This is a genomic window from Flavobacterium glaciei (genome assembly GCF_003350545.1).
GTDB lineage: Bacteria > Bacteroidota > Bacteroidia > Flavobacteriales > Flavobacteriaceae > Flavobacterium > Flavobacterium glaciei.
On the sequence record NZ_QQBA01000007.1, the window covers coordinates 1 to 115343 of the forward strand.

At 33.7% G+C, this 115343-nt stretch carries 102 protein-coding genes and 5 tRNA genes (1 of these 107 running past the window's edge); 47 read left to right on the plus strand and 60 right to left on the minus strand.

Translation table 11 applies throughout. The features are described from left to right. Positions 1–213: 213 nt before the first annotated feature. The 6 genes from porN to topA all read right to left on the minus strand — a co-directional run bounded on the left by porN (position 214) and on the right by topA (position 8732). On the minus strand, positions 214–1104 hold the full coding sequence (gene porN / locus DFR66_RS07535) for a type IX secretion system ring subunit PorN/GldN (protein ID WP_114754233.1): 891 nt from the start codon (positions 1102–1104) through the stop codon (positions 214–216). A 52-nt stretch (positions 1105–1156) separates the two neighbouring features. Then, positions 1157–2698: a type IX secretion system motor protein PorM/GldM gene (gene porM, locus DFR66_RS07540; protein WP_114754234.1), complete on the minus strand. Its 1542-nt coding sequence runs from the start codon at positions 2696–2698 to the stop codon at positions 1157–1159. Positions 2699–2743: 45 nt separating this feature from the next. Next, entirely contained in the window at positions 2744–3391 is a 648-nt protein-coding gene (porL, locus tag DFR66_RS07545; protein ID WP_114754235.1) for a type IX secretion system motor protein PorL/GldL, read from the minus strand. A gap of 50 nt (positions 3392–3441) precedes the next feature. Beyond that, complete coding sequence (gene porK, locus DFR66_RS07550; protein ID WP_114754236.1) at positions 3442–4851, minus strand: T9SS ring complex lipoprotein PorK/GldK; 1410 nt, start codon at positions 4849–4851, stop codon at positions 3442–3444. Positions 4852–4978: 127 nt separating this feature from the next. Further along, positions 4979–6130 carry a formimidoylglutamase gene (locus DFR66_RS07555; RefSeq protein ID WP_114754237.1) on the minus strand — a complete coding sequence of 384 codons (1152 nt, stop codon included), beginning with the start codon at positions 6128–6130 and terminating at the stop codon, positions 4979–4981. Positions 6131–6200: 70 nt separating this feature from the next. Continuing rightward, the gene (topA, locus tag DFR66_RS07560; protein WP_114754238.1) at positions 6201–8732 is read right to left on the minus strand and encodes a type I DNA topoisomerase; all 2532 of its coding nucleotides are present in this window, start codon (positions 8730–8732) and stop codon (positions 6201–6203) included. Positions 8733–9125: 393 nt separating this feature from the next. Between topA and miaB the strand changes: the two genes are divergently transcribed. From miaB to groL, 8 genes are all read left to right on the plus strand, one after another. Beyond that, complete coding sequence (miaB, locus tag DFR66_RS07565; protein WP_114754239.1) at positions 9126–10571, plus strand: tRNA (N6-isopentenyl adenosine(37)-C2)-methylthiotransferase MiaB; 1446 nt, start codon at positions 9126–9128, stop codon at positions 10569–10571. A gap of 56 nt (positions 10572–10627) precedes the next feature. Next, complete coding sequence (locus DFR66_RS07570) at positions 10628–11017, plus strand: GxxExxY protein (RefSeq protein WP_114754240.1); 390 nt, start codon at positions 10628–10630, stop codon at positions 11015–11017. Positions 11018–11066: 49 nt separating this feature from the next. Then, positions 11067–12323, plus strand: coding sequence for a sigma-54 interaction domain-containing protein (locus tag DFR66_RS07575; RefSeq protein ID WP_114754241.1), 1257 nt, complete (start codon positions 11067–11069; stop codon positions 12321–12323). Between the two features lie 87 nt (positions 12324–12410). After that, positions 12411–12914, plus strand: a complete 504-nt coding sequence (locus tag DFR66_RS07580; RefSeq protein ID WP_114754242.1) for an LptE family protein — start codon at positions 12411–12413, stop codon at positions 12912–12914. 69 nt (positions 12915–12983) lie between these two features. Next, the gene (locus tag DFR66_RS07585; RefSeq protein WP_114754243.1) at positions 12984–13835 is read left to right on the plus strand and encodes a tetratricopeptide repeat protein; all 852 of its coding nucleotides are present in this window, start codon (positions 12984–12986) and stop codon (positions 13833–13835) included. Between the two features lie 3 nt (positions 13836–13838). Beyond that, positions 13839–14183, plus strand: coding sequence for a preprotein translocase subunit SecG (gene secG / locus DFR66_RS07590; RefSeq protein ID WP_114754244.1), 345 nt, complete (start codon positions 13839–13841; stop codon positions 14181–14183). 139 nt (positions 14184–14322) lie between these two features. Then, positions 14323–14598, plus strand: coding sequence for a co-chaperone GroES (locus DFR66_RS07595; RefSeq protein ID WP_007137725.1), 276 nt, complete (start codon positions 14323–14325; stop codon positions 14596–14598). A 110-nt stretch (positions 14599–14708) separates the two neighbouring features. Next, a complete protein-coding gene (gene groL / locus DFR66_RS07600; protein WP_114754245.1) occupies positions 14709–16337 on the plus strand; it encodes a chaperonin GroEL in 1629 nt (542 codons plus the stop codon). 71 nt (positions 16338–16408) lie between these two features. Here groL and DFR66_RS07605 read toward each other — a convergent pair whose 3' ends face one another. From DFR66_RS07605 to xrtF, 8 genes are all read right to left on the minus strand, one after another. Further along, a complete protein-coding gene (locus DFR66_RS07605; RefSeq protein WP_114754246.1) occupies positions 16409–17089 on the minus strand; it encodes a DedA family protein in 681 nt (226 codons plus the stop codon). Between the two features lie 262 nt (positions 17090–17351). Beyond that, positions 17352–17693, minus strand: a complete 342-nt coding sequence (locus DFR66_RS07610) for a heavy-metal-associated domain-containing protein (protein ID WP_114754363.1) — start codon at positions 17691–17693, stop codon at positions 17352–17354. An 18-nt stretch (positions 17694–17711) separates the two neighbouring features. Further along, positions 17712–19724 carry a TonB-dependent receptor plug domain-containing protein gene (locus DFR66_RS07615; RefSeq protein WP_114754247.1) on the minus strand — a complete coding sequence of 671 codons (2013 nt, stop codon included), beginning with the start codon at positions 19722–19724 and terminating at the stop codon, positions 17712–17714. A gap of 69 nt (positions 19725–19793) precedes the next feature. Continuing rightward, positions 19794–20195 carry an HYC_CC_PP family protein gene (locus DFR66_RS07620; RefSeq protein ID WP_114754248.1) on the minus strand — a complete coding sequence of 134 codons (402 nt, stop codon included), beginning with the start codon at positions 20193–20195 and terminating at the stop codon, positions 19794–19796. 53 nt (positions 20196–20248) lie between these two features. Beyond that, positions 20249–21604 (minus strand): MBL fold metallo-hydrolase, encoded by a 1356-nt coding sequence (locus DFR66_RS07625; RefSeq protein WP_114754249.1) that lies wholly within the window; start codon positions 21602–21604, stop codon positions 20249–20251. A 37-nt stretch (positions 21605–21641) separates the two neighbouring features. Further along, positions 21642–22472 carry an ATP cone domain-containing protein gene (locus DFR66_RS07630; RefSeq protein ID WP_114754250.1) on the minus strand — a complete coding sequence of 277 codons (831 nt, stop codon included), beginning with the start codon at positions 22470–22472 and terminating at the stop codon, positions 21642–21644. A gap of 58 nt (positions 22473–22530) precedes the next feature. Beyond that, the gene (locus DFR66_RS07635; protein ID WP_114754251.1) at positions 22531–22974 is read right to left on the minus strand and encodes an exosortase F system-associated membrane protein; all 444 of its coding nucleotides are present in this window, start codon (positions 22972–22974) and stop codon (positions 22531–22533) included. Next, entirely contained in the window at positions 22952–23500 is a 549-nt protein-coding gene (gene xrtF, locus DFR66_RS07640) for an exosortase family protein XrtF (RefSeq protein ID WP_114754252.1), read from the minus strand. The genes DFR66_RS07635 and xrtF overlap by 23 nt, the downstream gene beginning before the upstream one ends. A 75-nt stretch (positions 23501–23575) precedes the next feature. Between xrtF and DFR66_RS07645 the strand changes: the two genes are divergently transcribed. From DFR66_RS07645 to rpe, 5 genes are all read left to right on the plus strand, one after another. Beyond that, on the plus strand, positions 23576–24031 hold the full coding sequence (locus tag DFR66_RS07645; protein WP_114754253.1) for a GAF domain-containing protein: 456 nt from the start codon (positions 23576–23578) through the stop codon (positions 24029–24031). A 156-nt stretch (positions 24032–24187) separates the two neighbouring features. Beyond that, the gene (gene rpsO, locus DFR66_RS07650; protein ID WP_113634840.1) at positions 24188–24454 is read left to right on the plus strand and encodes a 30S ribosomal protein S15; all 267 of its coding nucleotides are present in this window, start codon (positions 24188–24190) and stop codon (positions 24452–24454) included. Positions 24455–24692: 238 nt separating this feature from the next. Then, positions 24693–26828: a polyribonucleotide nucleotidyltransferase gene (locus tag DFR66_RS07655; protein ID WP_114754254.1), complete on the plus strand. Its 2136-nt coding sequence runs from the start codon at positions 24693–24695 to the stop codon at positions 26826–26828. Between the two features lie 166 nt (positions 26829–26994). Then, positions 26995–27858, plus strand: coding sequence for a sigma-70 family RNA polymerase sigma factor (locus tag DFR66_RS07660; RefSeq protein ID WP_007137700.1), 864 nt, complete (start codon positions 26995–26997; stop codon positions 27856–27858). Between the two features lie 334 nt (positions 27859–28192). Next, the gene (gene rpe, locus DFR66_RS07665; RefSeq protein ID WP_114754364.1) at positions 28193–28855 is read left to right on the plus strand and encodes a ribulose-phosphate 3-epimerase; all 663 of its coding nucleotides are present in this window, start codon (positions 28193–28195) and stop codon (positions 28853–28855) included. Between the two features lie 27 nt (positions 28856–28882). On the opposite strand, the gene DFR66_RS07670 is transcribed toward rpe, so the two are convergent. The 16 genes from DFR66_RS07670 to mraZ all read right to left on the minus strand — a co-directional run bounded on the left by DFR66_RS07670 (position 28883) and on the right by mraZ (position 46405). Next, on the minus strand, positions 28883–29692 hold the full coding sequence (locus tag DFR66_RS07670) for a zinc-dependent peptidase (protein ID WP_114754255.1): 810 nt from the start codon (positions 29690–29692) through the stop codon (positions 28883–28885). A gap of 87 nt (positions 29693–29779) precedes the next feature. Then, a tRNA-Arg gene (locus DFR66_RS07675) sits at positions 29780–29853 on the minus strand. A gap of 57 nt (positions 29854–29910) precedes the next feature. Next, entirely contained in the window at positions 29911–30360 is a 450-nt protein-coding gene (locus tag DFR66_RS07680; protein ID WP_114754256.1) for a GatB/YqeY domain-containing protein, read from the minus strand. A 350-nt stretch (positions 30361–30710) separates the two neighbouring features. Further along, positions 30711–32642 (minus strand): cell division protein FtsZ, encoded by a 1932-nt coding sequence (ftsZ, locus tag DFR66_RS07685; RefSeq protein WP_114754257.1) that lies wholly within the window; start codon positions 32640–32642, stop codon positions 30711–30713. A gap of 54 nt (positions 32643–32696) precedes the next feature. Beyond that, positions 32697–34079 carry a cell division protein FtsA gene (gene ftsA, locus DFR66_RS07690; RefSeq protein WP_114754258.1) on the minus strand — a complete coding sequence of 461 codons (1383 nt, stop codon included), beginning with the start codon at positions 34077–34079 and terminating at the stop codon, positions 32697–32699. Between the two features lie 6 nt (positions 34080–34085). Further along, positions 34086–34808: a cell division protein FtsQ/DivIB gene (locus DFR66_RS07695; protein WP_114754259.1), complete on the minus strand. Its 723-nt coding sequence runs from the start codon at positions 34806–34808 to the stop codon at positions 34086–34088. Further along, a complete protein-coding gene (gene murC, locus DFR66_RS07700) occupies positions 34795–36144 on the minus strand; it encodes a UDP-N-acetylmuramate--L-alanine ligase (protein ID WP_114754260.1) in 1350 nt (449 codons plus the stop codon). The genes DFR66_RS07695 and murC overlap by 14 nt, the downstream gene beginning before the upstream one ends. Before the next feature lie 37 nt (positions 36145–36181). After that, positions 36182–37270 carry an undecaprenyldiphospho-muramoylpentapeptide beta-N-acetylglucosaminyltransferase gene (gene murG / locus DFR66_RS07705; protein ID WP_114754261.1) on the minus strand — a complete coding sequence of 363 codons (1089 nt, stop codon included), beginning with the start codon at positions 37268–37270 and terminating at the stop codon, positions 36182–36184. A gap of 30 nt (positions 37271–37300) precedes the next feature. Further along, complete coding sequence (locus tag DFR66_RS07710; RefSeq protein WP_114754262.1) at positions 37301–38587, minus strand: FtsW/RodA/SpoVE family cell cycle protein; 1287 nt, start codon at positions 38585–38587, stop codon at positions 37301–37303. A 75-nt stretch (positions 38588–38662) separates the two neighbouring features. Then, the gene (murD, locus tag DFR66_RS07715; protein ID WP_114754263.1) at positions 38663–39994 is read right to left on the minus strand and encodes a UDP-N-acetylmuramoyl-L-alanine--D-glutamate ligase; all 1332 of its coding nucleotides are present in this window, start codon (positions 39992–39994) and stop codon (positions 38663–38665) included. 1 nt (position 39995) lies between these two features. Continuing rightward, a complete protein-coding gene (gene mraY, locus DFR66_RS07720) occupies positions 39996–41225 on the minus strand; it encodes a phospho-N-acetylmuramoyl-pentapeptide-transferase (protein WP_114754264.1) in 1230 nt (409 codons plus the stop codon). 6 nt (positions 41226–41231) lie between these two features. Continuing rightward, complete coding sequence (locus DFR66_RS07725) at positions 41232–42695, minus strand: UDP-N-acetylmuramoyl-L-alanyl-D-glutamate--2,6-diaminopimelate ligase (protein WP_114754265.1); 1464 nt, start codon at positions 42693–42695, stop codon at positions 41232–41234. Further along, a complete protein-coding gene (locus DFR66_RS07730) occupies positions 42692–44698 on the minus strand; it encodes a penicillin-binding protein (RefSeq protein ID WP_114754266.1) in 2007 nt (668 codons plus the stop codon). The genes DFR66_RS07725 and DFR66_RS07730 overlap by 4 nt, the downstream gene beginning before the upstream one ends. Next, on the minus strand, positions 44689–45036 hold the full coding sequence (locus DFR66_RS07735; protein WP_114754267.1) for an FtsL-like putative cell division protein: 348 nt from the start codon (positions 45034–45036) through the stop codon (positions 44689–44691). Before DFR66_RS07735 ends, DFR66_RS07730 begins: the two co-directional genes overlap by 10 nt. Before the next feature lie 12 nt (positions 45037–45048). Further along, complete coding sequence (gene rsmH, locus DFR66_RS07740) at positions 45049–45957, minus strand: 16S rRNA (cytosine(1402)-N(4))-methyltransferase RsmH (protein ID WP_199755500.1); 909 nt, start codon at positions 45955–45957, stop codon at positions 45049–45051. Then, entirely contained in the window at positions 45932–46405 is a 474-nt protein-coding gene (mraZ, locus tag DFR66_RS07745; protein WP_114754268.1) for a division/cell wall cluster transcriptional repressor MraZ, read from the minus strand. The genes rsmH and mraZ overlap by 26 nt, the downstream gene beginning before the upstream one ends. A gap of 385 nt (positions 46406–46790) precedes the next feature. Between mraZ and DFR66_RS07750 the strand changes: the two genes are divergently transcribed. Continuing rightward, positions 46791–47564: an alpha/beta fold hydrolase gene (locus tag DFR66_RS07750; RefSeq protein ID WP_114754366.1), complete on the plus strand. Its 774-nt coding sequence runs from the start codon at positions 46791–46793 to the stop codon at positions 47562–47564. 30 nt (positions 47565–47594) lie between these two features. Further along, positions 47595–48215 (plus strand): ribosome biogenesis GTP-binding protein YihA/YsxC, encoded by a 621-nt coding sequence (yihA, locus tag DFR66_RS07755; protein ID WP_114754269.1) that lies wholly within the window; start codon positions 47595–47597, stop codon positions 48213–48215. 76 nt (positions 48216–48291) lie between these two features. Here yihA and gldC read toward each other — a convergent pair whose 3' ends face one another. After that, on the minus strand, positions 48292–48627 hold the full coding sequence (gene gldC, locus DFR66_RS07760) for a gliding motility protein GldC (protein ID WP_114754270.1): 336 nt from the start codon (positions 48625–48627) through the stop codon (positions 48292–48294). After that, a complete protein-coding gene (gene gldB / locus DFR66_RS07765) occupies positions 48627–49583 on the minus strand; it encodes a gliding motility lipoprotein GldB (RefSeq protein WP_114754271.1) in 957 nt (318 codons plus the stop codon). Before gldB ends, gldC begins: the two co-directional genes overlap by 1 nt. Positions 49584–49682: 99 nt before the next feature. On the opposite strand from gldB, the gene nadE reads away from it, so the two are divergent. Next, positions 49683–50480, plus strand: coding sequence for an NAD(+) synthase (nadE, locus tag DFR66_RS07770; RefSeq protein ID WP_114754272.1), 798 nt, complete (start codon positions 49683–49685; stop codon positions 50478–50480). Positions 50481–50577: 97 nt separating this feature from the next. Beyond that, a complete protein-coding gene (locus DFR66_RS07775) occupies positions 50578–51207 on the plus strand; it encodes a response regulator transcription factor (RefSeq protein WP_114754273.1) in 630 nt (209 codons plus the stop codon). Here DFR66_RS07775 and dnaG read toward each other — a convergent pair. The 6 genes from dnaG to rlmN form a co-directional block, all read right to left on the minus strand. Then, the gene (gene dnaG, locus DFR66_RS07780; RefSeq protein ID WP_114754274.1) at positions 51204–53180 is read right to left on the minus strand and encodes a DNA primase; all 1977 of its coding nucleotides are present in this window, start codon (positions 53178–53180) and stop codon (positions 51204–51206) included. The genes DFR66_RS07775 and dnaG overlap by 4 nt on opposite strands. Positions 53181–53310: 130 nt before the next feature. After that, positions 53311–54906, minus strand: coding sequence for a hypothetical protein (locus DFR66_RS07785; protein ID WP_114754275.1), 1596 nt, complete (start codon positions 54904–54906; stop codon positions 53311–53313). Between the two features lie 27 nt (positions 54907–54933). Continuing rightward, the gene (locus DFR66_RS07790) at positions 54934–55659 is read right to left on the minus strand and encodes a hypothetical protein (RefSeq protein ID WP_114754276.1); all 726 of its coding nucleotides are present in this window, start codon (positions 55657–55659) and stop codon (positions 54934–54936) included. Next, positions 55646–56206: an RNA polymerase sigma factor gene (locus DFR66_RS07795; RefSeq protein ID WP_114754277.1), complete on the minus strand. Its 561-nt coding sequence runs from the start codon at positions 56204–56206 to the stop codon at positions 55646–55648. The genes DFR66_RS07790 and DFR66_RS07795 overlap by 14 nt, the downstream gene beginning before the upstream one ends. 213 nt (positions 56207–56419) lie before the next feature. Then, the gene (locus tag DFR66_RS07800; protein ID WP_114754278.1) at positions 56420–57397 is read right to left on the minus strand and encodes a polyprenyl synthetase family protein; all 978 of its coding nucleotides are present in this window, start codon (positions 57395–57397) and stop codon (positions 56420–56422) included. 80 nt (positions 57398–57477) lie between these two features. Beyond that, entirely contained in the window at positions 57478–58521 is a 1044-nt protein-coding gene (gene rlmN, locus DFR66_RS07805) for a 23S rRNA (adenine(2503)-C(2))-methyltransferase RlmN (protein ID WP_114754279.1), read from the minus strand. Between the two features lie 81 nt (positions 58522–58602). Between rlmN and DFR66_RS07810 the strand changes: the two genes are divergently transcribed. Beyond that, positions 58603–59244 (plus strand): O-methyltransferase, encoded by a 642-nt coding sequence (locus DFR66_RS07810; protein WP_114754280.1) that lies wholly within the window; start codon positions 58603–58605, stop codon positions 59242–59244. A 129-nt stretch (positions 59245–59373) separates the two neighbouring features. On the opposite strand, the gene DFR66_RS07815 is transcribed toward DFR66_RS07810, so the two are convergent. The 8 genes from DFR66_RS07815 to DFR66_RS07850 all read right to left on the minus strand — a co-directional run bounded on the left by DFR66_RS07815 (position 59374) and on the right by DFR66_RS07850 (position 66326). Beyond that, a complete protein-coding gene (locus DFR66_RS07815; protein ID WP_114754281.1) occupies positions 59374–59949 on the minus strand; it encodes a phosphatase PAP2 family protein in 576 nt (191 codons plus the stop codon). Further along, positions 59949–60350 (minus strand): Sec-independent protein translocase subunit TatA/TatB, encoded by a 402-nt coding sequence (locus tag DFR66_RS07820; RefSeq protein WP_114754282.1) that lies wholly within the window; start codon positions 60348–60350, stop codon positions 59949–59951. The genes DFR66_RS07815 and DFR66_RS07820 overlap by 1 nt, the downstream gene beginning before the upstream one ends. Positions 60351–60461: 111 nt before the next feature. Further along, on the minus strand, positions 60462–62705 hold the full coding sequence (locus tag DFR66_RS07825; RefSeq protein ID WP_114754283.1) for a M1 family metallopeptidase: 2244 nt from the start codon (positions 62703–62705) through the stop codon (positions 60462–60464). Positions 62706–62765: 60 nt separating this feature from the next. Beyond that, the gene (locus tag DFR66_RS07830) at positions 62766–63272 is read right to left on the minus strand and encodes a DUF6702 family protein (protein ID WP_114754284.1); all 507 of its coding nucleotides are present in this window, start codon (positions 63270–63272) and stop codon (positions 62766–62768) included. 80 nt (positions 63273–63352) lie between these two features. Beyond that, the gene (locus DFR66_RS07835) at positions 63353–64030 is read right to left on the minus strand and encodes a hypothetical protein (protein ID WP_242008649.1); all 678 of its coding nucleotides are present in this window, start codon (positions 64028–64030) and stop codon (positions 63353–63355) included. A 119-nt stretch (positions 64031–64149) separates the two neighbouring features. Next, the gene (locus DFR66_RS07840) at positions 64150–64899 is read right to left on the minus strand and encodes a peptidase associated/transthyretin-like domain-containing protein (RefSeq protein ID WP_146841138.1); all 750 of its coding nucleotides are present in this window, start codon (positions 64897–64899) and stop codon (positions 64150–64152) included. Then, positions 64892–65620, minus strand: coding sequence for a hypothetical protein (locus tag DFR66_RS07845; RefSeq protein WP_242008648.1), 729 nt, complete (start codon positions 65618–65620; stop codon positions 64892–64894). The genes DFR66_RS07840 and DFR66_RS07845 overlap by 8 nt, the downstream gene beginning before the upstream one ends. Continuing rightward, positions 65610–66326: a hypothetical protein gene (locus DFR66_RS07850; RefSeq protein WP_114754286.1), complete on the minus strand. Its 717-nt coding sequence runs from the start codon at positions 66324–66326 to the stop codon at positions 65610–65612. Before DFR66_RS07850 ends, DFR66_RS07845 begins: the two co-directional genes overlap by 11 nt. Before the next feature lie 186 nt (positions 66327–66512). Here DFR66_RS07850 and pepE point away from each other — a divergent pair, with 186 nt between their 5' ends. Then, positions 66513–67220: a dipeptidase PepE gene (gene pepE / locus DFR66_RS07855; RefSeq protein ID WP_114754287.1), complete on the plus strand. Its 708-nt coding sequence runs from the start codon at positions 66513–66515 to the stop codon at positions 67218–67220. 48 nt (positions 67221–67268) lie between these two features. On the opposite strand, the gene DFR66_RS07860 is transcribed toward pepE, so the two are convergent. Continuing rightward, positions 67269–67344 (minus strand) — tRNA-Gly (locus DFR66_RS07860). A 46-nt stretch (positions 67345–67390) separates the two neighbouring features. After that, positions 67391–67463: transfer RNA gene (locus tag DFR66_RS07865), tRNA-Gly, on the minus strand. 430 nt (positions 67464–67893) lie between these two features. On the opposite strand from DFR66_RS07865, the gene DFR66_RS07870 reads away from it, so the two are divergent. Continuing rightward, a complete protein-coding gene (locus tag DFR66_RS07870; protein WP_114754288.1) occupies positions 67894–69480 on the plus strand; it encodes a L,D-transpeptidase family protein in 1587 nt (528 codons plus the stop codon). Here DFR66_RS07870 and DFR66_RS07875 read toward each other — a convergent pair. Next, on the minus strand, positions 69469–70191 hold the full coding sequence (locus DFR66_RS07875; protein WP_114754369.1) for a murein L,D-transpeptidase catalytic domain family protein: 723 nt from the start codon (positions 70189–70191) through the stop codon (positions 69469–69471). The two genes, DFR66_RS07870 and DFR66_RS07875, sit on opposite strands and share 12 nt — an antisense overlap. A 187-nt stretch (positions 70192–70378) precedes the next feature. On the opposite strand from DFR66_RS07875, the gene DFR66_RS07880 reads away from it, so the two are divergent. The 11 genes from DFR66_RS07880 to DFR66_RS07925 all read left to right on the plus strand — a co-directional run bounded on the left by DFR66_RS07880 (position 70379) and on the right by DFR66_RS07925 (position 84543). Then, positions 70379–72772, plus strand: coding sequence for a DUF5916 domain-containing protein (locus DFR66_RS07880; RefSeq protein ID WP_114754289.1), 2394 nt, complete (start codon positions 70379–70381; stop codon positions 72770–72772). A gap of 129 nt (positions 72773–72901) precedes the next feature. Next, positions 72902–75319 (plus strand): DUF5916 domain-containing protein, encoded by a 2418-nt coding sequence (locus DFR66_RS07885; protein WP_114754290.1) that lies wholly within the window; start codon positions 72902–72904, stop codon positions 75317–75319. A gap of 140 nt (positions 75320–75459) precedes the next feature. Further along, a complete protein-coding gene (gene gpmI / locus DFR66_RS07890; RefSeq protein WP_114754291.1) occupies positions 75460–76977 on the plus strand; it encodes a 2,3-bisphosphoglycerate-independent phosphoglycerate mutase in 1518 nt (505 codons plus the stop codon). 8 nt (positions 76978–76985) lie between these two features. Next, a complete protein-coding gene (locus DFR66_RS13890) occupies positions 76986–77138 on the plus strand; it encodes a hypothetical protein (RefSeq protein ID WP_158634643.1) in 153 nt (50 codons plus the stop codon). Between the two features lie 158 nt (positions 77139–77296). Further along, positions 77297–77968, plus strand: coding sequence for a TetR/AcrR family transcriptional regulator (locus DFR66_RS07895; protein ID WP_114754292.1), 672 nt, complete (start codon positions 77297–77299; stop codon positions 77966–77968). Positions 77969–77985: 17 nt separating this feature from the next. Next, on the plus strand, positions 77986–79644 hold the full coding sequence (locus DFR66_RS07900) for a peptidase domain-containing ABC transporter (protein ID WP_114754293.1): 1659 nt from the start codon (positions 77986–77988) through the stop codon (positions 79642–79644). A gap of 6 nt (positions 79645–79650) precedes the next feature. Then, positions 79651–80997, plus strand: coding sequence for an HlyD family secretion protein (locus tag DFR66_RS07905; RefSeq protein ID WP_114754294.1), 1347 nt, complete (start codon positions 79651–79653; stop codon positions 80995–80997). Then, positions 80997–82385 (plus strand): TolC family protein, encoded by a 1389-nt coding sequence (locus DFR66_RS07910; RefSeq protein ID WP_114754370.1) that lies wholly within the window; start codon positions 80997–80999, stop codon positions 82383–82385. Before DFR66_RS07905 ends, DFR66_RS07910 begins: the two co-directional genes overlap by 1 nt. A 43-nt stretch (positions 82386–82428) precedes the next feature. Then, positions 82429–83247, plus strand: a complete 819-nt coding sequence (gene map / locus DFR66_RS07915; RefSeq protein WP_114754295.1) for a type I methionyl aminopeptidase — start codon at positions 82429–82431, stop codon at positions 83245–83247. A gap of 68 nt (positions 83248–83315) precedes the next feature. Then, positions 83316–83729, plus strand: coding sequence for a GxxExxY protein (locus tag DFR66_RS07920; protein ID WP_114754296.1), 414 nt, complete (start codon positions 83316–83318; stop codon positions 83727–83729). A gap of 49 nt (positions 83730–83778) precedes the next feature. Continuing rightward, the gene (locus tag DFR66_RS07925) at positions 83779–84543 is read left to right on the plus strand and encodes a class I SAM-dependent methyltransferase (RefSeq protein WP_114754297.1); all 765 of its coding nucleotides are present in this window, start codon (positions 83779–83781) and stop codon (positions 84541–84543) included. Between the two features lie 65 nt (positions 84544–84608). On the opposite strand, the gene DFR66_RS07930 is transcribed toward DFR66_RS07925, so the two are convergent. Further along, positions 84609–87419 carry a M16 family metallopeptidase gene (locus tag DFR66_RS07930; protein WP_114754298.1) on the minus strand — a complete coding sequence of 937 codons (2811 nt, stop codon included), beginning with the start codon at positions 87417–87419 and terminating at the stop codon, positions 84609–84611. Positions 87420–87586: 167 nt separating this feature from the next. Between DFR66_RS07930 and DFR66_RS07935 the strand changes: the two genes are divergently transcribed. The 3 genes from DFR66_RS07935 to pruA all read left to right on the plus strand — a co-directional run bounded on the left by DFR66_RS07935 (position 87587) and on the right by pruA (position 91235). Then, positions 87587–88849 (plus strand): type IX secretion system plug protein, encoded by a 1263-nt coding sequence (locus DFR66_RS07935; protein ID WP_114754299.1) that lies wholly within the window; start codon positions 87587–87589, stop codon positions 88847–88849. Positions 88850–88929: 80 nt separating this feature from the next. Then, on the plus strand, positions 88930–89316 hold the full coding sequence (apaG, locus tag DFR66_RS07940) for a Co2+/Mg2+ efflux protein ApaG (RefSeq protein WP_114754300.1): 387 nt from the start codon (positions 88930–88932) through the stop codon (positions 89314–89316). A gap of 290 nt (positions 89317–89606) precedes the next feature. Next, positions 89607–91235, plus strand: coding sequence for an L-glutamate gamma-semialdehyde dehydrogenase (gene pruA / locus DFR66_RS07945; protein ID WP_114754301.1), 1629 nt, complete (start codon positions 89607–89609; stop codon positions 91233–91235). Between the two features lie 145 nt (positions 91236–91380). On the opposite strand, the gene rsmG is transcribed toward pruA, so the two are convergent. After that, on the minus strand, positions 91381–92010 hold the full coding sequence (gene rsmG / locus DFR66_RS07950; RefSeq protein ID WP_114754302.1) for a 16S rRNA (guanine(527)-N(7))-methyltransferase RsmG: 630 nt from the start codon (positions 92008–92010) through the stop codon (positions 91381–91383). Positions 92011–92117: 107 nt separating this feature from the next. On the opposite strand from rsmG, the gene DFR66_RS07955 reads away from it, so the two are divergent. From DFR66_RS07955 to purT, 6 genes are all read left to right on the plus strand, one after another. Beyond that, the gene (locus DFR66_RS07955; RefSeq protein WP_114754303.1) at positions 92118–93212 is read left to right on the plus strand and encodes a fatty acid desaturase family protein; all 1095 of its coding nucleotides are present in this window, start codon (positions 92118–92120) and stop codon (positions 93210–93212) included. A 70-nt stretch (positions 93213–93282) separates the two neighbouring features. Next, on the plus strand, positions 93283–94470 hold the full coding sequence (locus DFR66_RS07960; RefSeq protein ID WP_114754304.1) for a pyridoxal phosphate-dependent aminotransferase: 1188 nt from the start codon (positions 93283–93285) through the stop codon (positions 94468–94470). Between the two features lie 411 nt (positions 94471–94881). Then, positions 94882–96684, plus strand: a complete 1803-nt coding sequence (locus DFR66_RS07965) for an ATP-dependent nuclease (protein ID WP_114754305.1) — start codon at positions 94882–94884, stop codon at positions 96682–96684. 195 nt (positions 96685–96879) lie between these two features. Beyond that, positions 96880–97236: a bleomycin resistance protein gene (locus DFR66_RS07970; RefSeq protein ID WP_114754306.1), complete on the plus strand. Its 357-nt coding sequence runs from the start codon at positions 96880–96882 to the stop codon at positions 97234–97236. A 155-nt stretch (positions 97237–97391) separates the two neighbouring features. Then, positions 97392–99260 (plus strand): peptidase U32 family protein, encoded by a 1869-nt coding sequence (locus tag DFR66_RS07975; RefSeq protein WP_114754307.1) that lies wholly within the window; start codon positions 97392–97394, stop codon positions 99258–99260. A gap of 181 nt (positions 99261–99441) precedes the next feature. Beyond that, positions 99442–100602 carry a formate-dependent phosphoribosylglycinamide formyltransferase gene (purT, locus tag DFR66_RS07980; protein WP_114754308.1) on the plus strand — a complete coding sequence of 387 codons (1161 nt, stop codon included), beginning with the start codon at positions 99442–99444 and terminating at the stop codon, positions 100600–100602. 104 nt (positions 100603–100706) lie between these two features. Here purT and DFR66_RS07985 read toward each other — a convergent pair whose 3' ends face one another. After that, on the minus strand, positions 100707–101570 hold the full coding sequence (locus tag DFR66_RS07985) for a helix-turn-helix domain-containing protein (RefSeq protein ID WP_114754309.1): 864 nt from the start codon (positions 101568–101570) through the stop codon (positions 100707–100709). A gap of 92 nt (positions 101571–101662) precedes the next feature. On the opposite strand from DFR66_RS07985, the gene DFR66_RS07990 reads away from it, so the two are divergent. Further along, a complete protein-coding gene (locus DFR66_RS07990; protein WP_114754310.1) occupies positions 101663–102025 on the plus strand; it encodes a DUF983 domain-containing protein in 363 nt (120 codons plus the stop codon). Positions 102026–102065: 40 nt separating this feature from the next. Then, entirely contained in the window at positions 102066–102389 is a 324-nt protein-coding gene (locus tag DFR66_RS07995) for a DUF6370 family protein (protein WP_114754311.1), read from the plus strand. 38 nt (positions 102390–102427) lie between these two features. Here DFR66_RS07995 and DFR66_RS08000 read toward each other — a convergent pair whose 3' ends face one another. Next, positions 102428–104071 (minus strand): hypothetical protein, encoded by a 1644-nt coding sequence (locus DFR66_RS08000; protein WP_114754312.1) that lies wholly within the window; start codon positions 104069–104071, stop codon positions 102428–102430. A gap of 180 nt (positions 104072–104251) precedes the next feature. Between DFR66_RS08000 and fabD the strand changes: the two genes are divergently transcribed. Then, on the plus strand, positions 104252–105127 hold the full coding sequence (fabD, locus tag DFR66_RS08005; protein WP_114754313.1) for an ACP S-malonyltransferase: 876 nt from the start codon (positions 104252–104254) through the stop codon (positions 105125–105127). 691 nt (positions 105128–105818) lie between these two features. Here fabD and DFR66_RS08015 read toward each other — a convergent pair. From DFR66_RS08015 to DFR66_RS08025, 3 genes are all read right to left on the minus strand, one after another. Next, on the minus strand, positions 105819–106016 hold the full coding sequence (locus DFR66_RS08015) for a hypothetical protein (RefSeq protein ID WP_114754315.1): 198 nt from the start codon (positions 106014–106016) through the stop codon (positions 105819–105821). Between the two features lie 121 nt (positions 106017–106137). Beyond that, positions 106138–107151 carry a UDP-glucose 4-epimerase GalE gene (gene galE / locus DFR66_RS08020; RefSeq protein WP_114754316.1) on the minus strand — a complete coding sequence of 338 codons (1014 nt, stop codon included), beginning with the start codon at positions 107149–107151 and terminating at the stop codon, positions 106138–106140. An 80-nt stretch (positions 107152–107231) separates the two neighbouring features. Beyond that, positions 107232–108362, minus strand: a complete 1131-nt coding sequence (locus DFR66_RS08025) for a DegT/DnrJ/EryC1/StrS family aminotransferase (protein ID WP_114754317.1) — start codon at positions 108360–108362, stop codon at positions 107232–107234. Positions 108363–108591: 229 nt separating this feature from the next. On the opposite strand from DFR66_RS08025, the gene DFR66_RS08030 reads away from it, so the two are divergent. The 4 genes from DFR66_RS08030 (at position 108592) to DFR66_RS08045 (ending at position 113278) form a co-directional block, all read left to right on the plus strand. Next, positions 108592–109833, plus strand: a complete 1242-nt coding sequence (locus DFR66_RS08030; RefSeq protein WP_114754318.1) for a 3-deoxy-D-manno-octulosonic acid transferase — start codon at positions 108592–108594, stop codon at positions 109831–109833. Positions 109834–110021: 188 nt separating this feature from the next. Then, entirely contained in the window at positions 110022–110276 is a 255-nt protein-coding gene (locus tag DFR66_RS14015; RefSeq protein WP_242008650.1) for a GNAT family N-acetyltransferase, read from the plus strand. Positions 110277–110692: 416 nt separating this feature from the next. Continuing rightward, a complete protein-coding gene (locus DFR66_RS08040; RefSeq protein ID WP_114754319.1) occupies positions 110693–112861 on the plus strand; it encodes a S46 family peptidase in 2169 nt (722 codons plus the stop codon). Positions 112862–113050: 189 nt separating this feature from the next. Beyond that, on the plus strand, positions 113051–113278 hold the full coding sequence (locus DFR66_RS08045; RefSeq protein WP_114754320.1) for a PG1828 family lipoprotein: 228 nt from the start codon (positions 113051–113053) through the stop codon (positions 113276–113278). Between the two features lie 158 nt (positions 113279–113436). On the opposite strand, the gene DFR66_RS08050 is transcribed toward DFR66_RS08045, so the two are convergent. From DFR66_RS08050 to mutS, 4 genes are all read right to left on the minus strand, one after another. Then, a complete protein-coding gene (locus DFR66_RS08050; RefSeq protein ID WP_114754321.1) occupies positions 113437–113784 on the minus strand; it encodes a DUF1508 domain-containing protein in 348 nt (115 codons plus the stop codon). Between the two features lie 121 nt (positions 113785–113905). Further along, positions 113906–113991, minus strand: a tRNA-Leu gene (locus DFR66_RS08055). A 12-nt stretch (positions 113992–114003) separates the two neighbouring features. Continuing rightward, positions 114004–114079: transfer RNA gene (locus tag DFR66_RS08060), tRNA-Gly, on the minus strand. 151 nt (positions 114080–114230) lie between these two features. Continuing rightward, a protein-coding gene (mutS, locus tag DFR66_RS08065; RefSeq protein WP_167400501.1) for a DNA mismatch repair protein MutS crosses the window boundary here: on the minus strand, positions 114231–115343 show its 3' portion. It continues 1521 nt past the right edge of the window; 1113 of the gene's 2634 nt are visible here — the last part of the coding sequence; its start codon lies beyond the right edge, outside the window; its stop codon occupies positions 114231–114233.

The window sequence follows — 115343 nt, forward strand, 5'->3', positions numbered from 1 at the left end:
ATTAAATCATATAACGAAGAATACGGACTGAACTGAATTTTTTGTTGCTGAACTAACATCTAAAAAGCCTTATGGTTACAGTTAAAAATACGAAAAAAGGAGCAAAAAACTATAGTTTTCTACTCCTTTTTTATTATATAATTAATTCTTAAAAAGACTTTTTCAGTGCCCTCCATTACAGTAAGAGTTTTTTAATATATTTTAAAATCAGTATTAATAATTCCACATATCTTGTTCGAAATTGCGAATTTTTTCTTTTACTCTTTCTGATTCTAATAATTGGTTTTGAGCGTTATCCTTCATGTATTCTTCAATAGTTCTATCGCCGTATACATTTTCTTCTTTGTAAATAACACTATTAAAACGTCTAGAGTTTAATATTTGATCAAATGAAACCGGCATTGCTGAATTTTTATCATTGAATGCTTTTGCTTCATGTAAAACATCTCTTGCTGCTGGGAAAAACACCCAGAACAATTCGATATAATCTTTTTCTTCACTGTTCATAGTGTAAACATCCGGAGTCACTGGACAAATTCCCAATAAACGATACTTCAATTCACTCTGACGTTTGTCAAAATACCAATATCCTTTAATTTTATATTGGGTTACATCTTGAGCTGCTAAGTCTTGTCGTAAAATATACTCATCCGATATTTGATTACCTGCATTAATTTGTTCTCTACCTGCATCAGTAGTATCTATACGAGTCAATGAAGCTTGAATATCTTGCAAAGATTTTTTTGTGTTAAAATAACTATCAGTATAAACCTCTGTGATTTTACCGTTCTTCATAGCTTTAGTAAGCACATCATATAAAGACCTTCTATCAGACCCAATATTTGATGTATCAATTGGAAAATACAAAGCAAAATTAATTTTTTCACTTAAGTCGATAATTTCCCATGTAGTCTTACCCATCAAAACATCTCTATCATGTACATAACCATACGCTAATGGTTTATCATTATCTGATATAAGTTGCGCTGCAGTTTTAAGCCCTATTTGGTCAGGAGTTTTTGCATTAAGCAAATTAGACTGCCCAAAAGAAGCAAAACTTCCCGTAATAGAGACAATAGCGATTAAAATTTTTTTTACATTCATAATGGTATCAAAATAATATATTAAAGCAGGTCAAAAAAAACTTACTTATTATTTATTGTATTTCAAAAATTACTGGAGCAGTTCTTGGCAATAAATAACTGCCTGCACCAACAAGTTTTGTTTTTATTTCAGAAATTGTAACTTGGTCACCTCTACCTGCTTTAGAAAGAACTGCTTTACATTGAGCATTCAATCTATTTCCTTGAACAACTACAGTAGGCTGTCCAGTCACCTTAAGATTAAATCCAACAACATTTAAACCAACTTCAAAATCAAAATCCTCTAATTTCGCTCCAATTGTTGCAATTTCAAGATTAGATTTAGGTCCTTTTACAACACCTGATTCTCCTCTAATAGTTCCAGTGGGTCCAGGAATTCCTTTAACTCTAAATACTTTTTTATCAGAAGCTACTTTTCCGTCAGCCATTTTTCCGGTAACATTAATAACTACCTCATTACCTCCTTGCGGACTCATACTATATTTTCCATTTCCAACTTTAGTTAATCCTGGTGCAGATGCATTAACATCTTTATCTGAAATTCCTGCAAATGAAATAGAAATTGGATTTACAACTCCTCTATAAACTACATTCATTTTATCAGCTGAGATAGTAGCTGAGTTTGGTCTTGGTACAACAACGTATTTTCCAGAAAACTTTAACGGAATTGTTTTTCCATCTTCAACAAAAGTAAATTGTCCTCCAATTGTTTGTTCCCCTACACCTCCAGCAGTCAAAGCAATTTTAGCCTGACCTGTCGCAGGATCCAGTCTTGCTCCTGTCACACTTTTTGGTTTGGTATTTTCGTCATAACGACCTAAAACAACTTTTCCTGTAACTTGCTCACCTTGGAAATATGCATTTTTATCTAAAACTACAATTGCTTGATAGTTATTATATGAAGCAGTCTCGACTGCCGCTTTACCTAAAGCAATACTATAAACATCTGATTCTGCTTTATTGATATCATTTTGCCAAGTAGATAATTTTGCTACCGATGCAATTGCTGGGAATCCTTTGAAGTGGTAAGACAAATACTTGTCTTTTAAACCTTCTTTATTTTTAACATCCGAAAGATTAAACTTACTTTCAATTTCACTGATAATTGAAGCATATTTTTTATCTGATCCTAAAGCAGTTTTCATGTCTGCCTTATATTTAGTGATGGTTGCAATAATTTCGTTTCCTTTTTTATCATAACCTTCTCCAGTGAACCAATCGTCAATATTGTCACCTTTATCCATTTCTTCATAAGGTAATTTTCCTGTTTCTGGGTCAACTTCATACCCTTTAGTCGCTTGTTCTTTTAAAGAAGCGATATAATTATAGAAATTATCAGTGATAACTTTAACTTTATGAGCTGTTTGTGCAGCTATTGCGAATTCACCTTTAGCTTCTGCTGCTTTAGTATCTAAGGCAACAAGCATTTGATCATTAGTTTGTTTTGAATTTAAATTTGTACTTTCAAATTTTTCATTCATTAATCCAAAACCAGTTATTACTTCTTTTGAAACATTCATTGCCAACATAGCGATAAAAACCAAGTACATTAGGTTTATCATCTTCTGTCTAGGGGTTAGTTTTCCTCCTGCCATATTTTCTACTAATTAGTTTGTTGTTTATATCTCGTTTGAAACTAATTAACCTTTATTTCCCATTGCAGATAGCATACCTCCGTAAACATTGTTTAGAGACGCAATATTTGCAGTCATAGATTGCATTTGTTCTTTCAATTTTCCTGCATTTTCAGCAATTTCTTTGTTTGCTTCAGCATTTCTTGAAGCACTTTCTAATTGAACCTTATATAAACTATTTAAAGATTCCATCTGTGCTGCAGCCATAGATAATTCTTCACTATATTTTTTTGTTGCAGAAATCGAATCTACAGTTGGAGAAATACTTTTAGCAGCTGATTCAAAATTTTTGATACTATTTCCTAAACTTGCCATTAATTCTCCATCAATTTTAGCATCTTTCAACATAGCATCTAATTTTTGAGATAACAAACCTTGAGTATCTTCAGCTACTTCTACTTTTTTCTTAGGCTCTGCTTTTACTCCGTTAGCCAATTCAGGATATACCAATGTCCAATCTAACTCATTATCGACTGGCTCAAAAGCAGAAAGAGCAAAAATAAAAGCTTCTGTTAACAATCCTAATGAAAGCATCAAAGTACCTGTTAATGGACCTAATTCAAAGTGAGTAATTTTAAAAAGAGCTCCAATAATAACAACTGCTGCTCCCATACCGTATGCAAAATTCATTGCTTTTTTTCCTAGTAATGCCATAATTTTATTTTTTTTGTTAGTTTAGGTTTTATTTAAATGGGGTTGAATATTTATTTCTTTTTTCCGTTTCCAGTGGTTTGAAGCCCCATATAATCTTGTACAGTTCTAAAACCAATATAACTTCTTGCAGAATCTGCATATTCATGGTCACGAGTACTCACTTGCAAAAAGTAAGCTACATCTTTCCAGGAACCACCTCGAACCACTTTTCTTTGATTTTTATAATCCTGAACATTTGGGTTCATTGAAGAAACATATTCATAAGCATTTGGATCATAAGATGAATCGGTCCATTCAGCAACGTTTCCAGCCATGTTGTATAGATTATAACCGTTTGGTTCGTATGATTTAGCTTCTACAGTATACAAAGCTTCATCTGCCGCATAATCACCTCTATTTGGCTTGAAGTTAGCTAAGAAACAACCTCTGTCATTTTTAGTGTAAGGACCACCCCAAGGATAAGTTGCTGATTGCAAACCGCCTCTTGCTGAATATTCCCATTCTGCCTCCGTAGGTAATCGGAAAGAATTTATTAAATCACGACCTTTCTTTTTAGATTTTATATAGGTATTTTTATTTAAAGTTCTCCATGCACAAAAAGCTTTTGCCTGTGTCCACTTAACTCCTACTACCGGATAATCTCCATACGCTTTATGCCAGAAATAATCATTGTGCATTGGCTCATTATAAGAATAAGCGTAATCCTTAATCCATACTGTTGTGTCAGGATATACTTTTACTTCTTCTGTTCTAATAAAATTTTTTCTATTACCCACTTTCGCTTTCGCAGCAGCTTGAATATCCATCCAAGAGTAACGGAATTTTAATTTATTCACATCAATAGTTCTTAGTCCATTATATGATGCCTCAATTGGTAAATACATTGAATCCATTACTTCAGCATAATAAGCATCTGGATATAGTTTAGTATCCTTAATTAGCTTCACTTTTTTATTCAATTTTCTTCCTGCATAGGGATCATCGGCAGTACCTACACTATAATAATTTTCATACATGTATTTATCATAAGCCGTCATCTTTTCAGGATCTGAATCATTAAAAGCAAAATCACCAATACTTCCAGCATTTTTACCTTTTCCTTTAGAATCTCCTGAGCCAGCAGTCTGTCCGCTTTCATCGGCAAGTATTGCCAAACGAACTCTCATAGTAGAATCTTTAACCCATTCTACAAACTGGCGGTATTCGCTATTGGTAATTTCAGTTTCATCCATGTAAAAGGAACGCACAGTAACAGTTTTAGTAGGAGCATCTTCAACATTAGCTAAATCAGCATCTGATTTACCCATTATGAATGCTCCCCCAGGAACTAAAGTCATTCCGTAAGGTTTTTCTGGGTGCCATTTACCTCCATTAATACCAACTAATTCTCCTTTATCGCTTGATTTACCACAGCCAACTAAAAAGGCCAAAATAAAAGTATATGCAATGAACTTCTTCATATAAATTTGGTTAACTATTCATTATTTTTAAGTGTGTAAACCTATTTATTATTTTTTAGAAAAACAATTTTTTTATACTAAACAAACTGTTTTTTGTAAAAAAATCTTAAATAAGTAAAAAAAAAATCTAAACTATGTTTTTTCTTTGCGCTTTCCACCATCTTTCAGGCAATTCTTGGTTGCAGGCCAATAAATACTCTTCATGCGAACATGGTAATAACGTATTTCTTTTTAATTTATTATTAACATTTGAAATAAATGGAATTTCAATCCACCATCGATCCGTTTTATCACTTTTATAAAAAACAAGTTCCTCATCTTCTAATGGAACAATGTATTTTAAATAATTTTCCTTACTCCCAAAAGGATACTCATTAGAACGATAATGAAATCCTTCTATGAAATACCAAATTATCTGTGCAATGATGACAGATTCCTGTGCCGAATTATTATGGTTGAATATTCCAAATGACGACACTTTATCACTAATCCCAGCATATCGAGACAAAGAACAAATCTCTTTTCCATTAAAACCATTTGGTGCAAACGAAATAAAATTTCCCGAATCAGAGGATTTAATCGAATTCAAATCAATACTTACTAAATCAGCATCTCTAAAAACAGGCTCTGAAATAGAGATATTATTCGAAACTTCGCCTAATCTATAGGCGTCGAAAAAAAGTTTTTCAATCAAATCTATTTCTTCCTGCGAGTTAAAATAAGTTTGATACCCAATATTACAATAATTGAAAAGATTATTGGGCTCGTCTACAATTATTTTTGTTAGATACGAAGAGGCCGAAACTTCTTCCTCATCCTTACCAAAATCAAATTTATTATCAATGGAAACTAAATTAACCATTTGCTCCAGATCATCGTATGCTCTATAAAGCGCGTACGTCAAGTCCTGAGAACCGCCAATAACAATAGGAGTAACTTTATTCTTGATTAAACTTGCAACTACTTTTTTTAATGCAAAATAAGTATCATCTGTAGAATTTCCTGCTAAAATATCACCTAAATCAGCAATTGAAGCATCCCAATTTCCTGGAAACAAACCGTAAAGCTCTTTTCTAAGTGGTACTAAATCAACCTTTGATACTGCTTTTTTATCTCCATGGTTTTCTAAAACACCTATTACAGCAATTTTAATCTTGTTTAAATCTGGAAATTGTTTATCGGTGTGCAAGACCATTTTACTCCCTAATTGTTGTGAAGTCAATCCGTTTATAAATTCCAAGATTTCGTCATCAACGGGTTTCAGAAAATCAAATTCCATTTTTTACTTTTTTTTCCTCTCCCCAACCCTATCCGAAAGAAAGGGAGTAGAGACCGGAATGTTTTACTATTTATTTCTTTTTAACCGCAGGCTTCTTTGCTACTGGTTTCTTTGCGACTGCTTTCTTCGCAGGTGCTTTTTTAGCAGCTACTTTTTTAGCCGGTGTTTTCTTGGCTATCATTTCTTGAACTTCTTCCAACGTCAATTTTGTAGCATCGACATCTTTACTTAATTCAATTTTGATTTTCCCTTTGGTAATCACTGAACGTCCCCAACGGGCTTTTTCAACTAAAATACCTTCGTCTTCCCAATTGTGCAAAACCTTATCAATGTTCTTTTGCAATTTATCTTCAATCAATGCTTCAATATCCGATTGAGACAAATTATCAAAATTGTATTTCTTACTTACATTGATAAACAAGCCTTCCCATTTGATAAAAGGGCCAAAACGACCGGTTCCTTTTTGTACACCTTCGCCTTTATATACTGCTATTGGCGCATCAGCCAAAGCTTTTTCATCAATTAATTCCTGAGCTCTTTCATAATCTACATCTAATGGATTTTCACCTTTTGGCAAAGAAACAAAAGCTGCACCGTGACGAATATAAGGACCATAACGACCGTTACTTACTTCAACTTCTTCTCCTTTATATTCTCCAAGATTTTTTGGTAACAAAAATAAATTCAACGTTTCTTCTAAAGTGATGTTTCCAATATTTTGATCATTCATCAAACTCGCGAACTTTTTATCCTCATCATCTGCAGCTCCAATTTGAGCCATTGGTCCAAATTTTCCTAAACGCACCGAAACCGGTTTTCCTGTTTTAGGATCTTTTCCCAGAATTCGTTCACCACTTTCACGCTCTGCATTGGCTTCGACATCTTTTACCGTTGGGTGAAATGTATCGTAAAACTCTTGCATCATTTTTGTCCAAACGATATTTCCTTCTGCAATTTCGTCAAAATCCTGTTCTACTTTTGCAGTAAAATTATAATCCAAAATGTTTCCAAAATTCTTAACCAAGAAATCCGTAACAATCGTTCCAATATCTGTAGGGACTAATTTCCCTTTATCAGAACCGGTATTTTCTTTCAGTAACTTCTCCCCTACTTTTCCGGATTGTAAAGTCAGTTGTGTATAATTACGTTCCTGACCGTCAAGATTTCCTTTCTCTACATAATTTCTGTTGATAATAGTAGAAATCGTTGGCGCATAAGTAGAAGGACGGCCAATACCCAATTCCTCTAATTTCTTCACCAAAGAAGCCTCCGTATATCGTGCAGGCGGTCTAGAATATCTTTCAGTTGCTGAGATATAATTGTTTTGTAATTTTTCATCGACTTTCATCGCCGGCAACATTCCTTCTTGCTCTTCTTCATCGTCATCATGACCTTCCAAATACACTTTTAAGAAACCTTCAAAAAGCAAAACCTCTCCTGAAGCCGTGAATATTTCACCGTGATTGTTCGCTTCAATTTTAACGTTAGTACGTTCTAATTGTGCATCACTCATTTGCGAAGCCAATGTTCTTTTCCAGATCAAATCATACAAACGCGCTTGATCTCTGTCGATATCTACCGTATGACGTGACATATCCGTAGGACGAATCGCCTCGTGCGCTTCCTGTGCGCCTTTGCTTTTATTGACAAAAGTTCGAGGTTTAGAGAATTCTTTTCCGTAGGATTTAATAATTTCAGCCTGAGCAGCTTCCATTGCATCTTTGGATAAGTTCACACTATCCGTTCTCATATACGTGATAAGTCCGGCTTCGTATAAACGCTGTGCGAGTTGCATGGTAATTCCAACAGGCAAATACAATTTACGAGCGGCTTCTTGTTGCAAAGTCGAAGTCGTAAATGGACCAGTTGGAGATTTTTTGGTAGGTTTCGTTTCTAAATCGGCTACCTTATATGTAGAACCGATATTTTTATTTAAAAAATCTTCGGCTTCTTTTTTAGTATTGAAATTTTTAGGTAGTTTGGCTTTGAATATTTTACCGGATTCGTTAGTAAATTCAGCCACTACAGAATACGTAGCAATAGCTTTGAAATTTTGAATTTCTCTTTCACGCTCCACAATTAAACGAACAGAAACAGATTGCACACGTCCCGCAGAAAGTCCTCCTTTTATTTTTCTCCAAAGTACAGGCGATAATTCATAACCCACTAATCTGTCTAAAACACGTCTTGCTTGTTGCGCATTGACTAAATTATAATCGATTTCACGTGGATTATCAATTGCTTTTAGAATTGCAGTTTTAGTAATTTCGTGAAATACAATACGTTTTGTTTTGGTTTTGTCTAATTTCAATTCTTCGGCTAAATGCCAAGAAATGGCCTCACCCTCGCGATCCTCATCACTTGCTAACCAAACCATTTCAGCTTTTTTAGCTAGGCCTTTTAATTTAGTGACCAATGCTTTTTTATCGGCAGAAACTTCGTATTTAGGTTTAAAACCATTTTCCACATCTACACCAATTTCTTTGGAAGGTAAGTCAGCAATATGCCCGTAACTGGACTCTACCTGAAAATCACTTCCTAGAAATTTCTCGATTGTTTTTGCCTTTGCAGGGGACTCCACTATAACTAAATTCTTTGCCATTGCTCTATTTTTCTGGGACAAAAGTATCTATTTTTTTTAAATATTAGGCTTTAGATTTTATTTTTGAATTATTTCACACTCAATAATAGGTAAGTTATAACCATATTCGACTGTTTTTTAGCCCCGATTATAGTGAAAAGCCCAGAGCAAAAAATTAAAAGTTTTCTATTCTAAAAAAGCCACAAACGGAAGCTCTTTATAGAAATTTGGAAACTTTGCTTTTTTATGATTCCCAAAGAGTCGGGGTTGTAGCGGAAAGCAGGACACGAACAAAGCGAACTGACGAAGTAAATAGCCATCCAGAAAAAATGGCTTAAAATAGTGTTAATTCTTAATCTGACATCTTGTCATATTTATTTGAATTGCGTTATCTTTGTCCTTTGAAAATACATGATGGAAAAGATTATTGAAGAAAGTAAGCAGGGCGAAAGTCTTGTTCTGGAGAATAAACCTGAAAATACAAAAAAACTATTTATAGAAAGTTATGGCTGTGCTATGAATTTTTCGGACAGTGAAATTGTAGCTTCCATATTATCTGGAAACGGATACAATACAACGCAAGTGCTGGAAGAAGCCGATTTAGTTTTGGTCAATACTTGTTCGATTCGGGACAAAGCAGAGCAAACCATTCGCAAACGTTTGGAAAAATACAATGCGGTGAAACGCATTAATCCAAAAATGAAAGTGGGCGTTTTAGGCTGTATGGCCGAGCGTTTGAAAAGCCAATTCCTTGAAGAAGAAAAAATTGTAGACCTAGTTGTAGGTCCGGATGCCTATAAAGACTTGCCAAACCTTTTGCAAGAAGTGGAAGAAGGCCGTGATGCAATTAACGTTATTTTGTCTAAAGATGAAACCTATGGTGATATTTCACCGGTTCGATTGATGAGTAATGGAATTACAGCGTTGGTTTCTATCACTCGTGGTTGTGATAATATGTGTACGTTTTGCGTGGTACCTTTTACCCGCGGACGCGAACGCAGCCGTGAACCACAAAGTATAATGAAGGAAATTCAGGATTTATGGGACAAAGGATTTAAAGAAATTACACTTTTAGGACAGAATGTTGATAGTTATTTATGGTACGGCGGCGGTTTGAAAAAAGATTTCGAAAATGCTACCGAAATGCAAAAAGCAACTGCTGTAGATTTTGATCAATTATTAGAAATGGTTGCAGTAGGTTTTCCGAAAATGCGCATTCGATTTTCGACATCAAATCCTCAGGACATGCACGAAAGTATTTTGCATGTGATTGCAAAACATCCTAATATATGTAAGCACATTCACTTGCCGGTTCAATCAGGAAGCAATAGAATTCTGAAGGAAATGAATCGTTTGCACACGCGTGAAGAATATATGACTTTGATTGACAAAATCAGAGCTATTATTCCGAATGGCTCTATTTCGCAGGATATGATTTCAGGTTTTCCAACTGAAACCGAAGAAGATCATCAAGACACCTTGAGTTTGATGGAATATGTGAAATATAATTTTGGTTATATGTATTCCTATTCAGAACGTCCGGGAACATTAGCAGGAAGAAAAATGGAAGATGACGTAACCGAAGAAACGAAAGCACGAAGATTGCAGGAAATTGTCGATTTACAACAAAAACATGCTTGGTTGCGCTCAGAGGAATTCATTGGTCAAACGGTAGAAGTTTTGGTTGAAAAAGTTTCTAAAAAATCAACCGAAGAGTTTTCCGGAAGAAATTCACAAAGTATTACGGTTGTTTTCCCAAAAGAGAATTATAAAATTGGTGATTTTGTAAACGTAAAAATTACGAGTTGCACAAGCGGAACTTTGAAAGGGACAGCAATTAGTTTAAGTGAGATGAATTAATTTTTTACCACAAATTTCGCAAATTTTCACAAATTCATTTAATAAAAACATCAAACATGAGCGAGTCTAATGAGTATTATTATAAAAAAAATGAAAATTACGAAATAGTTGGTCTTTGTATGGAAGTACATAGAATACTCGGCCCTGGTTTACTAGAAATCGTTTATAAAGATGCCTTAGAAATAGAATTCAAAAATCACAATATTCCTTATGAAAGAGAAAAAGAGTATACTGTTGAATACAAAGGAATAATTTTACCCCATAAATTTTATGCCGACTTTGTGGTTTATACCGACATTATTCTAGAAGTAAAATCAATTAAAGAAATCAGTAATGATCATCTTGCGCAAATATTGAACTATATGAAATTAGCCGATACTCCCATCGGAATAATAGCAAATTTTCAAAATAAATCGTTAGTTCACAAAAGATTAATAAATACCTAAAAATACAAATTTGTGATAATTTGTGTAATTTGTGGTTGAGAAAAAAAATATGGAATCAGTACAATCAATAAAACAGCGATTTGAGATTATCGGGAATGACCCGAAGCTTAATCGTGCGATAGAAAAAGTCATTCAGGTAGCTCCTACTGATATTACAGTCTTAGTAGCTGGAGAGAGCGGAGTTGGGAAAGAGAATATTCCTAGAATTATTCATTCGCTTTCGCATAGAAAACATGGGAAATACATTGCCGTAAACTGTGGCGCCATTCCAGAAGGAACAATTGACAGTGAACTTTTCGGACATGAAAAAGGTGCTTTTACTGGAGCCACAGGTACTCGTGAAGGTTATTTTGAAGTGGCTGACGGCGGAACTATATTTTTGGATGAAGTAGGTGAATTACCGTTAACTACACAAGTTCGTTTGTTGCGTGTTCTTGAAAATGGCGAATTTATAAAAGTCGGTTCTTCACAAGTACAGAAAACGGACGTCCGAATTGTTGCGGCTACGAATGTCAATTTATTTGATGCGATTGAAAAAGGGAAATTCCGTGAGGATTTGTATTATCGTTTGAGTACTGTGGATATTACTTTGCCGCCTTTGCGCGATCGAAAAGATGACATTCATTTGTTATTCAGGAAATTCGTTGCTGATTTTGCCCATAAATACAAAATGCCTCCATTGAAGTTAGATGAAAATGCAGTTCAGCTACTGCAGAAATTTCGTTGGAGCGGAAACATTAGACAATTAAGAAATGTAGCGGAACAAATCTCCGTTTTAGAAACTAATAGAGATATATCAGCCGTAACATTACAATCTTATTTGCCAGCGCAAGGAAGCAATTTACCTTCTGTTATAAAAGACAAAAAAAGCGAAAGTGATTTCAGTACTGAAAGAGAAATTTTGTACAAAGTACTTTTTGACATGAAAAGTGATTTGAATGATTTGAAAAAATTAACATTAGAACTGATTCAAAATGGAGGTTCAAAAGTTCAGGAGACGAATCAACATTTGATAAAAAAAATATACGGCTCGAAAGAAAATGATAGTGAAATTGATTTTGAAGAAGAACCAAAAGCAGCATTCATTACAGCTCAAAATAATGAAGAGCTGTATCAAGAACATGACGACAATTATCTATTTGCAGAAACTGTCGAGGAAGAAGAAACCTTGCGTTTAGAACAAAAAGAAATCGAAATGATAAAAAAATCATTAGAAAAAAATAAAGGTAAACGAAAAGCTGCCGCGGATGAATTAGGTATTTCAGAAAGGACATTATATAGAAAAATTAAACAATTTGACTTGTAGTTTTTAAGTCCCAAAATGATTTAATTGAAAATGAATACCTTTGAACTAAACGTTGGTAAACCGGCACAGTAATTTTTAAAACAAAAAATGAAACATATAAAATTTATACTTTTTTCCATAATTATACTGAGTATGCATAGTTGCTCGGTTTATAACTTTACAGGAACCGGCAAAATTGACGCTGAAACATTTCAGGTAGGCTTTTTTCAGAATAATGCGGAGTTAATCGAGCCCGGAATTGACCTAACTTTCACACGTGAACTTCAAGATTTGATTCAGAATCAAACCAATTTGAACTTGGTCAAAAACGGTGCTGATTTGACCTATGAAGGAGAAATTGTAGATTACAGAATAAGCCCTATGACAGCAACGGCAGATCAGCGAGCTGCTCAAAACAGACTGACGATTAGGGTAAATGTTCGTTTTACTAATAAGAAAAAAGAAGCTGATGATTTTGAAAAACCATTCACCTTTTTCTATGATTATCCAGCAGAACAACAACTAACAGGAGCAACTCTAAACAGCGCATTAAAGGAAATTTTTGAAAGAATTACACAAGACATCTTTAATGAGTCACTGGCAAAATGGTAAATGAAGTTTAATTGTTGAAATTATTTAATCGATTAAACAGTTCAACAATTCCACGATTAAACACTAAAAATGAACGTAACAGATTATACTTATTTGATTAATAAACCTGATGCTATCCATGAAAAGCAAACGGAAGCTTTGGAAAAAGTACTCGATGAGTTTCCTTATTTTCAAAGTGCTAGAGCAATTCAATTAAAAGGGCTTTATAATCTAAACAGCTTTAAATACAATACTGCTTTAAAAATCACTGCAGCACATTCAACGGACCGTTCAATTTTATTTGATTTCATCACATCAGACACGTTTACTTCCATTCAAAAGGGACTTTACGATAAAAAAACATTAGAAATTCTTGATATAAAAGTTGTAGACAGTGAGATTATTGTTACTGAAGAAAAAACAGAGTCTAAAATAAATCCTTTAGAAAGATCCATACTCACTTCAATAAAAGAAGCCTCAACAACTGATGTTGATGACACTTCAAAAACAACCGAAGAGAAACTGGCCATTGGAAAACCCTTAGATTTCTCAAAAAGCGAACAACATTCCTTTCAAGAATGGCTTCAGCTTTCCCGAACTGAGCCTATAGTAAGAGAAAAAGAAAGTACTATTAATTTGCCACTACCTATAATAGATGAAGACAAAAGAAAAAAATTAGAATTAATAGATAAGTTTATTGAAGCCAGTCCAAAGATTTCTCCGGTAAAACACGGAGTTGCTTCAACTGTCAATTTGGATCTAAATGCAGCTGACAATTCCTTCTTGATGACGGAAACTTTGGCCAGAGTCTATTTAGAACAAAAAAAATATCAAAAAGCGATTCAAGCTTATGAAATATTAATTTTGAAATATCCAGAAAAAAGTAGTTTCTTTGCGGACCGCATATCGGATATTAAGATTTTACAACATAATAATAATTAAACAATGAGCACATTTTCAATTTTTTTAGTTTTAATAACTATAGTTTGTTTTCTATTAATCGTAGTTATCATGGTTCAAAACCCTAAAGGTGGAGGATTATCTTCTACAATAGGTGGTTCCCAAATGTTAGGTGGAGTACAAAAAACAACAGATTTTTTAGACAAAAGCACTTGGACATTAGCAACTATATTAATTGCACTTATTTTACTTTCTAGCTTAAGTTTTACAGGAACACTAAGTGATACTGATTCTAAAATCATTGAAAACACAGGAAGTACAGCACCTACTACAAACACACCTGCTGCTCCTGCTCAAAACACTCCTGCTGCAACAAATCCAGCCAAATAAATTATTAAAACATATTCTAAATGCCAGCCTGTCAAAGCTGGCATTTTTTATAAGAAATTATGTCAGTTTCATTAGGATGGCATAATTTCTGAAATCTTAATAATAGTAATAAAAATAAATAATATAAAAATATACAATCATGGCTTTAAACATTAAACCACTTTCAGACAGAGTTCTTATCGAACCTGTAGCAGCTGAAACAAAAACTGCTTCAGGGATTTTTATTCCAGACACTGCAAAGGAAAAACCACAAAAAGGAACTGTTGTTGCTGTTGGAAACGGAACAAAAGAACATACAATGACTGTAAAAATTGGTGATTCTGTTCTTTACGGAAAATACGCTGGAACTGAATTGAAATTGGAAGGGAAAGATTATTTAATCATGCGTGAAGACGATATTTTAGCAATTATCTAAATAGTATTAAGTCCTAAGAATTAAGTATCAAGACAACTTGACCCGAGAGCTTTGCTCGAACTGGCGAAGCAAACTTTAAACAAATTTAACCTTAAACAAAAAGCAAAGAAATGGCAAAAGATATAAAATTTGATATTGAAGCACGTGACGGATTAAAACGTGGTGTTGATGCATTAGCAAATGCAGTAAAAGTAACATTAGGACCAAAAGGTCGTAATGTGATTATCGGAAAAGCTTTTGGTGGACCAAACGTTACTAAAGATGGTGTTACCGTTGCAAAAGAAATTGAATTGAAAGATCCATTGGAAAACATGGGTGCTCAAATGGTAAAAGAAGTAGCGTCTAAAACTAATGATTTAGCTGGAGACGGAACTACAACTGCAACTGTATTGGCACAAGCTATCGTAAAAGAAGGCTTGAAAAACGTTGCTGCAGGAGCAAATCCTATGGATTTGAAACGCGGTATTGATAAAGCCGTAGAGGCTATTGTGGCGGATTTAGCAAAACAAGCAAAAGTAGTAGGAAGCGATTCTGAGAAAATCAAACAAATTGCTTCGATTTCTGCTAACAATGACGAAGTAATTGGTGAGTTAATCGCTACTGCTTTCGCAAAAGTTGGAAAAGAAGGAGTTATCACTGTTGAAGAAGCTAAAGGAACAGATACGTATGTAGATGTTGTAGAAGGTATGCAATTTGACAGAGGATATCTTTCTCCGTATTTTGTGACTAATTCAGAAAAAATGGAAGTAGAATTGGAAAATCCTTACATCCTTTTATATGACAAAAAAGTTTCTTCATTAAAAGAATTATTACCAGTTCTTGAGCCAGTTGCTCAATCGGGAAAACCATTATTAATTATTGCTGAAGATGTTGATGGTGAAGCATTATCTACATTGGTGGTAAATAAATTACGTGGAGCATTAAAAATTGCTGCTGTAAAAGCTCCTGGTTTTGGAGACAGAAGAAAAGCTATGTTAGAAGATATCGCTATCTTGACTGGTGGAACTGTAATTTCTGAAGAAAGAGGATACACTCTAGAAAATACAACTATCGAAATGTTAGGAACTGCTAAAAAAGTAACTATCGATAAAGATAATACTACAATAGTAAGTGGCGCTGGAGAAGCTGATATCATCAAAAATCGTGTCAACCAAATCAAAGGTCAAATGGAAGCTACCACTTCTGATTATGACAAAGAAAAATTGCAGGAACGTTTGGCTAAATTAGCTGGTGGAGTTGCCGTACTTTATGTTGGTGCTGCATCTGAAGTAGAAATGAAAGAGAAAAAAGACAGAGTTGACGATGCACTTCACGCAACTCGTGCTGCTGTTGAAGAAGGAATTGTTGCTGGTGGTGGTGTTGCTTTATTAAGAGCTAAAAATGCACTTAGCGCTATTAAAGCTGACAATGCTGACGAAGCAACAGGAATTCAAATTGTATCTCGTGCCGTGGAATCACCATTAAGAACTATTGTTGAAAACGCAGGTCTTGAAGGTTCTGTTGTTGTGGCAAAAGTTGCTGAAGGTTCAGGTGACTTTGGATACAACGCAAAAACTGACGAATATGTTGATATGCTGAAAGCAGGTATTATTGATCCTAAAAAAGTAACACGTGTAGCATTAGAAAACGCAGCTTCGGTTGCTGGAATGATATTGACTACTGAATGTGCTTTGATTGATATCAAAGAAGATAATGGTGGTGGAAACCCAATGGGTGGAGGTATGCCAGGAATGATGTAATAGCATTTCCCCAAATAAAAAACCGTCCCGATTTAATCATCAGGACGGTTTTTTTATGCTATAAAATTTTATTATTCTTGAGTTTTTGATTTTTTGCTGAACTTATAAATTACTGGTATAACAGTGATCCCAACCAAAGCAATAACAATAATTTCAATATGCTCTTTCAAATCTATTTGATAATTGTTAAGCAAAAAGCCATATAAATAATGACCCGCAAAAATCAAAGTGAATGACCAAATGAAAGAACTAAGGACATTATAAAACATGAATTTTTGTTTGTCCATAGACACAATCCCAGCTACTATAGGGGCAAAGGTTCTGAATATTGGAAGAAAACGGGCAAAAATAATTGCTTTGCCCCCATATTTTTCAAAGAAATCTTTTGATTGAACCAAATATTTTTTCTTAAACCAAAAACTATCTTCCTTATTGTACAAATAATATCCACTTTTTGAACCAAACCAATATCCAACAATATTACCCAATATCCCTGCTAAAGCAACTAGTGTTGCCAAAAGAATAACATTCGCAAAATCATTTTGAATGAAAAATATGTTTTCTATTAAATCGCGACTATATATACCTGCTAAAAACAACAAACTATCACCTGGTAAAAAGAAACCCGCAAAAAGACCTGTTTCTGCAAAAACAATAAATAAAACTATATAAATACCCAATTTAATTCCATTAATATCAAAATGAATATAAAAAAGCGGGTCAATCAAATTCTTCCAATCAAAATCATTCATTCTACGGTGTTTTATGCTTAAATTATTTGTGCGTGAAAGTACGGATAATATATCTTAACCGCAATTTATGCCTCTATTTTAAAGTTTTATTAACTATTTAAATTCGTCAAATTAACTACGCAATACCAACAATCAAATATTGTTTTTGCGATTTGACATCTCGGCTAATAAAAAATATCATTTTGTATAGTCAGCAGCCAATTACATAATAAAAATCAGGCGCTAAAAAAACCAAAGTTTTCACTTTGGCTTTTTTTTAAAATTATTTTCGCTCATATTGACAACAAGTATGAAGTTTATCGTAATCTTCCTTTAATGCCTTGAAATCATCTGTATCATGTCCTGCTTTTGCAACCGCTTTTTGAATTGTAGGTACATCCGTTTTCTGCTCGTTAACAATCAAGTATAAAGTGCCACAATCCATATGCCAATCGGCAGATTTTACACCTGAAACGCCTAATGCCGCTTTTTCAACTCTTTTTTTACACATTTCACAATTCCCGCTCACATGAAACTCAACCTTAGCGTTCTTATTTCTAACCTCTTGAGCCTGAAGTGTAAATCCAAAAAAAGTCATTACCAATACTACTATGATATTTTTCATCATTTAATTTTTTTAAGATTATTTAATTTTAAAACGTAAACCCGCATAATACATTTGTCCAAAAACTGGACCATAAACTATTGAAGCGTCAAAAGTAGGTCCAAAAGGATTTTCATTACCTAAGATAACATTAACCTGCTTGTAATTACCAATATTTTCACCGCCAATGTAAACTTCAAAAGTAGAAGAAAAAACTCTAGTAACTTGTACATTCATCACAGAAAATGAAGGTGAAAATTCAGGTAGTCTGTCTGCTTGAGGATTTGTTGACGTATTCGGTAATTGTTGTTTGCCGAGCCAGTTAATAGTGTAATCAAATTTCCATTGTTTTCCATTTTCTAAAATATGCGTTTCATATCCTAAATTTCCAAAGAAACGATGTTTAGCCTGCAATGGCCTTTGATAGGTTCCTGACAAATAATCCGTTTGAATGTCATAATATTTATAGGCTGTTCTCAAATTAAAATTTTTCATCAATTCATAATTGAACTCTACTTGCAAACTATTCGCATATGATTTTCCTTCTAAGTTGTAAAACAAAACCTGTTGCGGACTTTGCATTACATCGACAACTGCCTGATTTTGAAAATCGGTTCTGTAAAAATCAAAACCAATATCAGCACTCTTGCCAAATAGCAAAAAACCTTGCATAAAACTCATCCCATAATTCCATGCAATTTCAGGATTCAAACCGTAGATTTTTCCATTGGAATCTAAAAATTCAAAAGTTCTTGAACTCGCTAAAAGCTGTTGATTTTCGGCAAAAACGTTAGCGCTACGCTTGCCTCTACCAGCTGAAAATCGCAAAACACCTTTCTCCCAAGGATTGTATCGCACATGTAATCTAGGCGTAGCAAAAGTGCCCAAACGATTATGATTGTCTATTCTACCGCCCAAAACTACGCTAAAATTATCCGTGTTATCATAGGTATATTCAAAAAAAGCACCCGTTGAATTATCAATTCTACTGTAATCATTGACATTGACAAACTCACCGTATTTATCATACGTAAAATTCAAACCCGCAGAAAATTTATGTTTTGTATTATTGATAATCGAATTGAAAATCAGGTTCGAATAATAACTTTTTTGTTTGATATTAAATTGATTTAATCCAAAATAAGAGTTTTGATCATGACTGTTAAATGCATTTTGAAAACCAATACTTTGATAGGGCATATCTGGAAAAACATAGCCTATTTTAGTAGAAACATCAAACCGTTCCGTATTGATTTCGGAGCCCCAATAATTAGTTGTTCCCTTGTCTTTATCTGGGTCAAAATTTAATTCTCCTGTTTGCTTTTGATCATTTAAATAACGAAAATTGATAAAACTCACCCAGCCTTTTTCGGCATTGGTATATTGCCAACGATTTAAAACATTGACTTGTTTTGCCAAGGGATTGTCCAGAAACCCATCGTCATTCATGTCGTTTTTTAAAACTCTAGTATTTCCGTGAACAAACAAACTACTACTCCATTTATCAGAAATTTTCTTGTTGAAATGAGTATTTAATTCAAATCGAGAATCTGTAGAGCCGTATACATTTAGAAAAAATGGAATATCGCTGATTGGCTTTATTAATTCGGTATTAATTTGCCCCGATATACTTTCGAAGCCATTAACAACACTTCCTGCGCCTTTAGTAATTTGGATACTTTCAACCCAAGTTCCTGGCGTAAATGACAATCCGTAGGCTTGCGAAGCACCACGAACCGAGGGAATGTTTTCCTCGGTAATCATTAAATATGGACTAGTTAATCCTAGCATTTTTATTTGTTTCGTACCGGTCAAAGCATCTGAGAAATTGACGTCGATTGAGGGATTTGTTTCGAAACTTTCTGCTAGATTACAACAAGCGGCTTTTAGTAATTCTTTACTTGTTAGGATTGTAGTATTAGCCGTTAGTCTATATGATTTTTTTAAACTTTTACTGTTTCCTTGAACTTTAATCTCTTGCAAGGTATCTTGCGAGTAAGTATTAAAAGCGCAAAAGAAGAACAATAAAAATATTGAAATTTGTTTTTGCATGATTGATTTTTAATGTTAGAAAAATGTAAAACCACAAAAGTGTGATTCAAGTTTTATTAAACATTAAAACTATGCGTAGAAAATATATTGATGGTATAATTTAAAAAAAGGCGGCCCATTTGAATCGCAATAATAGGAAGTAAACTGACTATTTTTAAAATTTGAGGCAAATGAAAATATAGAATTTTTCCAATCCTCTATTAAAAAGATAAAATCCGAATAGACAATAACAATTTTCTGAATTAAGTCATTCGTTTTCTTTTCAAAATTAATCTCTTTGTTTTTACAACAATGTGATTTTTTCTCAACAAATCCACAACAATCTTTTTCTACATTTTGATTCTGAATAGGAGCTTTAAGAGTAACTGCCGTTATCTCATTCCCGCAATAACGTATATTAAATGCTAATCCTGTATTTGAGAGCAACAGGAAAAACGCAAGAAGAAGACTAATAGGTCTTTTAAATTTCATGATGCTAATATCGTGATTTAATTAAACTAAAAAAACTAAATTCATATTAAAATCTACAATTCAAATTCTTGCCCCATCAAAGGAACTTTACAATCAAAACCATATTTTTCATATACTTTTATTCGGAGTTCATCCAACGGTTCATTTTCGCCATGAACTAAAAACACTTTGGACGGTTTATTTTCTAAATCTGACAACCAATTCAATAAGTCTTTTTGATCTCCATGTGCTGACAACCCTCTTATTTCTAAAATTTTGGCTTTTACAGGATAATATTGCCCATGAATTTTAATTTCTTTTGCCCCTTCCAATAATTTTCTTCCGCGCGTACCTTCAGCTTGATACCCTACAAAAATCACTGTGGTTTGTGGCAATACAATATACTTTTCTAAATAACTTAATACTCTTCCACCTGTTGCCATCCCGCTTGCTGCTATGACCACTTTAGGCTGTTCGTCAAAAATCATTTCAATTGTTTCTTGATAATCAGATACTAATGAAAACATTTTATTCATTTCTGCACATACTTCCAGCGGCAACTTATGCCATTTTATATTACTCGAAAAAATATTCAGAGCATTAATTCCCATAGGCGTATCAACAATATATGGGATATAAGGAATTTTACCTTGTTCTCTTAGCTGCCATAGCAAATACATGATAGTTTGAGCGCGCTCAACAGCAAAACTCGGAATTATAACTGTTCCACCATTCTCAACGGTATTATTGATAAAAGTTTCAAGTTCTAATTTGGTATCCGTATGAGGATGCAGTCGATCACCATAGGTACTTTCTAGGAAAACATAATCAGCTTTTTTTGGCTTGGTAGGTGGATACATTAAAACATCATCATCCCGACCAATGTCACCGGAAAAAACTAATGTTTTATTTTCAAGTGTCAAAGCAATACTGCTCGCACCTAAAATATGACCAGCGATTGTAAAAACAGCTTCGATCTGGGCGTCTAAAGAAACAGGCTCATTGGTTTTAATTACCTTAAATAGCGGGAAAACTTTTTCAGCTTGTTCTACCGTATAAAGCGGCTCAGCAATTTGATGTTTAGAGTATTTTCCTTCATTCGCTTTTTTAGCTTCCTCTTCTTGAATTTTAGCACTATCAAGAAGAATGAGTTTAGTAATATCTTTTGTAGGACTGGTACAATAAATTTTGCCATCAAAACCCTGATTAACTAATCTTGGCAACCAACCACAATGATCTAAATGACCGTGAGTCAGCAAAACAAAGTCAATAGTGGATGGCAAAATAGTTAAAGGCTCCCAATTGAGTTCTCGTAAAGGTTTAACACCTTGAAATAGCCCACAATCAATCAAAATCCGAATCCCATTACTTTCAATTAATGTTTTAGAACCGGTAACTGTGCCTGCGCCTCCAATAAATTTAACTTTCATTTGATTTGAATTTAAAATTAAACAATCTAGTATTGTTTTAAATATAACTGCATAACTCTGTTACTTCTTTTAAAACGTTTTTAATCCGATTAGGACTCAATCCTATTCTGTTTAAACAATCTGAATTGTTTATTATTTCTTTTGCCAAAATCACATCTAATATCAATAATTTATCTTTTTCGGCGATAGACAAGGTCGTTAAACACGTTACAGGATAAAGAGAATTTAAATCATTTTTAGTTTTCAAATTGTTATCATCAGGGTAACTCCAACTTAATAAATTCAATCCAGAGCATTTAGCAAAAGTTATTGCATCAGCTGTAAACCGATTATTGGTGACAATCCAACATTTAGAGACTATGTCTTTTCTATCAAAAACAGGCTGATTTCTTTCCTTAATATCATTAAAACGAGACAGAATATACATTGGAACTTTTACATCCGAAGCAACATCTCTACCAGCATGGAACTTACATTCAACCATAGCAATTTGTTCTTTCTTCTTTACTAATACATCAATTTCATGCATCACACATTTGCCCTGCAAAGTCAAATTTGTTACTGTTTGATACTGTTCTGAAGCAAAAAGACGGGCTATATATTTTTCAAAAAAGAAACCTGCAGGACCTAACAAACGTATCGATTCTCTTAAATTATAACGGGCCGCATGAGAATTAGCCGTTTTTTTTAATAAAGAAAAAGCCATTTTATAAATTTGCTTCGTAGAAATGCCTTTATATAATTGTGCTTTTATAACATGAAGAATGTTGTCGACCACAATAGCACTAGCCCCTGATTTTAAGAGTGATTTTTTAAGTTTATCTGAATTGAATTCTACAATATCTCCAGAGTTCTTGATTACCTTCATAGCTTTATTGTTTTAATAAACAGACACTTAAATCAACATTAAAGATACGAAAAAAAGACTACTTATTTTGTTTTTGATAATAAAATCCAGGAACGAATAACAAAACAAAAATAGGCTGAATCAAAAACCTACGAATATAAAATAGAACCCAATTACTATTTGCGTTCGCAAAGCAAACTATGTAGAAAAAAGCAACAATTAAAATCATGAAGAAAAAATAATACAGGACAAATGCAAATTTAACCATCGCTACGTCTTTGAAAAGGATATAAATAATACCCAATGAAATAGACGTATTTAATGTAAAACGAAACAATAGTCCCAAAAACAATTGAGCTGTATTAAAACTTGGTAATCTTAGCTTGATAAAATCTTTTTTGAAAAAATCCAAAAAAGGATCATAAAATAATTCATTTTCAAAAGCACGAACAAGCACTAACAATACCACCAATAAAAGGAATTGCAGAAATCGAGTTCTGTTATTTAGTATCTTTTGAAGCATATCTAGAAAAATTTCGAACCCAAATTAACCACAACATAAAAACTACACCATAAATATACAATGGAAAAAGAACTTCGTGCAGAAATGGCTCATATTTAGGAAAATAAAAAATCAGCGCACTTAAAACTGAAATTCTTAAAACATTCAATACATAAATAATTAGGCTTCCTCCTAAAATAAAAAGCAAGGTAGTTTTTAGCTTTCCAGAAAAAGAGACCACAAATGAAATAAACAAAATAATCACACTAATAGCATTACACCCTTCTACAATTCGGGCAACATACTTAGAATTAAAAAACAACTTTGTATACGGGTGTGTTGTACTTTCTTCAATATAAGATTGTTGATTAAACAATTGTATAACTTGCTCAGTATTATCACTAACCATTCTAGTAAATGAGTCTATTTTGTTTTCTTCAAAACCATTAAGAAATTGTTGATACAAGAACGTCAAAACAATATATGTCAAAAAAAAGGTGCTTAAAAAAAGTAAAAACGGTTTGTAGAGAATAAAATATTTTTTCAAAATATATTTTTTTTAACAAATTTATATAATTTTTGAAACTGGCTTTAAATACTTTTGCATAAAAAAATATAAAACATGACATTTCAAGAATTACAACCAAAAGTAACCGAAATTACATCAAATACAACGCAAACCAGAGACGAAAAACTATTGTCTATTTGTCAATTGCTAAACGAATCCATCGATTATTACAATTGGGTTGGATTTTATTTTGCAAATCATGAGTCTAAAACATTGCACTTAGGACCTTATGTAGGAGCAGAAACAGACCATACTGTCATCCCTTTCGGAAAAGGAATTTGCGGTCAAGTTGCTGTATCTAATGAAAACTTTGTAGTTCCTGACGTAGCGGCACAAGACAATTACATCGCTTGTAGTTTTACCGTGAAATCAGAAATAGTAGTACCTCTTTTTGTTAACGGCACAAACATAGGACAAATTGATATAGACAGCCATGTATTAGATCCTTTCACTGAAGAGGACGAACGATTTTTAGAGTTTGTAAATGAGGAAATTGCAAAATTATATTAAGAAAAAATTCAAATCACCATTAGTAATTTACAATTGCTTGGTCAGTTCATAAATAAAGAAAGGTTTATTTTGTTCTTGTCATAATTATTTTTTACTTTTGCACCCGTCATATAATAGATATATGACATACATAAAAATCATTAAACAAATATTGGAATGTATTTAACTAAAGAGATTAAAGAAGAAATCTTCGCTCAACACGGAGAAAAAACAAACACAGGAAAAGCTGAAGCGCAGATTGCTTTATTCACTTTCAGAATTAGCCACTTGACTGAGCACTTGAAAAAAAATCGTCATGATTATAATACAGAGCGTTCATTAGTATTGCTTGTAGGTAAAAGAAGATCTTTGTTGGATTACTTGAAGAAAACAGAAATCAACAGATACCGTGAAATTATCAAAGTATTGAATATCAGAAAATAATCAATATAAAAGAGGTGCGAAAGTGCCTCTTTTTTTATTTTACAATTTAAAGTCTACTGATTCTATTTTGGTCCTGACACAAAAGGGATTAGAATCAAGACTTCACCATAAAGTCTGTACTAATTTTAGTAGAGATGAATAAAAAAAGTTTGGTTTTTCATTGGGTTTTAGGCATTAACTACGCAAAACAACAACTACAACACAACTAGAACCCATGTTTAACTAATAAATTAAATTTATGATTCCACAATTATTTGTAGAAAGTATCGATTTAGGTGATGGCAGAAACATCACAATCGAGACAGGTCGTTTAGCCAAACAAGCGGATGGATCTGTAGTAGTAAGAATAGGAAAAACTGTTATTTTAGGAACAGTTGTATCTTCAAGAAAAGCAAGTCCAGGTATCGACTTTTTACCGCTTACGGTAGATTATCGTGAAAAATTTGCTGCAGCAGGACGTTTTCCTGGTGGTTTCTTCAAAAGAGAAGCACGTCCAAGTGATAACGAAGTATTAACAATGCGTTTAGTAGACCGTGTATTGCGTCCACTTTTCCCGGATGATTACCACGCAGAAGTACAGGTAATGATTCAATTAATGTCTTATGATGAAGACGTAATGCCAGATGCATTAGCTGGTTTAGCCGCTTCAGCAGCATTAGCTTTGTCTGACATTCCTTTTGAAACTTTAATCTCTGAAGCTAGAGTTGGAAGAATTGATGGTAAATTTATCATCAATCCAAGTCGCGCACAATTAGCATTATCTGACATTGATATGATGATTGGAGCTTCTATGGATTCTATTGCGATGGTAGAAGGTGAGATGAAAGAAATTTCAGAAGCAGAAATGTTAGAAGCAATTAAATTTGCTCACGAACACATCAAAAATCAAATTGCTGCTCAACTACGTTTGCAAGCTGCTTTTGGGAAAAAAGAAGTTCGTACATACGAAGGAGAGAGAGAAGATGAGGCTATTTATGCAAAAGTAAAAGCAGCAGCTTACGATAAAATTTATGCTATTGCAAGCAAAGGATCTTCAAAACAAGAGCGTACAGCTTCATTTGCAGAAGTAAAAGAAGAAGTAAAAGCATTGTTTACAGAAGAAGAATTAGCTGCAAATGGCGATTTAGTTTCTAAATATTTTTACAAAACTAACAAAGAAGCAGTTCGTAACGTAACCCTAGATTTAGGAACACGTTTAGACGGAAGGAAAACTAACGAAATCAGATCAATCTGGAGTGAAGTAGATTATTTACCATCAGTTCACGGATCAGCATTATTTACTCGTGGAGAAACTCAAGCATTGGCTACAGCAACTTTAGGAACTTCTAGAGAAGCTAACCAAATTGACTCTCCATCAGAACAAGGTGAAGAAAAATTCTACTTACATTATAACTTCCCTCCTTTCTCAACTGGTGAAGCTCGTCCTTTAAGAGGAACTTCAAGAAGAGAAGTAGGTCACGGAAACTTGGCTCAAAGAGCTTTAAAAAATATGATTCCTGCAGATTGTCCTTATACAATTCGTGTGGTTTCTGAAGTTTTAGAATCTAATGGATCATCTTCTATGGCTACCGTTTGTGCTGGAACATTAGCACTTATGGATGCTGGTATCCAAATGATTCGTCCAGTATCTGGAATTGCAATGGGATTGATTACTGACGGAGAACGTTTTGCGGTATTGTCTGATATTCTTGGTGATGAAGATCACTTAGGAGATATGGACTTTAAAGTAACTGGAACTTCAGTAGGAATTACAGCATGTCAAATGGACATCAAAATAGACGGTTTGAAATATGAGATTATGGAAGCAGCATTGGCACAAGCTCGTGACGGTCGTTTACACATTCTTGGAAAATTAATCGAAACTTTAGCTGAGCCAAAAGCGGATGTTAAAGCATATGCTCCAAAAATAATTACTAGAACAATTCCTGGTAACTTTATTGGTGCTTTGATTGGACCTGGTGGAAAAGTAATTCAAGAATTACAAAAAGCTACTGGAACAACTATCGTAATCAACGAAGTAGACGAACAAGGAGTTATCGAAATCTTAGGAACGGATCCTGCTGGAATTGAAGCAGTATTGGCTAAAATTAAGTCAATCACTTTCAAACCACAAATGGGAGAAGCTTACGAAGTGAAAGTAATCAAAATGCTAGATTTTGGTGCAGTTGTGGAGTACCTTGATGCTCCAGGAAATGAAGTATTACTTCACGTTTCTGAATTAGCTTGGGAAAGAACAGAAAATGTTACCGATGTAGTAAATATGGGTGATGTATTCATGATTAAGTATCTAGGTTTAGATCCTAAAACTCGTAAAGAAAAAGTATCTAGAAAAGCTTTAATGCCAAGACCTCCACGTGAGGAAAAAAAAGAGTAATCAGATCTTAGTTTACTAAAGGTTTATTTATAGAAAATCCCGTTTCATGAATTTGAAACGGGATTTTTGGTTTTTAATTAATTTATTTTTAGAAACATTGTAACTTTTTTGTAACTCCATACGTATAATCATTTGTACACTTAAAAATTGAGGAGACAAAAAAAACATGAGACAACTAAAAATCACCAAGCAGGTAACCAATCGTGAAACTGCTTCATTAGACAAGTATTTACAAGAAATTGGTAAAGTTGACCTTATTACCGCTGACGAAGAGGTAGAATTAGCACAGAAGATTAAAGCCGGTGACCAGAAAGCATTAGAAAAATTAACAAAAGCCAATTTACGTTTCGTGGTTTCGGTAGCAAAACAATATCAAAATCAAGGGTTAACCCTTCCCGATTTGATTAACGAAGGAAATTTAGGATTGATAAAAGCAGCACAACGTTTTGATGAAACACGTGGTTTCAAATTCATTTCGTACGCCGTATGGTGGATTCGTCAATCTATCTTACAAGCATTGGCAGAACAATCTCGTATCGTTCGTTTGCCTTTGAACAAAATTGGTTCTATTAACAAAATCAACAAAATGTACGCTTTATTAGAGCAATCTAACGAACGTCCACCATCTGCTGAGGAAATTGCAAAAGAACTTGACATGACCGTAAATGACGTAAAAGAGAGTATGAAAAACTCTGGTCGTCACTTATCAATGGATGCACCTCTTGTAGAAGGAGAAGATTCTAACCTTTATGACGTTTTACGTTCAGGTGAATCTCCTAATCCAGACAGAGAATTAATTCACGAATCTTTACGTACTGAAATCGAGCGTTCCTTAGAAACATTGACTCCAAGAGAGGCTGATGTAGTTCGTTTATATTTTGGTCTTGGCGATCAACACCCAATGACATTAGAGGAAATCGGGGAAACTTTCGACTTAACTCGTGAGCGTGTACGTCAAATCAAGGAAAAAGCAATCCGTAGATTAAAACACACTTCTAGAAGTAAAATATTAAAAACGTATTTAGGATAATACAGTCAAATGCTACAAAGTCAAAAATCATATCGTCTAACAACAATATGATTTTTGACTTTCGGTTTTCGACTAATAAGTAACGACGGTCTGATTAACTGTTCGTTTTTTGATTGATGATTGAAACTCCGGCTGATTACCGGAGTTTTGTTTTTTTAGCAAAACTCTAGTCAGTTCGAGTTTAGCTTCGAACTGTTCGACTTTCAGTCTCAAATCAGGAATTTATATTTTTTACCTGCACTTGTTTCAGGTTATCTAATTATAAATTACTTTTGCACAAACAACACAAACTGTAAAGATGCACTTCAGTTCATCTCTACATAACAATTACACAATGAAGAATACACTTATTGCACCATCAGTGCTTGCTGCCGATTTTGGAAACCTGCAACGCGACATCGAAATGATCAACAACAGTGAAGCCGATTGGTTTCATATTGATATCATGGATGGCGTTTTTGTACCAAACATTTCTTATGGAATGCCAGTTTTAGAAGCCATTAACCGCCATGCAAAAAAAACAATTGACGTTCACTTAATGATTGTGGATCCAGACCGTTACATTAAAACTTTCGCTGAATTAGGTGCTAATATTTTAAGTGTACACTATGAAGCTTGCACTCACCTTCACAGAACGCTTCAAGCTATTAAAGCAGAAGGAATGAAAGCTGGAGTTGCTATCAATCCACACACTTCAATTGATTTGTTAGAAGATGTGATTAATGACATTGATTTGGTTTGTATCATGAGTGTAAATCCTGGCTTTGGCGGACAATCTTTTATAGAAAACACCTATGCTAAAGTTGAAAAACTTAAAGCTTTAATCACTAAAAAAGGAGCCAATACAATTATAGAAATAGATGGCGGCGTAACCAATAAAAATGCAAAAAAATTAGTAGAAGCCGGTGCAGATGTTCTTGTAGCCGGGAGTTTTGTTTTTAAAGCAGAAAATCCAACAGCAACTATTGCGAACTTGAAGAAGCTCACAAATTTCTAGAAAAAATGGCGCTTAATGCGCCATTTTTTATTTCAACAATTCTTCTTTAAAATTAATCATGGTAGCAACATGCGCATACAATTCAGGATGAAAACTTTTAAACAAACTTGGCGTCTCAAAGAAATGCTCCAGAATTACTGATAAAAATTCGAATTTATTTTCATAAGCATACATTCTAAAATAATCCTTTTGAGTCAACTCAATATTTAAAAGTTGATCGCTATAATATTTTATTACCTCATTAAATTCATCAAAAAATACAATGGCGCTTGGATCGTTACTTTTTAAACAATGAAAATGCAACACATGTGAAAACTCGTGTAAGCCTAGATTAACATTATCATTAGATGTCTGATGCCCCAGCAAAAAATCTTCCCATGAAAAAACAATTGTTTTCATTTGAGGATTAAATTCTCCTTTATGATGCACTAGATTTACAGTAGAAAAATAACTTGAAGGATAAATTATAATTTTATTAAATAGTGTAACAAGATAATTTCTCATACCAAAAGTTAACATTACATACGTCCCCGCAATAAGCATTCTCATTTGTTCAGTAACAACAGTTTCTTTGCCAATAAAGTCATACTTAACAATAAACTCATTTACACGATGTTCAAAATACATTTTCTTTTTAGAAGAAAGACTTGTATAGAATGGAAAATCATTCTCTAAAATCTGGCGTTGGCTTAGTTTTAATTTTTTAGAGAAAGGATACCAATGAATATAAAGTGGTTTATTGAACAGTAAAATATAAGTGGGTTCTACCACTCTAAAAATAAAAAGAAGAAGAAATAATGTGCCAAAAAGTACTGAAAAAAAAATTTGCAATAACATATTTTTACAACTGTTTTAAAATAAAAATGCTTCAAAATAATTTCAAGGAAACTTGATTTTTTTTTGAAGCATTCCAATTTGTATTTGTGGCCGCGACAGGGTTCGAACCTGCAACCCTCAGAGTCGAAATCTGATATTCTATCCAGTTGAACTACGCAGCCATTTGATTTTAGATTACTGATTTTAGATTTAAAATCGTTAATCTTGAATCATAAAATTTATGTCAATAATTTTTTTACAATTGTAGAAATAGTTTTTCCTTCGGCTGTCCCTCCTAACTGTGCTGCTGCTAAACCCATCACTTTTCCCATTGAAGCAATTCCTGACGCACCCGTATCTGCAATGATTTTAGCAATCACTGTTTCCACTTCAGCTTCACCTAATTGCGCTGGCAAGAATTTTTCGATTACTGCAATTTGTGCTAATTCTGGTTCAGCTAAATCTAAACGGTTTTGTTCTGTAAAAATTCTAGCGCTTTCTTTACGAGTCTTTACTAATCTTTGAAGCAATTTAACCTCGTCATCTTCCGTTATTTCTTCTTTTGATCCTGATGCTGTTTGGGCTAATAGGATTTCAGATTTAATAGCTCTTAACGCTTCTAGTGCAACGGTATCTTTGGCTCTCATGGCGGTTTTCATTTCGTCCATGATTTGTACTGATAAACTCATATTCTTTATTGTTAATTTAATTAATCAATTATTGATTTAATCAATTGTTGAAATACTATTTTTAAAACGATTCATTTATGCCTCAGTCCCGACGATTCGGGAGTAGTGGAAAGCCTTTTTAGGATAAAATGAATTTTTTATTGCGTTTAAAAAGCGACTTTAGAAGCTCTTTTAAAGGCGTAGAAAAAAACATTTTTGATAAAAAGCTTGAAATAACAGCTGGACTAAGGCCCAACAAAATTAAAGAAATTTACTGTAATTAACAATAGATTGATTGTAGCTAAAAACGCCAAAAAAATAACCCGAAAATTAAATGAATTTTCGGGCTACCTCATTTTGGTTTGAGTTAGTTAATCTACATTGTCATGTAAATATGAGTTGTTTGAACGCAACTGTAAATCATTATTGCTGTCTGTACCCACAGAAATTCTCGAATTTGTATTATTAGCTTGATTGTTTGAAATATCTATTCCTAATCTTTTGTAAGCCGGTTCTTTTTCATACTCATCAATTTTAGAAACATTGTTATGAAACTTATAATTGAATTCTTTTAATTTTTTCCTTCTTTCATCAGCTCTCATTCTCAATGATTCCTCTATTGTCATTTCCATAGGAGAAATAGCGTCAAAGTCAACTGTAGTATTTATTGATGTATCTACTTGTTTCATTGTGATATTTAATTCCTCCGGAATTACAACTTCTTGAGCTTTAGCAACTGGCTTAGCCATGAAATCATGCTCTGGCTCCATAAACTCTTCAAGAGAATATTTGATAATTCCATTGTCAGTCAATTCTGTTACTGGAACAAATTGAACTGCTTCGTTTACTTTGATATCACGAGTTTCATTTGTCAATTCAAACACTACTTTGTTTTCCTCAACTTGTGCTACCGGTTCTGCCTTAAATAGTGGCAAATCAAAAGAGAAAGTAGTTTGTTCTTGTTTTTCGATAACTTTTGGTTGAACCGCTTTTACTTCAGCTACTGGAGATGAAATTGTAAAATCAATATCCGTAATAGGAGAAACGATTTCGAAAGTCACGTCTAAATTTTTAATAAACTCAGACATCACCATCAAATCATCTTTATTAACAGTTGGTGACGTTACCACTGGTTCAGCAGCTTCAACAGTATCTTCTAATAAATCAAAAACTATTCTTTCGTTTGAAGAAGCTGGTGATTCTATATTCAAATCAAAAGGTGCAACCGTTTTATTACTTAGATTATGAACACTTCTTTGCTCATCTTCTAATGTGTGTATAATTTTTTTTGGCTCAGTATTTACGATTTCGTTTTGTTGTTCAATATCAAAACCCGTAGCGATTATAGTCACTGCTATTGCATCACCAAGAGATTCATCTTCACCAACCCCCATAATAATATTTGCATTATGCCCAGCTTCTGCCTGAATATGATCATTGATTTCTCCAATTTCGTCAATTGTAATTTCATTAGTTCCAGAAACGATAAGCAACAATACGTTTTTAGCACCTGTAATTTTATTATCATTTAACAAAGGAGAATCTAAAGCAGCAACAATGGCCTCCTTAGCTCTATTTTCACCAGAAGAAACAGATGATCCCATAATAGCTGTTCCGCTATTATACAACACTGTTTTGGCATCTCTTAAATCGATATTTTGAGTATAGTGATGCGTAATTACTTCGGCAATCCCTCTTGAGGCTGTTGCCAAAACTTCATCCGCTTTTGAAAATCCAGCTTTGAAACCAAGATTCCCGTATACTTCTCTTAATTTATTATTATTGATAACAATTAATGAGTCGACTTGTTTGCGTAATTTCTCAATACCGATTAATGCTTGTTCCTGACGCACTTTCCCTTCAAATAAGAAAGGTAATGTCACAATCCCTACAGTAAGAATGTCTCTTTCTTTAGCCAATTGTGCAATTACTGGTGCAGCTCCAGTACCTGTTCCACCACCCATTCCGGCAGTAATGAATACCATTTTAGTATTTCTATCTAACATTTTTTCAATCTCAGAAATGCTTTCAATAGCAGATTGCTGTCCTACATCTGGGTTTGCTCCAGCACCAAGACCTTCTGTCAGATGTACTCCTAACTGAATTTTATTAGGCACAGAACTATTGTTTAAAGCTTGAGAATCCGTATTACATACGATAAAATCTACACCTTTAATTCCTTGTTTAAACATGTGGTTTATAGCGTTACTTCCACCTCCACCTACACCAATAACTTTTATTACATTTGATTGGTTCTTTGGTAAATCAAATGAAATACTTCCAAATTCTGAGTTGCTCATCATTTTATTTGGTTTTTGATATTTATTATTAATTATTGTGTTTTTTGGGGCACTGCCCTATTCTGCGTTATCTAAGAAATCCTTAATCTTATCCACATAGCGGTCAAAGAAATTTCTTTGTATTCTATTTACGGTAGAATTATGTTTTTCATTTGAGTTTTGCTCGTCCTTCTCTTCATCAACAACTTCATTTACAACCGGGGTTTGAACTACCATTTGCCTTTGTACAGGTGCTTCTTTCGGTTGTTCTACAGCGTCCATTCTTACCGCACTTTGTGTTTTATTCTCAATGCTTTTCATTACTAATCCAACTGCAGTTGCATACAAAGGACTTGATATTTCCTCATCTGAATTCCCTGCTAAATGTTCGTTTGGATATCCTATTCTAGTATCCATCCCGGTAATATATTCCACTAACTGTTTGATGTGTTTCAATTGTGCACCACCACCAGTAAGTACAATTCCTGCAATTAGTTTTTTACGAGGATCCTCGTGTCCATAAGCTTTCACTTCCGTGAATACTTGATCGACAATTTCTACAACACGAGCATGAATTATTTTCGACAGATTTTTTAAAGAAATCTCTTTTGGCTCTCTACCTCTTAGTCCAGGAATAGAAACAATCTCGTTGTCTTTATTTTCTCCCGGCCAAGCTGAGCCAAATTTAACTTTCAATAATTCGGCTTGTTTCTCAATGATAGAACATCCTTCTTTGATATCATCCGTAATTACATTTCCTCCAAAAGGAATTACCGCAGTGTGCCGAATAATACCATCCTTAAAAATAGCCAAATCAGTTGTTCCACCACCTATATCGATAAGTGCAACTCCCGCTTCCTTTTCTTCCTGACTTAAAACTGCGTCTGCAGAAGCCAACGGTTCTAGTGTCAAACCAGATAATTCGATTCCAGAACTTTGAATACATCTACCTACATTACGAATCGATGAAGCTTGTCCTACTACAACATGAAAACTAGATTCTAATCTTCCGCCATACATTCCTATAGGCTCTTTGATTTCAGATTGTCCGTCAATTTTAAATTCTTGTGGCAAAACATGTATAATTTCTTCGCCTGGTAACATAGCCAATTTATTAACTTGGTCAATCAAAAGCTGAATGTCATTCCCTCCAATTACTTCTTCGGGATTGCTTCTGCTTATATAATCTGTATGTTGAATACTACGGATGTGTTGACCCGCAATACCTACTACTACGTCTTTAATTTTATAGCCTGAATTAATTTCGGCTTCTTGTATAGCTTGCTGTATTGATTGTATGGTTTGAGTAATGTTGTTGACAACGCCTCTAGCCACACCCAAACTTTTAGATTTACCTACACCTAAAATTTCTAGTTTCCCGTACTCATTCTTCTTGCCTATCATGGCAACTATTTTAGTTGTCCCAATATCTAGACCTACTGCAATATTCTCTTTTTCCATTATCTATTATTTAGTGCAAACTACTTGTTCCGTAAATCGGAGGTCAATTTTTTTATATTTATACAACGAACTATCTAAAATCGCTTTCTGAAAAAAAGCTTTGTAATTTTTGAATTTACGCTCCACATTTATCATTCTACCAAAATCAATTTGATATTCAAAATTCCTATTGAGCATTTTTAAGCTACCATTAGGCATAATTTGTATCCCGATGATGTTTTTTTTCAAAAACGCATCGTCATAGATTAAGCGAAATAAATCGGATAAATCTTCGTTATTTTTTTTATTAATCCCCCCTGAAACAAGTGGAACTCTAGCTGTAAAATTAGTTGACAAGGGCATTCTATTTCCTTTGTAATCAATATAAAAAGAACCTTTATTGTCAAAAACTCTAGCAATAGGAGTCTTTTGTTTCACCACTGCTTTTAACACACCATCAATACTCACAAATACATCTGATTTTTCAATCATTTCATGTGCATTAATAGTTATCTCCAGTTTATTCAAATCTAAATTAACTTTTTGAATGCTTGATGCATCTTTTTTATTTTCTATTAACAATTTATTAACCGTTTCTTGCTTTACAAAAGGAGCGTTATCTCCTACAAAAACAACTACAGATTTAGTAAGTTTTCTATTTGCATTACGATTGGACGTAAACGAAAACAGAAATATCACCAATACAAACATCAGTAATAATCGAATATTTGTCCAATTAAAGAGTTTCATTTATCGCTTTTTTAATTGATGGCACTAATTCTCCAATATCTCCTGCTCCAATTGTAACAATAATAGGTGCATCGCTTGCTAAAATTGTTGTAATCAAATCATCTTTATTTACAATTTTTTTATGCATATTCGTCATTTTATCCATGAGCCATTGTGAGTTTATTCCCTCCATTGGTAATTCACGTGCTGGATATATATCTAGTAAAATAACATCATCAAAAGCAGACAAACTTTTGGCAAAATCATCTGCAAAATCTCTCGTTCTGCTAAACAAATGAGGTTGAAAAATTGCCAAAACTTTTTGGTTTGGATACAATTCCCGAACTGCCTGATGTACTGCATTTATCTCCGTTGGATGATGTGCATAATCATCAATATAAACCTTAGCTTCTGCTTTAATTTGATAAGAGAATCTTCTTTTTATCCCCTTAAATGAAGCAATAGCTTTTGCAATGGCATCGGTTGGGGTGCCGAATAATTTTGCCATTGCGATAGCCATTAGTGCATTCATTAAATTATGTCTTCCCGGCAATCCAAAATGTAAATCGCTGATTACCTCCGTAGGCGTTTGTACATCAAAAACATAGCTGCCATTTCCTATTCTAACATTAAAAGCTTTAAAAACCGCATCTTCGTTTACAGCGCAAGTAACTCCCTCTAATGGCAATTCATTGGTTATAAAAAGATTGCTTTTATCCTCAATTTTCGAAGCAAATTCAAGAAAAGATTCTTCAATCGCTTCACTTGTTCCGTAAATATCTAAATGATCTGCATCCATAGAAGTTATGCAAGCAATATTTGGATGCAAATGCAGGAAAGAACGATCGAACTCATCAGCTTCAACAACTGTTACTGTCGTTCCGTTTCCTATTAAATTCGAATTATAATTTTCGACTATTCCACCAATAAAAGCAGTAACATCGGCACCACTTTCGTTTAAAATATGCCCTAAAATTCCCGATGTTGTTGTTTTCCCATGTGTTCCAGCTACCGCAAAACAATACGTGTCTTTTGTAATTAAGCCTAAAACTTCGGCCCTCTTTTTTATTTCATAATCTCTTTCCAAAAAATAATTCCATTCTGAATGCGTAATTGGAACTGCGGGTGTGATAATCACCAGCGTATTTTCAATATAAAAATCCTTTGGAATCAAATCAATATTATCTTCAAAATGAATTGTTATTCCGCTCTCCATCAATTCATTTGTAAGAGCTGAAGGCGTTTTATCATAACCTGAAACCTGCTTACCTAAATTCTTAAAATAACGCGCAAGATTACTCATCCCGATGCCTCCGATTCCGATAAAATAGACGTTATGTATTTGATTTAAGTTCATCTTATTTTGAGTCTTTGGTTTAATATCTTTTTTAATTCTATCTAATTAACTTCACAATTTCATCAACAATTTGTTTTGTTGCTTCCGGCATAGCCAATAATTTTATATTTTCACTCAGCTGATTTTGCTTTCCCTGATCTTTTAGTAAGACTTCAAAAACAAGGCCGAATTGTGAATCAAGTTCGGATTCTTTCAACATTAAAGCTCCTTTTTTATTGACTATGGCTTGTGCATTTTTAGTTTGATGGTCCTCAGCCACATTTGGGGACGGAATAAAAATTACTGGTTTTCCCACTATACATAATTCCGATACTGAAGATGCGCCAGCGCGAGATAATACAATATCTGCCGCCGCATACACTAAATCCATTCTTTCAATAAAAGCAACAACCTGAACATTAGCCGAATTGTATTTTTTATAATCATTTAAATACAACTTTCCACATTGCCAAATCACTTGCACATTCTGAGAAAGCATATTAGCCAACTCTTTTTCAATTAATTGGTTTACTCTTCTAGCTCCAAGACTTCCTCCTAAAACCAAAACTGTTTTTTTATTTGGATCTAATTTAAAATATTCAATCGCTTCTTCTCTTTTGCTTTCGATGTCAATTAAATCCTGACGCACTGGATTTCCAGTCAAAATCATTTTCTCTTTTGGGAAAAAGCGTTCCAGATTTTCATATGCAACACAAATTTTATTTGCTTTTTTACTCAATAGTTTATTGGTAATTCCTGGAAAAGAATTTTGTTCTTGAATCACTGTTGGAATTCCTGCAATTGCTGCAACTTGCAATAACGGGCCACTGGCAAAACCTCCTGTTCCTATAACCACATCTGGCTTGAACTGTTTTATTATTGTCCTTGACGTAAATAAACTTGAAAGCAACTTCACTGGAAAAAGAGCATTATCAAAGGTAAGTCTACGTTGTAAACCGGAAATCCAAAGTCCTTTAATAGTATACCCTGCCTGAGGTACTTTTTGCATTTCCATTTTGTCTTTAGCACCTACAAAAAGAAATTCCGCATCAGGAAAACGAGATTTTAATTCATTTGCAATAGCAATTGCCGGATAGATATGTCCTCCCGTTCCGCCACCGCTTAATATGAATTTATACTGTTTCATTTTTATTAATTTCTAATTTTCAAAAACGACTTATTTATTTAAAACCGCATGCATTGGATTTTTAGCTTTATCTTCAATCGAATAATTCTCAGCCTTATCCACTTCCTCTTCTAATTCCCTGTCAATTAATTTCTGAAGTGCTTCTTCTCTTTTAGCAGCGTCTTTCATTTCTTGGGCAATTTCTTCTTCTTTTTTAGTAACGCTAATGATGATCCCAAGTGCAAAACAAGTCATCCAGATGGAACTACCTCCACTACTTATTAAGGGTAATGTTTGTCCAGTAACGGGTAATAATTCAACCGCGACAGCCATATTAACCATTGCCTGAAAAATCATGGGAAACCCCAATCCCACAACCACTAATTTTCCGAATAGCGTATTCGCTTTGTGTGATGCTATTACGAATCGAAACAACAATAATAAATATAATGTCAGAACACCTAAACCACCTAAAAGTCCATATTCTTCTACGATTATGGCAAAAATAAAATCGGAGGAAGATTGAGGTAAAAAGTTCTTTTGAACACTTTTTCCAGGGCCTAAACCGTATATTTTTCCTGATGCTATTGCAATTTTAGCCTTTTCTATTTGATAATCATCTTCATCAGGTTTATCACTTGTAAAACTATCAATACGGCTAATCCATGTATCCACACGGTTTGGAAAAGCATCAGGAAAAGCTTTAGCAACAAGTATAAAAAATGCAAGAAAAACTATTCCTGAGCCTACAATAATTCCAATATAACGCATGGGATATTTTCCAATGTAAACCAACATCAAAACCATGGAAAAAATTAATGCCGTAGTAGAAAAATTAGCCGGAAGAATGAATCCTAACGTAATAAAAACCGGTAACCAAAGCTCCCAAATTGATGACTTAAAAGAAACAGCAACTTCTCTGGTTTTAGACAAATAACGCGCTACAAAAATAAACAATACCATTGCAGCCAATGTTGACGTTTGAAACGTAACTCCTATGAACGGCACCTGAATCCATCGACTCGCATTGGCACCAGCTATTACTGTTCCTTTTATTAAAGTGTAGGCTAGTAGTACCCACACAATATACAACGCCCCTTTAGAAACTGCCTTGAAATAGTGATAAGGCACTTTGTGCACCATAAAAATAATAGTAAAACCAATACAAATATGCACGATATGCTTCACCAAATAGCCTAACGTATTACCGTTACCTTGACCGATGTAAGCTAAGTTACTACTAGCACTAAAAACAGGCATAAATGAAAACAAGGCCAATAAGGCCACGAATGACCAAATCCCTTTATCTCCTTTTAAATTGCTGACTAGTTGTTTCATTTTTTATTTGTTTAAAGTTTCATTTTGTTTAAAGTTTAAAGTTGCTCAACCTTAGACTTTAAACATTAAACTTTTCTATAAATTCTTAACTGCTTGTTTGAATTGCTTCCCTCTGTCTTCGTAGCTTTCGAATAAATCGAAACTAGCACAAGCTGGAGATAATAAAACAGTATCACCTTTCTCTGATAATCGTTGCGCCATCTTTACAGCATCATTCATATTAGAAACTTCAATCATCATGTCGACCACGTTACCAAAAACATCAATGATTTTTTTGTTATCTACACCAAGACAAATGATTGCTTTTACTTTCTCACGAACTAATGACATCAATTCGTTGTAATCATTTCCTTTATCAACACCTCCCACAATCCAAACTGTAGGTGTATTCATGCTATCTAATGCAAAAAAAGTAGCGTTTACATTAGTGGCTTTTGAATCATTTATGTACTGCACATTTTGAATTTTCAAAACTTTTTCAAGACGGTGTTCTACTCCCTGAAAATTAGATAAACTTTCACGTATTGTAGATTTTCTAATCTGCATCAATTTTGCCACAGAGGTTGCTGCCATTGCGTTTTTCATGTTATGTTTTCCTTCTAAGGCAATATGTTCTGTGTCCATTGTAAACTCTTCTTGATTGATTGAAATTTCCATTTTGTTGTTTTTTATATAAGCTCCTTCGCTGAAAGTTTTTGTCAATGAAAAAGGAATTAATTTAGCTTTTGTTGTATGTGTTTTAAACCATCCTGCAATGGCCTCGTCATCGGCATCATAAATGAGGTAATCTTCCTCGGTTTGATTCATCGTAATTCTAAACTTTGCATCGATGTAATTTTCATATTTGTATTCGTATCGGTCTAAATGATCAGGACTGATATTCGTAATAATGGCAATATGCGGTTTGAAATTTTTTATTCCGTCGAGCTGAAAACTACTCAACTCCAGCACATACAAGTCATATTTATTATCTACAATTTGCCAAGCAAAACTTTTTCCAATATTTCCACCCAATCCTACATTTAATCCAGCTGACTTTAGCAAATGGTAGGTTAACATTGTCGTAGTTGTTTTTCCATTACTACCAGTTATGCCTATTATGGTTGCATCTGTAAATGGTGCCGCAAATTCAATTTCAGACAATACTGGAATTCCATTTTCAATAAGCTTTTTTACTATTGGAGATTTATCAGGAATTCCGGGACTTTTCATGACTACATCAGCATTCAGAATCAGATTTTCAGTATGCTTTTCTTCTTCCCAAGCTATTCCATTAATGATAAGAACCTCTTTGTAATTTGCTTTTATCTTTCCAAAATCAGAGACAAAAACTTCATAACCTTTTTTCTTGCCCAAGATAGCAGTACCTACACCACTCTCTCCTCCACCTAAAATCACTAGTCTCATGTTATCTTAGTTTTAAAGTAACAATTGATAATATGGCGAGCATAATAGCAACAATCCAGAAACGTGTTACGATTTTACTTTCGTGATAGCCCTTCTTCTGATAATGATGATGTAAAGGCGACATTAGAAATATTCTTCGGCCTTCGCCAAAGCGTTTCTTGGTATATTTAAAATAACTTACTTGTAAAACAACTGATAAGTTTTCGACCAGAAAAATTCCGCATAATAAAGGAATCAGCATTTCTTTTCGAACAGCAATTGCCAAAACAGCGATAATTCCACCAATAGTCAAACTACCTGTATCCCCCATAAATACCGATGCAGGATAAGAATTATACCAAAGAAACCCAATCAATGAACCTACAAATGCAGCAATAAAAACTGTCATTTCCCCCGAATTAGGGATGTACATAATATTCAAGTAATTAGAGAAAATTATATTTCCTGAAACGAACGTAAATATTCCTAACGCTAAAACTGAAACAGCTGAAGTTCCTGCGGCAAGTCCATCAATACCATCTGTTAAATTAGCACCGTTAGAAACTGCCGTAATAATAAAAATAACAACAGGAATAAAAATCAACCAAGCCCATTTTTCGTGTCCTTCACCTGTCCAAGCTAATAATTCAGCATAATCAAATTCATTATTTTTAAAGAAAGGAATCGTAGTTGCCGTAGATTTCACTTCCACGGATGCAGGCATAATCACAGTTTCTGTAGGCTCTTTAAAAATATCTGATGTAGAGGTATCTGTACGAACCGTTACACCAGGACTAAAATAAAGGACAGTACCTACAATTAAACCAAGACCTACTTGACCAAAAACTTTAAATATCCCTTTAAGACCCTCTTTATCTTTCTTGAAAATTTTGATATAATCATCGATAAAACCAATTGTTCCCATCCAAAGTGTGGTTACAATCAACAAAACGATATATATGTTATGCAGTTTTGCAAAAAGCACTACAGGAACTAAAGTGGCAAATATGATAATTAGCCCTCCCATTGTTGGCGTACCCGCTTTCTCGTTTTGACCTGCTAACCCAAGCTCACGAACGGTTTCTCCTACTTGTTGTCTTTGCAGAAAACGGATTATTCTTTTTCCATAAATTGTAGACAATAACAAAGAAAGCATTAATGCTAATGCAGATCTAAAAGTGATGTACTGAAAAACACCTGTTCCAGGAACATCTAATATTTTGTCTAAATATTCAAATAAGTAATACAGCATATTTTTCTATTTATGGAGTTGTTCTAATATTTCTTTAACTATTTTCATATCGTCAAAATCATGACGAATACCATTTATTTCTTGATAAGTCTCATGCCCTTTTCCGGCAATTAAAATAATATCATTAGGCTGAGCCAATTGACATGCTGTTTTGATGGCTTGCTTCCTATCAGTTATAGTCAACATTTTTTTAAAATTCTGAGAGGCTACACCTTGTTCCATTTCAGCAATAATGACTTCTGGATCTTCATTTCTTGGATTATCAGAAGTGAAAATTGCTTTATTACTCAAATCCGACGCTATACTAGCCATAATTGGTCGCTTGGTTTTATCTCTATTACCACCACAACCTACAACCGTGATTAATTGTTCGTTTTTTGTACGAATGTCATTAATGGTTTTCAGTACATTTTCAAGGGCATCTGGCGTATGTGCATAATCCACAATCGCTGTAATATTTGAGGTCGAAACGATATATTGAAAACGACCCGAGACACTTTCTAAATCGGATAACAATCTAAGTACTTCCAAACTATCTATTCCAAGCTCAACAGCAGTACCGTAAATTGCCAATAAATTATAAGCATTAAAAGTCCCTATCAGTTTGACCCAAACTTCATTTCCATTTATTTTCAATAACAAACCTGATAATTGATTTTCTAGGATTTGTGCTTTAAAATCAGCATATGATTTTAAGGCATAGGTCAGTTTTTTAGCCGCCGTATTCTGCAACATCACTTGCCCATTTTTATCATCAATATTTGAAAGGGCAAAGGCTGTTTTGGGTAAATAATCAAAAAATGTTTTTTTTACATCTCTGTATTCTGCAAATGTTGGGTGATAATCCAAATGATCGTGAGACAAATTAGTGAAAATTCCACCTACAAAATGCAATGCTTCGGTTCTTTTTTGATGAATTCCATGTGAACTCACTTCCATAAAACAATACTCAATCCCGTTTTCGACCATTTCAGCCAGAAAATGATTTATCGTAATTGAATCTGGAGTAGTATGAGTCGCTTTATATTCTATTTCGTCAACCAATATTTTAACTGTCGAAAGTAATCCTACTTTAAAACCTGCCTTTTTAAACAATTGATACAATAAAGAAGCAATGGTAGTTTTACCATTAGTTCCAGTAATTCCTACCAATTTTAATTTTTGAGATGGATCTCCAAAATAATTAGCAGCCATAAATGCTAATGCAGAATTCGTGTCTTTAACTTGAACATAGGTTACTCCTTTAGCAATATTCTCCGGAAAAGTATCGCATACAACTGCAATAGCACCTTGAAGAATAGCTTTTTCTATAAAATCGTGACCATCAGAAATAGAACCACGAATAGCTACAAAAACATCATTTGTCCTAATTTTCCTAGAATCAAAATCGATTGTATTAATAGCAATATCCGTCGAACCTTTTACGGCTTCGATAGCGACTTTGTATAATATATCTTTTAGTATACTCATGATAATTCCAATAGTATAGTTGTATTTTTTACAATATTCTCTCCCGGAGCAAGCGATTGTTTTTTCACTTTACCAACTCCAACTGCCTTAACTTTTATACCTAAATTCTCTAATAAAGCAACCGCATCCATTCCAGACATTCCTTTCACATTTGGAATAAATTGTAACTTCTTTCCTGATTTAACAAAATAAGAATCGTAATTATTCTCTTGTTTTGCAATCTTCCTATTTAGATTTTTAATTTCATTAGTAGATGGCGCATCGGTGAAAATTTTTTGCGCAATTCTCTTAAAAACTGGCCCAGCAACATCTGCACCATAATAATTGTTCTTAGATGTATTAGGTGCATGAACAACAACAATACATGAATATTTAGGCTGTTCCACCGGAAAAAAACCTACAAAAGATGAAATATAATGTTTGTCATTTCCACCATTTTTTCCATAATTAGCCTGTGCTGTCCCTGTTTTTCCTGCCATAGAGAAATCTTTAGAGTATAATTTTGCACCTGTTCCTCTTTTTACCACATTTGATAACAAAGCTTTTAATTTTTTGATTGTTCCATCAGAACAAATCTTCGGATTAATGATTTGTTTATCATATTTCTTGATGGTCTTATTCCATTCTTTAATTTCTGAAACAAACTGTGGCTTTACCATTTCTCCGTTATTTGCAACAGCATTATACAGAGTCAAAGTTTGCAAAGGTGTCATGGCAACACTATAGCCAAAAGCCATCCATGGTAAAATATTAGGATTCCAATTTTTATCCGATGTTTGATGTACAATAGGTTTTCCTTCTCCTTGAAATGGCAATCCAAGAGGTTTGTTTAAACCCATTTTATTTATTCTATCTATAAATTGTTGTGGATTATTTTTATAATTTTCTACAACTGCTTGAACTAAAATAGTATTAGAAGAAACTTCAAAGCCTTTTCCAAGCGAAATTTTTCCATATCCGCCTTCGTGCGAATCACGAACTTTGTCACCTCTGTAAGTTACAACCCCACCATGACTATCGTAAACCTTAGATGTATCGACTTTGTTGTCATCCAAAAGCGCGATCATATCTACCAATTTGAATGTAGAACCTGGCTCGTGAGATTCAGCAACAGCATAATTTATAGTTTCATAATAATTGCCTGATTTTACGTCCCTTCCCAAATTTGAAATCGCTTTAACCCGACCTGTTTTAGTTTCCATAACCACCACACAACCGTGTTCGGCTCCATATTCTTCTAATTGCTTCAACAAAGCATGATGAGCAATATCTTGAATGTAAACATCAATAGTTGAAATTACATCGTATCCATCCTGCGGATCAACTTCGTTTACATCTCGAATGGGTTTCCACTGCCCTTTTGCAATTTTTTGTTTTAAAATTTTTCCGTCTTTCCCATTTAGATATTTTCCGAAGGCGCCTTCTATTCCAACTCGTTTTAGTTGACCACTTTCGTCAATTTTATCGTAACCAATGGTCCTTTCAGCAATTTTACCAATTGGGTGCTCTCTTACGGTTTCTTGTTCAATTATAATTCCGCCCTTGTAAGCTCCTAAATTGAACAATGGAAAACTTTTTATTTTAGAATACTGGGTATAACTTAATTTACGCGCAACTAAATAATACCTATTTTTATTAGCTCTTGCTTTTCGTAATTCGTTTTCAAAAAAATTAGATGGTTTCCCTAAAACTATTGCCAATGAATCTGACAATGACTTAACATTTTTTTCAAAAGATTCGGCCTTTGGTGCAACTGCGTCAAAACGTATTTCATAATTAGGAATGGAAGTAGCTAAAAGACTCCCATCAGCTGAATAAATATTTCCTTTATTAGCTGGAATCACAAAATTCTTAACGGTTCTTTCTTTGGCTAATTTTCTATAATAATCCCCTTCGACCCATTGAATATTTGTCAACTTAACAGCAATCGCAATAGCCATCAATAAGATAGCGAATGCAACCAGATAAATTCTGTACGATATGTATTTATCTTCTACTGCCATATTTTTTTGAAAAAGCTTTTTTCTTCTTCTTTTTTAACCTTTATTTTTACCGGAGGGACTGTTGAGGGAAAAATTTCTTTTTCTATCATTTTTTCAGAAACAGTCGATTCCATTTTTAATTTCATTAATTCTGAACGTCTATCCACAAATTCTGAACGCAATTCTTTAACCTGATTTGTCAACTCAGCAATCCGAAAAACTTTTTGCTCAAATCGCTGTGTATTAGCAATCATAACAATCGCTAGTAGTATTACAAAAACAATAAACCGCCAGTTTTTTACCGCATCATCATTTATAAGAAACCTCGCTTTCAATAGGCTGTAAACTCCGTTTTTCATTTTTATGACTAATTAGATCTTCTCTGCAATTCTTAATTTAGCACTTCTTGCTCTATTGTTTTCTTTTATTTCAGCGTTATCCGGAACAATTAATTTCCCAACAGTTTTAAATGGCACTGAAAAATTTCCGAAAAAGTCTCGTTCTGGTTCTCCTTCAAACATTCCGTTTTTCATAAATCTTTTTACCAAACGATCTTCTAATGAATGATATGAAATCACACTTAATCTCCCGCTTGGATTCAATATTTCTAAGGATTGTTCTAAAAACTCTTTCAAAACATCCATTTCCTGATTCACTTCAATTCGGATAGCTTGATAAATCTGAGCCAATATTTTATTCCTAACTCTTTCCGGTAAAAATCTCGCCAAAACTTCTTTTAATTCATCAGTAGTCTTGATTGGTTGCTCCTCTCTGGCTTCTATGATTGTTCTGGCCAAAGCAGGTGCATTTTTCAATTCACCATAATCTAAAAACACCCTTTTCAAATTAGCATCGTCATATTCATTGACAACCCGGTAGGCGTTCAAATCATTTTTTTGACTCATTCTCATATCCAAGCCAGCATCAAAACGAGTAGAAAAACCTCTTTCAGGAACATCAAACTGATGAGATGAAACCCCTAGATCGGCCAAGATACCATCAACACTTTTTATCCCATAAAAACGCAAAAACCGTTTTATAAAACGGAAATTCTCATTAATCAGCGTAAATCTTTCATCAGATAAGGCATTTGCTAAAGCGTCTTCGTCCTGATCGAAAGCAAATAGCTTCCCGTTTGGTCCGAGTCTTTTCAATATTTCTTTCGAATGTCCCCCACCGCCAAAAGTCACATCAACATAAATGCCGTCTGGCTTAATATTTAAACCATCTACTGATGCCTGAAGCAAAACCGGATTATGATATTCCATTGTCGTCGTCATTTATATTTCCCATTACTTCTTCTGCCAAATCTGCAAAATCAACATCTTCACCATTTATTGATTTTTCATATAAATCTTTATCCCAAATCTCAACAATATTCACTGCCGATGAAAAGACAACTTCCTTAGCAATACTAGCAAATACCACCAAATCTTTTGGTACTAACAACCTACCTAAAGCATCTATTTCAACCACTTTAACCCCAGCAGTAAACCTGCGGATAAAATCATTGTTTTTCTTCACAAACCGATTCAGTTTATTGATTTTTTGCATCATCAAATCCCATTCACTCATAGGATACAACTCTAAACAAGGCTGAAACACGGAACGCTTCAAAACAAAACCGTTTTGAAGTGAAGCAGCCAATTGCTTTTTTAAGGGAGCTGGCAACAACAACCTCCCTTTAGCATCGACTTTACATTCATATGTTCCAATAATTGTGTCCAATCAAAAAGTTTTAAAATGATAGTAGAGCAAAAATATAAAAAATATTACCACAATTTACCACTATATCCCACTTTGTTAATAAGTTTAACCACTTTAGAATAAAAACACTTAATTTTTGGACAGTCAGAACTTTAGCTCATTTTTGTTTTATTTAGAAGAAAGATGATGTTATTGAAAAAAAAGAGGTCTTGTACACCGAAATTTCAATTTAAAATTGCAGTAACTAATTTTGAAAAATTATAATAAGCAGCTCGATCAAGCAAATAGAGGAACCTGAATTTTTATGATGATTAGCATAATTTTACAATTAAAAATTGTTCTAAAAATTCTTTTTTATTTATTAAATCCTATATTTGTCAAAATGGAAAATCCGTATTCTAAAAAAATGGAAAAACACTACAAAAAAGAAGGTAGATATAGCTATTATGAAGCTGGTGAAGGAACTCCAATTGTCATTTTACATGGACTAATGGGTGGACTTAGCAACTTTGACGCTGTTGCAAATTACTTCTCTACAAAAGGATATAAAATAATCATTCCAGATCTACCAATATACACTCAGAACATTTTAAAAACCAATGTGAAGAGTTTTGCAAAATATGTTAAAGACTTCATCACATTCAAAGGGTTAGACAGAGTAATTCTTTTAGGAAATTCATTAGGTGGTCATATTGCATTATACCATACTAAAATGTATCCTGAGAAAGTAGCTGGACTTGTAATAACCGGTAGCTCTGGTCTTTACGAAAGTGCGATGGGTGATAGTTATCCTAAAAGAGGTGATTATGAATACATAAAGAAGAAAGCTGAAGATGTATTTTACGATCCTAAAGTAGCTACAAAAGAACTTATTGATGAAGTTTACGAATCTGTAAATGACAGAATAAAATTAATAAAAACACTGACAATTGCAAAAAGTGCGATTCGTCATAACATGGCAAAAGATTTGCCAAAAATGCATGTCCAAACCTGTATAATATGGGGGAAAAACGACAAAGTTACACCTCCTGATGTTGCAGAAGAATTCAATAAATTATTACCTAATTCTACCTTGTACTGGATAGATAAATGTGGACATGCTGCGATGATGGAACATCCTGAAGAATTTAATCGTTTGTTAGAGGATTGGTTAACAAACACACACTTATCTTTACACTAATCCTAGTAGGAGAATTTTACACTCAGAAAAATGAAAATTAATACTGCCGAATTTGTTATCAGCAACTCCGATGTAGCCAAATGTCCTAAGGACTTTTTGCCGGAATACGCTTTTATAGGCCGATCAAATGTAGGGAAGTCCTCTTTGATAAATATGCTAACGAATCATAAAAAGTTAGCTAAAACATCCGGAAGACCAGGAAAAACACAATTAATTAATCATTTTTTGATTAATAACAATTGGTTTCTTGTAGATTTACCAGGTTACGGTTACGCTAAGGTTTCTAAAAAAACGAAATCAATTTTTCAGGAATTTATTACTGATTATTTCGAAACTAGAGAACAATTAGTTTGTGCTTTTGTTTTGATTGACATTCGTCATGAAGCGCAAACCATAGATATTGAATTTATGTCATACATGGGCGAAAGTGAAATCCCTTTTTGTATCGTTTTCACCAAAGCCGACAAGATAAGTAAAGTAAAAATCGACTCTCATATTGCAGCTTACAAAAAGAAAATGTTCGCAAACAATTGGGCCGAAATGCCTCAATATTTTGTTACTTCCGCCACAGAATCAACTGGAAAAGAAGAGTTACTTTCTTATATTGACGAGGTAAATCAAGAAGTATTCAAGAACAATAGCCAGTTTTAGAAACGCTAACTAATAAACAAAAAACCCAAAAATTTAGATTTAATTTTTGGGTTTTTTGTTTTAATTAAAATCAACTCTATTTCGTTAAATCCAATTTTTCAGCAAAATAATCGCAGAAATCTTTCATGGTATCCGCCATTTTTTCATCATCAGTAGCACGTTTAAATGTTTCAGACATCGCCACTAGAGTCTGATGAAAGAATATTTTCATTTCATCTACCGGCATATCTTTAGTCCACAAATCAATTCGCATACTCTCTTTTGCCTTGCTGTCCCAGATAGACAACATTATTGCTTTAGCCTCTTCCTGTTCTACTCCACCGTCTTTGGCAGACCACATTAATTTTTCAGGAACACGATTTTCATCTAACTCAATTAGAAACTTAATTTCTGATGTATTTTTATTTGACATTACTTTTTGGGTTTGTATTTTGATTTAACAAATATTTCTTTCGCACTAGTTTTTAATAAATCTACTAAAGGCACTTCGTTATTATTCATATAAGAACGTACCATTTGCCATCCTATCCAAGCACCAACCTGACCTGGTGAATCATTATCAATTTCCAAATAAAATTTAGAAAATGGAGCTGGATTAATAAACCGGGAAATTAACTTTTGATCATTACTGTAAAGCATTTCTTTTTCGATAAAATAACGCCACATATAACTTTCGTTTTCTTGACACCAAATTATCTGTTCTGGAGTATATCCCATTTTTTCAGCATCGGTATAATCCGGCAAAAGTAAGTCTTTTAAGTACAATTGTTTTCCTGAATAAATCATCTGACTTATTAAATCTTTTTCTAAAACAGGTGTAATATTTCGTGCCGAAAAACTTGATACTACGTCAGGTGCAATTTGTCTTTCCTCAAAATTTTGTTTCAGATAATTTGGAAACTGATAAAACTTATGATTTTTCCCTAAGTACAATTCAAGGGAAATTACTACCAAACTGTCTGCATAAATGGCTTTATTTTTATAATCCATCTCAGAGATTACAGTAATTACCTTAGGTGTTTTAGTCTTAGGGAAGTAATATTTGACATGCTTAAAAAGTGTTTCTAACTCCATTTTTACGGGCTTAAAATCACCGTATTTTTTTTGAACTTCCGTGTACAACTCTCTCCATAAAGGATCTTGCATTTTCTCTAACCAAACACTATTGTCATTTCCTGGAGGAAAAAAAAATGGAAACTGTTTTTTTACTTTTTCTAAATCTTGTGGAGGAGTTTCAAAAAATATTTTATCAAAGCGTTCTACTTTTATTTCTAAAGGAATTGCTGTAACGGCACTTTCTACTTTGCTTTTCTTATCACAGGATAAAATAAAGAGACAAAAGGCTACAAGAAACAGATATTTTTTCATATATATTAATTAAATTTGTTTCAGAAAATCTGAGGAAACAAATACTCAACAAATTGGTTTTGCAAATATACATTCCTGATTTTTAAAACGTAAACTATTATGACTAAAAAAAGCACATTTCAAGTTGAAAAAGTAAATGACCACATTGTAAATTGGTTAAAAACTTATGCAGAAAATGCAAAAGTAAATGGTTTTGTAATTGGGATTTCCGGAGGCGTAGATTCAGCAGTTACCTCAACATTGTGTGCACAAACAGGATTAAAAGTTTTATGCGTTGAAATGCCCATCCATCAGGCGCAAAGTCATGTAACTCGTGGACGGGAGCATATTGAACAATTAAAAAAAAGATTCCCAAACGTATCTAGTATTGAAGCTGATTTGACCTCTGTTTTTGAAACTTTTAAAACAGTAGTGCCAGATGTGACAGATACAGCAAAACTTCATCTATCACTTGCCAATACTCGAGCAAGACTGAGAATGACTACACTGTATTACTTTGCGGGGATTCATTCTTTTTTAGTTGCCGGAACTGGAAATAAAGTAGAAGATTTTGGGGTAGGTTTTTATACAAAATATGGTGACGGTGGAGTAGACTTAAGTCCAATTGCTGATTTAATGAAGTCAGAGGTGTTTCTTTTAGGCAGTTATTTACAAGTTCCAGAGTCTATTTTAAATGCATCACCAACTGACGGACTATTTGGCGACGACCGTAGCGATGAAGATCAGTTAGGAGCTAGTTATGATGAATTAGAATGGGCGATGCTTGCAAATGAAGCTGGTAAGTCAGCTGAAGACTTTTCAGGACGAGAAAAAATTGTTTTCGAAATTTATAAGCGACTAAACACCATTAATCAACATAAAATGACACCAATTCCCGTTTGTTTGATCACTAAATGATAAAGAAGTAATATTTTATATTGATTTACAATTAATTACAGAATTTATTTATTAATTTTACATTTCCAATTACAAACAATTCTAAAAATTTAAAATTATGATTAAAGTATGTATAGCCGATAATTATCCTGTTGTGCATTTTGGAGTAAAATCTTACTTTAAAGATAATGCGGACATCTCAATTGTTGCCAATGTCGGCAATTTCTTGATGGTAAGGGATATTCTTCAAACAAAAGACATTGATGTATTAGTATTAGATTTGGAGCTGGAAGGTCTTTCCAGTATTTTTGAGGTTAAAGCAATCTTAAAAAACTTTCCAAAAACTAAAATTATTGTTTTCAGTGGGCTTTCAGAACAAATTTATGCGCCAAATGCCATAAAAGCCGGAGTATCTGGCTTTGTGCATAAATCAGAAAAGCTTGAAACTTTAGGGATTTCAATTATCAAAGTCTCCCAAGGTAAGATTATCATGAACGAAACCGTGAAGAAAAACTTAGCCTTAATTGCAAAACAAAGTAAAAGCGAACGTTTATACCGCAAACTTTCCAACCGTGAGGTAGAAGTTCTACGTTATTTAAGTGGTGGGAAAAAGAATCATGAAATTGCTGATATTTTAAATCTTAATGAAAAAACCATTAGCACTTACAAATTGCGATTATTAACCAAACTAAACGTTACAAATCTAGTGGATTTAGTAGACAAAGCTAAAAAATTAGAGATCGTCTAATAATACCTAGACATTACTCTTCCTAATTTTTTGGAAAAAGAGTGGATTAAAATATTATAATCCATTATTAAAGATAAAGACTCTGTATTGTCTGAACTCGGTTCAGATGATATGGAGCTTTTTAGTTCTTCAATGATTTTACCTACTAAATACCATCTTAGAGTTAAAATCGTTTCGGATACATTTTGACTTATTGTATCACTTTTTGATTTCGGAAAAATATTTTGTCCTACCCAATCGTGAAGAACAACTCGTTCGTCCTCCATTAGGATGTCAGTTACTTCCTGTGCAAAATCAACCTGTAAATGCATTAAATATTGCTCTAAACTGAAACTTTCATTCTGATGATAATAGTTAATTAAATCATTAAAAATATCTCTAAATAATGGATTTGCTAATTCAACTTCATCTTCCTGTAAACTAAGATAGATGCGTTGATACACTTTATATTCTTTTTTCTCGGTAACGGTTTCTATTTCCCCTTCCTCGTTAGTTCTCAAAAATATATCTTCAAATTCTTCTACTTTATTTCCATATAACAAAAGAATTTCAATTATTTTTCTTTCCAATCGATATAAAACATCAACTTTTTCAGCTTCAACAGGATTTTCGTTTTTTACAACTTCAAAAGCTTTTTGCTCTGTTTTTTGTTTTTTTCCAACCTCGTTTATATCTTTTTGTACCAATTGCGCTAAAGTACTCACTAAAACTTGCTCGGAGATATCCATAATTCGAGAACATTCTTGGATATAAATTTCGCGTTGAATTCTATCCGGAATTTTCGAAATACTGATTACCATATCCCGAATCAAATCGGCTTTTTTTATGGGATCATTCTTAGCTTCATTCATCAAAAGTGATGCTTTAAATTGAATGAAATCTTTAGCATTATTTTCAAGATATAAAACTAAATCTTCGTAAGAAGTTTTTTTTGCAAAACTATCCGGGTCTTCTCCATCAGGAAAAGTGCATACTTTTACATTCATTCCTTCTTCAAGAATCAAATCGATTCCGCGAATAGAAGCCCTTAAACCAGCCGCATCACCGTCAAAAAGGACCGTAATGTTTTTTGTTAATCTATTTATTAAACGGATTTGATCTGGCGTCAATGCTGTTCCAGAAGAGGCAACAACGTTCTCAATACCCGATTGATTGAATTGAATTACATCAGTATATCCTTCAACTAAATAACAATTATTCAGTTTTGCAATGGATTGTTTGGCTTGAAAAATACCATACAGCACTTTACTCTTGTGATAAATTTCACTTTCGGGTGAATTCAAGTATTTTGCCGCTTTTTTATCATTGGTTAAGATACGTCCTCCAAAACCTAAAACTCTTCCCGACATGCTTTCAATAGGGAACATCACACGTCCTTTGAACCTGTCAAAAGGCCTATCGTCTCTTGGGATTGTAAGTCCTGTACTTTCTAAAAATTCTAATTTATATCCTTTGCCAAGAGCTTCTTTTGTAAACGCATCCCAACTTTCAGGTGAATATCCTAAGCTAAATTTTTTGATGGTTTCACTTGTAAAACCTCTTTCCTTAAAGTAAGAGTATCCGATGGCTTTACCCTCTTCTGAATTTAAAAGCGTGTTGTGAAAATACGTTTTGGCAAATTCCGATACCAAATACATGCTTTCTCGAGTATCTGTTAGTGCTTTTTCTTGATCTGTTTGCTCTGTTTCTTCAATTTCAATATTGTATTTTTTGGCTAAATACCGAATGGCTTCTGGATACGTAAAATGAGAATGTTCCATCAAGAAAGCAACCGCATTTCCGCCTTTTCCAGAACTAAAATCTTTCCAAATTCCCTTTGCCGGCGAAACCATAAATGATGGCGAACGCTCTTCAGAGAAAGGACTTAAGCCTTTATAATTACTTCCTGCTCTTTTTAAATGAACAAATTCACCAATAACCTCCTCTACACGAGCAGTTTCATAAACAGTATCAATTGTAGCTTTTGAAATCAAGTTGAATAAAATATTTAAGGATTGAAAAATGTAAAATTACACAAATCAAATTGGATAATTCGCAATCTAAAAAACAAAAAAGCACTTCTTTACAAAGTGCTTTTTTATGCTACTAAAATACTATTTGTAATTAATTAAAATCAAAACGCAAACCTAGAGAAACATTATTTTGCTTGACAGTATTGTCCTCAAACAATGGATTTAAATCGTATTTCAAGTACAAACTTGTAGCTTTATACCCTATGTAAGTGCTTAATCCGTAGACAAAATCACTGGTGTTAAAATCTCCTTTTGTCTTTTCAGTTGATTTTAAATCTGAATTTTCATATTGTAAAATCTGTTTCGTTTTCACGTTTATTCCTGCGTAACCGCCCAATCCTACTCTAACACTTTGATGAGATTTAAAATAGGTTTTGTCGTTCTTGACCTCTGGCTTTGTAAAATCAAATTCTAAATGCAATGGAAACACTAAGCTCACATTTCTAAATCTAGAATCATTTAATTCAATAGGATTCAATGTCAAACTAGTTTGATTTCCATTCACCTCAAAACTACGATTGTTTGTAGGGCGCAAGTTATTGTACATTACTGACAAACCGTATTTAGCGTGCAATAAGTTAGAATTGTTAAAAAGTCTTGAATTATAAGAAACGCCAATTTCATAAAAATGAGAACCTAGGTATCTAAAATCAGAATCTTTTACTTCACCATCAGTAATTACGTTATTTAAACCTGCAGCAAAAACAAATTGAGAGGTGGTCCTTTTGGATTGGCGTTCTTCCTTGTCCTCTTGTCCATTGTAGACTTTCATCGAAGAAATGTTGATCTCTGTTTGATTAGGACCAAGCTCTTCAGAATTAGTCCCAAAAATAACCATTCTGCCGCCTCTTTTATTATCCTTAGCGTCCTGCACTTTTCCATCCACTTTATCTTGTACAAGCTGGTTGAGTTTTTCTTCTTGAACACTAACTTTAGAATCAATATTTGCGGCGTGAACGGCTGCTTTCTTTAACTTTAAATCATCCGCTTGTTCCTCAGTAATTACTTTATTATCCAAATCTTTATCAATTTGTTCAATCTCTTTTTTTAGCGCATTTTTTTCTGAACTTGTTATTGACTTAATTTCGTTACCAATTGCTTTAGCTCTGGTCTCAAATGCAATTGATTTGTGGTCTTGACCTTTGATTTGCCCCGTTTCCTCAACGGTATCCTCTACAACTTCAAGAACAACGTTTTTAAACCAAACTTGACCAGTTTCATTTAACAAAATACCATACGTAATTGCAGTAGCCTCAGCTGGGACATGCAACACAATTTCATATTTAGCCCAATCTTTGGTGCCTTTTATGGGTCTTCTTCGCATGTTATCAAAAGCAAAAACGGCAACATCATAATAGTCCACACGCATCCATAAACCAGACCAAGATTTAACATTTTCACACCTTACGTATCCTGACATTTTAATTGTTTTCCCCAAATACAAGTCCGATTTTATTGTTTTCATAATCGTCCCAAAACCATTGATTTTACTTTTAACCGATCTAATAGTCAAAATATTTTCTTCTTTGAGTTCTGAGCTCTTTTCAAGACTCATTTCATATTTTGGTGACACAGGTTGCCAGTAAGTCCAGTCTAGAATATCTTTGTAAGCTCCTTTTTCTTGCGCATTTGCTTTTATCAAAATGGCTGATAAAAATAGTACTGTGATTAAAATGATTTTTTGCATAATGTTCGATTTTTGATTGATGATTGATTATTCTTTTTCGTAATTTCTGTTGGCCAAAACTGTTTTTATAGCATTGTAATTTTTATTAAACTTACTTATGGCAGACTCTCTAAAGGTTTGGCTCATCTCAGTTTCTACATCCGATAATAAATTCTGTGGAGAAACCGTATTTGCTCTTTTTGATTTCTGAGTAGTCTGCAAACTAGTTGATGACTCTAGTTCTGTATTACTCACATCAGCCAGTAGTGATGCCGCCGAAACGTATTTATTTTTAGTTTTTATATTGAGATTATTATTTGCTACTAAAACGGCTAAACTATCACTCTTAAAAGTATTAATTTGGGCTGCAGCTAGTTGATTCCTCTCTGATTTTAATGAACTTTGCTGCGAGGGAGCTTGATACGAGGAAGCAACCACACCTTTTTGAATGCTATGTTTTATGATATTTGGCAGTGCATTTGTATTTTGTAACGTATCATTTGTAGTTAGATTATCTTCTTGATTTATTGAATTTTGTAATACGACTCCATCCTCTTGATTTACATTTACACTTTCTTTTTGATTAAAAAATAAAGTTCCAATAAGTAGGAAACCTGCAAAACTAGCTGCGATATACAACCATGGAAATTTAGTTTTTTGTTTCTCTTTCTCTGATAGCATGCTGTCTAGCTTATCCCAAGCCATCGCCGAAGGTTTGATTTCTCGAGCATTTAACCGCTCTTTTATCTGTATTTCAAATTTATTCGGTTCCATACTCATAATTTTTTATTGTACTAATTTGTACTTGTAGCATTTTTCTAGCATGCGATAATTGCGACTTTGATGTGCCTTCATTAATCCCTAACATAGTTGCAATTTCATGGTGTTTAAAACCTTCTATCGCATATAAATTAAAAACCATTTTATAACCGTCTGGTAAATTATCTATCAAAGATTGAATATCATCAATGGAAAATTGGCTTTCTATGTTGTTGAAACTTTCTTCAAAATAGATTTCATCTTCACTATATTTCAACTTTTTTTCAACTCTGATAAAAGAAATACATTCATTAACCATGATTCTTCTAATCCAGCCCTCGAAACTTCCTTTAAACTGAAAATTTTTCAGATTTGTAAACACTTTCATAAAAGCAGTAATCATTATATCTTCGGCCTGGCGTATGTCTTTTATGTATTGGCGGCAAACGCTTAACATTTTTGGAGAAAACTGGGTGTAAATCTGCTGTTGTGCCTGCCGATTTTTTTCGACCGCCAACCGGATTAGTTCCTTTTCTTCGTGATGTAAGTTGATTACTTTCATAAAATGTTGCAATGGCAAAAATCAATTTCAACGTCAATATTTTTCATTGCTTTTGCAATTGATTCTTCATATTGAACCTCATCTCTATTAACATAGACGATTGACAATGCAGAAAGGTTGCATCTAGAATAGAAAAAAATTGATTTTAAAATTAAAAAAACAAAAAAGTCAATAAAATTGGTAGTTAGCGAGAGTGAATTATTTTAAAAAAAATTATTTTTTTCTTTCAATAACGTAATTGACCATTAAAATAAGAGCACTTTTATATTCTGATTCAGGGAATTCTTGAAGTAACAAGAGCGCTTCATGTTGAAAAGCAACCATCTTTGCTTCGGCATAAACCAAACCATCGTTGTTTTTTACAAATGCAATTACTTCTTTGACGCGTTTTTTGTCTTTGTTGTGGTTTTTTATGGAATTGATTAGCCAACTTTTCTCTTTTGACGTACATGTATTTAAGACATGAATAAGTGGCAAAGTCATTTTTTGCTCTTTGATGTCAATCCCGGTTGGTTTACCAATGGCTTCCTCAGTATAGTCAAATAAATCATCTTTGATTTGGAAAGCCATGCCTATCAGTTCGCCAAATTTGCGCATCTTTTCAACTTGCTCCTCATTTTCAATTACAGAACGAGCACCTAAAGCACAACAAGCAGCTATAAGGGTAGCTGTTTTTTTTCGAATAATTTCATAGTAAACATCTTCTGTGATGTCTAGTCTTCGGGCTTTTTCAATTTGAAGTAATTCGCCCTCGCTCATTTCGCGTACAGCGACAGATATAATTCGAAGCAAATCAAAATCACCGTTATCTATAGACAGTAACAAGCCTTTTGATAATAAATAATCCCCTACTAGTACAGCAATTTTGTTTTTCCACAGCGCATTTAAAGAGAAAAAACCTCTTCGGCGATTACTATCATCTACTACATCATCGTGAACTAACGTTGCAGTATGTATCAGCTCAATAACGCAAGCTCCGCGATAGGTTCGTTCATTTACTATCCCAGCAGAAACCATTTTAGCAGTCAGAAAAACAAACATTGGTCGCATTTGCTTGCCCTTCCTGTTGACGATATAATACGTGATTCTATTTAGCAAAGCCACTTGCGAAGTCATCGATTCGTAGAACTTTTTTTCAAAAAGTTCCATTTCATTAAAAATGGGCTGTTTTATTTGTGAAGTAACATTCATTAGATTTCAAAGATACAATTTTAGCCAGCAATCTTGCAACTGCTGCCATTCTTTTGAATGCTTTTCGAGAAGAAAAATTTTTATGCTTCTTTATTGGCCAGTTGTCCACAAGCAGCATCAATATCTTTTCCGCGGCTTCTGCGTACTTTGACCACAATTCCACTTGCTTCAAGTGCTTTTATGTATGCATTGATAGATTCCTCGGAGGCTTGTTGAAACTCCCCGTCATCAATAGGATTGTATTCGATAAGATTCACTTTACAAGGAACGTATTTACAAAACTTTACCAAAGCATCAATAGAGGCTTTATTGTCGTTGATATCTTTCCAAACAACATATTCGTAAGAGATTTTACTTTTTGTTTTTCGATACCAATATTCTAATGATTCACGTAAATCTACCAAAGGAAAATTAGCGCTAAATGGCATAATTCTAGAACGAATTTCGTCGATTGCTGAGTGTAGCGAAACTGCTAATTTGAATTTTACATCATCATCAGCTAATTTTTTAATCATTTTAGGAACTCCCGAAGTTGAAACCATAATACGTTTAGGTGACATTCCTAAACCTTCTGGAGACGTAATCATTTCAATGGCTTTCAAAACATTGTTATAATTCATAAGTGGCTCACCCATACCCATAAAAACAATATTCGACAATGGATGATTGTAATACAAACGACTTTCTTTATCAATGGCAATTACCTGATCATAGATTTCAGCCGGTTCCAGATTTCTCATTCTTTTTAATCGCGCTGTAGCGCAAAAGTTGCAATCTAAACTACAACCCACTTGACTAGAAACACACGCTGTAGTTCTTGTATTTGTAGGTATCAAAACCGATTCGACTACCAAACCATCGTGCAAACGAACTGCATTTTTTACGGTTCCGTCTTCACTGCGTTGCATGGTATCTACTTTGATGTGATTGATGACAAAGTGCGTTTCGAGCATCATTCGTGTTCCTTTAGAAACATTAGTCATGTCCTCAAAACTATGAGCGCCTTTGCTCCATAACCATTCGTAAACCTGATTACCACGAAAGGCTTTATCGTTATTAGCAACAAAAAAATCTCGTAATTGTTCTTTTGATAGGGAACGTATGTCTTTTTTCTCGATTTCCATGGTGCAAATTTAATGACAATTTGTTGATTTGTTGATTTGATAATTTGATAACTTTGTTTACTATTGAAAAAAACATCAAAAATGCATTTCATTTCTCCAGAATTAGAAGATTACATTGAGCAACATTCCGAAAATGAGCCAGCTTTACTAGCGGCATTAAACAAAGAAACCTACCAGAAGATTTTGCTACCTCGAATGTTAAGTGGCCATTTTCAAGGCCGAGTTTTGAGTATGTTATCTAAATTGATTCGACCTATAAATATTCTTGAAATTGGCACTTACACCGGTTATTCGGCATTGTGTTTGTGCGAAGGCATGCAAGATAACGGTCAGTTGCATACGATTGACATCAAAGAAGAGCTAGTTGATTTTCAACGCAAGCATTTTGACAAATCACCATGGGGAGCACAAATTGTTCAACATCTAGGTGAAGCAATTGATATTATTCCGTCACTTGATTTGAAATTTGATTTGGTTTTTATAGATGCAGATAAAGAAAACTATGGAAACTATTTTGAGTTAATTCTCCCAAAAATGAATAAAGGCGGGATTATTTTATCAGACAATGTGTTGTGGAGCGGTAAAGTTCTGGAACCGTTACAACCGAATGATTTGAGTACAAAAGTTTTGCTGGAATACAATCGATTATTAAAGAATGATCCTAGAGTAGAAACGGTTTTGTTACCTATTCGTGATGGATTGACGGTAAGTAGAGTTCTTTAGTTTAAAAGTGCTAGTGAAAAACAACTACCCTAGCCCTGATGGAAGCGGCATCTCCCGATCTTAAAAAACAAGGCTCTTTTTGCCGTAGTTGTTTTTATCGGGAATACAGCGGACAGCAGGAAATAGCTCCTACAACTTTTTAGGTTGTGGAAAATATCTTTCTTGTGCTATTTTGTAAACAACATAAAACAGAAAACCAGAAATAAATCCAAATAAATAGCCTGATAAAATGTCTAATGGATAATGTAATCCCAGATAAATCCTGCTATATGCAAAGATGAAAGGCCAAATAAAGAGAAGACCAAAAAATTTGATTTTATCTTTAAAATTAAAAAACAAAAATGTAGCAACTGCCATTGAATTTGCTGCGTGTCCTGAGAAAAAACTAAACGAGTTTCTGACTTGAACTATTCGAATAAAGGAATTGATTTCAGGATTATTACAAGGCCGTAAACGCTGAAATCCGTTCTTAAAGACATTTGTCGTTTGGTCTGTAAATGTTACCAAGAATGCCACAAACAATAGAAAATACAATGTTTGTTTTGCTCCTAATTTTTTAAAAATAACATACAATAGTAATAAAAAAAGGGGGATCCAGTTGCTTTGTTTAGTAATGAGTAACCAGAGTCCGTCAAACATTTCTGATCCTAATCCATTTAAAAACACAAACAATTTTGTGTCTAAAGAAAGTAATTTTTCTAACATTACATCTGGCGTTTTATAGGTCCAGCAACATCTTCTATAATTTCTTTAGTAGCTTCAATTTGAGTAGATGTGTCGCCAAGCAAATTATCTTTGGCTTTATTAATTTCTGAAGTAATATTTCCTGTAATATCAGTAAATTGAGAGGTATCTCCCAACAAATCATCCTTAGCTTTATTGATGTGTGAAGTAATGTTCCCTCTAAAATCAGTTAATGTTTGTGAATCAAATCCATTAGCCTCTGCTCCTTTTTGAATTTCGCTTTTGATATCATTAGTAGCATTTTTTAATTGCGCCATTGCTTTACCCATGGTACGAGCTATTTCTGGTACTTTATCTGACCCAAAAAGCATGAGTACTATAAACATGATGAAAATTAATTCTCCTCCTCCTATGCCAAACATATTTCTTATTTTTTATTGCTACAAATATACCTAATTTTGAATCTTTGACTTTTAATTTTTTCATAAAAAAAAAGACTCTTTTCAGAGTCTTTTTTAATCTTATGTCGTTATTTAATCAAATTTAGACTTCACTTCTTCTTTAGGCCAAGTGTTATTAGTTACATCAATATCAGCTGTTTCTAATTTTGGATCTATTTGAATCTTTTTGATTGCTTTTTCAGTTGCATAAATTTTCTTAGCAGTATCATTGTTTTTTCTCCAAATTTGAGCTGGATATTTGAATGTTTCTTTCGAGTCATCTTCGTAAGTCAACTCAACGATGATTGGCATTAACATCCCTCCTGGCTTATTAAACTCTACCTCGTAGAAAAACTTAGGTGATTTTAATTTTGATTTGTCTTCAGCAGAAAAATTTTGATTTACATATTCTGATAATAAATTTACATCTGCAATTGCTAATGCCTTCTTATTTTTAGCTGACAATTCTTCGCTAGTTCCTGGAACTAAATATACGAAAGGTCCTTTTTCTTGACCAAAACGTCCTCTTCTTACTACTGCATCTTTCAGTTCCTTTGTAGCTGTCTCAGATACGTAATATTGTTTTACTTCTTTAACACCGATATCTACAAAATCAGTAGAGTAAAACCACCCTCTGAAAAACCAGTCTAAATCTACTGCAGATGCATCTTCCATAGTTCTAAAAAAGTCTTCTGGAGTAGGATGTTTAAATTTCCATCGGTTCGCATAAACTTTGAAAGCATGGTCAAACAATTCTCGTCCCATAATTGTTTCTCTAAGAATATTTAAACCTGTTGCCGGCTTACCATAAGCATTAGCTCCAAATTGTACTATTGTCTCAGAATTTGACATAATAGGTTCTAAGAATTTTTGATCTCCGCTCATGTAAGGAACAATTTTGCTTGCAGGTCCACGACTAGAAGGAAAATTTGTACCCATTTCTTGTTCAGCCATATATTGCATAAAAGTATTAAGACCTTCATCCATCCATGACCACTGACGCTCATCAGAATTTACAATCATAGGAAAGAAGTTGTGTCCTACTTCATGTATTACTACGCCAATCATTCCGTTTTTAATACGATCACTTGTCACTCCTTTTTCGTCAGGACGACCGTAATTCCAGCAAATCATTGGATATTCCATCCCTTGATCCTCAGCCGATACAGAGACTGCTTTAGGATAAGGATAATCAAAAGTATGCGCTGAATAGCTTTTTAAAGTATGCGCCACAGTTCTGGTTGATGTCTCTCCCCAAAGCGGATTTGCTTCTTTAGGATATACAGAAACAGCCATTACCGTTTTCTCATTTAGTTTTACTGCCATCGCATCATAAATAAACTTTCTTGAAGTAGCAATACCAAAATCTCTTACGTTTTTAGCACTAAATTTCCATGTTTTCTTTTTGTCTGAGAAACCTTTCTCAGCCGCTTCAGCTTCTGCCTGCGTAACAATAACTACTGGCTTATCAAATGTTTTTGTTGCTAGTTCATATCTTTTTACCTGCTCAGCAGTAAATACTTCGCTTCTGTTCATCAATTCTCCCGTAGCTTCCATAACATGATCTGCAGGTACGGTAATATTTACATCAAAGTCCCCAAAAGGCAACGTAAATTCTCCTGTTCCCCAGAACTGCATATTCTGCCATCCTTCAACATCATTGTAAACTGCCATCCTAGGATAGAACTGAGCAATTACATATAATTTGTTTCCTTCTTTTTCGAATAGCTCATAGCCCGAACGGCCACCATCTTGTCTATAGTTATTAATGTTATACCACCAATTTATAGAAAAAGTAAATCTTTCTCCTGGTTTCATTGGAGTTGCTAAATTAATACGCATCATAGTTTGATTAATCGAATAGGATAAAGGATTTCCTTTAACATCTTTAACAAACTCAATATTAAAACCACGTTCTTGTTCTTGTTTTAAAAACTTATTTACGAAGTTTCCAGCAGGAAAAACTTGTTCCATTCTTTGGCTTTCAGCCAGCGGTGTTTGTGACGTTTTCGCAGCTTGATTTTGGTCTAACTGTACCCATAAATACTCTAAAGTATCTGGAGAATTATTGTAATAAGTAACCGTTTCAGACCCAGTTAATCTAGAATTTTTATCATCTAGCTCTATGTTTATCTTGTAGTCAGCCTGTTGCTGATAATAAGCTGGACCAGGAGCTCCAGAAGCTGTACGAAACATGTTAGGTGTAGCTAACAGATCATACATTTGACTAAATTTATTCGTATCGTATTTCCCTGTTTGTTTTGGCGTAACAGGTGCCGTTTTTTCTTGGGCAAATAAAATTGCGGGAAGAAGTAATAATAATGTAAATTTTTTCATAGGTGAAAGTCTGGTTAATCAGTGCGTGAAAATAATAATTTAAAACAAATTTTTCTCAACTTATTCATATTTTAACATTCCCTTTGTTGTGGACTCTGTAAAAAGTAATGTGTTTTTTACCCCAAAAACATTAAAATGCATAATATTCTGTTGTTCAGAATTTCCTTCTATGTTAATAGCATTGTAAACCTCGATTGAATTAACTTTAGGAACTTCCTTAATATTTAAATAACAGATAAGTACATCTCCTTCCATTTCTTTACTTAATAAATTCATAGGTCTAGAATGACCATTTATTTTTATAGAGAACTTTTCGCTTAAATATTTTTTTAGCAAAATTAAATCTTCATCTGTTTCATTTTCGGAGCCTATATTGATATTTTTAGTATACTTTTTACCAACTGCGCTATTCAAATCATCAACAAAAATTCGAGCAGTGATTTGAAGCATTTTCTTTTGTGGAACATAATTTATTTGATAGAGTGCCACATAAAATTTATGCACACTAAAAGAGGTCATCGTTAAAAATAATAGGCCAAAAAAAGTAATTAAGATTGTTTTTTTCATTCGAAGCTTCTAATTGTTTTTATATCGGAATATGGTATCTCCATTCTTCCATCTTATTGTATTCAGGAATCGAGACGATTTCACTTTTCAAAAATAGTAATTCTTTTAAACTCTATGTTCTTAGTGATTAAAAAATCAATTAGTAAAAATTCGTCCTCTTGTTTTAATAAAGTCTTTGACTTAGAATCATTCTCACAATAATCTAGAAAAAGTCCAATTTCTTCGTTTTTTAACTTCAATGTATGTATAAAAAAGTATTTATCAATTCCCCTAGAAACCACGTCCGAAAAATCTACATTTGAATTTAAATCGGTTTTCTGTGCCGAATCATTCTTAAATAACTTAGAAACCATTTTAAATATTCTAACAATATCCATTCCGTTTTCTATACTTCCATCAGAAGGCATCGTTCTATTTATAGGCGAAGATTTCGCATCGTCAAAAAATTTCAAATCCACTATACCCTGAGAATTTCCGGTTATTGGTTTTATTTCGGCTTTACGCTTCACAATTACTTCGTTTAACAACGTAGTTTGTATTTCTAAATTAACGACAAACAAAGGTTTTAAAAAATCTTTGTCCTGAATTACAATTCTTTTAGACTTAAAAGAAGGACTTGAAACCAACAATGTGTCTTTGGCTTTCACCAAAATATCAAAAAAACCTTGGTCACTAATAAAGGTTCTTGTTTTTGAATTTATATTAAAAACGTACCCATTATCTACAAAGGCGGATTCATTTATACACTGACCGTGCAATGACTTTCTGTTTTCATTTTGACTTTAACTAAGCTGGCAAAATAAAAGTAATCCAAGAAATTTTATTGTTGTTTTCATCTAGATTGTTATCCGTTTTGTCTTTTTATTCCAGTCAATTTTCATTGTTTTATTTTGTCTTTGTATTCTTGTGCTAATGCTACCATAAAAAATGAAGTTCTTTCTTCATTTTTGGATTCCAAAACTTTCAAAAAATTTTCATTTTCCACTACAAAGTATTTAAAACCATTAACATAATCAATTGGAATTCCTAGTTTTACAGTAAAATATTCTTGATTATAAATTTTAGAAATCAATTTGATATTGTGTTCTTTTTGCTCCAAAACAACTAATTTCTTAAGCCGTTTCGTTCTTCCATTGATTTTGTTTATCAGCGGATCTAGTGGCATTGTACCCCCTAACAAATTCAATAACATAATAGGCTTGAAATCTCCAGCTGTTCTCAATCGCCTTTCTGCAGGCGAATAGCTTATAGGATTCTTAGCTAAAATCCCTTGTGATACTGCATTAATTGGATTCTTATTGACAATTACCTCTTTCAACTCGGTTGCTTTCGAAGCCATTTTTATGTTTAATATATCCAACATCAAATCTTCTTCCTTGATTAACTTCCTGTGACTTATCAAATTCACCGCCGTAAAAACCAGTATGTCATTGGCTTTCGCCAAAATAAAAAATTCCCCATTACTATTTGTGATAGCTGATTTTTTGTTTACTAAATTTAAAACGTTTATTCCACTTGTATAAACCGAATCAACTCTAATACTTCCACGAAGTAGCTTTTCAGCATCATTTTGTCCATAAAATATTTGGCACATAAAAAATAAAACTACCAGAATAGTTTTATTCATTTTCACTTGAAATGATTTTATTATAATTTTCTGCAAGTCTTACAATTAAAAACATCATCAATGTCTTGTTTTTAGATCGTAATGCATTTGCAAAACCACTATCATCTATACAGTAATGTTGAAAATCTTTAATATAATCTGTGGGAATTTTTAAGTTTTCGATGTAATATTTGTCTTCAAAAACAATTTCTATTTTTGCCAATAGCTGTTCTTTCTTCTCAACTATAATTTCCTTTTTCAACATGGCTTTACGACCAGAAATTGCATTCAGCAATCCATCGATACCGTTACCAGAAGTTGCTGTGTATAATTTTCTCTCAGCAGGTGTATATTTTTTTTGACCGTATGGTATGATACCTAAACTTTCCGCAGTGATAGAAGACTCATTAACAATTACTTCTTTTAGAATAATACTTTTGGGAAGCATTTTTACCGTAATAAGTTCCCGTTGCATATCTAATTTGTCGATTTTCATCCGGATGCCTTCTAAATTAACCGCAGTAAACACTAAAATATCGCCTTCTTTTGCAGTAATCACAAAGAAACCGTTCACATCAGAAAAAACCGTTTTATCCGTTGTTACATTCTCAATTGTAATGCGATCAACCGCAACGGAATCTGCGACAATTTTGCCTCGAAGCTCTTTTACATTGCCGGTTTGAGCAAAAATAATTTGCACGAACAAAAAAACAATAAACTGTAGCGTAATTTTAATTTTCACCTGCGATAATTTCTTTATATTTATTTGCTAATTCTCCAATTAAAAATGTGGTCATTGTAACATTTTTAGATTTTAAAACAGTGATAAAACGTTCGTTTTCGATACTGTAATACTCAAATTCTTTGACGTACTCAGTAGGTATTTTTAATATATTCACGAAATAATCCGTAGTAAATAGATTCTCCAATTGTCTTAAATAAGATTCTTTCTTTTCGACTTCAAGTTCTTTTTTAAGCATTTTTGTTCTTCCTGAAAACCAATTCAATAATGGGTCTGCTGATATTGACCCACCCATCATGCTACCCGCATTAGCACTAGCATTAAGATGGCTGGCAGTATATAACTTTCGTTCCGCAGGTGTATAATTTTTTTGACCCTTTGGAATTATCCCCATTGAAACTGCATTGATACCACTTCTCACAATAACTTCGCGTAATTGATTTACTACAGGAATCATTTTAACAGTTAGCATTTCTTGTTCAAAATCTTTTTTGGTCAAGCCAATTCTAATTTCTTTAAACTGTCCTTGAATGATTAAAAGCGTATCTCCAACCTTAGCCAATATAGAAAAATTTCCCTCTTTATCAGTAATTAATGCTTGCTCCGTTTTTATATTTATCACATAAATCCCTTCTAAAACAGAAAAATCAGAAATCACTTTCCCTTTCAATTTTATTCTAGGAGTTTCTTGTGCTACAACATTCATTATTAAAAAAGCTAAATATTAGGCATACAATTCTAATCATCCGTTTCTAAATCTGGTTTTCGCACTTGGTAAAAGTATCTTAATGCGTTCCAAATTAATTACTAACGGGATGGTAAAAAAATGTTAATTAAAATATGAAATCAAAAAGACTGATTTAATACCTTTAGCATAAATTATTGACTAAAAATGAAAAATATACTAATCGCAAGTACTTCTACTCTAGCTAACCAAAATTATCTGGAATATTTATTACCTGAATTGCAATTACACTTTCAAAACTGTAAAACTATTCTTTTTATTCCTTACGCAAGACCTGGTGGAATTTCTCATGAAGAATACACAGGTATGATAAGGCCTGCTTTTGCCAAAATAAATAAAAAAGTAATCGGTATTCATGAGTTTGAAAATGCACCACAGGCAATAAAAAATGCAGAAGGAATTTTTACAGGAGGAGGAAACACATTTGTTTTAGTATCACAATTATACAAAAACAATGTTATGGAAGTACTTTCAGAAACAATAAAAAACGGAACTCCTTATTTAGGAACTAGCGCTGGAAGCAACATTTGCGGATTAACGATGCAAACTACTAATGACATGCCGATAGTATACCCACCAAGTTTTAAGACGCTGGGATTAATTCCTTTTAATTTAAATCCGCATTACCTTGATCCAGATACCTCATCTTCGCATATGGGGGAAACGCGCGAAACGAGAATAAAGGAGTTTCACGCTTACAATTCGGTTCCCGTATTAGGATTGCGAGAAGGCAGCTGGCTCGAAGTAAAAGGAGATGTAATTACTTTAAAAGGTCCTTTAACCGCAAGATTGTTTAGTCAAAATCAAATTCCCACAGAACTTGAAACAGAAACCAACTTAAGCTACATTAAATAAAATGAAACTTCTAGAAATAAAAAAACCTCAAACAAATGTTTGAGGTTTTGGAGCGAAAGACGAGGCTCGAACTCGCGACAACCAGCTTGGAAGGCTGGAGCTCTACCAACTGAGCTACTTTCGCATTAAAACAGTAAAATAAAAAACCTCAAAATAAATTTGAGGCTTAGAGCGAAAGACGAGGCTCGAACTCGCGACAACCAGCTTGGAAGGCTGGAGCTCTACCAACTGAGCTACTTTCGCATTAACAACGGTGCAAATATAATTAATAAGTTTGCTTCAATGCAAGTTTTTTTCTTAAAAAATCACAAACTTAAACAGACGTTCTTTTTTAATAAAGCACATAAAAATCATAAAGAATTTAATATGAAATTATTATATCTTTATTTCGATTAAAAAAACAATCTAAAATAATATAAAAATTATCCATTTTTGACACATTTCCTATAAGACATTACGTAATTCGGGCAGAAAAGCTATTCTGAATTCAGGAATTAGTAGCTCAAAAAAGGTGTCAAAAGGAGTTCTGGAGAAAAACTCTTTTAAAATTTTGAGAATTATTACACAAATAGAAGTCATTAGCTTTATCGAAAAAAAAACATTTCAAGTAGAAATAGTTACTGTAAAAAACATAGATTTAGAGAACACATTGTTATACTAAAAATTAAAAATAATGAAAAGGTTGGTCCTACTAATATTAATTTGTGTAACCACTAGTTGTAAAAAGAAAGAACTAAAAAGTGAGGTAATCTTTAAAAACGAAATTTCAAATACTCCCGTTTTACTTCAAGACAAATCCGTTAGGATTGACTCTTCCTTGCTATCTTCTTACAATAACGAAACACTATCTAATTTTTATAAAACTACTAATTACAGAACCATTTGGCATTCTGAAGAAAGCAGAAAAATTATTTTGGATGAATTCATTAAATCCGAAGAAGAAGGTTTAAATCCAGAGGATTACAACGTAAAAACATTAAGATATTTTGAAGAAAAATCAGCAACACTAAACGATGCTGATATTGCTAAATACGACATTTTACTGACCTCAAGTTTTCAAAAATACATTTCACATTTAACAAACGGAAAATTAAATCCAAGAAAACTATATGCAGACTGGGATTTAAAAGAAAACGAAATTGACCTAAATGAAACCTTGACAGCTATTATGTACAGCGATTCTTTAGCCAATAAAATAGAGCAATTGAAACCCAATCATATGGTGTACAAAAGATTAAAAAAAGCATTACAATTAATTAAGGCCTTCCCAAAAGACAACTTTAATACAATAAAATTCACAGAAATAATTTTTCCAAACGACACCAATCCCTCAATAATTGAAATTAAAAAAAGATTGACTTTCTGGAAAGAATTACGACCTCAAGACAGCTTAACAGCTATTTATAACCCAGAAACTTTGCTTGCCATAAAGAAATTTCAAAGTCGTCATGGCTTAGCCGTAGATGGAATAATTGGCCGTACAACTATTGCCTCACTCAATTTTTCTAAAAAACAAAGAATGCAACAAGTCATAGTAAATCTTGAACGCTGGAAATGGTATCCTAAAGAAATGGGAAATGAATATATAATCATTAATATCCCTGAATATAGATTGACATTAATCAAAGATAAAGATTCACTCAGGACTCACAGGGTAATTGTAGGAAGAGAGAAAAGAAAAACACCGATATTATCCTCAAGATTAACTCAAATTGTTTTAAACCCAACATGGACGATTCCTCCCACCATTTTGAGAGAAGATGTTATACCCGCCATTTTAAAAAATAGAAGTTATTTAGTTCAATCAAATATTAAAATATATGATAGTAATGGAAAGATTGTAAGTCCTTACAACTGGAAATTATCGTTAGCTAAAAGTTATCGTTATGTGCAAAGTCCGGGAACCATTAACTCGCTGGGAATGGTTAAAATTATTTTTCCTAATCGCTTTTCTGTTTATTTACACGATACCAATCATAGGGATTATTTCGACAAAACGTATCGCTCATTGAGTTCCGGTTGTGTCAGGCTAGAAAATCCATTAGAACTAACCGATTATTTACTAGACGATGCAATCAATTGGAATCTCAAAAAAATAACAGAAATTCTACAGACCGAAAAAACACAATCTGCTAAAATCAAGAAAGAAGTTTTCTTTCACTCATTGTATTGGACCGCTTGGAGCGAAAACAATAAACTGATTTTCAGAGATGATATTTACAATCTAGATGCAGATTTGTATACTAAATTAAGAAATTGATTTTGCTCCAAATTTAGAAGCTCTTGAAGGATGATAAATAAAGAAACATGATTTGTCTTTAATAACACTGATAATCTCTTTAGATAATTCAGCAGGGACAGCAGGACAGCCTTGACTTCTTCCTAATCTATGGTTATTTTTGATAAATGAATTAGAAACATAATCAGCAGCATGCATTACTACGCCTCTAGCTCTTGCATTATCATTAACTCCTTTTTCTAAACCATCTAAGCGAAGTGACATGCCGTGTTTGCCATTATAGATTTCACCAGTGGAATAAAATCCTAAACTACTTTTGAAAGATTCTGCTGAGTTTGAAAAATTAGAAGCGAATTCTTCACCTGTATTTCTTCCATGTGCTACTAGAGAATGAAACAATACATTACCAGTAGTCAAATCTATTACCCAAAGCCTTTTAGTATTTGAGGATAAACTAAAATCTACTAAAGTTAAAATATCTTTTTTAATCAATCCTTTTTCTTTCAAGGAATAATATCCTTTTAATGCCACAGCAAAACTTTCTAATTTTGGCAAAGCAAATTTGTTAGAATGCAAATTGCTGTATGCCATTTCAATTTTAGCATCAACACTAGTTTCTAATACTTTAGCATAAACTGCTGGTTTAAAATCATTTGGCTCTGAAAGATTTGTTTTGCTTGTAAAGAAGGAAAACAACAAGAAAAAAATAATAGGAAATAGGTTATAAATCATTGATTTTCTATAAGTTATAATTAATTCGGGACTGCAAACGTACATCAAAAAAAAAGAATCAAAACATTTTTAACAAAAATTTAGTTCATCTATAACGTATTACTAGATTAAATATTGAGGGAAAAACTACAAATAATACAGTTTCTATGTTAATTTTATTATTTTTGTTTAGAATCAATCCCAATTTATGTCAAAATTACATTCATTAGCTTTATTTTTTTTAATATTATTTGGTCATATTGTTTACAGCCAAAAAAAAACACTTCAAGCAAAATCCATTACTGAAAACATCACAATTGATGGAAAGATAAACGAGAAAGATTGGGAAACAGCATCAGTAGCTTCTAATTTTATAATGTTTGAACCTGATAATGGAAAACCTATCAGCAATGATAAAAAAACAGAGGTAAAAGTATTGTATGACAACAATGCGATTTACATATCGGCATTACTTTATGATAATGACCCAAGTAAAATTCAACGAGAAATTACGAATAGAGATGTTTTTGGAGTTTCGGATCATTTCTCAGTTTACATCAATGGATTCAATGATGGTCAACAAGACTTTAGATTTTTTGTGAGTGCTGCAGGAGTTCAAATGGATTGTTTAGCAACCGAAGATTATGAAGATTTTACTTGGGATGCCATTTGGGACAGCGAGGTTACAATAACCGAATTGGGTTGGGTTGTGGAAATGAAAATTCCTTATGCAGCTTTGCGATTTTCGAAAGCTGACAAACAAACTTGGGGGTTAAACTTCATGCGTGAAATAAAACGTGATGTACAAAAATATACTTGGAACAGGATTGACACTAAAATCGGAGCTGTAATTCCGCAAGCAGGAATCCTTCAAGGAATTGAAAGCATTCAAACTCCTACCCGACTATTCCTGATTCCATATTCATCCGCTTATTATCAGCAAAGTGATATTGGTTCTGACACCACTTTAAAAGCCGGATTGGATATAAAATACGGCATCAACGATTCCTTTACATTAGATGCGATTTTGGTTCCGGATTTTGGACAAACAAAATTTGACAATGCCATATTAAACCTGCTTCCTTTCGAACAACAATTTGCAGAGAACAGACCTTTTTTTACTGAAGGAACTGATTTATTCAGCAAAGGCGGACTATTTTACTCTAGACGAATTGGAGGTGCTCCTACTAACGAGCCTGTAACCGAATTAAACGAGGAAATTACGGATTATCCTAGTACCGTTGATTTATTGAATGCTGTAAAAATATCTGGACGTACAGAAAAAGGCTTGGGAATTGGATTTCTTAATGCGGTTACAGAAAAAACAAATGCTACAATTTTAAACAATGATACAGGTGAAATTAGAAAAGAAGTAATTGAACCGCTAACTAATTATAATATGTTTGTTTTGGATCAGCGTTTTAACCAAAACTCGTCGGTTACTTTTGTAAATGCAAATACGACACGTAATGGAGGTTTTAGAGATGCAAATGCTTCCGCAATTTTGTTTGATTTAAACACAAAAGCGAATACCTATAATTTGTATGGCGATTTCAAATACAGCGCTATAAATGCAATTGAAGATTATGATGGTTTTAAAACTGAAATTGGATTTGAAAAAACAAGCGGAAAATATAGGTACGGTTTTTCTGGAAAATATCTTTCAGAAAACTACGATGTGAATGATTTAGGTATCAATTTTTATTCTAATTATCATAATGCCTATGGACATGCAAGTTATAGAATAGTGAATCCAACCAAAATTTTTAACACGTTCCGCATCAATGAATATGTGAATTTTGAAATAGATAACACTTCCGGAAAATTACAGACTGGTGCTTTTGGGACAGAAATTAAAGCTACTACATTAAATAATGATACTTTAGAATTTGTAGCCGAACTTTCGCCATTCAAAACATTCGATTTTTACGAGCCTCGTGAATATGGAAAATATGTGTTTCTTCCAGAAAAAATGATTGCAATACTAAATTTTACCTCAAACGACAACAATCCTTTTACGCTAATTATCCAACCTGCATTTACAAAATACAATGAGAGTGGTAGAAATAATTATGGTTTTTATTTAGGTCCAAAATACCGATTCAACGACAAACTTTCTTTAGCTTATGCAATGGAATACACGAACATGAGAAATGATCGTGGCTGGGTTGACTTTGATGATACTGGAGTAATATTTGCAGAACGAAATCGAGAAATCCTACAAAATGATCTTACTGGGAAATATTCATTAAACAACAAAATGACAATCAATCTAACCGCACGTTATTATTGGTCGTATTCTAACAATCATGAATTTTTTACGTTACAGAAAAGCGGTTATCTAACTCCAAACACAACGTACTCACAAAACAAAAACCGAAATTTTAATTCATGGAATTTCGATTTATCGTATTCCTGGTGGTTTGCTCCAGGAAGCGAAATATCTATTTTGTATCGTAGTTATGGATTAGAAAGAACTAGATTAGTAGAAAAAGATTTGTCTAAAAATCTTAAAAACATATTCAATAGTGACCTTACTAACGTACTTTCGGTAAGCATTCGCTATTTTATTGATTACAATTCAATAAAAAATAAATTTTAATTTTTTGAATAAAACTGTAACAATACATTAAAAAGAGAGTCTATTTACTCAAACTATTCAGTGATTGGAAATTTCTCCATTTTAAAGCTTTTTGGTTTTCTAATTTTGCATCAATCAATCAAAATTTTCATGAGAAATCAATTATTGCTATGTTTCTTTTTACTCAGTGCCTTTGGCTACAGCCAAAAAAAATCATTGCAAACAAAGTTTATTACTACAAAAATTGCTATTGACGGTGTGTTGAATGAAACAGCATGGGAACAAGCAAATGTTGCAGGTGATTTTATCACATTTGAGCCAGATAATGGAAAGCCAATTCCTGAAAACAAAAAATCAGAGGTTCGGGTTTTATATGATAATGACGCCATATATATAGGTGCATTGTTACATGATGAAAATCCTGATAAAATTTTAAGAGAAATTACACAACGAGATGATTTTGGGACTTCGGATATTTTTGGAGTTTTTATAAATGGATTTAATGATGGTCAGCAAGACTTTCAATTTTTTGTAAATGCTGCTGATGGTCAAGCAGATTGTATTACAACCGACTCCAATGGCGAGGATTATTCTTGGGATGCGGTGTGGGAAAGTAAAGCTGTTATTACTGATAAAGGCTGGGTTGTTGAAATGCGAATTCCGTATGCAGCACTGCGTTTTTCGGCAGAAAACAAACAAACTTGGGGAATTAACTTTTTTAGAGAAGTAAGAAGAGATCGATATAAATATTCTTGGAATTTTATAGACTCTAAACTAGGAACTTTTACACAGCAAAACGGTATTCTGGAGGGCATTGAAAACATTAAACCACCTGTTAGACTTTTCTTATTGCCCTACTCTTCTTTTTATGTAAATGCCGATTCAAAACAGAAAACGTACGGAACACTTAAAGGCGGACTGGATTTAAAATACGGTATAAACGATGCTTTTACACTAGATATGATTTTGATTCCTGATTTTGGACAAACAAAATTTGACGATCAGATCTTGAATTTAGGTCCATTTGAACAACAATTTAATGAAAACAGACCTTTTTTCACAGAAGGAACAGACTTATTTAGCAAAGGAAATTTACTGTATTCTAGGCGTATTGGCGGAAGCCCAAGCACTAGACCTAATTTAGCAACTAATGAGGTTGTTGATGCAAGTCCAGCCACTGTAAACCTAATTAATGCCTTTAAAGTTTCTGGTAGAACTAAGGGCGGACTGGGTGTGGGAATATTGAATGCCGTTACCGAGAAGACATCAGCATCTATTAGAAATACCGAAACTGGCGTTACACGAGAAGAGGCAATAGAACCATTAGCAAATTACAATGTACTGGTGCTTGACCAGCGCTTTCGCAAAAATTCCTCAGTTGCATTCATCAACACAAATGTAACTAGAAACGGGAGTTTTAGGGATGGAAACGTTACCGCACTAGCATGGGATTTAAACACTAAGAAAAACACGTATAATTTAGCCGGAGATTTTAAGTACAGTTTTATAAATGCTGCAGAGGATAAAAAAGGAATCTATTCCCAACTTAATTTTTCAGAAACAAGTGGCAAATACCGCTACGGAATGGGGGCTGAAATCATGACCAAAGATTTTGACAACAATGATTTAGGAATCAACTTTCAAACTAATTATTACAGTGTTTATGGTAATGCCAGTTATAGAATTTTAAACCCTACTAAGTATTTTAACTCCTTTAATACAAGGATAAATGCCTACACACAATTTGAAAAAGAGACCGGAAAAATACAATCTAACAATCTTAATTTTCAAATAAACTCTAATACTAAACAAAACCACTACATTGGTTTTGGGATAAATAGCAATCCATTAGAATCATACGATTATTACGAATCTCGAGCTGAAAACAGATTTGTAATTATACCGCAACGCATAGGAGGATTTATATACATTTCAACAAATTATAACAATAGTTTCGCCATAGATTTCAATCCATCATACGCTGTTTTTGATGAAGCAGGAAGAAATTCCTATGGTTTTTCTGTGGGCCCTAGATACCGTTTTAATGATAAACTATCACTGAATTACAACTTCAACTTTTTTAGACAAAACAATAATAAAGGCTACATTGACAGCATTAATGAAGATCTAAATTCGGTTACACCAAATGCTATAATCTTTGCTAATAGAAATGTAATTACCTATTCCAATACACTTTCAGGAAAGTATTCACTGAATAGCCAGATGACATTTAATATTTCATTACGACAATACTGGTCCTACGCTGAGAATAAAAACGTTTTATCATTAGAACAAAACGGAAGACTAGCTGATTTTGCCGGATATGTGGAGAATAGAAACTCCAGTTTTTATTCTTGGAATGCTGATTTATCTTATTCTTGGTGGTTTGCGCCAGGAAGTCAAGTTTCTGTTTTATACCGAAATAATGCAGGAGCCTTTGAAAGAAAAATCAATAAAGAATATACTGAGAACATCACTAATTTGTTGAATAACGATGCCTTGAGTCATGTTTTCTCAATAAGTGTGCGTTATTTTATAGATTACAACCAAGTTAAGAATAAATTCTAAATGCATTAATTTTAAAAAAGATAGCTATACGCAACAAAATAATCATTTTTTGTTATTGTTAGCCTCCGAATATATAATAGTGATTTCCATGCATTCAAACATTTTTAGAAATACTTTATCTTTGTATAAAATACATTCCAATGAACAAAAAAGTAATTCTTATGATTTTAGACGGTTGGGGGAAATCTCCTGACCCGAAAGTATCAGCAATTGACAATGCTAACGTCCCATTTATCAACAGTCTTTATAGAAATTTTCCAAGCGCCCAACTACGAACAGATGGTTTAAATGTTGGACTTCCTGACGGCCAAATGGGAAATAGCGAAGTAGGTCACATGAATCTTGGTGCAGGCCGAATCGTATATCAGGATTTAGCCAAAATAAACTTAGCCGTTGCACATGATACTTTAGCAAAAGAGCAAGTTTTAGTTGATGCCTTTACGTATGCCCGAATAAAAAATAAAAAAGTACACTTTCTTGGCCTTGTTTCAGATGGCGGTGTACACTCACATACATCCCATTTACGCGGTTTGATTGACGCGACACAACAACACGGGTTGCAAAAAGTTTTCGTTCACGCCTTTACTGATGGTCGTGACGTAGACCCAAAATCTGGTAAACATTACATTCAAGATTTACAAGAATATATTGCTAATACTACCGTAAAACTGGCTTCGGTTGTAGGGCGTTATTATGCGATGGACCGAGACAGACGCTGGGAAAGAGTAAAACTTGCTTATGACTTGTTAGTAAACGGAGTTGGAACACATTCTAGTAATGCAGTTGCTACTATTGAAGAGAGTTATGAAGTAAATGTTACTGATGAATTTATTCACCCAACGGTTATGGTGAATGAATATGACCAACCAATAGCCACAATTGAAGAAGATGATGTGGTTATTTTCTTTAATTTCAGAACGGATAGAGGCAGAGAACTTACGGAAGTTTTGACACAAATGGATTGTCATGAACAAAACATGCACAAACTTAATTTGTATTATGTTACGTTGACTAATTATGACGAAACCTATCAAAATGTAAAAGTTGTTTATAACAAAGATAATATTACAGAAACGCTTGGTGAGGTACTAGAAAAAGCACACAAAAAGCAAATACGCATTGCTGAAACGGAAAAATACCCGCACGTAACTTTTTTCTTTTCCGGTGGAAGAGAACAACCTTTTATTGGCGAAAGCCGTATCTTGAAAAATTCTCCAAAGGTCGCTACTTATGATTTACAGCCTGAAATGAGCGCTTTTGATTTGACAGATGCTTTAGTTCCCGAACTAGAAAAAGAAGAAGTGGATTTTGTATGTCTTAATTTTGCTAATGGCGATATGGTGGGACATACTGGAATTATGAGTGCTGCCATAAAAGCCTGTGAAGCGGTTGATAAATGCGTGGAAAGAGTAATTACAACAGCATTAGCACATAATTATACGACTATAGTTATTGCAGATCACGGAAATTGTGAAACAATGATTAATCCTGACGGAAGTCCAAATACAGCACACACTACAAATCCAGTTCCAATTATTTTAGTGGACAAAGACCTAAGAGCAATTCATGATGGAGTTCTTGGGGATATTGCTCCTACCATATTGGAATTAATGGGAGTAGAAAAACCAGAGGTAATGTCCTGTCATTCTTTGCTATGAAAAAGTATATGATTGCGCTATTAGCTATAACTTTATATAGTTGCAGCTCATTAGGAACAGGCAAGAATGGTACACCCGGACAAGATGGTTCAAATGCAATAGGAACCGAGAAAGGTAAAAATGGCGCTCCTGGTAAAAACGGTAAGTCCCACTATAACTAACAATTTAAAGAGTTGAGGAGCTAGTCAAAAGTATTTTTGAAAAGCTCCTTTTTTTATAAAAACCGGTCATATTTTTAAAAGTAAACTTTACATAAATAAAAGTTAAATATTCATAGTTGATAGTAAAACTGTTATATTTGTATGAAATATTATAGATTATGAGCATTATTCTATCCAATTTAAAAATCCAAGTCAACGAAAAAATATATGTTAAAAATCCCGAGACATCTCCTCTAGGCAAAAAAATAATAGAGAATAGTATTTTTTTAATAGACGAAATGGGATTTGATAATTTTACATTCAAAAAATTAGGAGAACGAATAGGTTCTAATGAAAGCTCCATTTACAGATATTTTGAAAATAAACACAAATTACTGGTGTATTTATCATCTTGGTATTGGAGTTGGATGGAATACAAACTCCTTTTTGCTACTATAAATATCACAGACCCAATTGAGAAACTGAATAAAGCGATAACCATTGTAACTGAAAAAGTTATTGATGACGCAAATTATGAACATATTAACGAAGCTATTTTAAATAAAATTATTATTGCAGAATTTACAAAAATTTTTCAAACAAAAGAGATTGATCAAGAAAATAAAGAAGGTTTTTTTCTGATATACAAGAAAGTAATTAATAGCATTGTGGTAATGATAAATGAGGTAAATCCTGATTATCCCTATGCAAAATCACTAGTTTCAACAATAGTTGAGGGTAACTTACACCAACATTTCTTGAAAGAGCACTTAAAAACAATAACTGATTGTAACGAATCTGTGACAACCACTAAATTTTACCTGAACCTTATTAATAATGTCTTACGATAAAACAAATTACAGCGAATATGACTCCTTTAAATCGTTTTTATAAACTACTTTCATTAGATAGAAAAGATGTCTATCAAATAATTTTTTATGCCATTTTTGCTGGATTAGTAAGTTTGTCTTTACCGCTTGGTATCCAAGCGATCACCAATTTTATTCAATCCGGACGTGTAAGCGCTTCCTGGATAGTTTTAATTATTTTGGTTATTTTTGGGGTAGCTTTGGTTGGAGTTTTATCTTTTATGCAACTCCGAATTACCGAAAATTTACAACAAAAAATATTTGTCCGTTCTTCCTTTGAATTTGCAGCTCGATTGCCAAAAATAAAAATGGATCAACTGTACAATTCGTATCCACCAGAATTAGCCAATCGTTTTTTTGATACCATGACTATTCAAAAAGGAACTTCAAAGCTCTTAACTGATTTTTCAGCGGCGCTATTACAGATTGTTTTTGGAGTCATATTACTATCCTTATATCACCCATATTTTATTATATTCGGTATATTATTATTTTTTCTTTTGTATTTTATATTCCGATTCTCTTTTAAATCAGGTTTGGAAACGAGTTTGAAAGAATCAAAATTCAAATATAAAGTAGCAGGCTGGTTACAAGAATTAGCCAGGAATAATTATAGTTTCAAAAATGACCTTCACTACAATTTTGGACTCCAAAAAAACAACAACATAGCGGCTGATTACTTAAAGTATAGGGAAAAACATTTCAATGTTATCCAAAGACAATTTACCCAATTAATTATTTTTAAAATTTTAATAACTGGTGGATTATTGTCTATTGGAGGTTTTTTGGTATTGTCACAACAAATGAATATTGGCCAATTCGTAGCGGCAGAAATCATTATCTTATTAGTCATAGCTTCTGTAGAAAAAATTATCATCGGACTTGAAACATTCTATGACGTACTAACTTCAATTGAAAAAATAGGACAAGTATCTGATTTGCAATTAGATGAAGAAACAAATTTCGACAGCGATATTTGTTATGCTAATATTTCTTTAGAGATAGAAAATCTTACTTTTAAATTTCCAGACTCAGAAAAGGAAATCCTGAGTAACATTTCATTAAAAATTGAGCAAGGAGAAAAAATAGCTATTGCAGGAGACAATGGTTCGGGGAAAACTACACTTATTCGTATATTATCTGGTTTATTACAACCTACATCCGGTACTTTTTACATTAATGATGATACCTTTAGAAAAATTAATTTGAAGCAATACCGTTCCCAAATTGGCGGTATTATTCATGGCGAAACACCATTTGAAGGAACCCTTTTAGAAAACATTACTTTTAATGACAAGTCCATAAGTAGTGAAAATCTTAAATGGGCTATTGAAGGCGTGCAACTTTCTAGTTTTGTCAAAAAGTTACCCAAAGGTCTCGAAACCCATATTTTCCCAGAAGGTAAACAATTATCATCTTCCGATGCTGAAAAAGTACTATTGGCTAGAAGTATAATAAACAAACCAAAAATCCTTTTTTACGAAGATCCTACGGACATGATGGATATTAAAATTGCTAATGAAATTATCGATTTCCTTACGTCCGAAAAGAACAACTGGACAATAATAGTTTCCTCAAAAAACCCCTATTGGAAAACCAAATGCAGTCGTATTATCACTATGGAAAATGGAACTATTCAACTTGATATAAAAAAATAATTAGTCATGCTAAACATATCTGACAATAAAACAATACTGCCATCATTAGATCGTTTTACGACGGTGAAAAACCTAGTCAACAGACCTCATTATAAAATCTTAAATAAAATTATAGTTGGGGTTTCATTTATAGCTGTCATTGCACTTTTCCTCCCGTGGACACAAAACATTTCAGGTAGCGGAAGCGTTACCACATTAAGACCCGAACAAAGACCGCAGTCCATTCAAAGTGTGATTTCTGGCAGACTTGAAAAATGGTATGTTCAGGAAGGTGATTTTGTTAAGAAAGGCGACACAATCGTATTCATTTCAGAAATCAAAGAGGATTATATGGATCCAAATTTAGTTCAGAATACAAAGAACCAAATCAATGCAAAAAAACAATCTTTAGAATCATACAGTTCAAAAGTAACCACTTTATCCGGACAAATAGCAGCTATAGAACAAGAAAAAGAACTTAAACTAGAACAAGCTCAAAACAAAATTAAACAAGCAGTATTAAAAATTAAAAGTGATAGTATTGATCTTGTGGCGGTAAAAACACAATTAAAAATTGCCAATACGCAGTTCAATCGTTCGGTTGCTTTAAACAAAGAGGGACTAAAACCACTTACAGATATTGAAGAAAAAAGACTGAAATTACAAGAAGTGGAAGCTAAAATTATCACTCAGGAAAACAAATACTTAACCAGTAAAAACGAATTTATAAATGCAAAAGTAGAGATTAACAGAATTAGCGCTGAGTATGCCGAAAAAGCATCAAAAGCTAATAGTGACAAATTTACAGCTTTGAGCAGCCAGTTTGATACTGATGCACAAGTGAATAAGTTAGAAAATCAATATGCAAACTACAGCATCAGAAACGGGATGTATTATATCAAAGCATCTCAAAACGGATATGTCAACAGAGCCATTCAATCTGGAATTGGGGAGACTATAAAAGAGGGAACCCCTATTGCTACTATCATGCCTTCTAACTATGACATTGCTGTAGAAACATTTGTAAATCCAATTGATTTACCACTTTTAAGTAAAGGTGAAAAAGTACGCGTTTGGTTTGATGGATGGCCTACAATTGTTTTTTCAGGATGGCCCAATATGTCGTATGGAACCTTTGGCGGTGAAATTGTTGCTATTGAAAACTTTATCAGTGAAAATGGAAAATATCGTGTTTTGATTTCACCAGATAAAAACGATGACAAATGGCCTTCACAGTTGAGTATTGGAGCAGGTGCGCAAACTATTGCTTTACTAAATAATGTGCCTGTATGGTTTGAATTGTGGCGATCACTAAATGGATTTCCACCAAATTATTACAACCCAACCACCAAAACTACAAAAGAAAAGAAATAATGAAAAACGTATTTTTAGCGCTTTTATTCTTTGGCTTTTCTGCAACTGCTCAAGAAATAGCATCAAAAGAATTTACTTATGATGAATTTCTTGGTTATGTAAAAAAATACCATCCTTTAGTAAAAAATGCAAACCTTGAGATCAGCAAAGCACAAGCTAACTTAATGATGGCAAGAGGTGGTTTTGATCCAAAAATAGAAGTCGATTTTAGCAAAAAACAATTCAAAGACAGCGAATATTATTCCATTTTAAACAGTAGTTTTAAAATCCCAACATGGTATGGTATTGAAATTAAAGCGGGCTTTGATAACAACGAAGGTATTTATCTTAATCCCGAAAATACAGTCCCTAATCAAGGACTTACCTCTCTAGGGATTACGGTTCCATTAGGTCAAGGTCTTCTTATCAATCAAAGGATGGCCGATGTGAGGAAAGCAAAAATGCAACTACAACTTAGTGAAGCAGAGCGAAAATTACAGGCTATTGCCGTGCTTTATGACGCTTCAATAGCTTATTTTAATTGGAAAAAAAACTTTAATGAAGTTGAACTTTATGAAGAATACAATAAAAATGCTCAAATACGATTTAAAGGAATTCAATCCTTAATAATTCAAGGAGACAAGCCAGCAATAGATAGTGTTGAGGCGGGAATTATTGTAAAAAATAGAGCTTTGAGTCTTGAAGATTCTAAATTAAAACTTACAAAAGCTAAATTAGAATTGTCTAATTTTTTATGGCTTGAAAACAACATTCCGCTTGAACTAGCGGAGGATTTAATTCCGGAAAGTCAATTAGAATTCACTATTCAAGAAAGTTTACGAACCAATGATTTAGTTAATCAAGACTTTTCGATAACCAATCATCCTAAAATTAACGCCCTTGAAAGTAAAATAGATATGTTAACTGTAGAGCAAAAACTAAAAGCCAACATGCTCTTACCCAAAATTGACGTTGGTTACTCCTATCTTTCTGAGCCGAGTTATATAGACAATTATCGCTTTGAAGATTATAAGATTGGTTTGAATTTTTACTTTCCGCTATTTTTACGAAAAGAACGTGGTAGCTTAAAGCTAGCTAAATTCAAAGTACAAGAAACTGAGTTTGCTTTAAATCTAGAAAGAGTACAGTTGACTAACAAGATTAATGCTCAAAAAATAGAAATAGAGTCCTTGTTAAAGCAAAAAGAACTTATAAAAGGTTTGGTAAAAGACAATCAAACCATGCTAAACTCCGAGGAGAGGTTGTTTTCATTTGGCGAAAGCTCACTGTTTTTAATCAACACTAGAGAGAACAATTTAGTGAGTGCGCAACTCTCAAAAATAGCATTAGAAAACCGCTTTTACATTTCAAATTCGGAGCTGTTTAAAATTATGGCCAATCCGGATTAAATAATTATAAAATCGTACTTTTGCCAACTGAAAATTCGAAATTATGATTATAGCAAAGTCACGTGAAGAAATAGAATTAATGCGCGAAAGTGCCTTAATCGTATCTAAAACATTAGGAATGATTGCCTCTGAAATTAAAGAAGGAGTCACCACATTATACCTAGACAAACTTGCCGAAGCCTTTATACGTGATCACGGTGCAGTACCCAGTTTCTTGGGATTGTACGGTTTCCCAAATTCACTATGCATGAGTCCAAACTCACAAGTAGTGCATGGTATCCCGAACAACAAACCGCTGGAAAGTGGTGATGTGATTTCGGTAGATTGCGGGGCTTTCAAAAACGGATACCATGGTGATCATGCGTACTCTTTCGAAATTGGCGAAGTAGCACCAGAAACTAAAAAATTACTACAAGTTACTAAAGAATCCTTGTACGTAGGGATTCGTGAACTCCGTCTAGGAAATCGCGTGGAAGATGTGGGAAATGCTATTCAAAAATATACCGAAGCACATGGATATGGTGTAGTGCGTGAGCTTGTAGGTCATGGCTTGGGCCAAAAAATGCATGAAGATCCCGAAATGCCAAATTATGGTAAAAAAGGTCGTGGTAAACTTTTTATTGAAGGTATGGTGGTTGCCATAGAACCGATGATCAATATGGGAACCCGCAACATCAAGCAACACAAAGACGGATGGACAATCACTACTGCCGATGGAAAACCTAGCGCACACTTTGAACACGATGTGGCCATAATTGACGGAAAACCTGAAATTTTATCGACTTTTGCATACATCTATAGGGAGTTAGGAATTGTAAGCAATGAGGAAGATGAGTTTAGAAAAGTGCCTTTAGTGATGTAAATTATTTCACGAAGATTCACAAAGAAGTCGCAGAGATTCACAAATTTCTATTCAACACTGGTAAACAAATGGAAGAAGAACTATCAAAAATTTCTGCTGATTTAGAATCACTTTCTTATAAAATAATAGGATTGGCAATTGAAGTTCATAGACAATTAGGCCCTGGCCTTTTAGAGTCAGCTTACCAACAATGTTTATTTTATGAAATAAAAAAAGCAGGTTTTAAAGTTGAAAAAGAAGTAATGCTACCAATTATCTACAAAGAAATAATAATTGATCATGGATATAGAATCGATTTATTAATTGAAGACAAATTAGTCGTTGAATTAAAAACTGTTGAAAGTTTTACTTCGGTACATTTTGCTCAAATTTTAACTTATTTGAAACTAGGGCAGTATCCTCTTGGGCTATTAATCAATTATAATTCGAAAATTTTAAAAAACAATATTAAACGATTCATAAACACCGCGAGAGAATTGTAAAACTTTGCGAACCTCTGCGATTTCTTTGTGAGTCTCTGTGTAATAAATTATGAAAAGACTTTTCAAAACCGTACTCAACACCATTCCGCGCCCGCTTTTAATTCGTTTGAGTTATGTGGCACGACCAATCATTGCTTTTACCTTAAAAGGGGACAAATTTACGGACCCAATTGATGGCAAAAGTTTTAAATCGATGTTGCCATACGGATATGAAACACAACGTAACAACGTGCTTTCGCCAAGTACGCTTTCGCTAGAAAGACATCGTTTGTTGTGGTTGTACCTCAACGAACAAACGGACTTTTTTACAGCTCCGAAAAAAGTATTGCATTTTGCACCTGAACAAGCTTTTTACAAATTGTTCCGCAAACAAAAAAACTTGGACTACACCACTACTGATTTGTTTTCTCCATTGGCTGATGTAAAAGCAGACATTTGCAATTTGCCTTTTAAGGACAATCAATACGATGTAATTTTGTGCAACCATGTTCTGGAGCACATTCCAGATGACACTAAAGCCATGCAGGAATTATACCGCGTACTAAAACCTGGTGGAATGGCTATTTTACAAATTCCACAGGATTTAAAAAGAGATGTGACGTTTGCCGATGACACGATTACCGACCAGAAAGAACGCGCCAAAATATTTGGACAATACGACCACGTGCGTATTTACGGTCGTGATTATTTTGATAAGTTACGAAGTATCGGTTTCAAAGTAATTGAAGAAGATTACACCAGTAAAATCGCCCCTGAATTGGTAGAAAAATACTGTTTAGCCAAAGGGGAAATTATCCCTGTTTGTTTTAAATAATTTACCCCATAAAAAAACCTGCTAAAGTTAATTTTAGCAGGTTTTTAGTTTATAAATGAGTTGGTTTATTTTTTTTCAGGCATCAACATTCCAATTACTTTATCTTTAGTAAGGTATTGTTTTGCAATATTCTGAAGATCCTTAGCAGTAACTGCATTGACCATTTCTTCAAATTTCAATACATCTTCAGGACTACTACCATTAGTATAAGATCTAGTAAAATTAGACAACCAGTATCTGTTTTCTTTACTGTCTTTTCTATAATCAGCAAGTTCACCTTCCTTGAATTTAGCTACATCTTTTTCGTCCGGCCCATTATCGATAATATTTTGTAATTCTTTCAAAGCAGAAGCGGTTAATTTCTCAGCATTTTCTGGTCCGCAAGGGAAACCAATTGAGAAATTATACGATCCATAAGGCATTTTGTTCATGCTTCCTCTTGCTGAAACACCATAAACACCGCTTTCATTTTCGCGCAATTGCTCAATTAACTTGATGGTCAAGACCTCGCCTAATGCTTGTATACTCATCGCATCTTTAGCTGAATATTTTGCATCTCCATAAAACATGATTGTTACATTACTTTTAGGATCGGTTCCTTTGTTAACGACTTTTTTCAAATCTCCTTTTAACAATCTATACCCTAAATCGACAGCTTTTTCTTTTTTATCATTCGATGGTAATGAAGCAATGTATTTTGTAGCGAATGCTTCGATTGTTGCATCGTCAACGTTTCCAACAAAATAAAATTCGAAATCAGCAGCATTTGCAAAACGCTCTTTATATTTTTCATACGCTAATTTATAATCGGTATCAGCCCATGATTTATCGGTAGGCATAATTCCAAAAAATCGTGGATTATTCTGGTTCAAATAGGTATAAAACTCCTGTTGGAAGTAATTTTGAGGCGTAGAAGCCATATTTTTGAAAAAGCTTGATTGTTTTTGTTTGAATCCTTCAAAAGCTTCTTGGTCAAAATTTAAATCTGTAAAGTAAGCATGTGTCATTTGGAAAAGATATTCTAAATCCTTAGGTGTTGAAGAACCTCTCAAACCTTCGGTCATCCCACTAATATATGGATTCACTCTCGCTATTTTACCCGTCATGAATTTATTGATATCGTTCAATTTTAATCCTGAGAAACCTGCCTCAGCAAGCGCACCATTGGCAAACTGAACTTTTTTCATTTCTTCATTGGAATACAAATTAGAACCACCTAAACTTACTGCTTCAAAAAGAACCTCGTCATTTTTAAAATCGGTATTTTTATAAGTTACCTTAGCTCCATTGGAAAGAATTAAGGTTTTTGTACCCAATTTATCATTACTACTTCTGCTTATCACTGTTCCTGGTTTTACTTCGTTTCTCAATAAACTAGTAGCAACAGCAACGTCTTCATATGGTTTTAGCTCATCCGCATTAACTTTTAGTGCATCAAGAACTTGTTGTTCCGTAACTTTTTTCAAACCTTCTTTTTCAGGACCAGTAAGAATAACAACACGATTGTCTTCTTTTACGTAGTCTTTAATCAAACTATTTACATCCTTTAATTCAATCAAAGGCATAAGTTGTTTCATCATTTGGTAGGTCCATTCTATACCAGGAACAGGTTCTTTTTCTAAGAAATTAGCTTGATACTCCCCTACAAAATTAACTGAATTCGTTTTGTCTTTGTCGTTGTATGCTTTTTCAATAGAAGCCATAAATTCAGACTTAGCACGATCTAATTCTCCTTGAGTAAATCCAAATTTCTTAGCTCTTTCATTTTCTGTAACCAATACTTTCAAAGCACTTAACTGCTTATCTTCTTGAGACATTGCTACAGACTGATAAGCTTTTTTATTTCTGGCAAAAGTTCCACCATAATACGAATAACCAAAGGTAAATGGAGGTGTCGGTGAATTTGTAAGTTCATTCAATCTTGTATTTAAAAGTGTGGAGAACAATCCTTCGACGATGTAATTTTTAAAATCTCCAATATTCACCATTGATTTTGGAGCTGAATAATCTTTATAAAGTAATTGTACTTGAGCATTAGAAGCTTCTTTATCACTTTCAACAGCTACAAAAGTTTCCTTGTGATTAGGAACATCATAAAATTTTCTTGGTTTTTCATTAGCTGGATTTTTATAACTTGAAAAATGAGAAATAATTTTCTTTTCCATTTCGGCAACATCAATATCACCTACAACTATAACGCTCATTAGATTAGGACGATACCAATCTTTGTAGAAATTAATTAAGGATTGGTGTTTAAATTTTTCTAAAATTTCTTTTTGACCAATTGGCAAACGCTCGGCATAATGTGATTCATGCATCATTTTTGAAATGTAACGCCCTAACATTCTTTTTTGAGCACCTAAACCCAGTCTATATTCTTCTAAAACTACCCCTCTTTCTTTATCAATTTCTTCTGGTGTCAAAACAGTATTAAATGCCCAGTCTTCAAGAATTTGAAACCCTTTTTCTAATTTTTCAGGACTATCAGATGGAATTGGCAAGAAATAAACCGTTTCGTCAAAACTGGTATACGCATTTAAATGTTGCCCAAACTTTACACCAATACTTTGTAAATAATCGACTAATTCATTTTTTGGAAAACGCTTGGTTCCGTTAAAACACATGTGCTCCATAAAGTGAGCCAGTCCTTGTTGATCATTCTCCTCAAGGATAGAACCAGCGTTAACCACTAGCCTAAGATCTACTTTTTTTTCTGGTTTGGCATTTTTCTTGATGTAATACGTTAAGCCATTTTCTAGCTTGCCTGTTTTTACAGAAGGATCAAAAGGAATTGCTTTAGAATAATCCATTTGCTGTGCAAAAACAGCTAAAGGGAATAGCATAATTCCAAATACTAATTTGTTGATTTTTTTCATAGTGATAGATATATTTGAAGTAAAAATAATAAGATAACTCTTAACTTTAAAAAAATTACATTTTAATTAACAGAAATTACATACAAAACACATCAACTCTTTGAAACATAAAATCTGATAAAAATGTGGAGTATTCCTTATATTTACAAAATCTTAACTGCTAAAAAATGAGAACCCCCTTTTTTAAGATTATAACTTTAATTCTTTTGATATTTTCAGCCTCTTTATCGGCGCAAGTAGAAAACGAAGTAACAGCACCTTACAATATCAAAACGATTTCTTTTTTACAAAGTGATCAAAATGTGATTCCAATTTTTAAATTAGGAGAAGGATTTCAATTGCAGTTTGATGACCTTTTTGGCAATGAAGCCAATTATTATTACGAAATAACCCATTGCGACTACAACTGGGTTCCAACTAATATTCCAAAAAACGAATATTTACTAGGTTTTGACAATCAAAGAATTCAGGATTACACCAATTCTTTCAACACATTACAAATTTATTCACACTACAAACTATCGATTCCTAATCTTTTTACACAGCAGTTGCGAATCAGCGGAAATTATATCATTAAAGTTTTAAACGAAAATAAAGAAGTGGTGTTTTCCAGAAAATTTATTTTATGTGAAGATGTTGTTACTGTACCCATGCAGGTTAAACGAGCACGAACAGTGAGCACTATTGAACTCAAGCACAATTTAGATTTCGCTATAAAATCAAATGTCATAACTTTTCAAAATCCAATGAAGAACGTTAAAGTAGTCTTACTTCAAAACGGACAATTTAACAATACTATCAAAAATGTGATTCCACAATACACTATTGGGAATGACCTTATTTACAAATATGATCCTGAAACACAGTTTTGGGCAGGAAATGAATTTTTGTTTTTTGAAAACAAGGACATACGCTCCGCAAGTAATAACATAGCGCGTATTGATTCTAATACTGCTATTTATGGCTCATACTTATATACTAATGATGCCCGTACAAATTTCCCCTATTCTTTTACCCAAGATGTCAATGGGGATTTTGTTGTAAATAACATAAATGCAACAAACCCCGAAATCGAAGCGGATTATGTTTGGGTTTATTTCAGCCTTTCTGCACCTACTTTTAGACTGAAAAAAAATATTTATGTTGGCGGAATGTTCAATAACTATAATTTGACTCCAGAATATAAAATGGAGTATAATCCCCAAAAGGGCATTTATGAGAAAGCTATTTTAGTCAAACAGGGATTTACAAATTATAAATACATTGTAGCTGATGACAAAGGTGTTATTGATTATGAAAATGCAATTGACGGAAATTTTTATCAAACAGAAAACGATTACACTGTATTAGTTTATTACAGAGAGAATACAGATAGATACGATAGAGTTGTTGGAAAAGGAATAGCAAATTCACTAAATATCACCAACTAAAAAATAATTTCAAAAATTAGCAAAACGAGTTCGTTTTTTGTAAATTTGTCAATAATAATCACTTATATATCCATTTAATTATGGTTTCTCAAATAACAAGAGGTATTAAAATTTCAGTTTTGACTAGTTTTGAGGGTACATACTTCAAAAACTATAAGATTCACTTTGCTTTTAGTTATGTAATCACGATTGAAAATCACAGTAAAGATTCAGTTCAATTGATCTCTCGTCATTGGGAAATTTTTGACTCTTTAAATACTATTGAAATAGTTGACGGAGAAGGCGTGATTGGGAAAAAACCAGTTTTAAAACCTGGAGAATTTCATACATACAGCTCTGGTTGTTTGCTTTCCTCCCCTTATGGAGCTATGAAAGGACATTTCAATATGATTAACTTTACCTCAACCAGAAACTTCAAGGTTATTGTACCTACTTTTAGGTTATGTGCTCCGTTTGCACTCAATTAATTAATATATTTACTTAGAAGCACATCCTGCTATCCATTTCAAGTTTTTAAGTGTCAAGCACGTTTTGCTAGCCCTAAAAAGAGCTTCTTGCAGTCGCTTTTTTAGCGCTGCAAAATCGGCTTTCCATCATAAAAAGCTTTCCATTACTATCAGGGCTACAATCTAGATTAAGAACAACAAGAAGCTTTAGATTACTTTAAAAAATATCAAATCTTTAAAGAAACCTTTGTACTTTTGTTTATAATTTAAAAACAATACAACACTATTTTTAACCCAATAAAAACATCAATATGTTAAAAGGATTTTTTCACGTACCCAATGCGGTAAACGAACCTGTAAAAAGCTACGCCCCTAATTCGCCAGAACGAGCAGCTGTTTCTGCAGCATACGCCGAAATGTGGAACAGCACAGTAGACGTACCCCTTTATATCGGAAACGAAGAAGTTAGAACTGGAGATACAAAAAACATGACTGCACCACACGACCATCAGCATGTGGTTGGTGTGTACCATCAAGCGGAAAAAAAACATATTGAAGCCGCTATTGCTACTGGACTTCAAGCAAAAGAAGCTTGGGCTAATATGGCTTGGGAACAGCGCGCGGGAATTTTCTTAAAAGCAGCAGAATTATTGGCTGGACCTTACAGAGCTAAAATCAACGCTGCAACAATGATTGCACAGTCAAAAACAATATACCAAGCAGAAATTGACGCCTCTTGTGAACTCATTGACTTTTTACGTTTCAACGTACAGTACATGACACAAATTTACAACGAGCAACCAAAATCTACCGCTGATATGTGGAACCGCGTTGAATACAGACCTCTTGAAGGATTTGTATACGCTATTACTCCTTTTAACTTTACAGCAATTGCTGGAAACTTACCTACAAGTGCTGCCTTAATGGGTAACGTTGTGGTTTGGAAACCTGCAGCTACTCAAGTGTATTCTGCTAACTTATTGATGCAAATTTTTAAAGAAGCTGGTTTACCAAATGGTGTTATCAACATGGTAATGGGAGACTCAGGAATGATCACCGAAACTTTATTGGCTAGCCGTGATTTCGCTGGAGTGCACTTTACAGGATCTACAGGCGTATTTAATGATATTTGGGCAAAAATTGGTACTAATATTAGCAAGTACAAAACATATCCACGTATTGTAGGTGAAACAGGCGGTAAAGATTTCATCATTGCACACCCATCTGCTCACTCAAAACAAGTAAGTACTGGTATCGCTCGTGGCGCATTTGAATACCAAGGTCAAAAATGTAGCGCTGCTTCACGCGTGTACATTCCGCAAAGTTTATGGCCAGCTGTACAAGCTGAACTAGAAGCTGATTTAAAATCAATGAAAATGGGATCACCACAAGATATGAGCAACTTTATCACTGCGGTAATCTCTGAAGGTTCTTTTGATAAATTGGCTAAAGCCATTGACCAAGCCAAAGCTGACGCTGATGCAGAGGTAATTATCGGTGGGAATTATGACAAATCAAAAGGGTACTTTATTGAGCCAACTGTAATCCTTACTACAAATCCAAAATACGCTACAATGGAAACCGAATTATTCGGACCAGTTGTAACTATTTATGTTTACGAAGATGCTAAATGGGCAGAAACATTGGAATTAGTAGACACTACATCAGAGTACGCTTTGACAGGAGCTGTTTTCAGTCAAGATCGTTATGCTATTGAAGAAGCTACTGTGAAATTACAAAACGCAGCTGGTAACTTCTACATCAATGATAAGCCAACAGGAGCAATTGTAGGAATGCAACCGTTCGGTGGAGCAAGAGGATCAGGAACGAATGATAAAGCAGGATCTATGCAAAACTTATTGCGTTGGACTTCGGCTAGAACCATCAAAGAAACTTTTGTAACGCCAGTTGATTATAGATACCCATTTTTAGGAGAGTAATTTTTAGTCCTAAAGTTTTAAAGTTAAAAGTCATAAAGTACTTTTGCAAATACCAAAAAGCCGAATCTAAATTTAGATTCGGCTTTTTTTACACTTTTTTTCTACTCATTTCTATCTGTCGACTTTAAGACTTTCGACCTTATGACTAAACCGTAAACTTCAACGGCAAATGCACCACTTTCTTAGTTTCAAAGAATTCATCTTCAAAGAAATCTGCAAGATTATATTCAGTAGCTTTCGGAAAATCTTTCAATTCTTCGGTTAAGTCTCCTCCTTTTAAATACAGAATTCCGTTTTTCAATTCGTGTTTGTTGTTCTTTTTGATTTTGGTTTTAACCCAAGAAACAAAATCCGGCATATTCGTTACGGCACGACTTACGATAAAATCAAAATCTCCCTTCACGTTTTCGGCACGCATTTGCTCCGCTTTTACATTTTTCAATTCTAAACCTTCGGCTACAGCCTGAACCACTTTAATTTTCTTGGCAATGATATCAATCAAATAAAAACGGGTTTCAGGAAAAAGAATCGCCAATGGAATTCCTGGAAATCCTCCACCAGTTCCAACATCCAAAACATACGTTCCTGGTTCGAATTTTATAATTTTTGCAATTCCCAACGAATGTAATATATGTTTAGTGTATAAAGCATCTATATCTTTTCGTGAAATAACATTGATTTTTTCGTTCCAATCATGGTATAAAAAATCCAGCTTTTCGAACTGCTCTTTCTGAATATCAGTTAAATTAGGAAAATACTTAAGAATCTCGTCCATCTCTTATTTTTTTTAACAAAAGTAATACTTTAGAGTTAAAATATTTATCTCAATTTTGTATATCAAAAAATTTATAATAATTACCTTTGAACTTTTACTGAAATTATATGAATAATAATGCACCAACATTCGCTAAGCAAGATAGCTTAAAGTTCTTTAGAACACTTAACTCACGCGTTAACAATTACTTCAAAGAAAATAATATTCAAAAAACCGGGAACTGGAAACTGTACTTGAAAACCATAATTTTGTTTTCTGTATTCCTTGCACCTTATTTTTTAATTCTGACTCTTGGCATGCCATTTTGGGCACATATTCTATTAACTATTGTTATGGGAATAGGAATGGCCGGTGTAGGAATGAATGTGATGCACGATGGAAATCACGGTTCGTATTCTAATAAAACCTGGGTCAACAAATTCATGGGTGGTACTATTTATGTACTAGCGGGAAATGTATACAACTGGCAAGTACAACATAACGTGTTACACCATACTTACACGAACATTCCTGGTCACGATGAGGATTTAGATGCTGGACGTGTAATTAGATTTACAAAAGAAGCAAAATGGTATAATTTTCACCGTTTCCAACAATATTATTCGGTTTTTTTATACGGATTACTAACGTTCAACTGGGCTATTACAACTGACTTTAAACAGATGAGAAGCTATTTGAAAAGAAAATTATCGTACGGAGAAGCGAAAAGCCCAAAAATACTTTGGACGACTTTAATCATCACAAAAGTAATTTACGTTTCTATCTGGATCGTATTACCAATCGTTATTGGAATCACATGGTGGAAAGTGCTTATTGGTTTCTTCGTGATGCATTACACAGCTGGATTAATTCTAAGTATTGTATTTCAATTGGCACACGTTGTAGAAGAAACAACAAATCCATCACCAAATGAATTAGGAGAAATGGACAATACTTGGGCGATACACCAATTGTTTACCACTACTAATTTTGCTCCTAAAAACGCAATAGTAAACTGGTACACAGGTGGATTAAATCACCAAATTGAGCACCATATTTTCCCAAATATCAGCCACGTGCATTATGGTAAAATTGCTAGTATAGTAAAAGAAACGGCTCAAGAATGCAACTTGCCGTATTACGAATACAAAACAATGCGAAGTGCAGTTATTGCTCATTTCAAACATTTAAAAGAGTTGGGAATGAAACCAGAACTTACATAATTATGCAACACCTAGAGATCAACTGCGGTGCATCTCTACTTAATAAATAAACTAACTACAACCTATTACAATGAATCCATTATCCGATAGAATTAACAATCTAGCAACATCACAAACACTAGCAATGGCTGCTTTAGCCAGAGAACTTAAAGCACAAGGAAAAGACATCATCAGTTTAAGTTTAGGAGAACCTGATTTTAATACGCCTGACTTTATCAAAGAAGCTGCAAAACGCGCTATTGATGAAAATTACAGCACTTATTCTCCAGTAGAAGGGTATGCAGAATTAAAAGAAGCCATCTGCAGAAAATTCAAAAGAGACAATGATTTAGACTACAAACCATCTCAAATTGTAGTTTCAACAGGAGCTAAACAATCCTTATACAACATTGCACAAGTAATGCTAAACGATGGTGACGAAGTAATTCTACCAGCTCCTTACTGGGTTTCTTATTTCGAAATCGTAAAGTTATCCGGTGGAGTTCCTGTAGAAGTACCAACTTCTGTAGATACGGATTTCAAAATCACACCAGAACAATTAGAAGCAGCGATTACACCAAAAACAAAAATGATGTGGTTCAGTTCTCCTTGTAATCCAAGTGGATCAGTATACAACAGAGAAGAATTAACGGCTCTTGCCAAAGTATTAGAGAAATACCCACACGTATATGTTGTTGCTGACGAAATCTACGAGCACATCAATTTCTCAGGGACTTTTTGTAGTATCGCATCTATCCCAGGAATGTTAGAAAGAACAATTACTGTAAATGGAGTTGCTAAAGCTTTCGCCATGACAGGATGGAGAATTGGATATATTGGCGCACCAGAATTTATTGCAAAAGCGTGTACAAAAATTCAAGGTCAAGTTACTTCAGGAGCAAATTCTATCGCACAACGTGCTACCATTACAGCAGTAGATGCTGATCCAAGTGTATTAAAACACATGGTTGACGCTTTCCATAGCCGTAGAGATTTAGTGGTAGGATTATTAAAAGAAATTCCAGGAGTAAAAATCAACGTTCCAGAAGGAGCTTTTTACGTATTCCCAGACGTTTCTTCTTTCTTCGGAAAAACATTAAAAGGAACCGAAATCAAAAATGCAATGGATTTATCAATGTACCTTTTGGCCGAAGCTAACGTAGCAACGGTAACAGGTGACGCTTTTGGTAATCCAGACTGTATTCGTTTCTCTTACGCAACCAGCGACGAGATCTTGAAAGAAGCATTAAAAAGAATCAAAGATGCTTTGGCTCTATAGTCAAAAATCATAAAGTCAAAATAAAACACATAGCATATAACAAAGCCTCAAGATATTCTTGGGGTTTTGTTGTTTTTGGGCGTGACCACAAGGGTCGGGCTTTCCGCTGCAATCTTTATATTTTTAAAGAAAAAATATAAAGGATTTCCACTGCACTCCCTCACGCAAACCCTGCAAAAATCATATTTATTTTAATGCAGTAAGGACTGCTTGTGAGCTGACTCAGCGTATATAAACTACATAATAAAAACAATGAAATTTCTGATAATTTATATTTTTAATTTTATACTTTTATGCTTATAATTCAAAAGCTATTTTACTCGACAAAACCACTTCATTTGAGATGGAATAAAGAATTTTCAAGGCTTATTTGTATTGGTTAGTAGAAAAATAAAGTAAACAAAAACATAAATGAAAATATATTCTCTAAACATTAAAGGATTTAAAAGACTAAAAAATGTCGAAATTTTATTTGGTGATGCTACTTTTTTAATTGGACAAAACAACTGTGGAAAAAGCTCTGCAATAAAAGCAATAGAAACACTTTTATCTGGAAAAAAACAACTTAGTTCTAGTGATTATCATTCAATACTTGACGAAGAAACTAACGAAGTAAAAGTAGATACAAGTATAATAGTTTTAGAAGCTGAATTCAGAAATTTACCTAATGAGTCTAAAACATGGAGAGGATTTAAAGGGAGAATCTTCACTTATGAAGTTACAGAAGATTCGGAAGAAACGGGACTTTCGGTTGTTTATCGGAAAACATACGAACTAGGAAAAGATGTTATTATTGAGTTTAAAACTAAAGTACGAACTATTAAAGAAGAATTTGTTAAATGCAAAAAGCCTCAAGATTACATTGATTGTGGATTATCACCGGAAATAATTGAGGAATTTTTCCCCGATTTGGAATCTAACATTGGGAAAAATAAAAGTGCTTTAGAGAAATTAGAATTAATTGATGAAATTTGGGAAGTTTCAGATGAAGAAACTTGGTTTCAAAATCCTGGTGGAATACCTGGTAATGTTTTAAAAATGCTTCCCAGATTTTTGTTGATTCCTGTTGATGTAGGAATTCATGAAATTCAAGGAACAGGAAGCGGCGTTTTAAGTACAACCTTAGGCGAGCTTTTTCAGACAGTTCGAGAAAATTCTGAACATTTTAAAAATGCTCAAATACATTTAGACAATTTAGCTAAGGAACTTGACCCGAAAGATGACAATTCGGAATTTGGTAAAATGATGGACGAATTAAACAATGTTCTGTCATCAATTTTCCCAGACTCAAAACTTCATGCTACAACTAGCCTTAGTGACCCTTCGAGTTTAAAACCAAGTTTCAATGTGGAAATGTCTAGTAATATTAAAACTTCAGTTGACAATCAAGGTACAGGAATGGTTAGAGCGGCAGTTTTTGGCATGCTCCGATATAGACAACTTTGGCTTTCGAAAAAAGAGGATGAGCATGCTAGGTCTATAATAATTTGTTTTGAAGAGCCTGAAACATATCTTCACCCAAGTGCTGCAAATCAAATGAGAGATGCTATCTATGAGTTAAGTTCTCAATCAGCTCAGATAATATCCTCTACTCATTCACCTTACTTAATTGATATATCTAGAAAACCTAAACAAATTTTAAATCGAATGTATAATTGCGGTAATCATGTTGATTGTAATACTTTTAGTGTAACTGAAAAATTTTTGGAATTACAATCAAATCAAAAGGATTACGTAAAAATGCTTTTAAAAATAGACAATTATATTTCTAGAATATTTTTCACTAGGCACGTTGTCATAATTGAAGGAGATACAGAAGATATTTTAATAAAAGAAACATTAAAAAGACTTGAAAAATCAAAATATCTTAAAATAATTTCAGATTTTGAAATAATAAAGGCTCGTGGAAAAGCTTCGATTATAGGATTAGTCAAATATCTAACTTCAATGGGTATAAATCCAATCGTTGTCCATGATAAAGATTCAGAAGTACCAAATGCAGAGAAGTTTAATCAACCAATAATTGATGCTTTAGATGGTAATGGCAAAATTGTCTATATGGTAAATAACGTTGAAGAAGAACTCAACTATATTGCAACTTATGAAAAACCATACAAAGCTTATATTAAAACTTTAGAATGGGGAGAAAATTGGAATGATTTACCTGAAAATTGGAGGACTAAAATGACTGAAATCTTTGGAGATTACATCTGAAAAATAATTCTTTAAATGAGTAGAATTGTATTTCACAAACAGCATACTAAATGAAATTCTTGTCGAACGGAACTGCTTTACGCGTTTTTAACATTATGAAGTTTCATAACGTTTTTTGATTAAATTTTAAGTATTCCAAAAAATAACTTTAATTGAAAAAACATCCTCTAACATTCACATCAAATCCAAACTATCATGCTCACCGCCATCAACCCAAAGTTACCCATGCGTAACAAAACGATTACAAGGAATTTCTACATCAACCAATTGGGTTTTCAGGAATGGGGTAATGCGGATTTTGACGGGTATTTGATGGTGCAAAAAGACAGTATTGAAATTCATTTCTTTGAGTTTGCAACCATAAATGCTGTTGAAAATTACTCAGGAGTTTACATTCGGGTGCAGGATATCGAAACCGTTTATAACAACTTCCTGAACAACGGCGTTGCCATTCATCCCAACGGCCCTTTGGAAATTAAACCTTGGGGACAAAAGGAATTCTCTATTCTTGATCCAGACTACAACTTACTTACTTTTGGAGAAAGTTTGTAGCTAAATTAGTGCCAAACCGTACAATGGAATTATTTCTAAAAAAATCGAGTCCTGAATTAGAAATCTTGGAAAATTTATAAGAACTTTGCTCACTTTTTTAGGCACAAGCTAAAAAAACCTAAAGTTTTAAAAATAAACAATTTATCATCAACTCGATGAAGAAAAAAATAGAGATCCTTGCTCCTGCTAAAGATTTAATACACGGAATAGCAGCCATCAATAGTGGTGCTGATGCCGTTTATATTGGTGCTCCACAATTTGGAGCTCGTTCTAATGCAACAAATTCTATCGAAGACGTAGCCGCATTGGTACAATACGCACACTTATTTCACGCTCAGGTTTTTGTGGTTATCAACACCATCTTGTACGATAACGAACTCGAAACCTGCCGTCAGATGATTTGGAAATTATACGACATTAAGGTGGATGCATTAATTGTGCAAGACATGGCAATCATGGAAATGGACTTACCTCCAATTGTATTACACGCCAGCACACAAGCAAACAACCGCGATGCAGACAAAATTAAATTCTTGAAAGATGCCGGTATGAAACGCGTCGTTTTGGCTCGCGAATTAAATCTGCACCAAATCAAAGAAATTAGTACCGCTTCGGATGTAGAATTGGAGTTTTTTGTGACTGGTGCCCTGTGCGTTTCTTTCAGCGGAAACTGCTACATGAGCGTTGCCAATGGAGAACGAAGTGCTAACCGCGGCTCTTGTGCACAAAACTGCCGCTTACCGTATAACTTAATCGACGGTAACGGTGAGACTTTAATAAAAAATAGTCACTTACTTTCTATAAAAGATTTTGACGTTTCAGACCAAATTCCAAATCTTATTGAAGCCGGAGTTTGCTCTTTTAAAATTGAAGGCCGACTGAAAGATATTGTCTACGTAAAAAATAATGTTTCGTACCTGAGACAAAAACTGGATGCTTTCCTAGAAGGAAATGATAGCTATACTAAAGCTTCTTCAGGAAAATGCACCTTTACATTTGATGCGGCATTAAACAAAAGTTTCAACCGCGGTTATACGGACTATTTTGTCAACGAAAGACACCAATCTATCGGTTCATGGGAAAGTCCAAAATCAAAAGGGCAATACATCGGGAAACTAATTCGTACTGTGGGTAACGCTTACGAAATAGAAAACGGCGAATTACTCAACAACGGCGACGGTTTGTGTTACATCAATGAAAATAATGAAGCTGACGGAATTTATGTCAACAAAGTTGAAAATGGTTTAGCTTACCCAAATGTTTTAAAAGAACTAAAACCAGGTACTTTTATTTATCGTAACAACGACGCTGCTTTTATCAAAATTGTAGAGCGCGAGGACAGTGCCATTCGAAAAATAAGTACTACTTTATTACTGACCGAAAACGAAAATGGTTTCGAATTGATTGCTACAGATGAAGATGGCTTTGTAAGTACCGTAAACTTGGTCCATGCCAAAGAGCAGACAAAAAATAACGAATCTATTGCTGAAAACATCAAAACACAATTGGCAAAAACAGGTTTCACACCTTACACCGCTGATGAAATAAATGTGATGTTCTCGCAAAACTGGTTTCTTCCTATTTCTAAAATCAATGAAATGCGTAGAACGGTTTACGAACAACTTTCGGAAATTCGTTTGGCTAATTACAAAGTTGAGGAACACAAACTAGTTAAAACAACACATCCTTATCCAGAGACAAAATTGGATTTTATGTACAATGTTTCTAATAAACTGGCTCGAAAATTCTACGAGCGTCACGGCGTTACCGAAATCGAAAAAGCCTTTGAATTGCAATGGGATCCTGGAAAATCACGTGTAATGACTACCAAATATTGCATCAAATACGAATTAGAACGCTGTCCAAAATACCATCGTGAAAATATGGACAAAAAGGTAAAAGAACCTTTGGTATTAAAACAAGGCGAATTAGAATACAAACTCAAATTCAATTGCAAACCTTGTGAAATGGAGATTTGGGAAAAAGATGCTGAATTCGAAATTGAAGAAGATCACTTTCATTAAAGTTTAACCACAAAGGGCACAAAGTTTACGCAAGGTTCGCAAAGATTAAAAGTCTTTACGAACCTTTTTTAATTGAACACAAAGCTTGCGCTCTTCGCGTAAGTCCTCGCGGGCTTTGCGGTTAAAAACATTTTTCGTTACTTTACTACTCCATTATTTCCCAACAACACAAAACTTTAAAATGAAAATACTACTCCTCGGCTCAGGCGAATTAGGAAAAGAATTTGTTATCGCTGCACAACGCATTGGGCAAATTGTAATTGCAGTAGACAGTTATGAAAATGCACCTGCTATGCAAGTAGCGCACGCTTTTGAAGTCATTAATATGCTTGATGGCGAGGCATTAGACCGCATCGTTGCCAAACACAATCCTGATTTTATCGTTCCCGAAATAGAAGCCATTCGCACCGAGCGTTTTTATGATTACGAAAAACAAGGTATAAACGTAGTACCTTCGGCGAAAGCGGCAAACTTCACCATGAATAGAAAAGCCATTCGTGATTTGGCCGCCAAAGATCTTGGGCTAAAAACTGCCGACTATCGTTACGCCACCACAGCCGAAGAATTGACAAAAGCAGTAGCAGAAGTTGGTGTTCCTTGTGTGGTAAAACCTTTGATGTCTTCGTCTGGAAAAGGACAAACCACCATCAAAAATTCGGATGATATTTTAAAAGCCTGGCAATATGCCGTTGAAGGTTCCCGTGGCGATGTAGTTGAAGTAATTGTAGAAGCTTTTGTCAAATTCAATTCAGAGATTACTTTATTGACTGTCACTCAAAATAATAATCCTACTCTTTTTTGTGCGCCAATTGGTCACCGACAAGAACGTGGCGATTATCAGGAAAGCTGGCAACCCGCCAGAATATCCGACAAGGATTTATACGAAGCCCAAGATATGGCTGAGAAAGTTACCGAAGCTTTGGGAGGTGCAGGACTTTTTGGAGTCGAATTTTTCTTGGCTGATGACGGTGTATATTTCTCAGAATTATCGCCAAGACCACATGATACAGGAATGGTAACTTTGGCGGGAACGCAAAATTTCAACGAATTCGAATTGCATTTACGTGCTATTTTGAGTTTACCTATTTTCGAAATTACATTAGAAAAAGTCGGTGCAAGTGCTGTAATTTTAGCTTCGGAAAACTCTATGAATCCAACCTATTCTGGAATAGAAAAAATTGCTGCTTTACCAAAAACTGATTTTAGAATCTTTGGCAAACCCACTTCAAGACCGTATAGAAGAATGGCTGTGGCTTTAGTCAATGATACTTTAGAAACTCCAATTGAAGAAGTGGTAGAAAAAGCGAAGAAAGCAGCCAGTGTTGTTACTGTGCACTCGTAATTTACTCGATAGTATTGTCAAGTCGAGCGCAGTCGAGACTCAACGCTTAGTCTCGACTGCGCTCGACTTGACAAACGTCTTAAGGAAACGACATTGATCCCCCTTTACTTTTTAGAAATACGAAAATCTGTCGAAGTCATTCCAGTATGTTTCTTGAACAATCGGGTGAAATACGAATAATCATCATAGCCTAATTCCGTTGCAATTTCATTGACAGTAAACTTTTTATCCATCAACATGCGTTTCGCTTCGAGGATAATTCTATCTGTAATGACTTCGGTAGTGGTTTTTTGCAGGATTTCATTGCAAATCCTATTCAAATGCTTTAGCGTAATATTGAGTTGTGATGCATAGAAGGAAGGTGCTTTTTCTTTTTTAAAATTATTTTCTAAAAGCACTTCTAAATTTTTAATTTTCACATTATATGAATGCGCTTCGTGGAAATAGGTTTCATTATATTTTCTGGCAATTTCAATATGAATGATATCTAAAATATTCATGATTTTATCTTGCTTCAACAATAGATTTGATTGTGTTTCTAAAATTAAACTCTCAAAATAAGGTAGAATTGCTTTCAACTCAGATACATCAAATACCATTTCCGGTTTATTATCCACAGAAGAATAAAATGAATAATCTGCGATTGTTTTTTGTCCAAAATATAGATTGTACATTTCCTGTGAATAGAAAATAACAAAACCCTCCACATCTTCGGATAAATGCCAATGGTGCATTTGTCCAGGTTGCAAAAAAAACATACTTCCGGGCTGAATGGTAAATACATCAAAGTCAATTTCATGCGTTCCAAAACCTTTGGTAAAAAAAACTAAAACATAAGAATTATGACGATGTGGTTCTTCTACAAAACTATGATCGATTAAGTGATTTTTAAACGAATTAATATACAAATCACTATTCACTGAGTTGCAATTAAACCGTTGAATATTATAAATAGGATATTTTTTCATTGTGTGTCAAATGTCTTTATTGTGCTATAATAAGCGAATATAGAAAACATCCATGACAGAAATAAAAAATACCTTTGATAAAAATAATGACGATGTCAAATTCTATTGTACACATCCTGAATAATGATTGCCCTCAATGTCATAAAGGCAAGGTTTTCAATGAAAAAAGTATATTTTTCAAATTTGGATTCCCTAAAATGAATGAATATTGTTCTCATTGCAATTATAAATTTGAAAAAGAACCTGGTTACTTTTTTGGAGCCATGTATGTCAATTATGGTTTAACAGTAGCGCAAGGAATTGCTACTTATGTAATTGCCCAATTCTTCTTTGCTGAAACTTTCGATTTACGAATTATTCCAATTATTGCTGTTGTGATTATTGCAATGGCTTCTATTAATATTCGTCTTTCCAGATTATTGTGGATTTACATGTTTAAAAATTATTCGATGTGAAAAAACTGTATCTTAGCTTTAGAAAAAAAAATAATCATTTATGAAAAAGATACTATACTTAGCATTTTTTTTCTGTGTAACTCTAGCAAGTGCTCAGGATAAAGATAAAAAAGAAGCACCAAAGCCTCAAATTGTTGAAGCTTCTTGTGGACAATGCCAGTTCGGGATGACGGGTCACGGATGCGATTTGGCCGTTCGCATAGACGGAAAATCTTATTTCGTTGACGGTAGTTCTATAGACTCGCATGGTGATGCGCATGCCAGTGATGGTTTTTGTTCGGTTATAAGAAAAGCGGAAGTAGTTGGTAAAGTGGTCGACAATAAATTCAAAGCCACCTCATTTAAATTACTACCAAAAAAATAAAAAAAGGGCTTAAAGAATTTTCTTTAAGCCCTTAGTCATTACTTCGATTTCATACTCAATTTGAGATTACTATTCTCAAAACTCGAAATATCAATAACTTCTTCCAAGTCTACATCAAAAGAAATTTTCACACTATCACCCACCATTGTCACTGGCAATTGACTAGATATTTGGGATGAACCTACAAAAATATTAGGATAATCTTTGACTTTAAAATAATAAAAACTGTTTCCGTTTTTTACATCATTTTGAATTCGGGTTACTACTGACTTGAGTGATTTTTTATTAGAAACACTATTCGGATTTATTTTATTATCCGCCATATTATAGACGTTTTTAAACGAAGTCAAGGTTTCTCGCATGGTATTGCCTACGCCCACAATCGTATAATCTGAAATAGCAACCATTGCAAACATTTTAACTAATCCACCGGCATCTTTAAGCGTCATTACATAAGTAGGAATGTTATTGATATTATACGGAATAGGCAATGAAGCCTTATATCCTTTCTCCTGAACTTTCCCTTGTGCTGAACTTTGTGCAGCAAATTCTGTTGCGCCACTTTGTTTGTAGAAAGTAGTTTCTTTAGTTCTGGTATCCACTAAAACAAAACCTACTGCTGATTCCTCTTTCCCTACAGAAGTTAATCCCGTGTACCAATAAGACTTACTGTCTTTTCCGTATACCAATGTCATTCCTTCTGTAATTTGAAGTTTATCCTGATTAGAGAAATTCCAATACCCATGAACGTATTCGCCCCAATCATTCAACTGAGCTTCAATGAAATCTAAAGGCTGGATTCGGTCTACCCATTTTGGTGTTTTAGCTATTGAATATTCATTTGTAACACCAGATTGCGCATCAACTACCACAACTCCTATCGCTTCTTTTCCCGAAAAACCAATTTTTTTTCCATATTTAGTAACAATCCAAAACGGATTCCCAGCATCATCAATCTCAAAACTAAAATCAGCCAGACCAACAGTAGCATTTCCATTAAAATAAACATGCCTGTGAATGTCACTTTGAAAATAGGCACCTTGTTGGTATTTAATTTTAATGTCCTTCCCTCCCACATTCTGAACTAATTTGACATCACGCTCATTAGTTGCCGAAACCATAACATATCCCGCAGTTCCTTCTTGGTTATTAAACCATTTCAAGAAACCCGAATGTAATAATGGCGCAACCCAGTACAAATCGTTGTTTACTTTCTGGATGCAAAAATCTCCCAATTCTACCTGGCTTCCCAAGGCTGGTTGTGAACCTAAAATTTTCTCCCCTAAAAGATGGGCTAAATCCTCATCGACCACACGAATTTTATCAATAGAAATTGGCGCTATGTGATTGGTAATTTTTTGACCGTTTTTGACCTCTCCTATTAATTTTTGATACGAATCGCTTCGGAACATTTTTAGGCTAGTAACAAAAGGGAGTGCACTACAATATACCAAAAGTACCCCTACTAAAATAAAGAGAATTCTGTTAGGCCTAGACGCAATTTTGACTTGTTTGGTTTGCTGCGAAACGGTGAGATCAAGGGAAAATAATATTCCAAGAAGTATTAAAACCAACAAAATAAATGCAAAGCCCGTAAAGCCATATTGGATAACAGGAAGAATACCATAAAACAATAAAAACCCAAAAAGGAGCAAGAAAACAATGGAGAATATTTTTTTCATAATTTAAGTCTTTGAATATTTAAATATTAGTCTTTAATACTTCTAAATGTTACAATAATAAACGTGTCCATTATGAAGAAAAAAAATCCTTATTTACAATGCCGCAAAAAATAGTATTTTTGTCAACTGATTGAAGTAAATTCTTCAATCTTTAAATTTTTCAATCTTTAAATTATATACATGAAAGCATACGTATTTCCAGGTCAAGGTGCACAATTCACAGGAATGGGTAAAGAATTATATGAAAACTCTGTACTTGCAAAAGAATTATTCGAAAAAGCCAATGAAATTTTAGGTTTCCGCATCACAGACATCATGTTTGAAGGAACTGCCGAAGAATTAAAAGAAACTAAAGTGACACAACCAGCTGTTTTCTTGCACTCCGTGATTTTAGCAAAAACATTAGGCGAGGATTTCAAACCAGAAATGGTAGCGGGACACTCCTTGGGCGAGTTTTCAGCACTAGTTGCTAATGGAACTTTATCTTTTGAAGATGGATTAAAATTAGTTTCCCAAAGAGCTTTGGCAATGCAAAAAGCCTGCGAAATAAAACCATCTACAATGGCAGCTGTTTTAGGATTAGCTGATACTATTGTTGAAGAAGTTTGCGCTTCGATTGACGGAATTGTAGTAGCTGCAAATTACAACTGCCCTGGACAATTAGTGATTTCAGGAGAGACATCAGCAGTCGAAAAAGCTTGTGAAGCGATGAAAGCCGCTGGAGCAAAACGTGCATTGTTATTGCCTGTTGGCGGTGCTTTTCACTCACCAATGATGGAACCTGCAAGAGAAGAACTGGCTGCAGCTATTGAAGCAACAACTTTCTCAACGCCTGTTTGTCCGGTATATCAAAATGTAACGGCTAGTGCAGTATCTGACCCAGTTGAAATCAAGAAAAACCTAATCATTCAATTGACTGCTCCTGTAAAATGGACGCAATCTGTGCAACAAATGATCGCTGACGGAGCAACCTTATTTACTGAAGTAGGTCCCGGAAAAGTATTAGCCGGATTAATTGGAAAAATAGATAAAGAAGCGGTGACAGCGAATGCTTAATTAGTATTTAGTCACAGCTTTAAAATAGCATCCTCATAAACTTATGTTTGTGGGGATTTATTTATATTTGAATTCTATAATTAAAAAACTTTCTTATGACAATTGAATTTTTATTATGGTATTTAATACCTTTAGCTATCAGTTTATTCATTTTAATAAAATCAATTTTAAACTCATGTACACATCAATACTATTTAAATTATTTTACTACATTAATTCTAATTCTTTTAATTTCTTTTTCTCAAAAAGTACAGTTTGAAATTTTCTTTAGAAATTCTTATCCAACATATTTACCTTACATCATCATTATTCTGTCATTAATTATTGTATTTGCTCAAAACATTCTAATAGCAAGAAAAAATAAATAACTTCAAACAAACTTTATTCTACAATTCTTTCGCCTCTTCACAATGATTATTAATAATTCCCGTAATTAGGAATTCTGAACCCTGTCTTTCAAAGAAAACATAACAAGTCGGTAGGTTATTCGCTTTGTAAAAAATATAATGTGAGCCTAAATAATGGAGCTTTTGTGGAGTTGGTTTATGTGGAAAACTATTTATTTCCGAAATAATGAAATTTACAATTTTATCAACGTAACGTTTTGCATTTTCTTCATAACTAAAATATTCTTGACCGAAGAGTGTATAAATCAGTTCATCGAAATACAGTAGAAGTTCCTACTTAAAAATTACTTTTTCCAAGGATACGCTTCTATTCTTTTAAACATTTCAGCTTTAAATTCTTCCGGAGTATACCCATTTTTTACTTCTTCATTAAAATCAAAAATAGCTCTATCAATCCCTTTGAACTTAATTTTCGTAGTTTCGTAATTTACAGAAGGCTCTTCTAATTTAGTTGTTTTCGAATTCTTTTTTTCAGCATCCATGATTGATTCATTTATCTAACGAATTTACAACAAGTTACTTAAACGAAAAAATCCCAAATTATCATTGTGATAATTTGGGATTCTGTTTTTAAACTCGACGATAAAACCTAAACTCTGAATACTAACTTCTGATTTTCTGTTCCCATTTCCAGGCGCTAGCCATCGCTTCTTCCAGTGAGGATTGTGCTTTCCATCCCAGAATATTGTTCGCTTTATCGGTATTGGCGTAAGCCGAAGTAATATCTCCTTCTCTACGACCTACAATCTTATAAGGCAGTTTTTTACCACTCACTTTTTCGAAAGTATGAATAACCTCTAAAACTGAGCTTCCGGTTCCGGTTCCCAGATTAAAAGTCTCCACTTTGGCCGTATTTTTTTTGTTCAGTAAGCGTTGCAAGGCGATTACATGGGCTTTCGCCAAATCTACTACGTGAATATAATCGCGTATCGCTGTACCATCCGGAGTTGGGTAATCGTCTCCATAAACAGATAACTCTTTTCGTAATCCAAAACCAGTCTGAGTAATAAATGGCACTAAATTCTGAGGAATTCCAATAGGTAACTCTCCTATTTCAGTAGAAGGATGTGCTCCAATAGGATTAAAATAACGAAGTAAAATAGCATTAACATTAGTCACTTTAGCTGTATCAATAATGATTTCCTCTCCTATTTGCTTTGTATTTCCATAAGGAGACATAGCCGTTTGAATCGAAGCATTTTCAGTTATCGGCATGGTTTCGGCTTGACCATAAACCGTACAAGAAGAACTAAAAATAAAGTTAGCCTCTGGTTTTTGCTGTAATTCCTGCAAAATATAAACCAAGGCATTGATATTGTTTTCATAATACAGCAAGGGATTTTCAACACTTTCGCCCACAGCCTTTGAAGCAGCAAAATGTATCACGCCTGAGATGTCATGATGTCTTTTAAAAAAATCTTGAACTTTTTCTTTTTCGCGCAAATCTAATTTTTCAAAAGCAGGAATTTTTCCTGTAATATTCTGAATTCCATCTAACACATCCAAAGATGTATTCGATAAATTATCTACAACCAGTACATCAAAACCCTCATTTTGCAATTCGACTACAGTATGCGAACCAATAAAACCTAAACCTCCTGTAACTAGTATTTTCATGTACTGTTTAATTTTGAATCAATATCTTATTGACTCGTTTTGTTTCATAAAAAAGACGCTAATCAAAGCGTCTTAATACTTTATTTTAAAAATTCTAAAACACTCGATGTAATGAATTCTATTTGCTCATCGTCTAACTCGGTGTGCATTGGTAAAGAAAGCACTTCTTTAACCAACTGATTGGTTACCGGAAAATCTTCTTCTTTATACCTAGCATCAGCGTATGCTTTTTGCGAATGTAACGGAATTGGGTAATAAATGGCACAAGGAATGCCTTTATCTAATAAGTGTTGCATCAAACCATTTCTATCGGCATCTATAATTCGTAACGTATATTGATGAAAAACGTGACAGTCGCAAATATCACAAATGCTAGGTGCAATTATATTTTTATGCCCTTCAAAAGCGGCTGAATATTTACGTGCTGCATCTTGTCTGGCTTTTCCGTATTGATCTAACAAGGGTAATTTAGCATTCAAAACTGCCGCTTGTATGCTGTCTAATCTTGAGTTTACACCCACAACATCGTGGTGGTATCGCTCATACATTCCGTGATTTACAATTCCGCGTAGTTTGTGAGCCAAAGCATCATCATTAGTAAAAATTGCTCCACCATCACCGTAACATCCTAAATTTTTAGACGGAAAAAATGAAGTAGCACCTACATGTCCAATTGTTCCTGCTTTCTTTTTAGTTCCATCAGAGAATTTGCAATTAGCTCCAATAGCTTGTGCATTATCTTCAATTACATATAAATTATATTCTTTGGCAATAGCCATAATCGCTTCCATATTAGCGGCACGACCAAATAAATGAACCGGTACAATCGCTTTTGTTTTTGGCGTAATCGCTTTACGAATCCCATCAATAGAAATGTTCATGTTGAACATATCCACATCAACTAATACGGGTGTTAATTGCAACAAAGCAATTACTTCAACAGTGGCCGCAAAAGTAAAATCGGCAGTGATTACCTCATCGCCTGGCTTCAAATCCAATCCCATCATCGCAATTTGCAACGCATCAGTTCCATTAGCGCAAGGAATTACGTGTTTTACATCCAAATATTCTTCTAAAGATTTTTGAAACTGATGAACTTGCGGTCCATTTATGTAGGTGTTAGTGTTTAAAACTTCCTGAATAGAACTATTAATAGTTTCTTTTATTTTTTCATATTGACTTTTTAAGTCAACCATTTGGATTTTTTTCATTGCATTTTTTTATTAATGTTCGAAAGATTACCGTTTATAAACACATCAAATTCTTTCTTAAAACGAACAACAAAAATAGTTATTTATGAGTTGAAACCAATGCAACCCACAGTAAAAAAAGATAATATTCCTATGAAATAAAAAGGGAGTTCCTGACAACCAAAATTTATATATTATTGCGGAAGAAATTAACCTAAAGAAAACGTATTTTAGCCCCAAAATTTCAATGATGCTTTTTCTTTACAATTTAATTGTTCAAATTGTTGCGTTTTTATTAAAAATAGCAGCTCTTTTTAGTCCAAAAATGAAACTTTTTGTAGAAGGTCGCAAACCGGTTTTTACAACTTTGGAACAAAAAATTAAACCTACTGACGCAACAATCTGGTTTCACGCCGCCTCCTTGGGTGAGTATGAGCAAGGCTTGCCGGTAATCGAAAAAATAAAAGAGCAATTTCCTTCACACAAAATTATACTGACTTTTTTTTCCCCTTCAGGTTATGAAGTCCGAAAAAACAATACAGTTGCTGATGTTACGGTATATTTGCCCTTGGATACCAAGAAAAATGCACAACAATTTCTAAAACTCCTTCATCCCGATTTAGTGTTTTTCATTAAATATGAGTATTGGCCAAATTATTTAGCTGAGCTCAAAAAATCAAATACAAAGACGTATTTAATCTCTGGAATTCTTAGAAAAAACCAACTATTTTTTAAATGGTACGGTGGCTTTTACAGAAAAGCTCTCGATGCCTTTACTTACTTTTTTGTACAAAATGAAACTTCAAAAAAACTATTACAACAAGTAGGCAAGACAAATGTTGCTGTTTCCGGAGACACCCGCTTTGATCGTGTGACCACAATTTTAGAAAAAGACAATTCCTTGAATTTTATTTCTCAGTTCAAAGACAACAAATTATCTGTTATAATAGGAAGTTCTTGGCCCAAAGACGAAAATTTATTAGTCGATTTTATCAATTCTAATACTTTAGGTGTCAAATTTATAATTGCACCTCATAATATCAATAAAGAACAAATACAGTCTTTAAAAAATTCAATTACAAAAAAAACAGTTTTATTCTCTGAAAAAGAAGCGGAAAATCTCGCTGATTTTGATGTTTTTATTATCGATACGATTGGTATTTTGACTAAAATCTACAGTTATGCTGACATTGCTTATGTAGGTGGCGGTTTTGGAAAAACCGGCGTACATAATTTACTAGAACCTGCAACTTTTGGCGTTCCTATCCTCATTGGACCCAATTTCTCAAATTTTGCAGAAGCAACAGCACTAGTGAATATGGAAGCCTGTATTTCTATTAACAACTACAAAGAACTTGAAGAAGCGTTCAAAAATTTAATCCTAAATGATGATATTCGGGAAGAAAAAGGGCACATGTGCAGCACTTTTGTACAAATGAATAAAGGCGCTTCAGCCATTATTCTGAAACACATCCTGAATGATTCAATTTAAACCCCTACAAATTTCTGATGTAGAGACGATTGTCACCCTGATAGAAGAGTTTTATGCGATTGACAATTATCCTATTACTCTTGACGTTTCAAAAGCTTTATTTCTGGAATTTATTTCCAATGAAAATCTAGGAAAATCTAGGAAAATCTTGGCTTATTGAATCCGATTACAAAATTGTTGGCTACATTATCTTAACCTTCGTTTTTAGTTTTGAATACCTAGGACGAATTGCTTTTTTAGACGAATTGTACGTGACCGAAACAGCCCGTGGCAAAGGCATTGGTAGCAAAGCCTTAGAGTTTGTAAAAGCCGAAAGCCATAAATTATCATTAAAACTGATCTATCTTGAGGTAGAACCACACAATACGAAAGCTCAAAATTTGTATCTTGCACACGGTTTCGAAATGCATAATCGGAAATTAATGCGTCTTAAAACCAAATAAAATTGCTGATAACACAATCAAACATAGAGTTTTTAAAACTTTAACTAAGTCAATTCGTTTTTTAGATACCCGTTTAAGGGGAATTATTGACTCTAAAAAAGAAAGGTATCTATTTTTTGTTGTCTTTACAGCGACTTATCAAAAAAGAAACAGCACACTTAAACTTGTAAAATGAAAACCAAAATATGTGAAATTTGCACAATTGCTGCTGATACGATGTTTCGGGTGCAAATAACAGCTGGGAAAAATTGGATATTTGTTTGCCAATCTTGCTGTGAAAAATCAAAATCATTGCCTCAGTATAAATATGGTGGCACGTGGAAAGGAAAACGCCACTAACACATTTTGTAATTCCATTATATCTAAAATAAATCATCAATTTGTATCACACTTTTCTCAAACTAAATTATATACTAATGAAATTTTTAAAATTATTTTTATTACTATTTGTCATTCAAACACAAGCACAACAAGGCGGTATGTGGATTCCTTCATTGTTAAAAGGAATGAATGAAACCGAAATGAAAAATCTGGGCATGAAAATGTCAGTAAAGGACATTTACGATGTAAATCAATCCAGTATGAAAGATGCAGTACCCCATTTTAATGGAGGCTGCACCGCTGAAGTAATTTCGCCTAAAGGACTAATTTTGACCAATCACCATTGTGGTTTTTCACAGATTCAATCGCATTCTACCGTTGATCACGATTACCTAACAGATGGTTTTTGGGCTTACAAAATGGAAGACGAATTACCAAACGAAGATCTGACCGTAACTTTTATGGTAAAAATTGAAGATGTAACCTCTTTAGTTTTAGAAGGAACCGCTTCTATAACCAGCGAAGCCGAAAAACAAAAGAAAATTCAAGAAAATATTACTGCATTATCAAACTCGTTACCAAAGGAAAATTGGCAAGAAAACAAAATTCGCACCTTTTATGAAGGCAATCAATACATGCTATTTGTAACGGAAACCTTTACAGATGTCCGCCTTGTTGGCGCACCACCATCCTCTATTGGAAAATTTGGTTCCGATACTGACAACTGGGTTTGGCCGCGTCATACAGGAGATTTTTCGTTGTTTAGAATTTATGCTGACAAAAATAACCGTCCGGCTGCATATTCTAAAGATAACGTGCCTTACACACCTAAACATTTCTTGCCGATTTCATTAGATGGTGTAGCCGAAGATGATTTTACACTAGTATTTGGCTATCCTGGAAAAACAAACGAATACTTACCATCTATAGCCATCGAGCAAATTGTAAACGAACTCAACCCTGCAAAAATTGAAATCAGGGACAAAGCCTTGAAAGTGGCCGATGGTTTTATGCGAAAAGACAATGCTATCAAAATTCAATATGCTTCAAAATATGCAAGTATTGCTAATTATTGGAAAAAATGGATTGGCGAAACGCAAGGACTAAAAAAATCAAATGCGATTGCTGTAAAAAAACAATCTGAAAAAGAATTCCAGCAAAAAATAGTAAAAGCAGGTAAAGAAAAAGAATATGGAACACTCTTAGCAGATTTCGACAAAAACTACACGGAAATCGGACCTTACGCTGTAGCAAGAGATTATTTTACAGAAGTAGTACTGCGCAATACTGAATTGCTAAGTACGGCATACAAATTGTACCAATTAGAGAATGTTTACAAAACTAGAGGAGAGCAATCTTTCAATGACCGAAAAAACAATCTAATTATTGGATTAGCTGATTTTTATAAGAATTTTAATGCCACTGTTGATGAAAAGGTTTTTGAGCAATTAATTGAATTGTATGCAACAAAATCGCCTAAACAATTTTTACCACAAAGTTTAACGAAAGTAAATGCTAAAAACTTAGCTTCGGAAATATATACCAAATCCAGACTTAAAAATTATGCAGGTCTAAAAGAATTATTAACCGGCGATGCACAAACCGTTATAACAAGTTTAAACAATGACCCGGGTTTTATGCAGGTAAAAGAATTAGCTGATAAATATTCTAAAGAAGTTGCACCAAAATACGACGAAATCAATTTAAAGATTACAGCACTACAACGCACCTATATGAAAGCACAATTGGAATTAAACAAAGACCTAAGAATTTTTCCAGATGCAAATAGCACTTTACGAATTACGTATGGCAAAGTAAAAGGATACGAGCCAAAAGATGCTACGCTATATACACCAATTACTTATTTAGACGGCGTATTAGAGAAATACATCCCCGGAGATTATGAATTTGATGTTCCAACCAAATTGATAGAACTATACAAAACCAAAGATTACGGAGCTTATGGCGAAAACGGAAAAATGCCTGTTAACTTTATCGGTACAAATCACACTACAGGGGGCAACTCCGGAAGTCCAGCGATAGATGCTTATGGGAACTTAATAGGCCTTAATTTTGATCGCGTTTGGGAAGGAACTATGAGTGATATTTATTATGACCCAAGTATTTGCAGAAACATAATGGTAGACATACGTTACGTACTATTTATAATGGATAAATATGCCGGTGCAAAAAACTTGATAAATGAGTTAAAACTGGTTCACCCGAAAAAAAGCAAACCTTTGAAAAAGAAAAACTTAAAGTAAAATCAGGGACTCAACAACGACACAAAGTATTTGTTGCTTATTTACCTTAATTGGCACAATAATTGACATTTGTTTCTGCGTTGACAAAAAATATTATTTTTAAAAAAAAAAAATAAAAAAATATTTTACATATTAAAAAATTTATATCTTTGCCACGAATTAATAATTAACCTTTTATATTAAATTAAGATGAAAAAAGTATTTTTAAGTTTAGCTGCTGTTGCTGTATTGACTGTTGTATCATGTAAAAAAGCTGACGCTCCTGCTGACGACGCTGCTGCTGTAGTTGATTCTGCTGCTGCTGTTGTTGATTCTGCTGCTGCTGTAGTTGATTCTGCTGCTGTTGTTGTTGATTCTGCTGCTGCTGTTGCTACTGAAGCTGCTGAAGTTGCTACTGAAGCTGCAAAAAATAATTAGAACTCAAATTCTAAAAATTTTAAAGCCATCCGCTATGCGAGATGGCTTTTTTAATTGTAACATTTCCTGTTTTAAAAAAAGAAATGCACAAACAAAAAAAAGAGAGCCGTTAAATTAAAATTTAATGACTCTCTTTTTTTATAATAATCCAAAAACCTTTAATCCAAAAAAACAAAATCATTCCCAGAGAAATCTAATACTTCTGATTTTGAACCATACCGTATAATTTCATCGATTCCTTTTTGCAAACGCAATGAAGTGGTATATTTTCTACTTGTTGCAAAATGATTTCCTTCTAACATTAATTTAAAATAAAATTTTCCACTGGAAGATTTAAATTTTAAAAATTCAGCAGATTCAATTGCTGCTTTAAATTTTTCAATATCATCTTCGCACTCAAACTTGAGCTCATAGCTTAAACTTGTAAAAACAACTTTTCCTTTTCTGGAAGTAAAAACAAATTTATACTCGTCGTTATATCGTTTACTAATTACAAAAGCACCCATTGTTTATTAAAATGACAAAAATTAAAATTACAAATCACAAAAAAGTTGATATTGATTTCGATAGATTTGGTTTTACACAAAAAACCATAAAAAAAAGCCTCTTCAATTGAAGAGGCTTTAGTACTCAGAGCGGGACTTGAACCCGCACGAACATTGCTGTTCACTGGATTTTAAGTCCAGCGTGTCTACCAATTTCACCATCCGAGCATTATGTGGTGTTGGAGCGAAAAACGGGGCTCGAACCCGCGACCTCGACCTTGGCAAGGTCGCGCTCTACCAACTGAGCTATTTTCGCATTTTCAATTCTTAGAAAGAACCGCAATACTTGTTCTGTATTGCGGAGGCAAATTTAGGACATTTATTGAATTATACAAGCCTTTTTTACAAAAAAATTACATATTAAAGTTAATGTTCTGATAACCTAAACTTTAAAAATAAATAAATTATTATCTAGTCAACATTCTTTTAATTTCATTCAATTTCATCAACGCTTCCATAGGCGTTATGGTGTTAATATCAAGACTGAGGATCTCTTCTTTAACTTCTTCCAATAGCGGATCATCCAAATTGAAGAAACTCATTTGCATTGGCTCTGCAGGCTCTCCTTTTAAGATTGATCCTTGTTTTGATGTTCTCACTCCATTTAAAGCATCACTAGAATGGTTACGCTCTAATTTCTTGAGTAGTTTTTGGGCTTTTAAAATCACTATTTGAGGCATTCCAGCCATTTTGGCTACATGAATCCCAAAACTGTGTGCACTTCCTCCTTTTACTAATTTTCGAATAAAAAGAACATTGTCTTTTAATTCTTTCACAGCCACATTGTAATTTTGTATTCTTGAAAGCGACTCACTCATTTCATTCAACTCATGGTAATGCGTAGCAAACAAGGTTTTGGGCTGGGATGGGTGTTCGTGTAAAAATTCGGCTATGGCCCAAGCAATCGAAATTCCGTCATAGGTACTGGTTCCTCGACCAATTTCATCCAATAAAACTAGACTTCGATCTGAAATATTATTCAAGATAGATGCCGTTTCGTTCATTTCGACCATAAAAGTAGACTCGCCCATAGAAATATTATCGCTTGCCCCTACTCTTGTAAATATTTTATCTACAATTCCCATTCGTAAACTTTCGGCAGGGACAAAACTTCCCATTTGAGCCAAAAGTACAATTAAGGCAGTTTGTCTTAATATTGCTGATTTACCAGACATGTTAGGTCCTGTAATCATTATTAATTGCTGTGTCTCTCTATCCAGAAAAACATCATTTGCAATATAAGGCGTCCCTACAGGCAATTGTTTTTCTATCACTGGATGTCTTCCGTTTTTGATATCCAATTCAAAACTATCATCCAATTCAGGACAAACATACTTATTCTCAATAGCTAACTGAGTAAATGAGCACAAGCAATCTAGTTGCGCTATTAAATTAGCATTCATTTGAACTGGTTTGATATACGTTGCAATCCAACTCACCAATTGTTCAAATAATTCGACTTCTATTTTATGAATTTTTTCCTCTGCGCCTAGGATTTTTGTTTCGTATTCTTTAAGTTC

Coding starts and splice junctions, on each gene's coding strand:
- porN (WP_114754233.1), bottom strand. CDS start 1,104: ATGAATGTAAAAAAAATTTTAATCGCTATTGTCTCTATTACGGGAAGT.
- porM (WP_114754234.1), bottom strand. CDS start 2,698: ATGGCAGGAGGAAAACTAACCCCTAGACAGAAGATGATAAACCTAATG.
- porL (WP_114754235.1), bottom strand. CDS start 3,391: ATGGCATTACTAGGAAAAAAAGCAATGAATTTTGCATACGGTATGGGA.
- porK (WP_114754236.1), bottom strand. CDS start 4,851: ATGAAGAAGTTCATTGCATATACTTTTATTTTGGCCTTTTTAGTTGGC.
- DFR66_RS07555 (WP_114754237.1), bottom strand. CDS start 6,130: ATGGAATTTGATTTTCTGAAACCCGTTGATGACGAAATCTTGGAATTT.
- topA (WP_114754238.1), bottom strand. CDS start 8,732: ATGGCAAAGAATTTAGTTATAGTGGAGTCCCCTGCAAAGGCAAAAACA.
- miaB (WP_114754239.1), top strand. CDS start 9,126: ATGGAAAAGATTATTGAAGAAAGTAAGCAGGGCGAAAGTCTTGTTCTG.
- DFR66_RS07570 (WP_114754240.1), top strand. CDS start 10,628: ATGAGCGAGTCTAATGAGTATTATTATAAAAAAAATGAAAATTACGAA.
- DFR66_RS07575 (WP_114754241.1), top strand. CDS start 11,067: ATGGAATCAGTACAATCAATAAAACAGCGATTTGAGATTATCGGGAAT.
- DFR66_RS07580 (WP_114754242.1), top strand. CDS start 12,411: ATGAAACATATAAAATTTATACTTTTTTCCATAATTATACTGAGTATG.
- DFR66_RS07585 (WP_114754243.1), top strand. CDS start 12,984: ATGAACGTAACAGATTATACTTATTTGATTAATAAACCTGATGCTATC.
- secG (WP_114754244.1), top strand. CDS start 13,839: ATGAGCACATTTTCAATTTTTTTAGTTTTAATAACTATAGTTTGTTTT.
- DFR66_RS07595 (WP_007137725.1), top strand. CDS start 14,323: ATGGCTTTAAACATTAAACCACTTTCAGACAGAGTTCTTATCGAACCT.
- groL (WP_114754245.1), top strand. CDS start 14,709: ATGGCAAAAGATATAAAATTTGATATTGAAGCACGTGACGGATTAAAA.
- DFR66_RS07605 (WP_114754246.1), bottom strand. CDS start 17,089: ATGAATGATTTTGATTGGAAGAATTTGATTGACCCGCTTTTTTATATT.
- DFR66_RS07610 (WP_114754363.1), bottom strand. CDS start 17,693: ATGAAAAATATCATAGTAGTATTGGTAATGACTTTTTTTGGATTTACA.
- DFR66_RS07615 (WP_114754247.1), bottom strand. CDS start 19,724: ATGCAAAAACAAATTTCAATATTTTTATTGTTCTTCTTTTGCGCTTTT.
- DFR66_RS07620 (WP_114754248.1), bottom strand. CDS start 20,195: ATGAAATTTAAAAGACCTATTAGTCTTCTTCTTGCGTTTTTCCTGTTG.
- DFR66_RS07625 (WP_114754249.1), bottom strand. CDS start 21,604: ATGAAAGTTAAATTTATTGGAGGCGCAGGCACAGTTACCGGTTCTAAA.
- DFR66_RS07630 (WP_114754250.1), bottom strand. CDS start 22,472: ATGAAGGTAATCAAGAACTCTGGAGATATTGTAGAATTCAATTCAGAT.
- DFR66_RS07635 (WP_114754251.1), bottom strand. CDS start 22,974: ATGCTTCAAAAGATACTAAATAACAGAACTCGATTTCTGCAATTCCTT.
- DFR66_RS07645 (WP_114754253.1), top strand. CDS start 23,576: ATGACATTTCAAGAATTACAACCAAAAGTAACCGAAATTACATCAAAT.
- rpsO (WP_113634840.1), top strand. CDS start 24,188: ATGTATTTAACTAAAGAGATTAAAGAAGAAATCTTCGCTCAACACGGA.
- DFR66_RS07655 (WP_114754254.1), top strand. CDS start 24,693: ATGATTCCACAATTATTTGTAGAAAGTATCGATTTAGGTGATGGCAGA.
- DFR66_RS07660 (WP_007137700.1), top strand. CDS start 26,995: ATGAGACAACTAAAAATCACCAAGCAGGTAACCAATCGTGAAACTGCT.
- rpe (WP_114754364.1), top strand. CDS start 28,193: ATGAAGAATACACTTATTGCACCATCAGTGCTTGCTGCCGATTTTGGA.
- DFR66_RS07670 (WP_114754255.1), bottom strand. CDS start 29,692: ATGTTATTGCAAATTTTTTTTTCAGTACTTTTTGGCACATTATTTCTT.
- DFR66_RS07680 (WP_114754256.1), bottom strand. CDS start 30,360: ATGAGTTTATCAGTACAAATCATGGACGAAATGAAAACCGCCATGAGA.
- ftsZ (WP_114754257.1), bottom strand. CDS start 32,642: ATGATGAGCAACTCAGAATTTGGAAGTATTTCATTTGATTTACCAAAG.
- ftsA (WP_114754258.1), bottom strand. CDS start 34,079: ATGGAAAAAGAGAATATTGCAGTAGGTCTAGATATTGGGACAACTAAA.
- DFR66_RS07695 (WP_114754259.1), bottom strand. CDS start 34,808: ATGAAACTCTTTAATTGGACAAATATTCGATTATTACTGATGTTTGTA.
- murC (WP_114754260.1), bottom strand. CDS start 36,144: ATGAACTTAAATCAAATACATAACGTCTATTTTATCGGAATCGGAGGC.
- murG (WP_114754261.1), bottom strand. CDS start 37,270: ATGAAACAGTATAAATTCATATTAAGCGGTGGCGGAACGGGAGGACAT.
- DFR66_RS07710 (WP_114754262.1), bottom strand. CDS start 38,587: ATGAAACAACTAGTCAGCAATTTAAAAGGAGATAAAGGGATTTGGTCA.
- murD (WP_114754263.1), bottom strand. CDS start 39,994: ATGAGACTAGTGATTTTAGGTGGAGGAGAGAGTGGTGTAGGTACTGCT.
- mraY (WP_114754264.1), bottom strand. CDS start 41,225: ATGCTGTATTACTTATTTGAATATTTAGACAAAATATTAGATGTTCCT.
- DFR66_RS07725 (WP_114754265.1), bottom strand. CDS start 42,695: ATGAGTATACTAAAAGATATATTATACAAAGTCGCTATCGAAGCCGTA.
- DFR66_RS07730 (WP_114754266.1), bottom strand. CDS start 44,698: ATGGCAGTAGAAGATAAATACATATCGTACAGAATTTATCTGGTTGCA.
- DFR66_RS07735 (WP_114754267.1), bottom strand. CDS start 45,036: ATGAAAAACGGAGTTTACAGCCTATTGAAAGCGAGGTTTCTTATAAAT.
- rsmH (WP_199755500.1), bottom strand. CDS start 45,957: ATGACGACGACAATGGAATATCATAATCCGGTTTTGCTTCAGGCATCA.
- DFR66_RS07750 (WP_114754366.1), top strand. CDS start 46,791: ATGGAAAAACACTACAAAAAAGAAGGTAGATATAGCTATTATGAAGCT.
- yihA (WP_114754269.1), top strand. CDS start 47,595: ATGAAAATTAATACTGCCGAATTTGTTATCAGCAACTCCGATGTAGCC.
- gldC (WP_114754270.1), bottom strand. CDS start 48,627: ATGTCAAATAAAAATACATCAGAAATTAAGTTTCTAATTGAGTTAGAT.
- gldB (WP_114754271.1), bottom strand. CDS start 49,583: ATGAAAAAATATCTGTTTCTTGTAGCCTTTTGTCTCTTTATTTTATCC.
- nadE (WP_114754272.1), top strand. CDS start 49,683: ATGACTAAAAAAAGCACATTTCAAGTTGAAAAAGTAAATGACCACATT.
- DFR66_RS07775 (WP_114754273.1), top strand. CDS start 50,578: ATGATTAAAGTATGTATAGCCGATAATTATCCTGTTGTGCATTTTGGA.
- DFR66_RS07785 (WP_114754275.1), bottom strand. CDS start 54,906: ATGCAAAAAATCATTTTAATCACAGTACTATTTTTATCAGCCATTTTG.
- DFR66_RS07790 (WP_114754276.1), bottom strand. CDS start 55,659: ATGGAACCGAATAAATTTGAAATACAGATAAAAGAGCGGTTAAATGCT.
- DFR66_RS07795 (WP_114754277.1), bottom strand. CDS start 56,206: ATGAAAGTAATCAACTTACATCACGAAGAAAAGGAACTAATCCGGTTG.
- DFR66_RS07800 (WP_114754278.1), bottom strand. CDS start 57,397: ATGAATGTTACTTCACAAATAAAACAGCCCATTTTTAATGAAATGGAA.
- rlmN (WP_114754279.1), bottom strand. CDS start 58,521: ATGGAAATCGAGAAAAAAGACATACGTTCCCTATCAAAAGAACAATTA.
- DFR66_RS07810 (WP_114754280.1), top strand. CDS start 58,603: ATGCATTTCATTTCTCCAGAATTAGAAGATTACATTGAGCAACATTCC.
- DFR66_RS07815 (WP_114754281.1), bottom strand. CDS start 59,949: ATGTTAGAAAAATTACTTTCTTTAGACACAAAATTGTTTGTGTTTTTA.
- DFR66_RS07820 (WP_114754282.1), bottom strand. CDS start 60,350: ATGTTTGGCATAGGAGGAGGAGAATTAATTTTCATCATGTTTATAGTA.
- DFR66_RS07825 (WP_114754283.1), bottom strand. CDS start 62,705: ATGAAAAAATTTACATTATTATTACTTCTTCCCGCAATTTTATTTGCC.
- DFR66_RS07830 (WP_114754284.1), bottom strand. CDS start 63,272: ATGAAAAAAACAATCTTAATTACTTTTTTTGGCCTATTATTTTTAACG.
- DFR66_RS07840 (WP_146841138.1), bottom strand. CDS start 64,899: ATGAATAAAACTATTCTGGTAGTTTTATTTTTTATGTGCCAAATATTT.
- DFR66_RS07850 (WP_114754286.1), bottom strand. CDS start 66,326: ATGAATGTTGTAGCACAAGAAACTCCTAGAATAAAATTGAAAGGGAAA.
- pepE (WP_114754287.1), top strand. CDS start 66,513: ATGAAAAATATACTAATCGCAAGTACTTCTACTCTAGCTAACCAAAAT.
- DFR66_RS07870 (WP_114754288.1), top strand. CDS start 67,894: ATGAAAAGGTTGGTCCTACTAATATTAATTTGTGTAACCACTAGTTGT.
- DFR66_RS07875 (WP_114754369.1), bottom strand. CDS start 70,191: ATGATTTATAACCTATTTCCTATTATTTTTTTCTTGTTGTTTTCCTTC.
- DFR66_RS07880 (WP_114754289.1), top strand. CDS start 70,379: ATGTCAAAATTACATTCATTAGCTTTATTTTTTTTAATATTATTTGGT.
- DFR66_RS07885 (WP_114754290.1), top strand. CDS start 72,902: ATGAGAAATCAATTATTGCTATGTTTCTTTTTACTCAGTGCCTTTGGC.
- gpmI (WP_114754291.1), top strand. CDS start 75,460: ATGAACAAAAAAGTAATTCTTATGATTTTAGACGGTTGGGGGAAATCT.
- DFR66_RS13890 (WP_158634643.1), top strand. CDS start 76,986: ATGATTGCGCTATTAGCTATAACTTTATATAGTTGCAGCTCATTAGGA.
- DFR66_RS07895 (WP_114754292.1), top strand. CDS start 77,297: ATGAGCATTATTCTATCCAATTTAAAAATCCAAGTCAACGAAAAAATA.
- DFR66_RS07900 (WP_114754293.1), top strand. CDS start 77,986: ATGACTCCTTTAAATCGTTTTTATAAACTACTTTCATTAGATAGAAAA.
- DFR66_RS07905 (WP_114754294.1), top strand. CDS start 79,651: ATGCTAAACATATCTGACAATAAAACAATACTGCCATCATTAGATCGT.
- DFR66_RS07910 (WP_114754370.1), top strand. CDS start 80,997: ATGAAAAACGTATTTTTAGCGCTTTTATTCTTTGGCTTTTCTGCAACT.
- map (WP_114754295.1), top strand. CDS start 82,429: ATGATTATAGCAAAGTCACGTGAAGAAATAGAATTAATGCGCGAAAGT.
- DFR66_RS07920 (WP_114754296.1), top strand. CDS start 83,316: ATGGAAGAAGAACTATCAAAAATTTCTGCTGATTTAGAATCACTTTCT.
- DFR66_RS07925 (WP_114754297.1), top strand. CDS start 83,779: ATGAAAAGACTTTTCAAAACCGTACTCAACACCATTCCGCGCCCGCTT.
- DFR66_RS07930 (WP_114754298.1), bottom strand. CDS start 87,419: ATGAAAAAAATCAACAAATTAGTATTTGGAATTATGCTATTCCCTTTA.
- DFR66_RS07935 (WP_114754299.1), top strand. CDS start 87,587: ATGAGAACCCCCTTTTTTAAGATTATAACTTTAATTCTTTTGATATTT.
- apaG (WP_114754300.1), top strand. CDS start 88,930: ATGGTTTCTCAAATAACAAGAGGTATTAAAATTTCAGTTTTGACTAGT.
- pruA (WP_114754301.1), top strand. CDS start 89,607: ATGTTAAAAGGATTTTTTCACGTACCCAATGCGGTAAACGAACCTGTA.
- rsmG (WP_114754302.1), bottom strand. CDS start 92,010: ATGGACGAGATTCTTAAGTATTTTCCTAATTTAACTGATATTCAGAAA.
- DFR66_RS07955 (WP_114754303.1), top strand. CDS start 92,118: ATGAATAATAATGCACCAACATTCGCTAAGCAAGATAGCTTAAAGTTC.
- DFR66_RS07960 (WP_114754304.1), top strand. CDS start 93,283: ATGAATCCATTATCCGATAGAATTAACAATCTAGCAACATCACAAACA.
- DFR66_RS07965 (WP_114754305.1), top strand. CDS start 94,882: ATGAAAATATATTCTCTAAACATTAAAGGATTTAAAAGACTAAAAAAT.
- DFR66_RS07970 (WP_114754306.1), top strand. CDS start 96,880: ATGCTCACCGCCATCAACCCAAAGTTACCCATGCGTAACAAAACGATT.
- DFR66_RS07975 (WP_114754307.1), top strand. CDS start 97,392: ATGAAGAAAAAAATAGAGATCCTTGCTCCTGCTAAAGATTTAATACAC.
- purT (WP_114754308.1), top strand. CDS start 99,442: ATGAAAATACTACTCCTCGGCTCAGGCGAATTAGGAAAAGAATTTGTT.
- DFR66_RS07985 (WP_114754309.1), bottom strand. CDS start 101,570: ATGAAAAAATATCCTATTTATAATATTCAACGGTTTAATTGCAACTCA.
- DFR66_RS07990 (WP_114754310.1), top strand. CDS start 101,663: ATGTCAAATTCTATTGTACACATCCTGAATAATGATTGCCCTCAATGT.
- DFR66_RS07995 (WP_114754311.1), top strand. CDS start 102,066: ATGAAAAAGATACTATACTTAGCATTTTTTTTCTGTGTAACTCTAGCA.
- DFR66_RS08000 (WP_114754312.1), bottom strand. CDS start 104,071: ATGAAAAAAATATTCTCCATTGTTTTCTTGCTCCTTTTTGGGTTTTTA.
- fabD (WP_114754313.1), top strand. CDS start 104,252: ATGAAAGCATACGTATTTCCAGGTCAAGGTGCACAATTCACAGGAATG.
- DFR66_RS08015 (WP_114754315.1), bottom strand. CDS start 106,016: ATGGATGCTGAAAAAAAGAATTCGAAAACAACTAAATTAGAAGAGCCT.
- galE (WP_114754316.1), bottom strand. CDS start 107,151: ATGAAAATACTAGTTACAGGAGGTTTAGGTTTTATTGGTTCGCATACT.
- DFR66_RS08025 (WP_114754317.1), bottom strand. CDS start 108,362: ATGAAAAAAATCCAAATGGTTGACTTAAAAAGTCAATATGAAAAAATA.
- DFR66_RS08030 (WP_114754318.1), top strand. CDS start 108,592: ATGCTTTTTCTTTACAATTTAATTGTTCAAATTGTTGCGTTTTTATTA.
- DFR66_RS08040 (WP_114754319.1), top strand. CDS start 110,693: ATGAAATTTTTAAAATTATTTTTATTACTATTTGTCATTCAAACACAA.
- DFR66_RS08045 (WP_114754320.1), top strand. CDS start 113,051: ATGAAAAAAGTATTTTTAAGTTTAGCTGCTGTTGCTGTATTGACTGTT.
- DFR66_RS08050 (WP_114754321.1), bottom strand. CDS start 113,784: ATGGGTGCTTTTGTAATTAGTAAACGATATAACGACGAGTATAAATTT.